The organism is Psychroserpens algicola, from assembly GCF_014526325.1.
In the GTDB taxonomy this organism is placed as follows: domain Bacteria; phylum Bacteroidota; class Bacteroidia; order Flavobacteriales; family Flavobacteriaceae; genus Psychroserpens; species Psychroserpens algicola.
Genome location: NZ_JACNMJ010000003.1, coordinates 57,672 through 173,014 on the forward strand (window position 1 = coordinate 57,672; position 115,343 = coordinate 173,014).

Sequence of the window (115,343 nt, forward strand, 5' to 3'; positions counted from 1 at the left end):
AACCTTCTGAGTTTGTTTTATATATTTCCCTTGCAGCTAAGATTTTATTTGAATACTCACTACCGTCTTTAACTAAGCTAATAAACTGTTCGGGTGTAATGCTTCCTTGAACAAGGCTTGAAGATTTTATGTTAGTAAAACAATTAAACATTTTTGCCTCCTTTCATGGAATTGAAAATATCTTCCTTACGATAATATACTCTTGTACCAATACTGTATGGAATTAAGACTTTGTTTTTAGCCCAATTATTGAGTGTTACCTTGCTTACTTGTAGCATTTCAGCAACCTGATTTCTTGTTAATATATCAGGGATGTTAGATTCAAATTCTGGTTTTTGGAAATTGGTATTTTTAATTATTATTTCTTCAAACTTTTCAATAAGTTCCCTAATCGAGACTTGCTCAATTTCTACTTTTCTCATATCTAAATGAATTTTTAAGTTTTAGTAAAAAGACCCTTAGGTCATTTCCTGTAAAGAGGGATAGCTATCTGTTTCTTTCATTACAAAGATATAAGTAACACAAACTACACGCAAACGTAATTAGCTGATTTAAAGTTGTTTAAATTGAATTAACTAATCTAAAAAGCTAAAAATTTGATTATGAGATATGTAAGTTTTGAATTAGTTTATTTAACTTTAGATTAGCTGATTTACGACTTTTTTTAACTCAACTTTAACGATTAGAGATGTTAAATTCTCTTAAAATGAAATGTATTTAGCCTCAATTTTACTGTAAAAGACTTTCATTTTAATTAAAAAAAGGATGAGTTGCCGTTTTAATTGCTCTTTGTAGGCTACTCGCTTTAACATAAAGTAAAAATGTTCGCTCATTTTTGTGTCCTGTTGTAAGCATTATGTCTTGAATGGGTACACCTGCTAAATATGCATTAGAACTGTAGCTTCTTCTAGCTGAATGATTTCCTATTAGTTCGTATTTCTTTTTCGATATTTGTTTTTTTATCCCTCCTTCTGTTCTCTCTAAGATTTCATCAGAATCGACTTTTGCTAAACGGGCTACTTCTTTAATAGCATAATTTATGTGCTGCTCAGGCATTTTTTTTGGTGGGTGACCATTTCTTTTATTCAGAATGTTAATTACCATAGTTTTTAGAGGTACAGTTACTGGTTTTTGAGTCTTTTTTATAACAATTTGAATAAACTTTTTTCCTTCTGCTTCAATAATGTTGTTTTTCGCTAAACGATTAAAGTCACTAACTCTCAATCCAGTATTAGCAGATATTAAAAATAAATCTCTAGCAGTATCAAGTTGCTCTGGTGTAAGGTATAGAGATTTGCTTATTTTGATTGGTTTAATATTTTTAAGTTCCACATTGTATATGTTTTCCAATTCATCAGGAGTTAAATAAACGTGGTTGACTTCTTCATAAGGTTTTTTAAAGTACTTTTTTAGATGCTCTCTATTGTCGTGATGTTCAAGTTCTAGACTAGCATTTAAAATAGTTTTTAGATTTTTAATTTGAGTGCCTATATAGTTTGTTGAATAATCCTTTTCATGTAACCATTTTAAAAAATCTCTGTAAAACTTCTGTCCAATTTTCTCAAATGATATTCTATAGTTTTGTTCTTCGTTAAATCTTTTCAATATTTTGCGAGAATTCTTATATGTAGATGCAGTTCCTTTAGCAAGCACCTTTCCAGAAGACATTAAGGGGTTCTTTTGGTAAAAATCGATATACCATTTATAAAATTCTAGTAATTCCAATTTCTCAACTTCATCTTCAACTTGCTTTCTTCCAAGAACTTTGTCACATACATCCTTTAATAAATCATCAGTTAATTCTTTACCTTCCTTGATTACTCTATTTCCATAGAAACTGTTAATAGCTAATTGTAGTTGGTCAAGCTTACCATTTATCTCAACTCTATCGAGCTCTTCTATAACATTTTTGACACGTTCTGTATTGGCATTCCAATTCTTTTTATTTTGAACACGATACTTAGTAGCGTATCTCAATCTCTTTTCCTTGCCATAGTTGTAAACAATAATAATTGAAGCTGCATTTCCTTTAGCGTGACGAAGTTTGAAAGATAATTTTGGCATTACTATTAAATTTATGATACATAGATACAAAAATAAAGTGACACATTTATGGTTTTTTGTGTCATAATTTGTGTCACTTTTAGCTTTATGCTTTATATATGTGAATACCCATTCTATCTACAATTTCAACGCATTGTTAACAATATTCAATGATTTTATAAAGGTTAAGGAATAAAGTTGGATAAAATAAAGATAAATAGAATAAATGTATTTGACATCCTGTCGAGGTCACGAATAAATAGTTTCAAAAGAAAAAACGCCAAGCTTGCTTGAGCGTTTTTTTGTTGAAACTATTTTCAAATCGGAGTTTTAAGGATGCGTAGCAATCCTGAAAGGAGCGATTTGTAGTAAATTCCATCAGTTTTTATTTTTTAATTATTTTCAAAGTTGAGCTTTATCTGAATGAGAAAAGCTAACTTAGCTATAGAGAAATAAAAAACGAACATTAAATAAAGCTTATTTGAATTTAATATTCTGATTTTTTGTTTTATATGCACGATATTTAGAACCTTTCAATTCTTATGTTATAATCTAGTATTTCAAAAGCTGTTATAGAACCTATGCATGGAGATACAATGTTATATTTTTCTTTTTCAACCTTTCTAAAAACCTTTTCAGTCTCTGTTTTTGAATAATTTTTAGATTCTTGTACTATTTTTAGTTTACGTGTATTATAATTTTTTTTAAAATTTGATTCTATCAAATAATAATTAGTAGTTTCTTCATTTAAGAAGTTAACATAATTCACTTTTACTAATTCATATCTTTTGTAGTTTAATTTTAGCCGGTTTCGTTCAAACCTTTTTATCATCAAATTATAACAGGTTTTTGCTTGATTTTCAAAGCTATCGTCAGAATGAGAAATTACTATTCTATCATTATGCTTATCGTATTGACTAAACTCATTATATCTATGAAATATTTTATTTTCATATTTGGAGTTTTCATATTCAGTTTTATTAATTTTTGTTCCATTTATAAAAACATCAATAATTGTATCCACTGATGTTTCGAGAATGCTGACAATCTCAGCGTTCATGTTTTTAGCAATACCATCTATTTTTTCAATTATTATATCTGTGTTAAGTATGTCTCCAGTAGTAGAATCAATTCTAGTTTCACTGTAAACATTAAAATTTGGTAGCTTATCTGCTAAGTCGATAGTTACTTGTCTTTTGGTTTGATAATATGAATTTATAGATAAAATTATTGCCATCATCGAAAGAAAAACTGTTGCCAGAGTCGTAAAATAGATTTCATTCTCTTTTAAAAATGTTTTTGAAAATATTTTTTTTATCATAGTGAATAGAAAATTAAACTTATCCCAAAGCACGCTTTGTAACATAAACTCGCCAGCCAATTATGGCTAATTGAAGTTTTGTGGCTTTGCTAAGGTCTAACTGCTGTTTGGAAAAGCTAGGTAAGAGAAGTTTGTTTAGTTTGGCTAATGCCTTAAAGAAATTCTGTTTCATACACCAAAGGATTGTAGACTATTACCTTAGTGTAAAATTAAGCATTTTTAACGTAAATAACTTTTGTTTAAAAATGAAGTAAAACTTATTCTAGACTAAGTTTTACAATCATGGTTTGGTTTAGCTAATCGAGAAAATGATATCGATTAAAAGTTTTGCAAGTGTCATCATAATGTTTTGGTTTTAGGTTAATATTTAACTCATTTTTTTGATTGAGTTTTCAATATATAATTTTAGAAATCTAGTTTCCAAATACTTGTAGCTAAATCTGTGAAATTGAATATAATATTATAACTAAAAAGATGAAATATGTTTCGATAAATATGTGACCTGCTTCATTGAAGTTTTAATATGTAATAATAAATACTAATTATTATTTCATTTTATAACTATTCAAGGAGGTTTTTGTGGTATTTTTTTTCAAGCAAGGGGCTTTTCATTAAAAAACAACCAAATTTTGGTGATTTCATCTTTTTGAGATTTTGGTTTTTAAAAAAATAGGCTTGTCAGGTAATTCAAAAAAACAAAAGAATTTCTGTTAAAGTTCATGATTTAATAAGCTTATAATTCCGAATAGGACAATGTTATGTTTACATTTGTAAAAAACATAAAATGAAAAGACCGCTACTTTATTTCATGTCCATATGTTTTATGCAACTTAGTTTTGCACAGGTTGTGATCAACGAATTAGATTGTGACACACCTGGAGTTGATAATATGGAATTCCTAGAACTTTTAAGTGATACACCAAATTTTCCACTAGATGGTTATGTCGTCGTTTTTTTTAACGGCTCAGAATCTGGAATGAACTCCAGTTACTTTACAGTAGATTTAGATGGTTATCAAACCGATGTCAATGGCCTATTACTTATTGGTAGTAACTCGGTGAGTCCTGTACCACAATTTCTCATTTCTGAAAATGTAATTCAAAATGGCGCAGATGCCGTTGCTATTTATCAGGCCGATGATACCGACTTCCCTGAAGGAACTGTCGCAACCATAGATAATTTAATCGATGTGTTGCTTTACGATACTACAGATGCCGATGATACCGATATGATTGCTATTTTTAGTCAGGATCCGCGTTTTGCCACAATTCAGCAAATAAACGAAGGCTCGGGTAATAATACCAATTCAATTCAGCGTTTTGTAGATATGGATGATAATGTTACTTATACATCTACTACGCCTACACCTCGACAATTAAATGATGGTAGCGGAATTGTGCTTAACGGAATCAGCATAGGTATTGCTCAATCTCAGTACGATGAAGATGAGAGTTTTGAAATTACCTTTACTTCAGAAACTCCTGTAACTGAAAATTTGAACTTCAATATCTTATTAGATAATTTCGGATTTAATACCTCAGATTTTACTGGAAATACGTCACTAACAATTCCTATAAATCAAACAACAACATCTACTACAATTACTTTGGTAGATGACAGTGATGATGAAGGAGATGAAGTCACCAGAATACGTTTTGAAAGCCTGCCTGCTGCATACCTAGCGCTAAATAACAATTTGCAAATTCGTATAGTGGATAACGATTTTACTATGGCAAATTTTGGAACGCCATTAAATCCTACCTTCGGAAATGTAACCAGTACACAGCCATCAGGCTATTATAATTCATTAGATGGATTGGCAGACGATGATTTGCGTCAGGCTTTACAGGATATTATTGCCAACCCAAATGTAGTAAGAGCTCAAACCTATGCCGATGTTTTAGATATTCTGGTTGAAGCCGATCAAAACCCTTTAAATAGTAATCAGGTCTGGTTGCTTTATACCGAACAAGGTCGTGCAAAATTAGATTTACAAACAGGTTCTAATAACAACGGAAAATGGAATAGAGAACATACTTATCCAAGATCACGTGGCGGATTTTTTGATATTGAAGACGATGAAGTAGCCGATGGGAGAGACGTGTTCTGGACAACAAAAGCCGATTCATTACGTCATGGAAACTCTGATGCGCACGCACTTAGAGCTGCTGACGGACCAGAAAATAGTACACGAAACAATAAACATTACGGAGATCCGGCTTTAGGCGGCTATGATGGTTCTATGGCGTCAATGGAAGACCCGTTGCGACTGGGAGAAAGTTTCCGAGGTGATGTGGCGCGAAGTGTCCTGTATATGGAAATAAGATACAATGGCTTAGCAGTTGTTAATGGGTATCCTGAAAATGGTCCAGGAGAATTAGGAGATTTGGCAACCTTACTGGATTGGCATAGAAATGATCCGCCAGACGATTATGAAATGAATCGTAATAATGTGGTGTACACATGGCAGTTTAATAGAAATCCGTTTATTGATCAACCCGATTTGGTAGAATATATTTGGGGAACCGATGTAGGTAATGCCTGGGATCAAGAATTAAGTATTGCAGAGTTTGATGCAAATGCTATTCAGGTGCATCCTAATCCTACCAATGGAAGTGTGTCTATCAAGGGATTACAAAATGAAGCTGTAGTAGACGTTTTTTCTGTTGAAGGCAAATTGATACAATCGTTTGAGGTGAATTCAGCAAGTTCTGATGTACAACTTCATCTAGCGAAAGGGTTGTATTTGTTTCAAATTACGTCTGAACAACAATCAACAGTTAAAAAAATAATCGTTAATTAAACAATGTGTTCTAAATTAAAAGAGCGTCCTGAAATGTATCAGGACGCTTTTTTTTGGAGTTTGTTGATTATTAATGACCAATTGCTCTAATAAATAATTTATCATTATTAGATTTTCCCATGACGATATTTGGAATCGCTTTTTCTTTCTCTTTCCAGCTTGAACTAGATTTTCTACCTTGATTATCGTCTAATGTAATTTTAATGCTAGTGATTTCACCAGCTTTATTGCGTCTAATTTTGCTGAATTTTGCGTCGATGCCGTGTGTTTTAAGTGCATTTTTTTGACGATCTAAAAACGCATCTGATGCGTCTTTGGTCAATACAAATTCTATTACTTTAATATCTTCATCATCATCGATATACTCAATCTCACTAACTTCTACAGTCCAAGGACTGTTGTCTTCTCTTTCAACCAGAATAGGCTTGTTTTTGCTTGTAAATATTTTAGATTTATCACCAGCTTTAGAGTTTATAACAATTACGCCATTCTGCCCTTTTTCACCATAAGCTTTTACCGCATTATCGTCTTTTAAAACCTCAACGCTCATAATGTAGTTAGAATCAAGTGTTCTTAATTGTTTTTCGGATGCTTCTTTGCCGTTTATGATAATAAGTGGTTGCTTTGCGTCTTTGTTTCTGTACCTGAACTCAACTTCTGAATCACCATCATTATTCATAAAAAGGCTATTAGAGCCTTTTTTAGTCATAACGATGACGCCATTTTTTCCTTTGTCTCCAAAATATTCTAAGGCTGTTTTACCTTTTAATACATCAATAGACTGAATTTCATCAGAATCAATGTCCTCAAACAATGATTTTTTAACCACTTTTCCGTCTACAACGAATAGAGGTTCTTCTGATGCTGTAATAAAGATATTTGAATCACTACTGCTCTTAGTTATCACCTTAGTTTTTGGTGCATTTTTATAAATAACAATCTTGTCTTCCTTTTTATTATTATCAGATTTGATATCTTCTTCCTCGTCGTCCTCTTCAAACACATATACATTAGCTCCTGTGCCTTGAACTTTTGTGCTACCATCTTTGGTTTCGTAGGTAAAAGTGTTTTTGTGTTTTTTTATTGAGCCTACACTAAAAGTTTCACCATCACGTTTAAAGTGAAATGCTTCAATGCCTTTGTCTCCATTAATATTATAATTAGCAGATTGACCATCACCTTTAAAATCAGTTTTAATGCTGGTGATTTGACCATCGCTATTGCGTTTTACATTTTTATATGTAAATGTGATGCCTTCATCAGCAAGTTGTTCCTGAATGGCTTTCAACTCGTCATCAGTAGTATCTTTAGTAATTGTGACTTCTGTAATTCCTTTTTCCGAAGTAGAAGTCTCAGTAGTTTTTGATGTTTCGGAAGGGGATTCGATATAAATTTCCTTGATGCTAAAACTCATCATAAACAAAGCAATAACAGGTAATACTATGATGAACTTTAATTGATGTAGTTTGTTAGATTTTGATTTGTGTAACATAACGATTCGTTTTTTGATTAATGATGTATAAAATTGATTTGTGAAGGCTAATTGATGGTTTTTAACGCTAGCCTTTAATAAAACTGTTTGATAGCTTTTGCCACATTTAGATATGTGTTGCGCTTTTTGATCAGCTATAAATTCTAAATTTTGTTGTAATGCTTTTTTGTAAAGCCAGATAAATGGATTAAACCAAAATAAAACACACGAAAGTTGCACTATTAAAATGTCAATAGAATGCCATTCTCTTATATGTACTTTTTCATGATTAATAATATGAGTTAGTTCTTGTTTTTGAAACTGAGCCGGATTGTAAACAATACGATTAAAGAATGAAAAAGGCGAAACAGGTTCGGTGGTTTCCATAAGTTTATAAGGCGATTCTAAAGTTGTTTTGCTCTTCTTTAATACCTTTCTAAGTGATAGGAATTCCAAAATCAATTTGCCAGAGAAAAATAAAATGCCAGCAAAATAAAGCCATACAGCTAGTTTTAGGTAATTAAAAGGTTCTGCTTCGTCAATTGTAGGTGTGAGAAGTAGATTTTCAGTGTTGTAACTGTATTCGAAATTTGATGTAATAGGTGTGTATTCAATATAATTTGGGATAACTATTGCCGGAATAATAAAGGCAAATAGCAATCCTGAAATAAAGAACCAGCGATTGGCTTGAAAAAAAGTGTCACGCTGTAAAAACAACTGATAGCACAGATAAAAAATAACGATTACAGCTGATGATTTTAACAAATAGTCCATAATTAATTCTTTTTTTCAATTAAAGCAATTATCTCCTTGAGTTCATCAACACTAATTTTTTCTTCTTTAGCAAAAAAAGAAACCACATTTTTATAAGAGTTATTAAAGTAGTTTTCAATAGCTGTATTCATAAACCGCGTTTTATAGGCTTCTTTACTTATAATAGGGTAGTATTGATGTGTTTTTCCATAAGCATTATAACTCACATATCCTTTTTCTTCTAAATGTCTAATTATAGTTGACAATGTATTGTAGTGAGGTTTGTCATCTTTAATTTCGGCAAGTACATCTTTAACAAAAGCTTTTTCAAGCTTCCATAAGATATGCATGACTTCTTCTTCTTTATTGGTGAGTTTTAGCATTGTTTTTTGTGCTTTGAGATTGTCTAAACAAATCTATAACTATTTTTGTAGTTATACAACTATATAATTAGTTATTTAACTAAAAATTAAGTTTTCAGAATTAGAAAGAAGGAGTGCTTTAAATTATTTTACAGTATTCAAATTATAGTATCTTCGCAAAAATTTAATGTTTATGAGTCTAGTCTGGATAATCTTGGGATTAATACTGTTGGTAATAGGAGGTGAGTTTTTGGTTCGATCTTCTGTAGCTTTATCGTTTAAATTAAACATATCTAAAATGGTTATTGGTATGACGGTTGTAAGTTTTGCAACATCTGCTCCAGAATTATTGGTTAGTTTAAATGCTGCCTTAACAGGGTCTCCAGCGATTGCGATAAACAATGTGATTGGTTCTAATATTGCTAATATTGGATTAGTCTTAGGAATTACAGCATTGGTAAGTTCTATTGCTGTAGATAAGTCATTTTATAAGCTCAACTGGCCCGTTATGATGCTGTTTTCAATAGCGTTGTATTATTTTCTATATAATGACAACCAATTAATACCTCTAGAAGGAGCGGTTCTGTTTGGTGCATTAATTATCTTTTTAATTGTGCTTATTAAATCAGCAAAAAAGGATAAAGTAATCGAAGATGTTGATGATAGTCTTGCTGTAGTATCCAATTTCAAAATTGTTTTATGGTTGCTTATTGGAGCTCTTGCATTGTATTTTGGTTCAGAATGGTTAGTGGATGGCGCAAAAGATTTAGCTGCCGCATTAGGTGTCAGTGATGCTGTAATTGCCGCTACAGTTATTGCCATAGGTACAAGTGTTCCTGAGTTGGCAGCTTCGGTAATTGCAGCTGTAAAAAAGGAAAAAGCATTATCTCTCGGAAATTTAATTGGCTCCAATATATTTAATATTGGTTCGGTTTTGGGGCTTACCTCTATAATAAAAACGATTCCTGTAACGGATAGTGCAATTTTAAATCGTGATATCTTTTGGATGTTGGCTTTTGCTGCAGTTTTAATTCCCTTAATAATAATCCCAAAGAAATTTCAGATATCCAGATATAAAGGTTTGCTGTTGGTAGTTGCTTATGGAGCGTTTATTTTTATGGCGTTTAAATCTCAGGCATAAAAAAAACGCCTTCTAAAAATTTAGAAGACGCTTTTATGAACAAAAGTTTTTAATAATCTAGCTAATATCTGCAGATTTCACAGTCTTGATGATGCGACCTGCAATTTTGTATGGGTCACCATTTGAAGCTGGACGACGATCTTCTAACCATCCTTTCCATCCTTTCTCAACCGTAATAATTGGAATACGAATTGATGCGCCTCTATCAGAAACACCATAACTAAAATCGTTAATTGAAGCTGTTTCATGTAAGCCAGTTAAACGTTGGTCGTTAAACTCACCATATACTTCGATGTGTTCTTTTACAACAGGTCTGAAAGCTTCACATATTTTTTCATAAGTTTCTTTGCTGCCACAAGTTCTCAATGTTGTATTAGAGAAATTGGCATGCATTCCAGAACCATTCCAATCCATATCTTTTCCTAATGGTTTTGGGTGGTATTCAATATAATAACCGTATTGTTCTGTTAAACGGTCTAACAAATAACGTGCTACCCAAATTTCATCTCCAGCTTTCTTTGCGCCTTTTGCAAATAATTGGAACTCCCATTGTCCTGAAGCCACTTCCTGATTGATACCTTCAAAATTCAATCCGGCAGCAATACATAAATCAGCATGCTCTTCAACTAAATCTCTTCCGTGTGTATTTTTTCCACCAACAGAGCAGTAATACATACCTTGAGGAGCAGGATATCCACCTATTGGGAAACCTAAAGGTAATTGTGTTTTTGTGTCCATGATAAAATACTCTTGCTCAAAACCGAACCAGAAGTCATTATCTTCATCTTCAATAGTTGCTCTCCCGTTAGATTCGTGAGGTGTGCCATCTGCATTAAGAACTTCAGTCATTACTAAATAGCCATTCTTTCTAGCAGGATCTGGATAAATAGCCACAGGTTTTAATAAGCAGTCTGAAGAACCTCCTTCTGCTTGTCTTGTTGAACTTCCATCAAAAGACCAAATAGGACAATCTTCTAATTTACCACTAAAGTCTTCTTCAACTTTAGTTTTACTTCTCATGTTTTGCGTTGGTTTGTAACCATCTAACCAAATGTATTCTAACTTTGATTTGCTCATGTTGTGTTTAATTTAAAAATTTAAAGAGCAAATATTGCAATTTTTATGGTTTAGTCAAAAAAAAGAGGGGTGTTTTAAGTTAAATGTTATTAACAATTATTTATACCCTAATTTTTTAGGGGTTAAATCGATGAATATTTAATTATTGTTTAAATTTGCATCATAAAAATATTAAATTAACAATATGTCAACTTTAAGATTTCATGCTTTAAAAGAAGTGTTCAACCATAAACCGGTTCGTGTCGAAGAAAATATAAGACGTTCAGAATTGTTTGGGTCAAATGTGTTTAACGAATCTACAATGCGTCAATACCTAACAAAAGAAGCTTATGAAAGTGTTATGGATGCCGTTGGTAAAGGTTCTAAAATTGATAGAATTGTTGCGGATCATATCTCTACAGGAATGAAAGAATGGGCTATCTCTAAAGGTGCAACTCATTATACACATTGGTTTCAGCCTTTAACAGGAGCAACTGCTGAAAAGCATGATGCTTTTTTTGAAACGATAGGAAATGGTTTGGCAATTGAAAAGTTTGGCGGCGGACAACTCGTTCAGCAAGAACCAGACGCGTCAAGTTTTCCTAACGGAGGAATTAGAAATACATTTGAAGCTCGTGGTTATACAGCTTGGGATCCAACATCTCCAGCTTTTATTTTTGGAACCACTTTATGTATTCCAACTGTTTTTGTGGCTTATACTGGAGAAGCTCTCGATTATAAAACACCATTATTACGTGCACTTCAAGCTGTTGATTCAGCGGCAGTAGCCGTTTGTAAATATTTTGATAAAAATGTAAAAAAAGTAAATGCTTCACTTGGTTGGGAGCAGGAATACTTTTTAATAGATAACGGTCTGGCTATGTCACGACCAGATATTGTATTGACAGGACGTACACTTTTAGGCCATTCGCCTGCTAAAGGTCAACAATTAGATGATCATTATTTTGGTACAATACCTAACAGGGCAATGGCTTACATGCGCGATTTAGAAACGGAGTGCATGTTGTTAGGTATTCCAGTAAAAACAAGGCATAATGAAGTAGCGCCTAATCAGTTTGAATTGGCTCCAATTTTTGAAGAAGCTAACCTGGCTGTGGATCATAATTCATTGTTAATGGATGTCATGGATAAAATAGCAGAACGCCATAATTTTAAAGTGCTATTTCATGAAAAACCATTTGCAGGAGTTAATGGGTCTGGAAAACACAATAACTGGAGTTTAAGTACAAATACAGGTGTGAATCTACTGAGTCCGGGAAAAACACCGATGAGCAACCTTCAGTTTTTAACCTTTTTTATTAATACGATTAAAGCGGTTTATGATAATGAAGAATTGTTAAGAGCTGCTATTGCTTCTGCTAGTAATGATCATCGTTTGGGAGCAAATGAAGCACCACCTGCTATAATTTCAGTATTTATTGGTGAACAGTTAACTAAAGTATTAGATGAACTTGAAAACGTCACTAACGGAAAATTATCACCTCAGGAAAAAACAGATTTAAAGTTAAATGTTGTTGGTAAAATTCCTGATGTTCTTCTTGATAATACCGACAGAAATAGAACGTCTCCATTCGCATTTACAGGAAACAAGTTTGAGTTTAGAGCTGTAGGTTCTACTGCAAATTGTGCCAACCCGATGACCATTTTAAATGCTATAGTGGCAAAGCAACTCATCGATTTTAGAAATGAAGTAGAGGCTTTAATTTCTAAAAAGGATATGAAAAAAGACGATGCTATATTTAATGTACTAAGAGAATATATTAAGACATCTAAACCTATCCTTTTTGAAGGAAATGGATATGGTGAAGCTTGGGAAAAAGAGGCTAAAAAACGCGGATTAAGTAATAACAAGACAACGCCAGAAGCTTTGAAAGCCAAAGTATCTAAACAAGCTATCAAAATGTTTGACGATCTAGGAGTCATGAATAAAGTTGAATCTGAAGCGCGTTATGAAATTGAAATGGAAGAATACGTATTAAGAATTCAAATTGAAGGTCGTGTTCTTGGTGATATTGCAAGAAATCATGTTGTGCCTACAGCTGTTCGTTATCAAAATATATTAATTGATAATGTCAAAGGACTTAAAGAAATTTATGGAACATCGTTCAAAAACCTGGCTAAAGAGCAGCTTAATCTCATAGAAGAAATATCAAATCATATAGAAGGTATCAACTCTAATGTGACTAAAATGACAGCAGAACGTAAAAATGCCAATGCTATTGAGAGTCTTGAGAAAAAAGCTAGTGTTTATTGTAATAAAGTTAAGCCGCTTTTTGATGATATCAGATACCACTGTGATAAATTAGAATTACTTGTAGATGACGAACTTTGGCCTCTTACAAAATATAGAGAATTACTATTTACTAAGTAAAACGAGATCTAGAGATTAAAAAGTAAACACTTTAACTAGTATTCTAAGCGCGTAGTCGAGTTTATAATAACAAACATTAAATAATTATAGTTATTTGAGCAACAATTGTTTTTGGCTTATTAAACCCTCAACCTTTGCCAAAGCTAATGACGACAATTGTTTCTTGATTAATAGTCCATTGTATTTATAACCCTAAATTAATGATTGAATGCTTATAACATTCAAGCAAAACAATGTGATTATGACTAAAGCTACTACAATTAAATGTTTGTTAATGATTGTTTTTCTTTTTCTTTCTGTAAACTCTTTTGCTCAGGGTTTATTGGAAATTGGAGAAAAACCACCTGAAGATTCTTTATCGGTGACAACGTTACGTTCTAAAAATGCAATTTCTATTAGTATCGGAAGCGCCTTACTAAATGGTGATTTTAACGATTCAGATTTTGAGAATTTTTTAGAGTTGCAACTCAAGCGCTTTATAGCACCTAAATTTGCCATAAGTGGAAATATCAAAAAGTTTGATATTAAAAACTATGATTTTGAAGAACAGGGATTTTTATCAGGAGATTTAAATGTCGAATGGTTGATACTTTCTAATGATAAATTTTCACCATTTATTTTTGTCGGACCTGGAATACTCCTTTCAAATGACTTTAATGATAAAAATTATAAAGTTCAAGGCGGATTTGGACTAGAGCATTTGATAACAAATAATTTTGCTGTGTATGGAGCTTTAGAGGCTAATTATATTTATGACGAACAAAAGGGATCGATGTTGCTTCAGGAAGCCGATCAATTATATTTTAATGGGAGTATAGGCATTTTGTTTTACTTCGGAAATAGAAACTATTCAAAAGCAGTAAAATCTAAGAAAAAATTGTCTAAAAATGAGCCTTCAATTATTAAATCTAATACCATAGGCTATTATTAACAATTTTTGTTTATATCCATATAGAAGCCTCAGTTTTTGAGGCTTTTTTTGTTGCTTAAGAGTCTGTGTAAATGTTAATAAGTACGTAGTCTTACGTACTTATAATGAGCTAATAATGTATTTCAACGCATAATTATATCAACTAATCGAAAATATAGTTAAAGCTACAAAAACACTAACATAATTGGTTAAGTTTGTAGTGCTATTAATCAATTTTTTGTAAAAATGAAAAAGTTACTACTAAGTGTAGCAGCGCTTATGTTTGCTACCTTGTTGTTTTCTCAGGACGATTCTAACGACGTACAAGATGACCTAACTCAGGACAACGTTGTAAAGACTGAAGCGAGATTTCAAGCAGAATCGTAAAAGGTTTTGATGCTTACAAAAATGAGTTGGCATTGTTGACCTTTGCCACAAGAAAGACAAGTGAATTTTAAATAAAATCATTTGTCTTTTTTTTTTTTGGTTTATCGTTTATTTTAATGAAAACGTAAGCCATTGATAATTAATTTTTTATATTGCCCAGCCTTTAATACCAATTTAAGTTGGTATAATCCAAGTCTTTTTGAATCTAAATCTTATATGTTATTGGTAAAGTTTAACCAAAACAAGATTTGATGATAGCGCAACAAATTCGTTTTATTTTACTGGTATGTACCTTAAGTTTGATTGGTTTCCAATCTTATGCTCAAGACCTAGTAAATATTCCAGAGCCCAAGACCAAATTTTATGACCTTAGAGGAACTAATGCTTTTGATGTTGCATTAGGAACTTCTGTTATTAATGGAGATTTTCCAGATCCAATGTTTGAAATATACTCTCACTTTGGTTACAAAAGGCATCTGACTCCACATTTAGCTTTAGATATTGGATATCATAAGTTCAATTTGGCTTTTATTGATACATACAATGAAGGTTTTATGTCTTTCGATTTTAATGTAGAACTACTCATGATTCCTCATGAACGATTCTCTCCTTATATGTTTGCAGGAGTAGGATATAATGCTTCTAATCATTTCAAACAGTCGGCTTCTAAAGTTCAGGGCGGAATCGGATTAGAATATGTGGCTTCAAACAAGTTAGGGCTAAAATTATATACAGATTATAATTATGTGTCTAGTGATACACTTGATGGTTTAGAAGCAGGAGCGTCAGATGATACCTATTTTAGAATAGCTTTTGGTTTAAATTTTTATTTTGGTGGAGCTGAAAAGAAAGCGAAAATATTGAAAGACCATTCTACAGAAATTGAATCAAATTCAATAACTGATGATAGAAATAGGCTTAAATTGTAATTAACAATTCTTATTTTTGTGGCTCAAACCAAACACATGAGTCAAGATATAAGTAAACGTTATGCGCAACGAGGTGTTTCTGCTTCAAAAGAAGATGTGCATAATGCTATTAAACATATAGATAAAGGTTTATTTCCTAAGGCATTTTGTAAAATTGTTCCAGATTATTTAACAAATGACGACGATTATTGTCTGATTATGCATGCCGATGGTGCCGGAACAAAAAGTTCTCTGGCCTACATGTACTGGAAGGAAACTGGAGATGTTTCTGTATGGAAAGGTATTGCTCAAGATGCACTTATCATGAATATTGACGATTTGCTTTGTGTTGGAGCAACAGATAATATTATGCTATCATCTACTATAGGGCGTAATAAAAATCTGATTCCGGGAGAGGTCATTTCAGCAATAATAAACGGTACCGAAGCCCTAATCAAAGACTTGAAAGCTTTTGGTGTCACTATTCATTCTACAGGAGGAGAGACTGCCGACGTTGGTGATTTGGTTCGAACTATAATTGTCGATTCTACCGTGACGGCTCGTATGAAACGCAGTGATGTGATTGATAATGCTAATATTAAACCAGGTGATGTTATTGTCGGCCTCGAAAGTTTTGGACAGGCAACTTATGAAACCGAATATAACGGAGGCATGGGAAGTAACGGATTAACCTCTGCGCGACATGATGTTTTTCATAAGTATTTAGCTGAAAAATACCCTGAAAGTTTTGATGCTTCTGTTCCTGAAGATCTGGTCTATTCCGGACAAACTAAATTAACTGATGCTGTTGAAAATGCGCCTATAGATGCTGGTAAACTTGTATTGTCACCAACACGAACTTACGCGCCAATTATAAAAGCGATACTGTCTAAATTTTCTTCGGAAAAATTGCACGGAATGGTGCATTGTTCTGGAGGAGCACAGACCAAAATACTTCACTTTATAGAGAACTTACATATTATAAAAGATAATATGTTTGCTATTCCACCGTTGTTTAAACTTATTCAGGAACAATCTAAAACAGATTGGAAAGAAATGTATCAAGTGTTTAACTGCGGACATAGGATGGAACTCTATGTGTCGCCCGAAATTGCCGATGAAATTGTAGAGATTTCAAAATCTTTTAACGTGAATGCTCAAATTATAGGTCGTGTTGAAGCTTCCGAAGAGAAAAAACTTACCATCTCTAGTGAATACGGCGTTTTCGAATATTAGATATTTATTAAAATGAAACAAATTTTTATTGCAGTTGCCCTACTGTGCTATCAATTGTCTAGTGCCCAAATTGATTCCCTTCTAATAGAACAAGCAGAATATACCTGGTTGCAAACAAATAAAGTAGGAGTAGATATAAGTGAAGTTACCTTTGTAAATTGGAATGCAGGAGGTAGTAATTCCATTTCAGCTTTACTCAATGTTGCTACAGCATTAAAGTATGAAGACAGCTATTTTAAATGGAAAAATTCTGCACTTTTGAGGTATGGTATCAATAAACAAGAAGCCCAAAAAATTAGAAAAACTGAAGACCAATTAGAATTGATTTCTACACTTGGGTTTAGAAAAGACACATTGACTAACTGGTATTTTTCTGGACGATTTAATTTTAAAACTCAACTCACCAATGGCTTTAGTTATCCAGACCGAACCAATGAGATTTCAAAATTTATGGCGCCAGGTTATTTGTTTTTTGGAGGTGGAGCCGAATATGGTAAGAATCTTGAAAAATTTTCCTTCTATTTTTCACCACTAACGGTTAAAGCCACTTTTGTACTAGATGAAGACTTATCTAATGCAGGCTCTTTTGGCGTTGAACCAGCTGTTTACGATGAAAATGGTGTGCTGATAGAACAAGGCGAACGGGTGAGAACAGAAATGGGAATATTATTAACCAATGCACTCGAAGTCGATATTTATGATAATATAAGTCTGATTAATCAATTAAGCCTCTATACCGATTATTTAAATAATTTGGGAAACACAGATATAGACTGGGAAATCGTGTTTAATTTCACAGTTAATGAGTATGTCAAAGCGACATTAGGATCGCATGTGAGATATGATGATGATATTAAAATTCTAGAACCGACAGAAGTGGAAGGTGAATTCGAAGAATCTGGCGCACGAGTGCAATGGAAACAGTTATTAGGTGTTGGAGTGGTTATCGATTTCTAAATAAACCCTTTTATTAATAATAAAAAAGCGCTGGTTAAAAGGCTGTCAAATAAAAAGATAACAGCAAAGAATTTGATGTTTGAAACACCACTAATTCTATAAAAGCGCAAACGCTGCCTTACCTTTCGGTCGCTTATCATAAACCATAAAACAAATATTAAAAATAGTTTAGTAGAGAGCGCTAAAATCAATTCTGGGTTGATAATCGTTATTCCCAGAGTGACAATAAATGACCAGAGTGCCATTGATTTGTAGTAGTTTAGTATAGATTTTACTTGCTTTCGCATAAGCGTATAACGTCAAAACCTGCTAGAATATTTTTCAGCGATTGAAACAAGTTTTCAACCGTAATAAATCCATAAATTATCGTATTTTTGAATCACAATTTTGAAGATAGATGTTAGAAAAGTTACAAATAGTAAAACAACGTTTTGATGAAGTGAGTGATTTGATCATTCAACCAGATATTATTACAGATCAAAAGCGTTACGTTCAACTTAATAAAGAATACAAAGATTTACGCTTGTTAATGGATAAGCGTGAAGCCTATATAGAACTTACCGAAAATTTAAAGGAAGCCGAAGAAATTATTGCTGATGGAAGCGACCCTGAAATGGTTGAAATGGCCAAGCTGCAATATGATGAAGCAAAAGAAGGGATTCCTAAACTGGAAGATGATATTCGGTTTTTATTAATACCAAAAGATCCGGAAGATTCTAAAAATGCAGTAGTTGAACTGCGTGCTGGAACTGGAGGTGACGAAGCCAGTATTTTTGCTGGTGATTTGTATCGCATGTATACAAAGTATTGTGAGAGTAAAGGTTGGAGAGTTGATACTGTAGATTATAGTGAAGGAACTAATGGTGGATTTAAAGAAATTCAGTTTGAAGTTTCAGGAGAGGATGTTTACGGGACTTTAAAATTTGAAGCCGGAGTGCATCGCGTTCAACGTGTACCACAAACTGAAACTCAAGGTCGTGTTCATACGAGTGCAGCAACGTGTATGGTATTTCCTGAAGCCGAAGAATTTGATATTGAAATCGATCCAAAAGATGTACGTATTGATTTTTTCTGCTCTTCTGGACCAGGAGGACAATCGGTAAACACAACTTACTCTGCTGTGCGATTAACACATGAGCCAACAGGATTAGTAGCTCAATGTCAGGATCAAAAATCGCAACATAAAAACAAAGAGAAAGCGTTCAAAGTATTACGATCTCGATTGTATGAAATGGAATTAGCAAAAAAGAATGAAGCCGATGCCGAAAAGCGTGGTTCTATGGTGAGTTCTGGAGACCGAAGCGCTAAGATCAGAACGTATAACTATCCGCAAGGGCGTGTTACAGATCATAGAATCGGATTAACACTTTACGATTTGCAAAATATCATTAATGGTGATATTCAAAAAATAATAGACGAACTCATGCTGGCAGAAAATACTGAAAAATTAAAAGCTAGTGACGAACATATATAATATTTAAGCCTCTTTTATGAGGCTTTTTTGATATGACTACACAACAACTTACTGAACAAATAAAGAAAAAGAAATCCTTTCTATGTATCGGATTGGATGTCGATTTAAATAAAATCCCTAAACATTTATTGAAAGAAGAAGACCCAATCTTTGCTTTCAATAAAGCGATTATCGACGCAACTCATCATTTGTGTGTTGCTTATAAACCTAATACAGCGTTTTACGAAGCCTATGGTTTAAAAGGGTGGAAGGCACTTGAAAAAACCATCATGTATCTTAACGTGAAGCATCCAGAACAATTTACAATTGCAGATGCCAAACGTGGTGATATTGGTAATACAAGCACAATGTATGCTAAAGCTTTTTTTGAGGATTTAAATTTTGATAGTGTTACTGTAGCGCCTTATATGGGAAAAGATTCTATAGAACCTTTTCTGGCTTTTGAAGACAAACATACAATTATGCTAGCGCTAACCTCCAATCAAGGTGCTTTCGATTTTCAAACTAAAAAAGTTGAAGATAAAGAATTGTATAAACAAGTCTTAGAAACGTCAAAATCCTGGACCAACTCTGAAAATTTAATGTATGTTGTTGGTGCTACAAAAGCAGAATATTTAGCAGATATCAGAACTATAGTTCCAGATAGTTTCTTGCTGGTTCCTGGTGTTGGTGCTCAAGGCGGAAATTTGCAAGACGTTTGTAAGTATGGAATGAATGATTCTATTGGTTTATTAATTAACTCTTCACGAGGAATTATTTACGCTTCTGAAAATGAGTATTTTGCTGAAGCTGCTGCAGAAAAAGCAAGAGACTTACAGGCGCAAATGGAAGCGATTTTATCCAAATAAATTGTCATGCTGAATATGTTTCAGCATCTCATCATGAAATATAAAGATCAGCTCAATAGAACTTTAGAATTTAAAGAGACGCCTAAGCGAATTGTTTCATTAGTGCCTTCACAAACCGAATTACTGGTCGATTTGGGTTTAGAATCTTCTATTGTTGGTGTCACTAAGTTTTGTGTGCATCCAAAACATCTTATAAAGGAAAAGACGATTGTTGGCGGAACAAAACAAGTAGACTTAGATAAGATTAAAGCTTTGAATCCAGATATTATTCTTTGTAATAAAGAAGAAAATACCAAGGCAATGATTTTAGATTTAGAAGAAATTGCACCTGTACATATCAGTGATATTTATAATGTGCCAGATGCTTTAGAACTCATTAGAATGTATGGTGTATTGTTTTCAGTAGAAAAAAAGGCAAACATAATTATTCAGAATATATCTAAAGCTCATATAGATTTTACTAGATGTATTGAAGGGAAATTAAAACTTAAGGTGGCGTATTTCATTTGGAAAAACCCTTGGATGGTAGCAGCAAATAATACCTTTATAGATGCTATCCTTAGTTTAAATAATTTTGAAAATTACTTTAAGGAACTTGAGCGTTATCCTGAGGTAAATTTAAAGAAAATGGATACAGCACTTGATGCGATATTATTATCAAGTGAGCCATATCCGTTTAAAGACAAGCACATTGAAGATTTAAAGCATCAGTTTCCTGATACTAAGGTTGTTTTAGTAAATGGTGAGTATTTCTCCTGGTATGGATCACGATTGCAGTATGCGTTTGACTATTTTAAAACGCTGCATCAAGATCTTTAGAATTTGTTCGTTTGAGACTTAAAATAATTTGTTTTAGTTTTTTAGCCTCATAACGCAAAATGTCACTTAAACTCATATCGGTTTGTTCAACATTATACGCTTCTTCAACAAAACGAATATATTTATCTTCTAAATCTTTAAGACTGAAAATTTTATTATTGTTTGGACTTGTTTTACCAACTTTACAAAAGTGTGAATTCATAATACTTGTTTTTATTCCATATATACGGTTAAAAAACAGGTGTTAGACGCTCTAAGTACGTTAAATAATTGTAAAATTAGTTTTGTTGGATTCTTCCTAAATCTCGATTAAGATACTTTAGTTTATTTAATTTGTGAAGTAACTTTATGGCCTGAAATTCGGAAATGTCACTAAGAGCAGAATCAGTTTGCCGAAAGTTATAGGCTTGTTCAATCAAGCGTTTGTAACGTAAGAGTAGTTTGTTTTGATGGTCCAGAATTTTACGTGGTGGTTTCATTACAAAAGAAATTTGAACACTTAAATGTATTTAAAATAATGTAAATCAGCAACTAAACTCTAAAAATAATAGCAAAAAAAAATCGGCCTAAGACTAAGACCGACTTTAATAACTAACTTTTCTAATTCAAAAAAATAATAATGTAGTTTATTGAATGCTAACTGATACAAAGATGTATCTTATTTATGCTTTTGGTGTTACCTTAATATTAGCTTTGTATTAAAAGTAATTTAATTACTTTTTTTTAATCCTGTAATGCAAATACTTTTTGCAATAGACTTGTGGTTCTAGAAGACACCTTAGATCTAATCTCTTTTTCTTCTACGGCAATCATAGTGTACACACCTTTTAAAGCTTCACCTGTCACATAATCAGTCAAATCAGGATTTACATTACTTGTAAAAGGTATCGCATTATACTTATTTATTAAGTTTTCCCAGATTTGATCGGCTCCAACTTTTGAGAACGAACTGTTAATTACAGGTTTAAATTTATCGTATAATGCAGTCTGAGTTTTACTGGTTAAATATTGCGTTGCAGCATCATCATTTCCAAGTAAAATCGTTTTAGCATCATTAAATGTAATGTCCTTTATGGCGTCAATAAATATAGGAGTCGCTTCGCTAACAGCATCTTCGGCAGCTCGGTTTAAAACTTTTAATCCTTCATCAGCTAAGTTGCCTAAGCCTATGTCACGTAAACCCTTGTCTACTTTTTGTAGTTCTTGAGGTAATGCTATTTTAACTAATTCATTCTTGAAAAAGCCATCTTTTTGAGTGAGCTTACTCACTTGCTTGTCTATGCCTAAGTCTAAAGCTTGGCGCAGGCCAGAGGCAATGTCTGCATTGCTGAGAACATCTCCGCCTTGAGGGAGATTATTAACCACGTCTTGCAATTCAGCACAAGCTGTGAAGTTTAAAATAAGAATAAAAGCTAAAATTTTACGAATCATAATTTCGGGTTATTAATTAAGATGCAAATATAAAGTATAAAACTTTTTAGAGTTTAAAATTTTGTAAATAAGGTCTTAAAGAAAATTTAAATTTTTAGTATAAAATACTATTTTAGCATAATAGTTGTTAATATTAAGGGAGTAATAAAAACAAATTGATGAATTTATACAAACGCTTATTAATCCTAATATGTTTTGTTATATCGAGTTTTAGCTATGGCCAAATTCGATTTTCTGAAACGATTCAAACTTCCAAAACAGCAACAAATACTGAAGCTTCCTTATTTTTTATTGATTTTTGGGCAACCTGGTGTAAACCTTGTGTCTATGCTTCAGAATATCTGGGTGTATTACAAAAACAATATCCTGACCGGTTTTATGTAGTCTCTTTGTCAGAAGAAAATCCTGATGTGGTTAAACGATTTTTAAAGAAGCATCCAACAGATTTAGCAGTATCTATAGATTATAAAGGTGAAACGTTCAAAGCTAATAATACACGAACATTGCCTTACGGACTACTTATTAATGCAAATGGAACTGTGTTGTGGAAAGGAAGTCCGACAGATTTTAAGAAAACAGATTTAGAGCACTATTTAAGACAAAACACAAAAATCAAAGAAGTTAATAAGGTCTTGAAAGTCCAAAAGATAAAAGAAGAGGTCTTTAAAGCAGATTATATGCCTTCTGATGATTTTGAAATCAAGCAGCTTAAAAATGAAACCTTTGAAACTTTAGTGAGTAGTTCACGAGGTGACTATACAGTTTACAAAGGAGATCTAAAAAGTATAATAGCTAAGGAAAAAAAAATATTGAAGAGTCAGGTGCAAATTGCTCCGACTCTAAATAAAACCTACGAAGTTTATATCAAAAAGGGAGGTAATGGGTTATTTCCAATTTTGGAGGAGTTAAAATTAGATATATTTCATTCTGAAATTCAAGGAGAAGTGTTAATGCTAGACATATCTAATATGATCTGTTGGGATACACATCAAATAGATTGGGGAGAAAATACAGCCAATTATCTAATAGACGATACTCAAATTCAAGCAGATAATGTCACTTTTGAAGATGTGATGTTTCAATTAGCTTCTGTTTTAAATTTGCCTTTAGCTACTAAAGGGGCAGAAGCTGATTTGGATAAACACGATTGGCAAATTCATCATCGTTTTTACAATTTAATGCAAACCAATTTGGAAGATGCTTATGGTATTAAAGCAACAAAAGAAAAGGGACGCTTTAAAACGTATATGATAAGAAAAAAGACACCTTAAAAAGGTGTCTTTTTTTTTTGATATGTTTAGAAAAGGCGTTCTAGTTATTTAATATTCTAAACTCAGTACGTCTGTTTCTTCTGTGTTGTTCTTCTGAACAATCTACACCATTAGAACAACGGTTAGTTAATCTTGTCTCACCATAACCCTTAGCAGATAAACGGCTTCTAGATATTCCTTTAGATACTAAGTAGTTAACTACAGAGTTTGCACGTTGTTGTGATAACGACATGTTGTAATCATCATTACCTCTAGAATCTGTATGCGCCATGATTTCAATATTCACAGGTTTATCATTTAAGATAGGTAATAAAGTTTCGTCAATAGTACGCTTAGATGCTGGTGTTAAACGAGCACTAGCAGTTTCGTAAAAAATTGGAATAACAGTTGGGTTTAATAATTCACATTCAACTTCTTCCCAAGTTGTGATACCTCCTTTTTGATCAAGAATAGTTCTTGTAACAGTTTCTGTTCTGGCAGGAATTGTATTACTTCGTGTAGATGCAGGAACATCAATAACCTGACGTGTAATCGTCTTGTATTCAGCTGGTATTTCTACTTTATCCATACGAGCAGGAGTTTTTATAACTCTTTTCTTATAGGTAGCAGTACGCTCAGGTACAGGAACACTTGATGTGCTAGCGTCTGTAGCTAAAGTTGTGAAAGGAACATCTCTGTTAGTTGCAGGATACTCAACAAAACAAGCAGCAACACAGTCGTCTTTGTTTACAGAAGGACAGTCTTCAAGAATTTTGTATTCCCAACCCGAAGTTGCAGGATACGTTTGAAATGTTCTTGAATCTCTACCAAAAGTAGCAGGAATTACATTTAAATCTGTACGTGCTTCTTTACTTACATAGGATACATCAACAGTTTCGTATGTAGCTGGTGTATAAACAAATTTTTCTGTAGCTTCTTTAACTAACACAGTTTCCTCTACTGTTTTATAAGTAGCAGGAACAACTTCTAAAGTTGTATAAGCAGGATAAACTTGTAAGGTTTCTGTAACCTCTTTAAATGTATCTTTTGTGATACACTTCACATAACACTTTCCAGGTTCTGGATTTGTTGGAAGCCCTTGGGCTTGAACGTAACCTACACTAGCAAGCAAGCATAGGAATAAAAATAATTTTTGTTTCATAATTAAAAATTAGTTAATGGTTATAGATATTTGTATAAGCCAACACATTTTGTGCGGCAATTAGTTAGACACCTAAATATTTGATAGGTCACTTTAGACTCTAAGAAGTAAAGTGTGGTTTTTATTAAAATTTTATCAAATCATCAAAATTAAAGGGTTTAATGCGTGAAATTAATAAAAAATTAACATAAAATAAAGTTAACATTTAAAAATTTAATATAAAAAACCTTACAAAAACAACTTGGTGTAATGATGAAAACTCTTAAAAAGTAAATTTTTGCTAATAAAAAATAACAGTCTTATTATTATAGACCATAACCTTGCGGTTGATGTGGTGTTTAATTGCAGTCGCAAGCACAATTTTTTCTAGATCTCGTCCTTTTGTAATTAAATCCTTTATAGAATAGGTGTGAGATACCCTCGCAACGTCTTGTTCTATAATGGGACCTGCATCTAGTTCTTCGGTAATATAATGACTAGTTGCTCCTATAATTTTCACACCTCTTTTTAATGCAGAATGGTAGGGTTTTGCACCTACAAATGCTGGTAAAAATGAATGGTGAATATTGATAATCTTATTATGGTAGCGCTCTATTAATTTGGTCGAAACAATCTGCATATATCTGGCTAGAACGATAAAGTCTACGTTATGATGTTCTAAGAGTTTTAGTTGCTTTGCTTCAGCTTGTGCTTTAGTCGTTTTCGATACTGGAATATGATAAAACGGAATATTAAAATTATCTGCAATAGGTTGCAAATCCTTGTGATTGCTGATAATGAAGGGTATTTCACAATGTAATTCTCCTGAGCTATAACGACCAAGAATGTCATAAAGACAATGGTCATATTTTGACACAAAAATTGCCATTTTTGGTTGTTCTTCGGCATCATAAATACGCCATTTCATTTGAAATTTATCTACCAATACATGTTTGAAATTTGAAGTGAACTTATCCATAGATAGCGAATCAAATTCACTTTCAATACGCATAAAAAAGATATTTTGTTCACGGTCCACATGCTGGTCAATATAGACAATGTTTCCACTGTGATCTGCTATAAATTTGGTGACCGATGCAATGATTCCAGATTGATCTTTACAATGAATTTGTAGGGTGATTTTTTTCATATCAATACTCCAATTTAAGTCAACTAAGTTACTGTAAAATCATTCCGACCGTTTTGAAAATTTAACTTTTAGATAATTGATTATAAACTCTTGTATTTTTTGAATATTCCGTAAATTTGTGTCTTTAAATCCTCATAATATTACGAATGAAGCAAGTCGCACCTTATAAGCCAAAACATAAAGTTAGAATCGTAACTGCAGCATCACTATTTGATGGGCATGATGCATCTATTAATATCATGCGTCGAATTATTCAGGCCACAGGTGTTGAGGTGATTCATTTAGGCCACGATAGAAGTGTTGAAGAAGTCGTTAATACAGCTATTCAAGAGGATGTCAATGCTATTTGTATGACGTCCTATCAAGGTGGTCATAATGAGTATTTTAAATACATGCACGATCTTTTAAAGGAGAAAGGCGCTGGTCATATCAAAATCTTCGGTGGTGGAGGTGGTGTGATTTTACCTTCGGAAATTAAAGAGCTCATGGACTACGGTATTGACCGAATCTACTCTCCGGATGACGGACGAGAAATGGGACTGCAAGGCATGATTAATGATTTGGTTCAACAATCAGATTTTGCCATTGGAGATACTTTAAATGGCGAACTTGATACGCTTCCGAAGAAAAACCCTAAAGCTATAGCACGTGTGATTTCTTCTGCTGAAAACTTTCCAGAAGTCGCCAAAGCAACTTTAGATGAAATTCATGTTAAAAATAAAAATTCTAAAACACCGGTTCTCGGAATTACAGGAACTGGTGGCGCAGGAAAATCGAGTTTGGTTGACGAACTGGTGAGACGCTTTTTAATCGATTTCCCCGAAAAAACTATAGGTATCGTTTCTGTAGATCCTTCAAAACGAAAAACAGGTGGTGCGCTTTTAGGCGACAGAATTAGAATGAATGCCATCAATTCACCTCGGGTTTATATGCGTAGTTTGGCGACACGTCAATCTAATTTAGCTTTGTCTAAATACGTCAACGAAGCGGTAGAAGTGCTTAAAGCTGCCGAATATGATTTAATTATTTTAGAAACTTCGGGTATTGGTCAAAGTGATACCGAAATTATAGAACATAGCGATGTGTCTTTGTATGTGATGACTCCAGAATTTGGTGCTGCCACACAACTCGAAAAAATCGATATGCTTGATTTTGCCGATTTAGTCGCTATCAATAAATTTGATAAACGTGGTTCGTTAGATGCTTTACGTGATGTGAAGAAACAATACATGCGCAACAATAATCTTTGGGATATTCCTCAAGATCAATTGCCTGTTTTTGGAACGATTGCCTCTCAATTTAATGACCCAGGAATGAATACGCTCTACAAAGCGATCATGGATAAGCTTGTAGAGAAAACAGATACCGATTTACAATCGACCTTTCAAATTTCTGATGAAATGAGCGAAAAGGTGTTTGTGATTCCTCCAGCGAGAACCCGTTATTTATCTGAAATAGCTGAAAACAATCGCGCTTACGATAAAACGGTCAATGATCAAGTAGAAGTAGCGCAAAGACTCTACGGCATTTATAAAACCATAGAATCTGTGGCTGAAACTACACCAGAACTTGATAAAGCTGGAATTAATAATGAGATCCTGAAACAAGTTCAGGATGATAACACAGACTTTGCAAGACTTCTTATTGCCGAATTTGATCGCGTAAAACTCAACCTCGATCCTTATAACTGGGAAGTGATTACGGGTTGGGACGACAAAGTTAATAAATACAAAAATCCGATTTATTCCTTTAAAGTTAGAGACAAGGAAATAAAAATAGAAACGCATACCGAATCTTTATCGCACACGCAAATTCCGAAGGTCGCATTACCAAAGTATCAGGCTTGGGGAGATATTTTACGATGGACTTTACAAGAAAATGTGCCTGGCGAATTTCCGTATACTTCAGGATTGTATCCGTTTAAACGCACAGGTGAAGATCCCGCGCGTATGTTTGCTGGTGAAGGTGGGCCAGAACGTACCAACCGTCGTTTTCACTATGTGAGTATGGGACTGCCTGCAAAGCGTTTATCGACGGCTTTTGACAGTGTGACGCTCTACGGAAATGATCCAGATCACAGACCAGATATCTACGGAAAAATTGGTAATGCAGGTGTTTCAATCTGTTGTTTAGACGATGCTAAAAAATTGTATTCTGGTTTTAATTTAGCCGATGTAATGACCTCAGTGAGTATGACGATTAATGGTCCGGCTCCAATGTTATTAGGCTTTTTTATGAATGCAGCCATCGATCAGCAATGCGAAATTTATATCAAAGAAAACGGATTAGAAAAAGAGGTTGAAGCAAAAATAGCTAAACTCTATAAAGGAAAAGAACGTCCAACATACAATGGTGAATTACCTGAAGGCAATGATGGTTTAGGCTTGATGTTGCTTGGTGTTACTGGAGATCAAGTATTACCAGCAGATGTTTATAATGATATCAAAACCAAAACCATTGCTCAGGTGAGAGGAACCGTTCAAGCCGATATTTTAAAAGAAGATCAGGCGCAAAATACCTGTATTTTTTCTACGGAATTTGCGCTGCGTTTAATGGGTGATGTTCAGGAATATTTTATCGAAAATAACGTACGTAATTTCTATTCGGTGTCTATTTCAGGATACCATATTGCCGAAGCTGGCGCGAATCCAATTTCGCAATTGGCGTTTACTTTGGCTAACGGATTTACCTATGTTGAATATTATTTATCACGAGGTATGGACATCAATAAATTTGGTCCAAACCTATCGTTCTTTTTCTCCAATGGTATCGATCCAGAATATGCTGTGATTGGTCGTGTTGCACGAAAAATTTGGTCTAAAGCCATGAAGCATAAGTATGGGGCTAATGCCAGAGCGCAAATGTTGAAATATCACATTCAAACATCTGGACGTAGCTTACATGCTCAGGAAATCGACTTTAATGATATTCGTACAACGCTTCAAGCCTTGTATGCTATTTATGACAATTGTAATTCCTTACATACCAATGCATATGATGAAGCGATTACGACGCCTACGGAAGAATCGGTACGTCGTGCCATGGCCATTCAGTTGATTATTAATAAGGAATTAGGATTAGCGAAAAATGAAAACCCAATTCAAGGCTCGTTTATTATTGAGGAATTAACCGACTTAGTAGAAGAAGCGGTGTTGCTGGAATTTGATCGAATTACAGAGCGTGGAGGTGTTTTAGGCGCAATGGAAACCATGTATCAGCGCAGTAAAATTCAGGAGGAAAGCTTGTATTACGAAACCTTAAAACACAACGGGCAATTTCCTATTATTGGTGTGAATACATTCTTGAGTTCTAAAGGGTCTCCAACGGTTATTCCTGCGGAAGTCATTCGAGCGACTGAAGAAGAAAAGCAATTTCAGATTAACACTTTAGAAAACCTTCATAAAGCTAACGATACTACAACCTTGTTGAAAGACCTTCAGCATAAAGCCATTTCTAATGAAAATATTTTTGAAGCTTTAATGGATGTCTGTAAAGTGTGTTCTTTAGGTGAAATTACGTCAGCCTTGTTTGAAGTCGGAGGTCAGTATAGACGAAACATGTAAGCAGGAATCCAATTTTGCAAAGCGAAGCGCATGCAAAATTGAGATTATCGCTTATCCCGAACTAGATTCGGGATCTCATAGCAGTATTAAAAGCAAAGCGAAGCGCATGCAAAATTGTGATTATCGCTTATTCCGAACTGGATTCGGGATCTCATAGCAGTATTAAAGGCAAAGCGAAGCGCATGCAAAATTGAGATTATCGCTTATCCCGAACTAGATTCGGGATCTCATAGCAGTATTAAAAGCAAAGCGAAGCGCATGCAAAATTGAGATTATCGCTTATCCCGAACTGGATTCGGGATCTCATAGCAGTATTAAAAGCAAAGCGAAGCGCATGCAAAATTGAGATTATCGCTTATTCCGAACTGGATTCGGGATCTCATAGAAGTACTAAAAGTAAAGCGAAGCGCATGCAAAATCGAGATTATTTCTTTTTTGATTATTTTAAAGAATATGATCTAAATCTTGTTTTCCTATTATTGTCATTATTTCAATAATTTCTCCATTTATTTTGAAAAAAATACTGTCAGATCCACAAACACATCTTCGATATCCCTTTTTTATATAATCGACCGATTCAAAAGAAAATGGTCTTTGAGCAATAATTTTAAAATAATCAAAAAAGGAGTTATAATATTTGTCAGCTTGAGTAATCCCAAACGTATTAACGCCATAATGATGAATTCTTATTAAATCTTCTTTAGCTGTATTACTTATTCTAAATTCAGCCATTGAGTAAGTCCTTCGATTGTTTTAGAATTTGCGATTTACTGTCAGAAGTAAATCCGCTATTTTCAGCTCTTTCCAGCTTCGTTCTAATCCAATCAATTTGAACCTGTTGATTTCTTGCTTGTCTAATTAAATCATTGACTAATTCACTCTTACTTGAATATTCTTTATTGTCAACTTGATTTTTCAACCATTCATCATTGGGTTCTGTAAATGATATACTTTGTCTAGCCATAATAATTCGTTTGATGTAAATTTACACCAAATATGAATCTTGTACAAGTTTTTATAATTATTGCAGCAAAGAGGTCAAGCAAACGTACATTCTTTAGTGAAATCATTACTTAAATTCAATGGTCTTAAAAAAGTTTCTCAAAAATGCATCTTTTTTAAAACTCTCACGTCTATAGTATGAACCTTAAAAATGAAAACTTATGAATTCTATAAATTGTACTTGTAACTGTGAAGGTTGCAAAGATGGAAATTGTAACAACTGTACATGTGATAATTGTACATGTAGTAATTGTAACTGTTAAGTTATATGTAAATATTTAATTCGTAATGTCTGTTTTGGTAACTTTATACTAGAATAGGCATTGCTTATTTTTAGGAGTATGACAACAACTAAAGACATATGGAAACAGTACGCAGAGGTCATTAAATACTTTATTTTGAGTAAAGTTAAAGACGTTTCTGTAGCCGATGATTTACTTCAGGAAACCTTTATTAAAGTACATACGAAGCTAGAAACACTTAAAGACGATGATAAGGTGAAGTCCTGGTTGTTTTCAATCGCTAGATATACAGTTTTGGACTATTTCAGGCAGCGCGATCTTGTTTATGAAACTTCAGATGAAGACTTTATTTTTGAAGACCAGAAGTTAGAACATACTAAAGTCGACTGTTTGCGCGGCATTATTAAAAGTTTACCCAAAAAGTATCGCGATCCTTTGTTTTTAAGCGATATAAAAGGTCTTAAACAAGCGCAGGTTTCTAAGCAATTACATTTACCATTACCTACTGTAAAATCTCAAATACAACGCGGAAGAAAACTCATTGCTCAAGGTTTCGTCGACTGTTGTGATTTTAAAGTCAATGACGACGGATACTTAGTTGGTGAGTTAAAAGAAAAAGCCGATTGTAAAGTGTGTAACCATTAAAGTGTCATCATCCAGCGATGTTGTAATCGCTTAAACTTTCTCAATTCACTTTGTAAAATTGGTAAGTAATCTTTACCATTGCTATTACAATGCTGTAAACGATTACAGTTAAGATGTAATCGATGCGTTAAGCGCTCAATAGAAGCTAAATGTTTGTGTTTTTTTTCTGAAAAACGCTCAGCTTGAGCTTTTTCTATTTCGGGAGCTAGTGATTCTGATTGTTGAACAATATCTCCAGAAAAATAGATGTCTGTATCTTCACTACCATCAGGACGCAAATACGATAAATCCTGATTGATATAGGTAGAGATGCTTCTTGATAAGACAAGAATATCCATAGCCTTTTGATATATAGGCAGTTCAGATAAGTGAGATGGGATATTATAATTCATTTTTCTTTAGCAAAGTGTAACAAATTTAGTGACAACTAACGACATTATGCTTTAACATTTAAAGTAAAAGCGTATATTTGATTTAATTATTAATTTATTTTATTAAAATACTTTAAATGCATATTGATTCTCTTAACTGGAAAATTTTGAAGTGTTTACAGTTAAATGCAAGACAGTCTAGTGCCGAAATTGGTCGGCAGGTTGGAATTAGTTCTCCAGCAGTTTCTGAGCGCATCAAAAAGATGGAAGATGCCGGAATTATTCAAAATTATAATGCCTTAGTGTCGCCTTTTGAAGTGGGCTATCAACTTAAAGCGTTAATTACCTTACGTGCTTTTATGGGCATGTTGAAACCTTTTTTAGAAAAGGTGACAACTTATGATGAAGTTGTTAATTGTTATCGAATTACAGGTAATGAAAATTTTGTGATGGAAGTGATTTTAAAAAACCAAAAACATCTTGAATCCTTTATTGATCAGTTGATTGTTTATGGTGAGACCAAAACACAAATTGTGTTATCTCATGTCGTCAAACACAATGAGGTGAAACCTTTGAAAAAGTAAGGTGTTTTGTTGCTGCTTCAGAGTATTTCTTATGTATGTAAAATGCTATCAGTTAATGATAAGATGCGGTACTTCCTCCAATTTCCAATCAATTACTAATCCGCCAGCCAAGCTTTCAGCAATCGATTTTCCGTAGAGATGTTCACAAAGATACAGTGCCGCTTCAAAGGATTTTGCGCCTCCCGCTGACGTAATGTATTTTCCATCGTGGACAAATAAGACCTCTTTTCTAATATCTAAATCAGGAAAGCGCTCACGCATGGTATCAATATCACTGGGAAAAGTTGTTGATACCGAATTATCTAATAAACCTGCTTGTGCCAACACAAAGGCACCATCACAGTGTGAGGTTATAAATTGCGCCTCTTTATCGACGCGCTTTACAAAATCAAGCATCACGGTGTCGTCTAAATCGGTGTCCAAATGATGCTCAGCACTTGGAACAACCAGAATATCAATTTTCGGCAAATCATCTTTGGTGTAATTGAAATCGGGTAGGATACGCATGCCTTCAAATGTGACAATTGGTGCGTCTGTATTTGCAACTGTAAATACATTCATAGGTTTAATACCATCTCTAAAAATCGTATGTTGAAAAATATCAAAAGGTGCAGTTAATTCGGTATTATAAACACCATCCATAATTAAAAAAGCCACATTATAACGGTTCGCTTCTAATTTTGGAAACTGCTTTTCGTCATGCTGAACTTGTTTCAGTATCTCATTATTCTGACGTTCTTTTTTGTCTTCAGACATATTACAGCTAACAAAGCATAGCATACTACATAGTAAAAGGATGTATTTCATTTGTATTAATCTTGAATCCGCCATGGTGGATTTGTTCTGGTGTTTCCTGCTTTATATAAAATAATGGGATTGCCATCTAAATCTTTTAAATGTGCTTCTCGCCATAACCAGTCTTTATCTTCGGGTTCTGAAGTAAATATAATTCCTTTTTGCTGAAGTTGTTCTACTAAATCATCAAGATGCTCGTCTTCAAAGTAAACCGTTATTCTGTGACCGTCTTCAGGTAATGAATCTACCTTGTGAATGGAAAATGTTGAGGTTCCGTCTGGACATTCAAATCTGACATATCTTGGTAAAGCATCAACAATAAGTTGTAGCCCTAAGGTTTTATAAAATATCGTTGCTTTTTCAACATCCAACGATGGTATTGTTATTTGATTTAAATTCATAATTATATTATCTTATTAATGAGTTTTGGTAAGTACATGATAATTATTGCAGCAAAACCCAATAATATAAACATGCCATACCAGGTCATTTCAAAACCAAAAGAATGGATTGCATTCATGCCTGCGTTATGGCCGATAATATGCGAGATTGAGAAACTCATACTATACAATCCCATGTAACTTCCTTTTCGTCCTTTTGGAGCCATGTCTAACGCTAGTGCATTGGAAAATGGAGAACCTATCATTTCACCAATAGTCATCAATACCATACCGATGATTAAAGTACCAAACAAATCAGAAAAATTTAGAATAATAAAGCTTATAGCAAGGAAAACGATGCCTAAAATAGTAGCTGTAATTTTTGTCATTCCTAACCTTTCAACCCAAGCAATTAAAGGCATTTCTAGGAATACAATCATAATCCCGTTTAAAAATAAAATCGAGCCTATTGTGTCTTCAGATAATCCGTGAATTTGCTTGTAGTATATAGGAACTGTAGAAAAATACTGAACAAAGGCAATCGCATTTATTACCATAACTACGAAAAATAGTAAGAAAGCTGGGTTTGCATAAGGTGAAATACCTTCTTTAACATGTACAATACTGACTTCTTTTTTTTCACTCTTTTTTGGTTTTAACAAGAGCACTAAAAGTAATGATGCAATCATACATGTAATGCCGTCTACCCAAAATATAGACTCGTAACTGGCTCTAGCAATTAAAATTCCACCAATCACAGGGCCAATAGAAAAGCCTAGATTTATAGCTAAACGTATAAGGCCTATATTTCTTGTGACATTATTATTAATACTATAGGCATCTGCAGCAACAAAAACAGCAGGACGATAGGTGTCTACTGCCAGCATAAGAAAGAACATACCTATACAAAGACTAGAAAAACTATCTAAAAACTGAATGGCAATAAACCCAATGCCTCCAATAAACAAACTTAAAACAATGGTCTTGTAATAACCAATAATATCAGTTAGTTTTCCTCCTATAAAGTTACCAAATAAAGAACCAAAACCATAAAAGGTCATAATCCATCCAACCTGTGGTAATGTAAAGTCTTTTTGATCGGTTAAATACAATGATAAAAACGGAATTACCATTGCTCCAGCACGATTTATAAACGTTACGAATGATAGAAACCAAATTTCTTTGGCAATGCCTCTGTACGTATTGAGGTAGTTGTTGATTAACATTTTCATTTTGGTTGATGTATAAATGTAAAAAGTCCGACGATATCGTCGGACTTTTTATGATTGATTGGTTAAATAATTATATTATCATAGCATATAGGAAGTCCGACTCTTTAAAAAAGAGGTCTGTCTTTTGGTATATGTTACGACGCAGTTTTGCATTATTCTTAATTTATATAGTCCAAAGCTATGAAAAATTTCTTTAAGTTGTATTTTTGAATTGAAAAATTGAATTATGCGATATATTTTACTATTTGTTTTATTTGTATCTGCACTAAGTTGTGCTCAAGATAAAAGACCTATTGCTGGAACTACTGAATTTCAAAAAAAAATAAATTCAGAATATAAGGATGCCACAACATCTCCTCTTAAAGACAAAGACAGAAAAACCTTTAAAGGATTAGATTTTTTTAAATTCGATTCTACATATATTGTCAAGGCTACATTTAAAAGAACTCCTAATGAGAGCGTATTTCAAATGAAAACAACTACAGACCGATTACCTGAATATGTTAAATATGGCGAAATTAGTTTTGAGCTTCAAGGAGAGACACATCAGCTTAATATTTATCAAAATCAAGGTTTAATAAAAGAAGAAGGGTATGAAGATTATTTATTTCTTCCTTTTTTAGATCTTACTAATGGCGAGGAAAGTTATGGTGGTGGACGCTATATTGATATGAGAATACCTGAAAGTAATGAACTCATCATTGATTTTAATACAGCTTATAATCCGTATTGTGCCTATAACGAGAAATATTCTTGCCCGATAGTTCCTCGAGAAAATTATATCGACTTAAAGGTAAAAGCAGGAGTAAAAGCGTTTAAAAAGCATTAAGATTTCACGACATACATTCCGAAGAAAACAGCAAGAAAGCCAATAATAAAACTTGCTATAGTATAGATTGCAAAACTTGAGAAATCTCCAGACTTAAGTAATAGGTGGTTCTCGTAAGCAAAGGTTGAAAAGGTAGTAAAACCACCGCAAAAACCTGTCGCTAAAAGCAAGGTTTGGTTTGAGTTTAAAGTGTCGTTTTTAGCTGCTAAGCCTAAAATAATTCCTATAAGAAGGCTACCGAGAATATTAGCAGCAAAAGTGCCGTAGGGAATACCATTTTCGGGATTGTTCAGAAACTTGCCGATTACATATCTTAGGACGCTTCCAAAGCCTCCTCCTAAAAAAACAAGTAGGAGTTGTTTCATTTACTCAACCGCTAAATAGATTTCTGTAATCCATTCGGCAGGATTAGGCGTAGAAGCAGGATCAGTAAGATAAGATTCAATCACTGGCCCAGTTTCTGGTTGTATCAAATTGTTTTCAGCAATGTAAGCCATAGCCTTATTCCAGGTTTCTTCTAAGTTTACATAATCACCTTTTAATACCGTTTTAACCGCTTTAAAAGGTTCTAATTGTCCTGTGAGAACTTCTGGGTCATTGGTGATGATTTTTGAAGTTGTTGGAATGCAGCATGAAAACATAACTGTATTGTTTTCGGTATCCCATTTATGATAAATGACAAATGGTTTTCCCGCCATAACAATATTATTCGCCATAGCATAAGCTCCAATTTTTGGCATCATTTCCTGCATTTTTTGTTTGAAATCCTCCATTTTACAAGATGTTGTATTGTAGAGATAAAATCCGCCACTATGTTGTGTGATGCCTTCAACAGTAATACTGTATTTTTTCATGTCTGAAACCAAAATACTATCGAGTTTCTCCAGGCTTCGCTCATAATTCGGACCAATTTGTTTTTCCATGCCACCCATAAATGCAGCAAAAGCTTTAAAAGTAAAAGGAAGGTCTTTTCCAGAAATATTCCAGGTTACATCAGTTTTATTTGTACCATTAGGTTCTAAATGCCAAGTGACTTCAGATTTTGGAAATTCGGCAAACTGCATTTCTTGAACAATAGTCTCATTGGCTTTTGTGTCTATTGTTTTCATTACACCAACACCATCTTTGTCTTCCCAGGTATATGAGCCGTTGATACCTCGAGTTTTTTCTGGAAGCGTAATTACCATTTCAGGGTCAGCTTCAGCCCATGATGACCATGCTTCCCAGTTTTTAAAATCGATAACATTATCATAAACCATATTAATTGGAGCATTGATTGTTCTTTTTCGTTCGACTTCAAATGAATTGGGCTGAACGGCTATATAAATAGCTAAACCAATAAATAAAATTAATAGTAAAAACAGAATGTATTTTAGTGCTTTCATGTGTTTTATTAAGATTTTTTAATCATCGTATACAGCCTGATATGTTAAATAAATCTCCGATAATAAACTGTTTCAAACCGTATAGGTTCAAATTCAAGATGGTATACAAATTAATTAGGTAATCAAAGATAATCAATTTTAAGAGATGTGTATAAATGTTTACATTTGCGCATCAATAATTAAATAATTAACAATGAAATTAAAATTTATACTGGTTCTGTGTATCGTAACTAGTTTTATGTTCTCATGTGGAGAAGATAAAAAAAGTGATAACTCAGAAAACACTTCAGAAGTAACAAAAACTAATGATTTTAATTATAATGTAGAGCAGTTTGCTGACATTAAAATCTTGCGCTATCAAATTCCAGGTTGGGAAAATTTGACCTTAAAAGAGCAAAAATTAGTGTACTATTTAACTCAAGCAGGTTTATCTGGTCGTGATATTATATGGAATCAAAACTACAGACATAATTTAAAGATTAGAAAAGCTTTAGAGCATGTTTATGCCAACTACAATGGAGATAAGTCTTCAACAGATTGGAAAGCATTTGAAACCTATATGAAACGTGTTTGGTTTTCTAACGGAATTCACCATCACTATTCAAATGATAAGATTAAGCCTGAATTTTCTTCAGACTATTTAAAAGGATTATTAACTGATACAGATACAGCTTTAGAAGGCGAAGCTTTTGATGTGATCTTTAATGATAAAGATGCTAAAAAAGTTAACCTTACTAAGGATGTAGATAATGTATTATTATCTGCTGTAAACTTCTACGGACCTGATGTAACTACTGCTGATGTAGAATCGTTTTATAAAAACAAGGTGTCTCCAAACCCTGAAAAACCTTTGTCATATGGTTTAAACTCTCAGTTGGTTAAAGAAAATGGCGTGCTTAAGGAGCGTGTTTATAAATCTGGAGGATTATATGGTGAAGCTATCGATGAAATCATTAAATGGTTAGAATTAGCTAAAGGTGTTGCCGAAAATAAAGCTCAAGGTGATGCTTTAGGTTTATTGATCGATTACTATAAAACAGGAGATTTACAAACATGGGATGATTATAATGTTGCCTGGACAGCAGCAACCGAAGGAAATATTGACTACATCAACAGTTTTATTGAAGTATATAATGATCCTGTGGGTTACAGAGGTTCTTATGAAACTATTGTACAAATCAAAGATTTTGATATGTCTCAAAAAATGGCTGTATTATCTGAAAACGCTCAATGGTTTGAAGATAATTCTCCGCTAATGGACGCTCATAAAAAGAAAAATGTGGTTGGAGTAACATATAAAGTTGTAAATGTAGCAGGAGAAGCTGGAGATGCTTCGCCAAGTACTCCAATTGGTGTTAATTTGCCTAATGCTAACTGGATTAGAGCTGCAGTCGGAAGTAAGTCGGTATCTTTAGGTAATATCATAAATTCTTACAATAATTCTGGAAGTACAGGTCGTTTAAAAGAATTTGTACACGATGATGAAGAATATGAGCTTGAAAAGAAATACGGGCAGTTAGGTGATAAATTACATACAGCACTTCATGAAGTAATTGGTCATGCATCTGGACAATTAAATCCAGGCGTTGGTGAAACTAAAGAAACTCTTAAAAAATATGCGTCAACACTTGAAGAAGGTAGAGCAGATTTAGTTGGATTATATTATTTATACAATCCGAAATTACAAGAATTAGGTTTAGTGGATGATTGGAAATCTGTAGGAAAAGCTGCCTACGATGGGTATATCAGAAACGGACTTATGACTCAGTTAATTAGATTGAAATTAGGCGACGATGTTGAAGAAGCTCATATGGTTAACAGACAGTGGGTTTCTGCATGGGCTTTTGAAAAAGGCGCTGCTGATAACGTGATAGAAAAAGTAACAAGAGATGGTAAAACGTATTTCAATATTACTGATTATGATAAACTTCATGAGTTATTCGGACAATTGCTAAGAGAAACACAACGTATCAAATCTGAAGGCGATTATAAAGCGGTTGAAGCATTGGTTGAAGGTTATGGTGTAAAAGTAGATCAGGATATTCATGCAGAAGTTTTAGAGCGTAACAAGCAATTTACATCTGCACCATACAGCGGATTTGTAAACCCAGTACTCGTTGCTGAAAAAGACGATAATGGAGAAATTACTGCCATTAAAGTAACGCAACCTGAAACATTTGATGGTCAGATGTTGATGTACAGCAAAAATTACGGTTTCCTTCCTGAGGAAAACTAGGATTTAAATATAAATGTTAAAAAAGGGTGTAGTGAAAATTACATCCTTTTTTTATTGATACTAAATTTTAATAGAATTAAATTAAGTACAATCAAACAAATAACAGAATAAACAATAATCATAGTTGGTGTTTATAAAGCATCGAATACTTTCTGATTTGTCATCATTTAAATTAGATACAACTATACCAAAGGATTAAACAAATACACCAATACAAAAACTGCAATAGCACCAGATGCACTTACTGTGGGCTCCTTATCTAATAATGACATATTAGAAACCGCTTGAAAGGTTTGCACATTTCCGTTTTCATCTTTTTGAGGTACATGATTAATGCTAATCATACCAGGAATTGAAATACTAATAGAAGCTGCTGCTAAAGCTGTCAGTACACGATAAAACCAAAAATTGGGTGAATCGAACGATAGTTCCATTTTACGCGTGATGATCATAATTGCAGCGAAAGCAATAACACCAAATAAAAACATGGTGACAGGAGAAACCAATTTTTTCATAATAATTTGATTACATAATTTATAGTTTAGTGAGATGATGGCTAAGAGCCATATCATTATATATCCATTATTGGATATGACTAAAAATTAAATAGGGAGAGATGTAATTATGAATCAAATTACTAAAATATGTGCAGATAGCCAAAGAATTTAATATAAAGTCAGTTTGCTGTTAAACAAATACAAACTTAATCGTTGCAATCATCAATATAAACGCAATGAAAGCAATCAAGACCCAAACACTTCCTCTGTAGTATTTTTTGTGAATTTTAAGGTCTTTTCGGTAGGCAAGATAAATTATGATAGCAAAAGCTATAGCAAATAAAATTCCGAAAATCAATTGACCGTTACTAAACATATGGCTATTTTTATGCAAAAATAATTAAACCTTAACTACTAACTTTGATATAAACTGTGAAAATTTTTATAATAATTGCAAGTAGCTCAACCTAAAAGATATACGAAAATTATAGCAGTTTGGTTCTAATTAGAATACATATATTATGAAAAACAAGATTGAAGCTGTAAAGGCATTTCATACAGCATTTAAAATTGGTCACAGAGAAACACCTAAGGCCGATTTGGGTATAGAAAAAAACATGTTACGCTATAAATTAATGCGTGAAGAAAATGAAGAATACCTTGAAGCAGCCAATGATAACGATTTGGTTGAAGTAGCCGATGCATTAGGTGATATGCTTTACATCCTTTGTGGTACAATTATAGAACACGGACTCCAATACAAAATTGAAGAAGTTTTTGATGAAATCCAGCGTAGTAATATGAGTAAACTTGGGGAAGACGGAGAACCAATTTATAGAGAAGATGGCAAAGTACTAAAAGGACCAAATTATTTCAAACCTCATATAAAGGAAATTTTAGAGTCATAAAAAAAGAGCCATTTGGCTCTTTTTTTATTTTATTTCGTATCTCCAATGATGCTTGTCTTCAGCAAGATTATGCTGAATATTAAGCATGCGTTGCTTTAACATTGAAGAATAAGAATGTGCGCCAATTTCTGGGAGCTCATAATACGTATCTTGGTATTCAAAACCTTCAATAGGACTAATCACAGCAGCTGTACCAGCACCAAAAATTTCTTTCAAACTTCCATTTTTAGACGCTTCAACAATTTCATTAACCTTAATTGGTCTTACTTCACATTTGATGTTATTATCTTCAGCTAATTGAATTAAACTTTTACGAGTAACACCATCTAATATTCTATCACTAGTTGGTGCAGTAATAAGCGTATCATTAATTCTGAAAAAGACATTCATAGTACCAGCTTCCTCTAAAAAAGTATGCGTATCAGCATCAGTCCAAATCACTTGTTGATACCCTTTTTGTTGTGCTAAATTGGTTGGGTAAAACTGAGCAGCATAATTTCCTGCTGCTTTAGCATACCCAACACCTCCATTTGCAGAACGACTAAACTGTTCGGCAATAAGCACTTTTACAGTGCCTTTATAATAAGCTTTAGCTGGAGCACAAATAATCATGAAACGATAGCTTTCTCCTGGAGCAGCAGCGATAGCAGGATCTATAGCTATTGCAAAAGGGCGTATGTACAGAGAATTTCCAACACCAGGTTTAATCCAATCTTTATCGAGGTTTAATAGTGTTGTTAATCCCTCGAAAAAATAATCTTTAGGAAATTCTGGCATAGCTAAACGCGCAGAAGATTTGTTAATTCGTTTAAAGTTTTCTTCTGGTCTAAACAAAAATACCTTACCATCATCATCTTTATAGGCTTTCATTCCTTCAAATACAGCTTGACCATAATGAAAAACTCGAGCAGATGGTTGCATAGTCATTGGTTGATATGGCATGATTTGCGGTTGCTGCCATTCGCCATTTACAAAATCACACATAAACATGTGGTCTGTAAATGTTTTTCCAAATGCAATATTTTCAAAATTAACATCTTTCAACTTTGAAGTCGCTGCTTTTTCAATACGTAAATTACTAGTATATGTGCTTGACATTTTTTTGGTGTTTAGTTCTGCAAAATTAGTCATTTCTGATGGGTTAAAAAACATAATAATGTCTAAAAAAATGCATAACTTTGATATCTTAAAGTTAATTTTATTATAACAAAAGGTTTATTAACACTTACAAAAGCACAAACCAATGAAACATTTATTATCAATAGTCTTAATTGCTCTTCTATTAGTATCCTGCAAAGAAGAAAAGAAACAAAATGACGCTATTGCGACTATAGACAATGAGGCAAAAGAACAAGTTCAGGATATTACTTACGATTCTTTTGGTAAAAAAATCACAGATAAAGATGCATTAACAGCAAAACGAATGGCTGTACATTATGAAAATATGGCAGTTGGAGATTCTATTGATGCTAAGATGATTGCCAAGGTAGATGAAGTATGTCAGGCTAAAGGATGCTGGATGAAATTAGATTTACCAAATGGCGAGCAAGTTATGGTGAAATTTAAAGATTACGGATTTTTTATGCCTAAAGATATTTCGGGAAAGGAAGTCGTGATAAACGGAAAAGCTTACGTTAATGAAGTCCCTGTTGATGAGCAACGACACTATGCTGAAGATGGTGGAGCAACACCTGAAGACATTGCAAAGATTACAGAACCTAAAAAAACATATTCGTTTTTAGCAGATGGCGTATTATTGAAAACAGAATAATGTGCAGCGTAAAATAATTACCACAGCAGACGGTTCTAAAACCATTCAAATCGAAGATTGGAACGAGCAATACCATTCTGTTCATGGTGCAATACAAGAAGCAAATCATGTATATATCCAACATGGTTTGCTTTTTTTTATATCTGAAAATCAACCAGCTTTAAAGGAAAAGATTTCAATTTTAGAAATCGGATTTGGAACGGGCTTAAATGCATTACTCACAATCTTGAAGGCCAAAGAATTAGAACGTCAGATTGATTATGTTGGTGTTGAAGCTTTTCCGGTAGCTTCAGAAGAAGTTTCGCAATTGAACTATCCTTCCGAATTAAAAATTAATGAAGACATATTTAAAAAGTTGCATGACGTTTCATGGGAAGATAAACACCAGATTTCTAAAGCATTTGCACTTACAAAGCAACAAAAGTTTTTTAAGGATATTTCCGAAGTAAATACGTTCGATATCATATATTTTGACGCCTTTGGTGCACGAGTTCAACCAGAATTATGGACAGAAACAATCTTTAAACTTATGCACAGGGCTTTAAAACCAAAAGGAGTGCTTACTACATATGCTGCAATTGGTAGTGTGCGACGTACGCTTGATTCTTTAGGTTTTGATGTTGAAAAACTACAAGGTCCTCCTGGTAAGCGCCATATGATTAGAGCGGTCAAACGTTAAACCCTTACTAAAACCTGCAGGCTTGATTTAGGATTTCTGTAACTTTGTAAAGCTATGAAGAAGATATTAATTACAGGAGCTACAGGTTTGATTGGACAAGAAATTGTAAAGGTTTGTCATGACCAAGACATAGGTGTTCATTACCTAACAACTTCAAAAAATAAACTGAGTTCCAAGGCCAATTATAAAGGGTTTTATTGGAATCCAACTACCAGTGAAATTGATATTCGGTGTTTTGAAGGCGTAGATAAAATAATCAATTTGGTTGGAGCCACGATTTCTAAACGTTGGACAGATAGTTATAAAGAAGAAATTATACTTAGCAGAACACGAACTGCAAAATTACTCTACGATACTATAAAGTCGAATAATCTATCTGTTAAACAACTAATTTCGGCAAGTGCCATTGGAGTTTATCCAGATTCATTAACTAATTATTACGACGAAGATGAACCACTAAAGTCAGATTCATTTTTAGGTCAGGTTGTTCAAAAATGGGAAGCGGCAATTGACGAATTTTCATCACTAAACATGCAAGTAGCCAAAATACGAATAGGTCTGGTACTCTCTGAAAAAGGAGGTGCTTTACCAGAAATGACTAAACCGATACGTTTTGGAGCTGGTGCTCCTTTTGGAAGTGGCGATCAGTGGCAATCCTGGATTCATATTAAAGATTTAGCACAGCTTTTTGTATTTGCAGCCACCAATAATTTAGAAGGTGTTTACAATGGCGTAGCGCCAAACCCTGTCACAAATACAGAACTTACCAAATCAATAGCTAAAGTACTACATAAACCGCTGATATTACCAAACATTCCTAAAGTAGCAATGAAAATTGTACTAGGAGAAATGCATATACTCCTATTTGAAAGTCAGCGTGTTAGTGCGTCTAAAATTGAAGAAGAAGGTTTTTTGTTTACCTATCATCATATAGAACCTGCGCTTTTAGATTTATTTAGTTGAAACTAAATGTGTAGGATGAAAAATGGGTTTGCCTAATAATTTCATTATCTGCCTATACAGAAATAAAAAAGCATTCATAAAATTATGAATGCTTTTTTTATACTTTAAAAAAATGTAATTCAGTTTAAGCTTTTTTAGCCTTTACAATAATTTTTAGCTCCATATCATCATTGATAAATTTCTCTCCAATATTATCAAAGACAGATTTTGATTTGAAGTTTATTCCCCAGGTAGTTCTATCAATAGTAAATGAATCACTTTCAATAGTCATCATGTCATTCTCATTTGTGATCGTAACCGGAAACGAAATGTTATGTTTTTGACCTACCATTGATAAATTTCCTGAAAGTCTCGTTTTTCCAGCAGCTATAGACTCGGTTCCTGTAATTTCGAATACAGCTGTTGGAAACTTTGTAACATTAAAAAAGTCACCTTCTTTACCTTCAACAGTTCCCATAAGGTGTGCTTCCAAACTTTCTTTACCATTACCAGATTCTAAATCGGTAACAGTGATTGATTTCATATCAATTAGAAAGGTGCCACTTTGTAATTTGCCATCATCTGTTTTAAATATCCCATTGTCTAAGTTGATTGTTCCTGTATGTGTTCCAGTGGGTTTGAAACCTTTCCAGTGAATTGCAGATTCAGAAACATTGACAGTGTATTTTTGTGATGTGCTTTCACTTACTGCAGCAGCTTCAGCATCACTTGTGTTTGCTTCAGCAGCTTTATCTTTGCAACTGGCAAAGGTAATTGCAAAAACCAACAGGATAGAAAATTTTAAAAATTTAGTGCTCATAGTTTTAATATTTGAGTTAATGTCCTTCAAAAATACGCATTGATTAATAATATGTCAATTCAATAGAAAATAATTTGGTGACATTTTGACATTTTAGTAATAATGGCAGTACTTTTGCCATCTTAAATCGAAGATTTATTTAATAAACCATAAGATGAGTAAAAAAGATAAAGATCAAACTATAGAAAAGCCACAAGTTCAGGAGGATGTTAATAATACTGAAACAGCATCTCAGGAGGAAGAACTTTCGGTTGAAGAACAACTTAAAGAAGATTTAGCAAAAGAAAAAGATAAATTCATGCGTTTATTCGCTGAGTTTGAAAACTATAAAAAGCGTACTGCCAGAGAACGTATCGATTTATTTAAAACGGCTAGTGAAGATTTGATGTTGGCAATGTTGCCAGTATTAGACGATTTTGAACGTGCGTTATTACATATTGAAGACGATAAAGAAGCCGAAGAATTAAGAAAAGGAGTACTGTTAATCTATAATAAACTCTTATCAACTCTAGAGAAAAAAGGCTTAACTAAAATTGAAATACAACAAGGAGATCCGTTCAATGCAGATGACCATGAAGCAATAACGCAAATTCCTGCACCTAGCGACGATTTAAAAGGAAAAATCATCGATGTTGTTGAAAAAGGATATAAACTAGGGGATAAAGTGATTCGTTTTCCTAAAGTTGTAATCGGACAATAATACAGATATGGCAAAGAGAGATTATTATGAAATACTAGGCGTTGATAAAAGTGCGTCTGCAGCTGAAATCAAAAAAGCCTATCGAAAGATGGCTTTAAAATATCATCCTGATAAAAATCCTGATGATAAGGATGCAGAAGCAAAGTTTAAAGAAGCGGCTGAAGCATATGAAGTTTTAAGTAACGCAGATAAGAAAGCACGTTACGACCAATTTGGACATCAGGCTTTTGATGGAGCAGGCGGATTTGGCGGAGGTGGTATGAATATGGATGACATATTTAGCCAGTTTGGTGATATCTTTGGAGGTGCTTTTGGTGGTGGAGGTTTCTCTGGATTTGGCGGCGGATTTGGTGGAGGCCAAAGACGTGTTAAAGGAAGTAATCTTAGAATTAGAGTGAGTTTGACATTAGAAGAAGTGGCTAATGGTGTAGAAAAGAAGATTAAAGTTAAACGAAAAGTACAAGCGCCAGGAACGACTTATAAAACCTGCGGAACATGTAATGGTTCAGGTCAGGTTACACGTGTTACTAATACCATTTTAGGACGAATGCAAACAGCGTCAGCTTGTCCAACCTGTGGAGGTGCAGGACAGAGCATAGACAAAAAGCCATCTAATGCAGATGCGCAAGGGATGCTTGCAGAAGAAGAAACGGTTTCGGTTAAAATACCTGCAGGTGTTGTTGATGGTATGCAACTTAAAGTTACAGGTAAAGGAAATGAAGCACCAGGTAATGGTATTTCTGGAGACTTACTAGTTGTTGTTGAAGAGAAGGAACATGATACACTTAAACGTGAAGGCGATAACTTACATTATGATTTGTATGTGAGTTTACCAGATGCTGTTCTTGGAACTTCAAAGGAAATAGATACCGTTACAGGTAAGGTGAGAATTAAAGTTGAAGCAGGTGTGCAGTCAGGTAAAATTCTTCGTTTACGCGGAAAAGGTATACCTAGTATAAATGGTTATGGTAGTGGTGATTTATTAGTTCATGTGAACGTTTGGACACCTAAAACATTGAGTAAAGAGCAGAAAGAATTCTTCGAGAATATGAGGAGTGACGAGCACTTCGAGCCAAAACCAGAGAGCTCTGATAAGTCATTTTTTGAAAAAGTTAAAGATATGTTTTCATAACATTCTCTTTTTTAAGAAAAAACACTATATTTGAATTATCACTAATTTCAATTAGTGGTAATTTTTCTTTTTCATAGCAATTTTTTCCCATCCTTAATTAGTTTTAAGGGTGGGTTTTGTTTTTTTAAGAATTTTTATATCATAGGTCATGCAATTTTAACTTATAAATAAATCTACTATTAGCGTTAACATTTTAGTGAGATAAGCACTGATTACGTGACTAACATTTTTATCTTTACAAGATAATACCAACTTATCATAATTAATATATGAACAACCTATTAGTAGCAGATTCTGTTTCAAAAAACTTTGGAAATTTTACGGCACTCAATAATGTGTCTATTTCAGTTCCCAAAGGAAGTATTTTTGGTTTGCTAGGACCTAATGGAGCAGGAAAAACAACGCTCATCAGAATTATCAATCAAATTACCATGCCAGATACAGGTCAGGTCATGCTTGACGGAGAACCTTTAATGCCTGAGCATATACAAAATATTGGCTATTTACCCGAAGAACGCGGTCTCTATAAATCTATGAAAGTTGGAGAACAAGCCTTGTATTTGGCCCAACTTAAAGGCTTAACTAAGCAAGAAGCCAAAAAGCGCTTAAAGTACTGGTTCGAAAAATTAGACATAGGGGATTGGTGGAATAAAAAAATTCAAGAGCTTAGTAAAGGACAAGCGCAAAAAATTCAGTTTATTGTAACAGTCTTGCATCAACCTAAATTATTGATTTTTGACGAACCTTTTTCAGGGTTTGATCCTATAAATGCCAATTTGATTAAAGATGAAATTCTTCAGTTAAGAGACGAAGGAGCGACAGTAATATTTTCAACACATCGAATGGAATCCGTAGAGGAGTTATGTGATCATATTGCTCTAATCCATAAATCTAATAAAGTTTTAGATGGAAAGTTAACAGATATTAAACGTCAATATAAAACCAATACCTTCGAGGTTGGACTGCAAACAGATACTGTAGAGAGTGTGACTAATGCTATCAAAGAAAAATTTGAAGTCATGCCAGCAACATTCAAAAATTTAAATGATGATGTAAAGCTAAATGTGAAGTTGAAAGCTCAAGAGAATTCAAATGATCTGCTGAAATTTTTAACTTCAAAAGCTGAGGTGCACCATTTTGTTGAAGTCATTCCTAGTGCTAATGATATTTTTATTCAAACTGTAAAAAATAATTAACATGAACCATTTGCCGCTTATTATTAAACGTGAATATCTTACTAAAGTTAAGAATAAATCGTTTATCGTTATGACATTTGTAAGTCCGCTAATTATGGTCGCTCTTATAGCTGTTGTAGCTTATTTGTCGCAATTAAATAATGATAAAGACCGACATATTTCCATATTAGATGAAACAGGAGTATTAAGTGAAGTATTTGTTGATAAAGAACATACGAAGTATACTATTTTAACTGATACTAATCTTGAAACGGCTAAAGAATTAATAAAGTCTAATGAAGATTTTGGTTTACTATATATCGAAAAAAGTGAAAATCCCGAAGAGGTCATATCAAGTGTTCGATTTTATTCAGACGAGTCTCCATCGTTATCTATTATATCGAGTTTAGAACGTAAAATTGAAAAAAAACTTGAAGATGCCAAACTTCAAAAAAACGGTGTTGATATTGAGAAAATTGAAGCTTCAAAAACAAATGTAACCATCGCACAAGAAACATTTACAGGAGAGAAAACATCTAAAATAGATAGTGTTTTAAAATTAGCGTTTGGAGGAGCAGCCGGTTATTTGTTATTTATGTTTATCATTATTTATGGAAACATGATTATGCGTAGTGTAATCGAAGAAAAAACAAGTAGAATTATTGAGATAATTATCTCTTCGGTAAAGCCAGTACAATTAATGCTCGGTAAAATCATTGGAACATCTTTAGCAGGAATCACACAATTTGCAATATGGGTAGTTTTAGGAGGTGTTCTGATGCTGGTATTGTCTATGATTTTTGGTGTCGATATGGCACAAATGCAAACACCGCAACAGGAAATGATGAATCAGGCAATGCAAAATCCTGACGTAGCAAACGAAATGCAGTTGGCTTGGCAATCGTTTCTTAATTTACCATTAGTGAATTTGGTGATAGCCTTTATGTTTTTCTTTATTGGTGGTTATTTATTATACAGTTCGTTGTATGCAGCTGTTGGAGCCGCAGTAGATAATGAGACCGATACACAACAATTTATGCTGCCAATTATAATGCCGTTGGTACTGGCAGTTTATGTTGGGATTTTTACAGTAATTGAGGATCCTCATGGAACCGTCTCAACTGTATTTTCATTTATACCATTCACATCACCTGTAGTCATGCTTATGCGAATACCGTTTGGTGTTCCTATATGGCAACAAATACTATCGTTTGCTATTTTAGCGTTTACTTTTATTTTTACTGTATGGTTTGCGGCTAAAATATATCGAGTTGGTATATTAATGTATGGAAAAAAACCAAGTTATAAAGAACTGTATAAATGGATTAAATATTAATAATGGTTCAAGATTTATCTAAAATAGAGGAAAAAATTACTGAAAGTTCCGCTTGGGAAAATGTGAGAAATTTTCTGAATCTGCATATCGATGTTAATGATAAAATAAGCATTTCGATATTAGATCTTATCGTCATTATTACCGTAATTTTTATTACAACTGTTGTACTTAGGTTGGTTTTGAGAATATTAACAAGAAACTTACCCGAAGATGATAAAGGTAAATTCAATGTTGTTTATGGGTATTTTAGATGGTTAGTATATGTCGTAATACTCCTTATTACGCTCCATACAGTAGGTGTAAATGTAACCGCTGTTTTTGCAGCTTCTGCAGCATTATTAATTGGTGTTGGTTTAGCGTTGCAAACTTTATTTCAAGATATTATATCTGGAGTGTTTATCTTAATTGATCAATCTGTTCACGTTGGAGATATTATTGAAATTGAAGGGAAAGTAGGTCGTGTAGAAGAAATTAAATTAAGAACGACAAGGGCTGTGACTATTGATAATAAAGTACTGGTTATTCCTAATCATTTATATTTAACCAATAGCCTTTATAATTGGACACAAAACGGAACGCTAACCAGAGAAAGTGTTGAAGTTGGTGTTGCTTATGGTAGCGATGTACAATTAGTCAAGAAATTGCTTTTGCAAGCAGCAAGCACACATCCTGATGTTATAAGCTCACCAGAGCCGACCGTTGTTTTTACAAATTTTGGAGACAGTTCATTAAACTTTAAATTGGTGTTTACACTAGCAGATAGTTTTAAAGCACAATTTCCAAAGAGTGATATACGTTTTGAGATAGATAAGTTGTTTAGAGAACATAATGTTACTATCCCATTTCCGCAAAGAGATATTCATATTATTCAGAAGCCTGAATAACGAAATGTCTAGTATTTAATCGTTAAATTTTATATTTATGAAGTTGTATAAATCTGTTATTGTCATATGTTTTTGTTTTTTTACACAAATGCTAATGGCTCAACTTACAGATTTAGCACGATTAGAATACTCGTTCATTCCTAAAAGTAATTCTGAAGATCAATACACCAGGTTAAGAGCTTTGCTTAATTACCCGATAGAAACCAGTGAAGATTGTTATCTCATCGTTGGAGCCGAATATAATCGTGTCATTCTTAATCTAGAAGATGATTATGCATTTGACACATCACTCTTAGAAACTATTAATATCATAGATCTAAACATAGCCTACACTTTTAAAACTAGTGAAAAATGGCGTTTAGGGTTAAAGTTCAATCCGCGTATTGCATCAACCTTAACCGAAAAATTAACCTCAGACGACTTTTTTTTAAATGGAGGTGTTTTTGCAATTAACGATAGGACCAAAGACGAAAGTGCAAACAAGCCTTACCGATTGATATTAGGGCTAACCTATAATTCTACTACAGGTGTTCCTTTTCCATTGCCGTTTGTGAGTTATTACAGGCGCGTAAATGATAAATGGTCGTTTTCTGCAGGTGTACCTAAATCAAATGTTAAATATTTCTTTTCTGAAAAGAGCATTGTTCAAACTTTTGTAGCTTTAGATGGTTACTTTGCACACTTACAACGACCGCAAACCCTTAACGGAAAACAAGTGGATCATATATCATTATCTGTAGCAGTTGGCGGACTTGGGTATGAATATTGCTTTACTAAACATCTAGTCGCCTATATGTATACAGGTTATACATTTAGATTAAATAATGTATTGCGAAATGAAAATAGAGATGAAGTTTTTAAATTAGACGATGTGAATGCATTCTATTTAAGAACCGGATTAAAATTTAAAATATAAAAATGGCAAAAATTTTAGTAATTGAAGACGAAGCAGCTATCCGAAGAGTGTTGGTTAAAATACTTTCAGAAGAAAATGATACTTATGAAGTTGATGAAGCTGAAGATGGTCTGGCTGGTGTAGAAAAAATTAAAAAAGAAGATTTTGACTTGGTACTTTGTGATATCAAAATGCCAAAAATGGATGGCGTCGAAGTACTAGAAGCTGTTAAAAAAATTAAGCCAGAAACGCCAATGGTAATGATTTCTGGGCATGGTGATTTGGATACAGCTGTAAATACAATGCGATTAGGTGCTTTTGATTATATTTCTAAGCCGCCAGATTTAAACAGACTGCTTAACACTGTTCGGATTGCTTTAGACCGAAAAGAACTGGTTGTTGAAAATAAAATGCTTAAAAAGAAAGTGAGCAAAAAGTATGAGATGATTGGCGAGAGTGAAGCTATTGCTCATATTAAAGATATGATTGAAAAGGTATCTGCAACAGACGCCAGAGTCTTAATTACTGGTCCAAACGGAACAGGTAAAGAATTGGTCGCTCATTGGTTACACCAAAAAAGCGAACGTTCAAAAGGGCCTTTAATCGAGGTGAATTGTGCAGCCATTCCTGCTGAATTGATTGAAAGTGAGCTGTTCGGACACGTTAAAGGTGCTTTTACCAGCGCAGTTAAAGATAGAGCAGGGAAGTTTGAAGCTGCTAATGGTGGTACGATTTTCTTAGATGAAATTGGAGATATGAGTCTTTCTGCGCAAGCCAAAGTTTTACGTGCCTTACAGGAAAATAAGATTCAGCGTGTTGGAAACGATAAAGACATCAAAGTAGATGTTCGTGTGGTTGCTGCCACTAATAAAAATTTGAAAACAGAAATTGCTGAAGGTCGATTTAGAGAAGATTTGTATCACAGATTAGCGGTAATTCTTATTAAAGTTCCAGCTTTAAATGATAGACGTGAAGACATTCCGTTGCTGGTAAGTCACTTTTCAACTAAAATTTCCGAAGAACAAGGAACCGCAAAAAAAGAATTTTCAGATAAAGCCATTAAACTACTTCAAGAATATGATTGGACAGGTAACATTCGTGAATTAAGAAATGTTGTAGAACGTTTAATTATCTTAGGAGGAAAAGAAGTCAGTGAAACTGATGTCAAACTCTTTGCTACTAAATAAATATTTAAAATGATAAAATTAACCCAATACAATAAGAGAGCTTTATCTGGAGGAATAATTGCCTCTTTTGTTATTGGTTTGGGAGCATACTTTTTAGGGAATATAAGTGGTTATGAAGCCAAGGAACTTATAAAAACATCTTTGCCTGGTACTAATACTTTGTGTAATACAATCGTACTGGCATCAGCAACAATTTTAGCTTTATTGTTAACTTTACTAAGTGTTAGCTCTAGTACGAAGTCTAAATTAACAGCCGAACACTACAAGCATGTGCTTTTAATTGCTAAGATTGATACTGTTGTTTTCGTTGCAGCTATGATTGTCTTTCAATTGTTGAATATACCGATTACTGAAGCAGATAATGTTCCTACAAGCTGGTATTCGACTTTCTACTATTTAAGTTTAGCACTTTCAGCTATATTAAGTGGCGGACTGATTAGTGTCGTATTAATGCTATACAATGCTGTTAGTAGTATTATCAAAATAGTTGGTTTAGGAATGGATGATCATCCGCTTTTATTTAAAGAAGAACATCAAGAAAATAAAGAGAACCAAGAGCAAAAATAAGATTAACACCACTAAAATGAAGAATATAAATATTGACGATTTTAAAGTTATTGCGCCTATCAACTTAGATAAGATATCGACAACTTTTGACTTAGATGCTAAGAAAAAAGAAATTGAAAATGAACTCGAAGATGTAAGAGAGCAATTGGGTGATTTTCAAAATACAATTTATGCTCATGGCAAATATGCTGTCTTAATTTGTATACAAGGAATGGATACTGCCGGAAAAGACAGTATGATAAGAGAGGTGTTTAAAGATTTTAATACCAGAGGAATTGTCGTACATAGCTTTAAAGTACCTACTGAATTAGAACGTGACCATGATTACTTATGGCGACATTATATTGCGCTTCCTGCTCGTGGAAAATTTGGTGTGTTTAATAGAACTCATTATGAAAATGTATTAGTAACACGAGTGCATCCTGGCTATATTTTAGGAGAAAATTTGCCTGATGTAACAACTGTTAAAGATGTTAATGATGCATTTTGGGATAAACGTTTTAATCAAATCAATGATTTTGAAAGGCATATTGCCGAAAACGGAACGATTATTTTTAAGTTTTTCTTACACCTTTCTAAAGAGGAGCAAAAAAACAGATTACTAAGACGTTTGCACAGGGCTGATAAAAACTGGAAATTCTCACCAGGAGACCTCGAGGAACGTAAACTTTGGGATCGCTATCAAGACTGCTACGAAGATGCAATAAACAGAACATCTAAAACACATGCGCCTTGGTATACAATACCTGCAGATGATAAACCTACAGCACGTTATATTGTTGCTAGAATTATATACGACACGCTCATACAATATAAAGACATAGTAGAACCTGAGTTAGATGAAGATGTTAAGGCTAATCTCGATATGTATATAAAACAGTTAGAAAGTGAATAAGCTGATTATTTTAAGATTTATTTTTAAATCTTAACTGTTTAAAATACTATCTTTAGGCTTCATTGAAAAATACCATCATATGAAGCGAATGCTTATTCTTTTATTTTGTTTTTTTACACTTCAAATTTCAGCTCAAACAGATGCTGAAAATCTCAAACAAATTTTTTCAAATTCTTTAACTAATGGTATGAGTTACCAATGGTTAGACCACTTGTCTAATCAAATTGGTGGTCGATTATCAGGTTCATTGAACGCTGAAAAGGCGGTACAATACACCAAAGAAGAACTTGAGAAATTAGGCTTAGATAAAGTTTGGTTACAACCAGTAATGGTGCCAAGATGGGTAAGAGGTGCTCCAGAATTTGCTTATATCGAAACATCACCTGGACAAACAACGAGTGTTAATATTTGTGCGCTTGGAGGATCGGTTGCAACTCCTAATGGAGGTGTGAAAGCAAAAGTTATTGAAGTGAATAGTTATACAGACTTAGAAGCTTTAGGTACCGATAAAATCAAAGGAAAAATAGTTTTTATAAACCGACCAATGCAAGCCGATTTAATCAATACATTTGAAGCCTATGGCGGTTGTTCATCAGAGCGTTATAGAGGTGCGGCTGAGGCTGCTAAATATGGTGCTGTTGGGACTATAGTGCGTTCATTAAATTTAAGACTTGATGATTATCCACACACGGGAAGTATGAGCTACGGAGATTTGCCAGTTAACCAGCGTATTCCTTCTGCAGCCATTAGTACAAATGATGCAGAATTATTAAGCGGGATGTTAGCTTTGGACAAAGACATTAATTTCTTTTTTAGTCAAAGCTGTAAACAATTGGCCGATGTGCAATCGTATAATGTTATTGGTGAAATTACTGGTAGCGAATTTCCAAATGAAATTATTGTTGTTGGAGGTCACTTAGATTCTTGGGATTTAGGAGATGGCTCTCATGATGATGGCGCAGGCGTTGTACAGTCTATGGATGTGCTGAGATTGCTAAAGGAAAGTGGTATTCGACCAAAACGTACTATTCGTGCTGTATTATTTATGAATGAAGAAAATGGTTTACGTGGCGGACGTAAGTATGCAGAAGTTGCCAAATCTAAAAAAGAAAACCATGTGTTTGCTTTAGAGAGTGACTCAGGAGGATTTACACCAAGAGGGTTTAGCTTTGATTGTAGTGAAGCTATGCTGGCTAAAGTTCAAAGTTGGAGACCTTTATTTAAACCGTATTTAATTCATTTCTTTGAAAAAGGATACAGCGGAGCAGACATAGGACCATTAAAAGAAGAAGGATTGGTATTAGCTGGCTTGCGTCCGGATTCACAGCGCTATTTTGATCACCATCATGCCGCGAATGATACATTCGAACATGTGAATAAACGAGAGTTAGAATTAGGTGCAGCTTCAATGACTGCCTTGGTGTACTTAATTGACACCTATGGGACACAAACCATTTCAAATACTGAAGAGCTAAGAGATTAATGGTATGAATGGTTTTTTTGCTGAATTACTGGCCGAAATACTTCTCATATACCTTGATATAAAATTTTGGTTTAAGAAAAGAAAACAGCGACGGTATGAGAAAGCAAACCGTCTTCCTCAAAAATCAATGTTATATCCTTCAGATAAAATAGGTATTGCCCTGTTCGTTATCAGCTTAAGCATTGCTATTCTGTTTGGAGTCTTCATCTATCCTAGTATTAAAATAAGTAGAACTGAAGATAAGTTGCTTGAGATTGCTAATCTTCTCGAAAAAGAAAAGAGGGATATTGGTGTCTATCCATTAGTGTTAGAAACCATTATTAGAAATAACCCTTTAAGAAAGGATATCACTAAAGATGCTTGGGGACAAGAGTTTAGGTATCAGCTTTCAGAGGATAGTACAGCTTATTTGTTATTTTCCGTTGGAAAAGATAGAACGCCAAAAACTAAAGACGATATCGTATTAACCGACAAAACAACTTCAAAATGAAACACCTAATAATTAGCTTGTCATTGATTTTAACAGCTATGAGTTTTGCTCAAGACAATTCAAAAGAACAACTTCCGTATTATGAAGTGCCAGAATATTCAAAAGAATTTACAGCAGGCACTGTAGCAGCCAGAATGGTAGATGCTCTTGGATTTCGTTTTTACTGGTCCAGTGAAGGATTGTCGGAAAACGATTTAGCTTTTAAGCCTAATGCCGATGTGCGTTCTACTGGAGAAACTATAGACCATATTTTAAGTTTGTCGTACATTATAGTTAATTCAACTTTACAAAAGGGTAATGATAAAGTTGACACTTCTAAACTTACTTACGAAGACAAACGTAAACAGACTTTACTAAACTTAAAAACAGCTGCTGATATATTGAGAACAAGTGATGATATTTCGGAATACAAAATTATTTTTGGAGAACGTGAAATTCCGTTCTGGAATCAGATTAATGGTCCGATAGCCGACGCTATATGGCATTGTGGACAGCTGGCATCTTTTAGACGGTCTTCAGGAAATCCAATTAACTCTAATGTAAATCACTTTCGTGGTACTGTAAAAAAAGACTAATGCATAAGGCTGTTTTACATCAAATTCATCCAGTTTTACCTGTTCGTGATGTCACAAAGGCTCTCAATTATTATGTAGAAAAACTGGGATTTAAACATGCTTTTTCTGATCATACCGATAAGCCTACTTATGGAGGCGTTGTGAGAGATAATATCGAGATTCACTTACAATGGCATGATGAGAAGGACTGGATTGAAGGCATGGATAGTGTGCTTTTAAGAATATATGTTGATGAGGTTGATTTGTTATTTGAAGAATATAAAACGCAAAATGTGTTTCACGACAATACAGCTTTAAGAAACACAGCTTGGGAAACTAGAGAGTTTGGGTTTTATGATAATGATAAAAACGGACTAATTTTTTATAAGAATTTTCCTGCTTCGGTATGATTTTTGATACTTAAAAAATAGCTTTTTAACACAATTCGTGAGAATAATCAACTCATGTATAAAAGTGCTTAAGAATTTACTAACCAATCTTTATATCTATGAAAGTAAAATCATACTTACTATCACTAACATTTGGTTTACTGCTTTTTAGTAATTCTGCGTTTTCTCAGGGCACAGACCTAATGTCATCTTATGAAGACTATGCAGAATTAGAGCGCGAAGTGGTCTATTTACACCTGAATAAATCGACATATATCAAAGGTGAATCTATTGGGATTAAAGCTTACGTTTTGGATAAGGCAAGTAAGTTGTTATCTACTGAAACTTCAAATTTGTATTGTACGATAAGTGATTCAAATAATTCTATTATTAAGAAAAAACTACTCATGGTCAACAATGGCATAGCCATTAATGATTTTACCATAGATAGTCTATTTACTTCTGGGGAGTATAAAATTACAGCTTACACCAATTGGATGAAAAATTTTGATGAAAAAAACTACTTTTCTCAAAACATCCGTATCATCGATCCAGAAGTTGAAAAAGAAGCCAAACAACTCAAGGCGACATCTGAAATAGATGCACAGTTTTTACCAGAAGGTGGTCATCTAGTTGCTAATGTTGAAACTATTATTGGGGCTGTAATCAAAGATAATTTTGGTTTCGGAATTCCTAATTTAGAATGTGAGGTTTTAGATTCTGAAAACAATCAGGTCACTACATTTAAACTCAATCAGTTTGGTTTAGGGCAATTTAGTTTAACACCACTAACAGGTAAGGCCTATAAAGTAAGCTTAAAATTAGATGAAAAAGAGTATACATTTAATATTACTGCAGCTGAAACCCGAGGTATTGGGTTGCGAGTAAATCAACAAAAGGATAACACCTTTGTGACACTAAAAACGAACACTACAACTTTAAGTAGCCTTCAAAATCAAGTGTATACAATAGCATTGCATAATGGTAATGTACTCAAAGAATTCAACTTTAGATTTAATGATGAATTAGAGATTGTAAAAGCGATTTCAAATTCAGATTTATTTCCTGGTATTAATATTATCACAGTATTAGATGCAAATAATACACCACTTTTAGAGCGAATGCTATTTAATTATGAGGGAGTTAACTTAATAACGTCTGGTCAACCTTCTGTAAAAAAGAAAGGCGATTCGCTTCTTGTATCATTACCTTATAAAAGTTTGAATGTCGAGGAGTTTAATAATTTTAGTATTTCAGTAATGCCATCCAATACACGTGCTTATAATCATCATGAAAATATATCCTCATCAATTTTATTACAGCCTTATGTTAGAGGATATATTGAAAACTCGCATTATTATTTTCAATCGGTTACACCAAAAAAGCAATATGAGTTAGATGTTTTACTACGCACGCAAGGCTGGAGTAGTTATGATTGGGAGACAATTTTTAATGATCCTCCAGATTATGATTATGATTTTGAAAACGGAATTAGCTATGTAGCTAATTTTACTAATAATAATCAGCAGCAACTAATTATTTACCCAACACTTAATAGTCCGCTGGAAATCATAGAATTACAGCCTGGAGAAATGGCGTTTGAGAAACAGGAGTTTTTTCCAATTTCTGATGAAAAAATTGAAATAGGTGCTATTGATAATAAAGGAAAACCAACAACACCTAATATAGCTTTAAACTTTAGTCCTAAGCGTATTCCTGATTTTGAATTAGCCTCATCTTATACTGCATTAAGACCACGAGAATCCGGATTCTCAGGAATGAATAATTACAATGATTTTGAAAATGGCTGGAGAAAAATTGAGAAGTTGGATGAAGTCATATTAACGGGTAAACGTAAATACACTGAAGTTGAAAAGATTAAAAATTCGACTATAGGAAAAGTTCAGTTCTTTGATAATAAGAATAAGCAAAAATGGCAATCTGTTGGGCGTTATTTAAGTGCTAGAGGCTTTGTCGTTTTAGAAAACAAAGCAGGTGGTAATGGTTTTGAAATTTACAGGCGAAACCCAGCAACATTTAAAGGAACAAAATCAGCAGATAATATTCCTGTAGTCTATATAGATGATATTATTTTACATCAGGATTTAGGGCTTTTAAGGGACATGCGATTGGATGAAATTGATTATATCGAAATTAATCATTCAGGTGTAGGAGCAGGCATGCGAGGTGGTGGAGGTGTTATAAAAATTAAAACTAATCCTATGAGTTCTTATGAACAGCCAACAAAAAAAGTAGAACATAAAAGCTTTGATGTGCCATTAAAATTTGATGTTACCAAGCGTTTCTATATTCCAAAGTATACATCATATGAAAGTAATTTCTTTAATGAATATGGAATCATAGACTGGTTCTCAAATGTCAGTACAGACATTGATGGTGTGCTAAATTTAAAACTATATAATAATCAAGTTACTAATCTTAAACTTTTTATCGAGGGAGTTTCTAATGATGGAACTTTTATTTCCGAAGTAAAAGAATTAAAAATCAACGAATAATGAGAAAGTTTACAATCATTCAATGTTTAGTTGCAATATTTTTATTAGGTCATGTTGTTAATGCTCAAGATCAAAATGAAGGTATAGATCTTATATCTGCCTATAAGGATTATACCGAAATGGATAGGGAATTAGTTTATGCACATCTTAATAAATCTATCTATGTCAAAGGTGAAACTATAGGTATTAAAGCTTATGTTTTAGATAAATATTCTAAAACCTTGGCTAGCCAAGCAGCCAATTTGTACTGTACAATTTCAGACGAAAAAGGTGTTGTGATAGAACAAAAATTATTAATGGTTGAAAATGGCATAGCAACTGGTGATTTTGAGATTAATGATTCGTATACTTCTGGTTATTATTCGGTTAAGTTATATACCAATTGGATGCGGAATTTTGAAGAAGAGAATCTTTTTATTGAAACGGTTAGAGTCATAGATCCTGAAGTAGAAAAAAAATTAGATTCTGAAATTGATACCAAAACAATTGATGCTCAGTTTCTACCTGAAGGCGGTCATTTATTATCTGAAGTTGAAAATACTATAGGCGTTATCATTAAAAATAGCCAAGGACTGGGAATACCTAATATTCAAGGTGAAATTGTAAATCAAAATGGTGTTGTGGTTACCAATTTTAAAGTCAATCATTTAGGAATAGGGAAGTGTTTGCTAACACCAAAAACGGGTGAAACATATAAAGCTGTATTTAAGTCTGAAAGCCAAGAGTATTCTACAGATATAGATGCTATAAAAACTCAGGGGATAGCTTTAAGTGTAACTCCTTTAAGAGGGAAAGTTGCTTTAAAAATAAAGACAAATGCCACAACATTGGAGCGTATTAGTCAAAACCTATTTAAACTTGCCATTCACAATGGAAAAAACCTGAAAGAAATTAGTTTTAAATTTGATGAAACTTCAGAGGTTATCAAGGTTATTGATAACCCAGATTTGTATAAGGGCGTCAATATTTTTACCATTTTTGATGATAAAAATAATCCATTAGTTGAGCGACTTTATTTCAATCATGATGGTCTTGAAATGATAACTTCAGGTGTGCCAAGTACTACAGTTAATCACGACTCTATTAAAATTACGTTAGCCTATACTATTGACGAAATTAAATCGACTAATGCAGTCAGTATTTCTGTGTTACCAAGTAAAACAAATGCATTTCATCACCATAACATGGCGTCCTATGTACTTTTGCAACCTTATTTAAAGGGATATATTGAACAAGCTCAGTATTATTTTACAGATATCACACCAAAAAAGCAATTTGAATTAGATAATTTATTAATCACTCAAGGATGGAGCAGTTACGATTGGGATACAATTTTTAATAATCCTCCTGAATATGATTTCGATTATGAAAATGGTATAGGTTTTACGGTTAATTCGTCAGAAAGGGAAGATCAACAATTGATGATTTACCCTACTTTAAACCATTCAACAAAATTTATAAGTTTAACCAAAGACAATCCGTCGTATACAGCTTCAGGATTGTTTCCGTTACAAGATGAAGTTATTAGAATTCGTAGTATAGATGGCATTAGTAAAAAAGCAAAGCCGAAATTATACATGCAGTTTGATCCTATAAAAGTTCCTGAGCTTAATACTTCATTACAACCGCTCATAATTGCCAAGTTAAATTCTGAAGCACCATATGTCGATTTATCTACATCTAATATTTTGCAAAAGGTTGAAAAACTAGATGAGGTTATTATCAATAAGAAAAAGGGCTATACCGAAATTGAAAAACTAAAAAATAGAAGTCTTGGTAATGTTGAAGCTATCGATGAGACGATTGTGAAGCGCTATAGAACTCTAGTACGTTACCTTAGAGATAAAGGCTGGACAATTTCAGACGCACCTGGTAAATTTGAAATATACAACAATCAAACATCTGGATTCCAGGAACGTGCTGTACAAGTAGATGGTATAACATTTCAGAATGTAGAAAACCCAAGTAATACCAATGTGCCAGATGCTCCAAGCCTTGATGATCATACGCTTTTTGTGCAAAATGCAACTACGATTCCTATAGTATATTTGGATGGAATTATTTTACATGAGGATTTAACAATTTTAAAAAGCTTAACCTTAGACCAGATTGAATGGGTTGAAGTCAATAAGTCTGGAGTAGGAGGCGGAATGCGTTCTGGAGGCGCAGGTTTAATTCGTATAAAAACAAGACCTGGCAGTAAGGTGAAAGCTACTGTTGATGATAATTATGGAACCTATCAAGTTCCATTAAAATTTTCAGCAGCTAAAAAGTTTTATATTCCAGATTATGTGTCTTATGATAATGCATTTTTTAATAAGTTTGGAGTTATCGATTGGTTTCCAAATTTAACAGTGAATAGTGATGGTACTATCGAATTTAAAATAGAAAATAAACAATTCAGTGAAATTAAACTGGTTGTTGAAGGTATTGTAAATGATGCGTTTGTTTCCGAAGTAAAAACAATAAAATTAAATTAAAATGATGCAAAGAATAATACAATCAGTCTGCTGTATTCTTATCTATATTGGTTTAAATCACGTTAATGCTCAAACGACTCCTGTAGCACCTGAAGACCGAGAAATTTTTTGTCAGGTTTTAGATCAGTCAGACAAGCTGCCAATTGTTTTTGCAACGGTGAGCATCAAAAATAAAAATAACGGCGTTATCGCAGATGAGGATGGTTATTTCAGACTTCCGTATAAGTATAAAATCCAAGATGATGTCTTAATCATTTCTTCCATTGGTTATGAGTCGAAAACAATAGATGCTAAGAGTTTAAAAGATGGTATTCAAAATACGATTTACCTAAAACCTAAAATCGAAGCTCTAAACGCTGTCACGATTACTACTACGAAAGGAACAACAAAAAAGGAATACGAAAATGTAAGGGAAATTGTGGGTAAAGCTATCAGTAAAATGAGAGTTAATTTTCCAACACGACCACATTCGTATATTGGATATTATAGAGATTACCAACTGTTACAGAATAAGTATTTTAATTTAAACGAAGGTATTATTGAAGTTTTTGATGAAGGCTTTCAAACCAATAAATTACTGTACAAAAATAACCAAGCAGCATTTTATCAATTTAAACAAAACTCAAAATTCCCTAAGGATACATTGCTGACTCAAGAATATGATAACCAAAAATATAAGTATATTAAAGATGCAACTATTTCGTCTATTGGTGGTAATGAATTAAGTATTCTCAACGTTCATAATGCCATAAGAAATTATGAATATCATAGCTTTTCTTTTGTACATACGTTTAAAGAGGACTTTTTAAATAATCATGAATTTAGAATCGCCCAGAAATTATACTTGGATGATACATTAATCTACGAAATCAAGTTCTTTGCTATTGAGGAGGTCACTGGAGTAAAAAATACAGCTGATGGAACTATTTACATAGCAGCCGATAATTATGCGATTCATAAATTGGAGTGTTTTGGATATAATGTAGGTGATCCCGAGCCGTTCTTTTCGGTAAAAATAGAATACAAGCCTAAAGGCGATCGCATGTTTCTAAACTATATTTCTTTTAACAATAAATTTAAAGTGAAGAGTCGTGATGATTTTCAAATTGATGATGTGTCTTTTGATCAAGGTGAAAATGCTTTTTATGTAAGATTTAATAATACAGTAGATAAGCGAACTATTGAAAATAGTAGAAATTTCAGGTTTATTTACAAGCGAAAAAAACTTAAGATTAATAGTGTAACCTTAGATGATAGTAAGACTGTAAAGATAAGTTTGATAAATGGAGCCATTCCTTCTAGTAGTCCGATTACTGAAGAAACAATGCAGGACCTTACTTATAAAATCAAAAATGTCACAGACATTACTGGACGAGATTTAAATAAGAAAACATTTATACGTGTCAATCAGTTTAGAGAGCTTTTTGTACAAGAAGTATTTACAGATAAAACATTGCCAGATGATTTGTACTTTGTTAACAAATCTGAAAGACTGAGTGAATCCTTGATAAATACAGATAAGCTTAAAAATATTTCTGATTATTGGATTAATTCTCCTCTAAAAGCAACTAAGAATTAATGTTCAACGGTTTCTGAGTCCATATAATACTGATGAAGCTGACGACCCAATTCTGCTAAAAACGGTATTCCAATAGATTCGTACTCATATAGGTCATCGTTAAATATCCTGTTCTTATTTACGTGTATGGTTGCAGTGACAATAAATGAAATGCCATTATCATGGTCTTGAATAAAAGCACAATCTGTTAAATATCCATAAGCATAGCCGACCTTATTTGATATGTTAATATGATCAGGAATACGCTTTTTGGAGTCGCCATACATGAAGAATTTTACATAACCATCGTGATACTCTTTTTCATTAAATCCAGCTTTTCGCGGAACGATTTGCATCACATCTAATAGAAATTCTTTATCGCTATCATTAAGCATAAAACGTTGATTTTCGTTATAAGATTCAGGAAACTGAACCCGTTTCATCAGTTCATGTAAAGTAGACACTGGCAGATAGTTTTTTTTCGAAAAATCCATTGGAGTATGTATCAAACTATCACTTTTATAATAACCGATTCCTTTTTGCAATGCCTTTAACGCTATATGCTGAACCTCAGAATTGACCTGATACGGAAGCTGATACACTGAATCATTTTCCTTTTGAAATACGATCGGTTTTGTCTTAGGATTCAATGGATTTTTGGTCTCCAATCGGTGTGAGATTCTAGCAGGCTGAAGTCCTTTTTGTTTCAATTTTGCATTGATATAATCACGACCCAAAAACTCGTACAAACGGTTGTAGGATGCATTGTCACTAACAGAAAAAATGGCTTTGATATCATCTCTTATTGTTGATGATATCGAATCTCCTAAAACGGTATAAGGGGTTTGACTCGTAACCAGTTTTAAAGAGTTCACCTTTTCTAAGGCTAAAACAGCAATAGGAAATTTGACCGTACTGGCAGGATAAAAATAAGCCTTATCGTCAACTTGAAAGCGATGCGTAACCGCATTGATGCCTTGGTCATTATGATCTAAAATTCGAGTTACGATAATCTGAACTTCATGACTGTCTAAGTTATCCATTACCGATTGAATAGCTGGATGCTCAGAACCTAATATACCTTGTAAAGGGTCTTGGTCTTCATTCTTTTGACAACTCCACACCGTAAATAGAACTAAAGTAAAACACAGATATTTCATAAGTGTAAAGATAAAAAAAACGCAAGCTCTAAGTCTTGCGTTTTTTTTATAAATCAATTTCTACCTGATTGTTTAAAATATCATCAAAGGTTTCTCGTTTTCTGATAAGATGCGCTTTCTTATTATACCACAATACTTCTGCCGGACGGTAACGAGAATTGTAGTTTGACGCCATCGAATAGCAGTAAGCACCAGCATTTTTAAACGCGAGAATATCATCCTCGTTAATTTCTGAAATACGCCTGTTATTAGCAAATGTGTCTGTTTCGCAGATATAACCAACAACCGAGTAAAACCGTTCACGACCATCAGGATTAGAAATATTTACAATCTCATGTTGCGATCCATAAAGCATGGGTCTGATTAAATGATTAAATCCAGAATCAACTTGAGCAAAAACAGTAGATGTTGTTTGTTTTACGACATTCACACTGGTTAAGAAATAACCTGCTTCACTTACCAAAAACTTTCCAGGTTCAAAGGCTAGAGTAAGTTGCTTGCCATAGGTTTTGCAAAATTGATTAAAACGCTTAGAAAGTTTTTCACCTAACTCTTCAACATTAGTTTCAATATCTCCACTTTTATAAGGTACTTTAAATCCGGAACCGAAGTCTATAAAATCTAAATTTTTAAAATTTTTAGCCGTATCAAACAAAATTTCGCTGGCATATAAAAAGACGTCGATGTCTAATATATCACTACCTGTATGCATGTGAATACCATTGATATTCATTTGGGTGTTTTCTACAATGCGTAATAAATGCGGAATCTGATGAATCGAAATCCCAAATTTACTATCAATATGTCCTACGGAAATGTTCGTATTTCCACCAGCCATCACATGTGGATTAATTCTAATACAAACAGGTGTTTTAGGATGTTTGGTGCCAAATTGTTCTAATACTGAAAGGTTATCGATATTAATCTGAACACCTAGCTTTGCAGCCTTTTCAATTTCAGCAAGCGACACACCATTAGGTGTATAAATAATTTGCTCAGGTTTAAAGCCTGCTTTTAAGCCTAGCTGCACTTCTTGTATCGAAACCGTATCTAATCCAGAACCAAGTTGATTAAATAATTTTAATACTGAAATATTAGATAATGCCTTTACAGCGTAGTTTAGCTTTAACTGTTTTACCTTACCAAATGCCGATGTTAAGCGTTTGTACTGAAATGTAATCTTTTCAGCATCATATACATAAACCGGACTTCCAAAGTCTTTTGCAATCTGTAATAAGGTATTGTGTTCCATTCGTGTTAAATCTTAGTTTTAAATATAAATTTTGGGCGAAAATAAGTGTAATCCAAAATTAAAACATGAAAATGATAAAATATTGCTATTTTTACACAAAATGTTAAATAGTTAACAAATTGAAGACCATTGCTTCTTGTGTACAAGAGATTATAGCTTCAAGCCCTTTTTTAGAAGAAGGTTTGTCGCGAGATATTATTAATTTTTCTGCTTTAGCGAAAGATTTAAATCAGCCCATTTCAGAAATGTTGCGTAAGCCAGTGAAAGATGGCGCAATTATGATGGCTTTAAGGCGTCATCAACAACCTTTACATCTTGAAAATTCGAGTCGGTTAAAAGCCGTTTTTAATCAATTGGGAGATATAACTGTACGTTCAAATCTAAGCGATTTTACATTTCAAAATTCTAAAACATTGATTCATAGTCATTCTCAAATTTTGGAGAAAATAAGTGCAAATCATCAAATTTTTTATGCCTTTACACGAGGTATGTTTGAAAGTAATATGATTATTTCAACTTCAGAAAAGGAAAGCATTTTTGAGGCGTTTAAAAACGAGACACAAATTGGTCTGCAAGACAAATTATCAGCAATTAGTATTTATCTGCCAAGAGGTAATTCAAAAATTGCAGGTTTGTATTATCAGATTTTTAAGCGTTTAGCTTGGGAAAACATTACGATATATGAAGTGGTTTCTACAACTAATGAATTTACAATTGTAGTAGAAGATCATTTGGTTGACAAAGCTTTTTCTGTAATTAAGCGACTCAAAGACTAAAATACCTATGCAAAAAATCAATACTAAAAACTATTGGTAAAAACTTTTAGTATGTTTATTTTTGTGCTCGTAAAATGCTTCGGAAAATGAACCGAAGACAAACCATAAATTTCAAAACCAAATGAATTTACACGAATATCAAGGAAAAGAATTATTAAGCAGTTTTGGCGTACGTATTCAACGAGGTATTGTTGCACAAAATGCTGATGAAGCAGTTGCAGCAGCTAAGAAATTAACTGAAGATACTGGTACAGGATGGCACGTTATTAAAGCACAAGTTCACGCAGGTGGTCGTGGAAAAGGTGGTGGTGTTAAACTAGCTAAGAACTTAGACGAGGTAAAAACAATTGCAGGGCAAATTATTGGAATGGATTTAGTTACTCCACAAACCTCTGCAGAAGGAAAACGTGTACACCAGGTTTTGGTTGCTGAAGATGTATATTATCCTGGAGATTCTGAACCAGAAGAATATTACATGTCTGTTCTTTTAAACAGAGGAACTGGTCGCAATATGATTATGTATTCTACAGAAGGAGGAATGGATATTGAAACAGTTGCTGAAGAAACACCGCATTTAATTTTTACTGAAGAAATTGATCCTGCAACAGGGATTTTACCATTTCAAGCACGAAAAGTAGCCTTTAACTTAGGACTTTCAGGTGCTGCATTTAAAGACATGACTAAGTTTGTAACAGCATTATATAGAGCGTATGTAGAATCTGATTCTTCATTATTTGAAATTAACCCAGTGTTAAAAACTAGTGATGATAAAATTATGGCAGTAGATGCAAAAGTCTCTTTAGATGATAATGCATTATTCAGACATAAAGATTTAGCTGCTCTACGTGATTTACGTGAAGAAAACCCTATTGAAGTTGAAGCAGGAGAATTAGGATTAAACTATGTTGATCTTGATGGTAATGTAGGATGTATGGTAAATGGAGCTGGACTTGCAATGGCAACAATGGATTTAATTAAACAAGCAGGAGGAGAGCCAGCTAACTTTTTAGATGTTGGTGGAACTGCAGATGCTGCTCGTGTTGAAGCTGCATTTCAGATTATTTTAAAAGACCCAGCTGTAAAAGCAATTTTAATCAATATTTTTGGTGGTATTGTTCGTTGTGATCGTGTCGCTCAAGGTGTTATTGATGCTTATAAAAATATGGGTAATATTGAAGTGCCAATTATTGTGCGTTTACAAGGAACAAATGCTGATATCGCTAAAGAATTAATTGATAATTCTGGATTAGATGTAATGAGTGCTACTGAGTTTCAAGAAGCTGCAGATAAAGTACAAAAAGTATTAGCTTAAATAATAATAGTTATAACATAAAAAAAGCTCCTGTATTCAGGGGCTTTTTTTATGCTGTGATACGACCTTCTATTATGGAGATTGTATTACGATTTTTTTTATATACGTCAAGTCATATATAAGTGTATGACCTTTTGGTAAATAAATTTATTTAGGATTTCTTTTTTTGTGGTTTTGGCATTGGTCCACGTAAGTGAATGATTAATCCGTTGAGGAAGTTTCTTAGAATTTGATCACCACACTCCATATAGTTGGGATGGTCTTCTCGTCTAAACATTGCATTTAATTCACTTTTAGTGACTCTAAAATCTACAAGTTCTAAAATTTTTACAATATCATCATCGCGTAATTTGTGCGCAACTCTCAGTTTTTTAAATATATCGTTATTGGTCATGAATGTCGTATTAAAAGTTTAGTTGTTTTTAGAATTAGATGTCATAAGCCATTGAAAAGCTTTTGGGAAATTAGAACTCCAAAATGCTTCGTTGTGTGTTCCGCCTTCAATGACTTTACTTTGAATATGATTTGGGTCAACCCCTTTTTTTAATAGTAAGGCAACCATTTTTTCTTGATCAGGAACCATCGTTTCACTTTCTTTACTACCAGCTAAAAAATAAAATTTAGAGGTGTTCGGAATGTCAGTAGTGCTTGCCAACTCATATATGCTTTCATTGATCCAAAAGGCAGGAGAAAACACACCTGCTTTACTAAATGTTCCAGGATATTTTAGAGTCGCATAAAATGCCATTAAACCTCCAAGAGACGATCCGAAAATACTCGTGTGTTCAACTTCTGGCTTTGTTCTGTAGGTAATATCAATATGAGGTTTTACCGTATTAATAATGAACTGCATAAAGGTATCTCCTTTGCCTCCGCCATATTTTTCGTGCGGATAGGGTGTAAGTTCTTCTATACGTTTCTCATTTCCATGTTCAATTCCGATGATAATAACGTCGTTATCCTTAAGCGTATCTAAATATTCGTCGACTTTCCACTCACCAACATAAGACGTTTCGGCATCAAATAAATTTTGAGCATCAAACATATACATTACAGGATAACTTTGTTTTGATGTATGGTAAGATTTAGGTGTGTAAACCCAAATGGTTTTATGAGTCCCAAGTTGAGGTGCTTCAATTTTAAATGTTTCAACGTGCTTAGAAGCTGTGCTTTGAGCATTAAAACTTGTGACAATACATAGGAATATAATTCTAAGTAAAAGTGTTTTTTTCATGTCTATTTCAGTTAAAACGAAAGTACACAAAATATAATTATTATCTAAGATGCAGTTCATCGATATTGTTTTTTGAAAGCCAAAAAATCGTTGAACTACACACTGTTTTTAATATATTGAAAATCAGATGATTATGATTAATTTTAGTGTAATAGTAGGAAAAGTACGATGAATGGTAATTTTTTTTTCGATGATTTACAGATTATCAAGGATTATAACCTAACCAAACCCATTAAATTTATAAAACTAAAAATCATGAATCCCTCACCTATGATAAACCGTGTTGAAAAGCTAAGTTTACTATCAGAAATGATAGCCTTCGCACAAAAAGACGAAAATATAAAATCCATTGAATATAAATTTCTAGCTAGTATTGCCAGACAACTTGAAATTTCACAAGAAGATTTTGATTATTTATTTGAGCATCCTGTGACTTATGTGCATTTAAAATCGCATAGCGAGCGTATAGTTCAATTTCACCGATTGGTATTATTGATGAATCTCGATCATCAAATTTCCAGTAAAGAATTGGTTAAACTTCACAATTTCGGATTACGTATGGGCTTAAGTCACGAATCTATAAACCGTGTTTTAGATTTAATGGATAGTTTTCCAAATAAAATTGTGCCACCAGATTTTTTAATAGATATCTTTAAAGTTCAATACAACTAACTATTGAGATATTTTGCAAGGCGCTCTTTTATGAAATAATTCCAGCCACCAATACAACTTTCTCGTTTAAACTCGGGAATATCATCAGGAAAGTCTTCAGTAACGGTTGTTGTTAAAGTTAACATGGTTTGGTTATCCTTTTCTGAAAGTTCAAATGTCACGAACGAATTCCCTTTATACGTCTCATACGTCCAGTTATATACAATTTTTTCTAAAGGTTTAACTTCAGTTATTTCCCATACATGAGGAAAGACTCTATCTTCTGAACTTACATCAAACTGAGTTTTAAAACCTAGTTTAGGTTTAAATGCTGGAATGTTTTCAAAAAACCATTGTTGCATATCTTCCAAGTTGGTAATAGCTTTCCAAAGTGTTGCCTTAGAGACATTAAAAAGATGTGAAACGACTATTGGTCCTTCTGAAACTGTCATATACTATGCTTTAGTTTTTCTAATTTTTCCTGATAGCCTTTGATGTCATCACGTAATTGAGCTGCGATAATAAAGTCTAGAGCTTTTGCAGCTTGTTCCATTAATTTACGTTTTTCCCTGATTTTCTTTTCTAATTGCCCTTTAGTGAGGTATTCACTTTCAGGCTCAGCAGCTTTTGCAGCTTCCAGTTCATAGCTGTAAGTACTCACCGAATTTTTAGATAATGCATTGTCTAAACTTTTATTGAGTGCTTTAGGAGTGACGTTGTGTTTGGTATTATAGGCAATTTGCTTTTCGCGTCGGTATGTTGTTTCGTCAATGGTCTTTTGCATGCTTTTTGTGATTTTGTCAGCATACATAATGGCCTTTCCATTCAGGTTTCTAGCTGCTCTTCCAACAGTTTGTGTTAATGAGCGGTTTGATCTCAAGAAGCCTTCTTTATCCGCATCTAAAATAGCAACCAATGAAACTTCGGGTAAGTCTAAACCTTCACGAAGTAAGTTAACACCAACAAGTACATCAAATAGACCTTTTCTTAAATCCTGCATAATTTCCACACGCTCTAAAGTATCTACATCACTGTGTATATAACGGCATCTAATTTGAATGCGATCTAGGTATTTTGTAAGTTCTTCAGCCATACGCTTTGTAAGTGTCGTAACGAGAGTCCGTTCATCTTTTTCAATACGTTGCTGAATTTCTTCAATTAAATCATCGATCTGATTTAAGCTAGGTCGTACTTCAATGATGGGATCAAGTAAACCTGTTGGCCTGATGACTTGTTCAACATATACACCATCAGTTTTTTGAAGTTCATAATCTGCAGGTGTCGCGCTTACATAAATAACCTGATTTTGTAAGGCTTCAAACTCTTCAAATTTTAGAGGTCTGTTATCCATGGCTGCAGGTAAACGAAAACCGTATTCTACTAAATTTTCTTTTCGACTGCGATCACCACCATACATGGCGTGGACTTGTGATATGGTCACATGACTTTCATCTACAACCATTAAATAATCTTCAGGAAAATAGTCTAACAAGCAGAACGGTCGTGTTCCAGGCTGTCTTCCGTCGAGATATCTGGAATAGTTTTCAATTCCGGAGCAATAGCCTAACTCACGAATCATTTCCAAATCAAATTCGGTACGTTCTTTTAAGCGTTTGGCTTCCAGATGCTTTCCAATGTCCTTGAAATAATCATACTGTTTAACCAAATCATCTTGTATCTCACGAATAGCACCTTGAAGTATGTCTGGTGACGTTACAAACATGTTGGCAGGATAAATATTTAATCTGTCGTAATGTTCAATCACTTCATTAGTTTGAATATTAAACTGCTCAATATCTTCGATTTCATCTCCAAAAAAGTGAATGCGAAACGCATCATCAGCATAACTCGGAAATACATCAACGGTATCACCTTTAATTCGGAAATTTCCATGGTTAAAGTCTGCTTCTGTTCTAGAATACAAACTCTGAACAAGCCGATGAAGTAAGTCGGTTCTTGAAATTTCCTGATCGATTTCCAACGAAATGACATTCTTTTGAAATTCAACAGGGTTACCTATACCATACAAACATGACACTGAAGCCACAACGATGACGTCACGACGACCAGAGAGAAGCGAAGAGGTTGTACTCAATCGCATTTTCTCAATTTCTTCGTTGATGGATAAATCCTTTTCAATATACACACCAGAAACAGGAATGTAAGCTTCAGGCTGGTAATAGTCGTAGTAGGACACAAAATACTCAACTGCGTTATTAGGGAAAAATTGCTTAAACTCTGAGTATAATTGAGCCGCTAAGGTTTTGTTATGAGCAAGGACTAATGTTGGCCGTTGCACTTCTTCAATGACATTAGCTACAGTAAAGGTTTTACCAGAACCTGTAACACCCAGAAGGGTTTGGTATTTCTCATTAGAGTCGATACCCTCTACCAATTGTTTGATGGCCTGAGGTTGATCTCCAGTAGGTTTGAATTCGGATTGTACTTTGAAACGCATCTCACAAAGTTACAATAAAGAGATTATATTTTGATTGTGAGTTTCGTTCAATTCTGTTCAACAATTAAATAATTAATATTTAATGCTCCATAACACAGATACATTTCTGGGTCTTGATTCACTTCCTCCACTTGAAGTCGAATTAAAACTTGGAATATTCAAATTGTGTGTATGATTTCCACTGCTATTTATAGTTAAATTATTTATAGTTACTGAATGATTATGTGATCCAGAACTATTGGTGTAGCGTGAAGGAAAATATACGCTATGATTATGACTGCCACTTGATCCAGTACCACTATTAGTGGCTCCAATGAGCTGCCTTATATATGTGCCACCAGACACAGAGGTTGTAACATATGTGCTTTCGTAAGTAATGGGATGGTAATGATAGCCTGATGTAGAGCTATTCATATTAAAGGCTTGTATTAAATGAGCATGAGCTCCTGAATTGTTCGTAGTAAAATTTCTTGGTTGTATGGAATGAGAGTGATAACCATTATTTGAGACATTTGTTGGAGGCGGATCTACACCGTGTAAGTGAGACAAGGTTTGATTATTTTGTTTGGTTCCTATGTTGTCTCCTGTAGTTCCATCGCCTCTATCTAAACGTGACAACGCATTTGGATCATTTCCAGAACCATTACTAAACCCTCTTAAAAATTCACCACGGTAATCAGGAAGATTAAAGGTTGTAGTTCCATCTCCTGAACCATAAGATGTGCCAATTAACGCGAATAAATTAGCATAGGTTGTTCTACTTACAGCACTGCCATTACATTCTAAATAACCGTCAGGAGGAGTCGCCGTAGGAAATGCGAAAATCGCTCCTGTAGGTATAGTATCTCTTGGGTTATCGGCTAATCTAACCCATTGTGTACCGTTGAAATAGTAAAAACCGCTGACATCATCCGTTTGATAGACTAATAATGCTTCTGCAGGACTTGTAATATTGATACGTTCTGTTACCGTTAGTCTTGGGATTAGAATTCCAGAATCTGTTGACACTACGTCTAACATAGATGAAGTATCAGGATTGGTTGTGCCAATGCCTACTTGTGCATGAATTGGAACAATACTCATCAAAATAAATAAGCTAACTAAAGATAAAATTCTCATTGTATTTATTTTTATTGTTTGACTGATTCGTAATGCCTTTCTATTTCCAAATCTGAAAGATTTAAAAACCGTGCAGCGTTATCATAATAGATGGCTCTTTTTTGATCATCGCTAAGCCAATCTATGTTGTATATAATTTCAATATTTTTTCTAATTGTACCCACATAATCAGAAGCAAACATTAGGCGATCACCTAACCCTTCTTCAAAAAGTTTTTTAACTCTAGGTTCCCACAAATCTTTGGGAGCGAACATACTCACAGCAGATATTTCGCAATAAATTTGATTGTATTTTTTCATTACTTCAAGACACTCATTAAAATAGCTTCCAGGGTAATGCATTAAATAGATTTTTAAATTTGGATACTTTTTTAATATTGGAAGCAGTAAAAGAGGGTTGCCGTAGGCCTCATTCCAATTAGGTGTCTCTTTCATGTTTCGTTTAAAAGGTCCTTTATCGGCGTGAAATCCAATAGGAATTTGGTAACGTTCTGCGAGTGCCCAATACAAATCAAAACGTTTGTCAGCAGGATGTACACCCATACTGTGAAATGAGGTTTCACCGAGATATTTTAATGTTCCGTTTTTGTAAAGTGTTTCTAATACTTTAATGTCTGGTAGTTCATCAACACAAGGCTCGTCTTGTTCTCTCAATGGGTTACAAGGTAGTCGCGGACCACTCCAGTACCTATTGTCTTGTTCCTGCCATAACTTGGCATATTTTAGAGGTCCTCCACCAAGGGCTAGAACAATGTTGTTTTCATCAAGTCGTTGTCCCATCCATTTAATTTTGGCCATGTCAATATCTGAATCAATTGTATTATAATCTTCATTATCTTGATATCCCTTGGTAATATGAATATGTGTGTCAATTATGGGTTGATTTTTTAGAAAATTATCAATCTCATTTTGTGGAGCTACATAAGTAATTGGTACTTTTTTTACTGTAGAGTGGAGGTGAATGATGTTCCATTTATCTTCAGTTTTTTTCCAAACTTTAGTAACGAATTCTTGCATTTTTGAGTCTTCGTCAAATGGATATTCTAATGTTTTTATGGAGTATCCTGTTTCATGTGTTAATGGATAAATATCGAGCTTATCTATAGTTGGAGTTTTAAATGGCCTAGGGATTGTATTACAAAATTTTTCAATTACTGATTTAGAAGGTACTTTTCTGCCATTCGCTAAAAAAGTAATACTATCATGCATCATAGACATTACTTTGGAACATTTTCCATTTTTAAATGCTTCTTGTTCTATCAAAGCTGCAGATTTTATTTCAGATTTAATGGCTTTCATATTTTGGGAAAACCCCATCATACCTATTCCAAAGGCTAATACCAAAAAACTAAGTATACTTTTAAAATTTATCATGTTTATAGTTGTTGTTTTGAAATCCACAATGGTGCACCATCTTCCCATTTGTTGTGTGTTAATCTCACTTTTTTTCTATCGGAAATACGAATAGCAACAATCTCACCATACATTTGAGGCGCGAAAATGAAGGATTGTACTATTGGTTGTTCGTCATTAATTCCAAACTCTTCAGTTGAGTAAATAATCCATTTTCCGTCAGGTGAAAAGTGAGGATGACCTTCTTGACCAGAATAGGATGTCATCTGTTGAGGCGCAGACCATGAATCATCATCTTGACGTTCAATTAAAAAGATATCCATAGTTTTAACAATATCCTTTACATTCTTTCCGTGACTATCTGAGCAATACACAATTTTGTTTCCATCTGGTGATATCACGGGAAAATTCTCTTTAGCTTCACTATTGGTTAGGTTCGTTATTGTTCCGTTTTCCTTTATATAAATGTCCATGTTACCAGAAGCACCACTTCTGTAGACCATTGTATTATTGTCTGCTGAAAAATCTGCAAATCCGTAGTTGGCGTTTAATGGTGTGATTTTTTCTAAGGTTTCATTTTTCAAATGATAGGTATACACAGCGCCTTGGGCTTTAGGATTTCCTCTAAAACTTCCTGCTGAAAACTGTAGTGCAGATCCATCAGGTGTGAATTTGGTGTCGATAATTCGAGAAGATTGAGGGTTAAAGTCTTTATCGGCTTTGAAATCGAATAATTTTTCTACTTCATTGGTATTATAATCTACCATGTAAAACGTAGTCGTGCTACTTAAAAAAGAACTGACGAATAAGGTTATGTAAAGCAAACCAATAGCATATCCCAAAAACATCATAGTGTATAATTTATACAACGAAGCCATAGGTTTGTTTGCTGATTTCTGCTTTTTATAAATTTTATACATTAATATCAAGGCAATGAGAACGACTAATAAAATCAATCCTATGTAAAGCTTAACAGTACTCATTGGGAGAACAAACATACCAACCCAATTGTATAATAGGATAAGAATAATAGTGATAAGCAAAACGGATAAAACAGAAAATATAAGATGCTTCCAAAATTTGATTTCACGACTTTTTTTTATGCTCCTAACAATTCCCACTATAAACCATATGAGTGCCAAAACAGGAAGTAATATGATTGGGTATAAAAAAGGTGTAACAAAATCACCAAAGCCTCTGGCAGGATTATAACTGTATACAATTTTGGTGTCATTTGGAACAGGTGGAGAGGCAAAAGAACGACGAATACCAAAAAGAGCAATGTCCTTATTTTCTATGCGATCTGAGGCTGGATGATTTTTTACTAGCACATCGCCAAAAAAATCACCTTTATTACCTTCAGTTTCTTTCAATTCTTTTCCGCCATGATAAACGATGATGCCTGATTTATGATAATAAACATTCATCATATCCATTGTAATAGATTTTGATAATGATGAATCTATAGTCTTAGTTATCGGGTTGATTTCAAGAATTCTAAATCTATTTTTTTTAATATCCCGATTAGTTAATAAAATGCGTTCATTATTAATGACCAAAGGTGACATGGCACCATTTAAACCTTCAGGCGTAATGATATTTTCATTTTCACCATCAACATCTATTTGATACAAATCAGGCTTGCCATTACTCTCAGACTTATTACTGTAAAAAATAATTTTTGAATCGTCTTCACTCCAGTTTGGACTTCCGTCCCAGCCTTCAGAATTGGTTAGTCGTTTTACGTTTTCACCATTAGATGACATTGTGTAAATTTCACCTGTACGTTGCATAGCAAATACCAGAAATTTATGTGGTTTTATATCGTGAGATCTATCACTAGAGAAAGCGATGGACTGACCATCATGAGAAAATCTGGGTCTAAAATCTCCCGCACTATTATGTGTTAGATTTATTGCGTTATCAACAGATAAGGTGTCAAAAGGCTTAAACGGTAATTTATAAATTTCTGCATTGCCTTCATGAGAGGATACAAAAGCAATCCAGTTGCCATCAGGCGAGAAATCTATCTGGTCTTGCATAGAATTACTCTTTACTAAAAGTCTTGGTAAGGTGTCGCCTTCAATATGTTTGATGAATAAGTGAGGTTTCCCTAATCGCTCCGAAGTAAAGACTACCCATTTACCGTCAGGACTAATTTTAGCGTCGTAATCTAAACTTGAATTTTTTGTAAATGGATTAAAACTTTGTCCATTATCTTTCGAAATATGAATGTTCCATCCTTGGGGACGAAACGAAGAGTAAAATACTTGATCATTTGTTTGTCCGTTAGCCCAACAACAAAATAGTAATAGAATTATCAACTGTAAGTGCTTCATAATATGACTGCTAGTGATTTAAAAAGCCGCTCCCCACAAACGGCTTTTTTTGATGATAAATAGGTTTGATATTTATTATAGGTTTGGGTATTGTATATTAACCTTCTATTTTATCAAAGACGACAGTCTCATCATTATCACTGTTAATAGTGAGTAAGTTTTCAGTAATGGATATGATCTCAGCGTTAATGGTGTCACCTTCAAAAGATATGGTGATATCAGTATTGTTTGTAAGTGTAAATGAGGCTGTATTGATACCTGATGATTCACAATTATCTGCAATTATTTCAAAATTTTCAATGGTAAAAGTTCCATTATTTGAAAACTGTATATAACTCATTTTTTCGCAATCTGTGTAAGATCCAGGTGTAACGGACTCATTGTACCATTTTCCTGATATTAATAATTCTCTTACTGTAAGTTCGCCATCAGAATTATTATCATCGTCGCCACTGCAGTTAATTGTTAAGAGTGCCAAAATTAAAAGTCCAAGGTGTTTAATTGTTTTCATGATTTAATTGTTTTCAGAGTTTAATGTTTTAAAGAAAAAGGAAACAACGGTAACTCCACGTTTTAAATTGTTGCTTCCTTTTCTCAACTGATTAATAGCATCTTTACTATCGTTTGATAAATTTTATCTTTTTTATAATTTCATTTTTTAAAAGGATATTTAGCTGATATGTTCCTTTTTTTAAATGATCAATGCTTAAATATATCTTTTCATCTTTATCGATTGGATGATTATCCATGTTAAATGAGCTATTAAATTCTTAACTGGTAGTAAAATTATAGAGAAACCAAAGGCTTAGGTAGACAATATGTTTCAGAGTATAAAACAAATGTTTCGGATATCTGAAATTCAATTTAATTGTCTGAAAAACAAATAATTATGATTTGTTTTTTTTAGATGAAAATTCATTAGGTGTGGAGTGGTACATCTCTTTAAAGCACTTGATAAAGTAGGATGGTGTATTAAATCCAACCTGATATGCTATTTCAGAAATAGTAGCGTCTGAGTTTTCTAGTAAACCTTTAGCTAGCTTTAGGCGTTGTGCTCTAATAAACTCAGAAGTACTCATGCCAACAATTGCTTTTAGTTTTCTGTGAAGTTGAGTTCTACTCATTTGCATGGCTATAACGAATGCTTCACTGGTGAAATCAGGATCGGTAATTTTATCGTCTAAAATTTGTTTTAAACGTTTGAGAAAATCAGCTTCAGTTGAAGTAATAGGTAGCTCAGGGTTTATAGTAAAGTTTTTGCTAAAATGTTTCTGAAGTTGATGACGGTTCTCGATTAGTTTTTGAACCCTTAATTGTAGTTTTTCACTATTAAAAGGTTTTGTGATATAAGCATCAGCACCAGTTTTCAAACCTTCAATTTCATTTTGATTGCCAACCTTAGCAGTTAAGAGTATGATTGGAATATGACTTGTAAGTTCGTTATATTTTAAAATATTACACAAATGGATGCCATCTTTAACAGGCATCATTATGTCACTAATTATTATGTCCGGAATATGTTTTAAGGCCTTTTCTATACCGATTTCTCCGTTTTCAGCTTCTATAATTTGATAACGATCTTTAAAAATTGATATGACAAATGCTCGTATATCATTGTCATCTTCAACTATTAACAAAAGTGGATGTTCTTTAGTGTTATGAATTTTGTTATTTAAGTCATCTAAAGCTTCTTGTTGCTTGATTAATGGTTTTATTTCTGAAGTTTCAAAAGCATTTTTATCTAAAGGTAATGTAACCGTGAACTGAACTTTATCTTGATCGACTGTGTTAGCTGTAATACTACCTTTTGATAAATTTACAAGTTCTTTTACCAATGCCAAGCCGACACCAACACCATCAGAAGCTTCATTGTTTTGGTAAAAACGCTGAAATAGTTTTTCAAAGTCTTTTTTAGAAATACTGGTGTTAACATTGATAATGGATAATACAAGTGTTTGGTTTACACTGTTAGCATCCATTATAATTTCAGAGTGTTCAGGTGCATATTTTATAGCGTTTGATAGCAAATTTGAAACAATTTTTTCTACTAAATCGGTATCATACCATGCTTGAGATAAGTTGTCTATACTACTGGTAATTTGAATCTGTTTTTCATCAGCTTTATATTGAAAAGCAGCTACAATTTGTTGTAACAAAATATTAAGATTGCCTTGTTCTACCTGTAATCGGAGTTGACCAGAGTCTATGATAGATAAATCCAGCATCTGATTTACTAAATTAAGTAAGCGGTTGGCATTCTGTTTCACTAGATTAAGCTCTTTTCGATCTTCAGGATGAAGCGTGTCTTTTGATAACTGATGATCTATAGGTCCTGAAATGAGCGTTAATGGAGTTCTAAATTCATGAGAAATATTCGTGTATAATTTGGTTTTAAAATCATCTAGTTTTTTGAGACGCTCAGTTTCTGCATGCTCTAATTGCAATTGCGTTTTTACACTCCATCGAAACTCTAAATATTTGTAAATTCCGTAGAGCAGAAGTAAAAAGAGAAGGACATACACCACTTTTAATGTGGTCGTAAAATACCAAGGTTTTAAAATTTCAAAGGTATACCTTGTTGGCGTTTTATTCCAAACACCATCATAATTGCTTGATGTCACCATAAAGGTGTAATCATCTGAAGGTAAATTGGTATAATGTGCCACATTATTGGTACTTGGAATAGACCAATCGGTATCATGATTTAATAACTTGTAGCGATAGAGGTTTTTTAGAGGAGCAGAAAAATGTAAACTGGCAAAGGTGAATGTTACTGTATTTTGTTTGTGATTAAATTGCGCATTTGCAGTCATTGGATACGTATCATTAAACACTTCAAATTTAGAAATCACCGTTTTGGGTTTTACGCTATTTATGGTCAATTCATCTGGAGAAAACCAGTTAACACCTTCTAAACCTCCAAAATAAAGTGTGCCATCATTGGCTTCGTAATAGGCTCCAGTATTAAATTCGAAAGCCTGCAATCCACTATTGTCACTGAAGTTTTCTACGCATTTTTTGAATTCATCATTTGGATTAAATTTTGTGATTCCTTTATTAGAACTCAGCCATAAATTACCTAATTTATCAGGCAGAATAGCATAAATAACATTATTTGATAAACCATTAGCAATTGTAAATGCTTTAGCAGATTTATCTAAAGTATGATAGGCTTTTAAACCATTACCATTAGTTCCTATCCATAGAACTTCATTTTTGTAATACAGAGACTTGATTTTATCTTTAATACCTTCAATAGCATTAATTGTTTTGGTATTACCATCTAAAAAAAACAGGCCGTCGTTTTCACTACCAATCCATAAATTATGGTCTTTTCCTTTAATAACCGTTCTGATATTATTAGTTGTTAATATAGAATTATCACTTCGGAAATGTTCAATTATCCCTTTTTCAGTATCATAAAGGATAATACCGCTATCTCTGGTGCAAAGCCAAAACTGATTTGGAGCATGTTTGTAAATTTTCCATATGGTCTGATGTTTTAGAGCCTCGATGCTCTGAAATGATCCGTTGTCATTCATGTATTGTAGACCTTCACCTTGATGACCTATCCATAATTTTTCATCACTAAATAATAAACTCATTATTCTGTTGCTGGCAATATTAGAAGTATTGGTCGTATAGGTATGATATAAGTTTGTTTTAGGATTGATAACCGATAGACCTTTTCCTGAGGTGCCAAGCCATAAAGAATTCTGTTTGTCTAAAGTTATTGCACGAATCACATCTACATTGACATCTTTTGGAGTTTGATCATTAGTAAGAACATTAAACTTTATGAGATGCTCGTCATAGTAACTTAATCCTGCGCCATCGGTTCCAAGCCAAACGGTACCTGTATAATCTTGATACAAACACAAGACATCATTGTATTGTAAGGCATAAGGATTGTCTTTGTTTTCGGTGAAATGAGATACGTTTTGTCGTGATGAATCTAAAATATATAAACCATTTCCGTAGGTCGCTATCCAGAGATTATTGTTGAGGTCTACAAGTATATCTTGAATGTTTAGCGTTGAAGGAAGTTGCGGATGCTTAAATTTTTTAATGGTATTAGATTTCTCTGATTTATAATATAAGCCATTTTCAAAACTTCCTAGCCACAACGTTTTGTTACTTGAAACAGTTATTGTACTAAAGTTTTGCTCTTCATTTTCAACCTGTAGGGTGTTAAAAGTCGTGTCGTTAAATACAAAGACATGATCAGAAGTTGCCAAATAGTGCTCGTTTCCTGAAAGAAGAATGTCATAAATATTGAGGTCTTTAAGCTGACTTTTGTAAACCTTAAGTGTGTCTTTTGTACTGTGATCTATTTTATATAGTCCATTGCCATATGTACCAATATAGTAGTCTTTTTTATCGTTCTGAATAATGACACTGGCATTTTGTATTGCAGATACAGATTTAAATTCCTGGCTGTAAGTATTAAATTTTTCCAAGACTCCCGAATTACTTATAATCCAGAATTCAGCATTTCTATCGACATACAATTTTCCTAATTTACTATAGGAAGGTCGCGTGACATCTTCAAATTGCTTATTAAAAAATGTAAAATCTCTACCATCATATTTATTAAGTCCATCCTGCGTCGCAAACCACATATAGCCAATAGAATCCTGAGCAATACTCACAACACTATTTTGCGATAAACCCTGAGCAACTGTTAATTCACGAAAAGACATTTGTGTATGGTCTTGAGCAAAACTACTTAGACTTAAAAAAAGAAAAATTACAGAAACAATACGATACATTTCGTGCTTCAAGGTTTGAACCTAAAGTTAAGTAATAAATACGAAATACTTGTAAATAAGTTAGTTATCGTCGTAGAGCAAAATGGCCAGTAAACGTTCTGCCATCAACAAGTGTTACAGTAAACCAATAGTCATCACTTGGTAAAGCCTTGCCATGTAGTGTGCCATCCCAACCTGCGCTTTCATTGGTGAATTGTGTAATCAGTTTTCCGTAGCGATTAAAAATTCTGATAATTGTTCCTTGATTAGATGTTGAATTTGCACCATAAATTTGCCAGCGTTCATGATAAGGGTCTCCATTAGGCGTGAAATACTTTGGAAATCCTAATACGGAAAACGTTTTTTCAGTAATACCGCATCCGTTTAAATCTCTCACAAAAACCGTATGAAATCCAGGAGATACATTTGTAAAGGTATTGTCATTTTGATAGGTACCTTCAATGTCATCTAAAGCGTATTCATAGTCACCTTCGCCAGAAACTTCTACAATAACCGTATTGTTTGTCGTACCTTCAGTTATAATAATATCTTCAATCGTGGCCACATTAGATGCTAAAACGGTTATCGTTCTACTTGCTGAGCAACCATTAGGATCGGTAACAATAACGGTATAAGTTCCAGCTTCATTAATGTCGTTAAATGTTGTATTGACAGTAGTAGTTGTGCCATTAAATTGCCATTCGTAATAGTAATTATTTGGAGAATCATTTAAAACACCACCAACGAGTGTGATGGTTTCAGGAAATGTATTTAAACAATAAATAAAGGTTTCGTCGTCTAGTAACAGTGGTGTATAGAGTACAACCAAATCTGCTGTTGCAATAGAGTAACATTGGTTGTTTTGTTCCACTTTAACAAAAATAGTTTGTGTGTTTTGTGTTGTATTCTGAAATGTGCCTGGTAAGGGGTTGTTTTCTAAAAATGCATCTTCTTCTGTGGCATAAAATCTAACAATAGCATCTGCTGGAATTTGATCTTCGATTGATGCGGTGATATCATTAAGATTAAAATCTGCAAAACCGTCTATGATTGCATCGTCGCAGACTTCTAGAGGCGGAATTGAAATGATGTTATTTGAAATTTGTAATTCTATTTCTGCAATAGCAAAACAGTTCGCTTGATTAATCACTCGTGCATAAACCGTTTGAAACGGATTAGTATTTTGAAAATTTGAAGCCTCTGAAATAGGATTAATATCTAATTCAGCATCAGTTTCAGAAAGGAAAAAATTGGTTACAGCCAGAGATGAATCGGAGTTAGTAACCAGGTTTTCAGCATTAAACAAATTGTAAAAGGTTAATCCGTCTTGATTTTGATCACACTCTATTAAAACCGCATCAACAACTTCAGGGTTTTCAGCATATTCAATTCGAATTTCACCAAAAAGCAAACAGTTGTCTTTGGTGATTTCAACTTCATAAAACCCAGCATCGTCAATGTCTAATGCAGTGCCAGTTTCTCCTAAAAGTTCTACACCGTCTTTAAACCATTTGTAGGTGTTGTTAGCACCAGGTTCATTAGTCTGAATAACGAAAGTATCATCACCACAAATCCCATTTCCATTTGATACCAAACGATCTGGACCTAAATCTGTAGACAGCCTGAAGCTTCCTGCTTCTAGAAATACAGCCGAATCATATCTGAAATTTTGCTCATCAGCTATCACTAATTTTACATGATAAGTTTCGTTTGGCATTATTTGCGCTGTCGCAGTTAGTATCGCCGTTTGTCCGTTAAAATTAGTAGGAGAGACTGTTGGATTAAATCCTCCAAAATAGGCTTCGTTCTCAGCGTCACATCCTGGAAGATCAGGATGAACAGTAGTCACTTTTACAGGCGTTTGCGTTCCAGGTACTAGAGCAATGTTAGTATATTGCTGACCATTTGCCGGACGAATTAAAAAGCCAAACAAATCTGAAAAATTACAAGTATTAGAGTTTCCTTCCTGATATTCTTCAGAAGCAAAAATATACCTAAAGCTAATTTCAGAAGCAATAGAGGTGAAGTCAAACTCTAGAATGGTAGCGTTAAAGGTATTGGTTTCGTTTAAAATAACTTCTAGGTCGTTATCACCAGCCCAACCTGGAGCATCATCATCACTAAGGTTGTCATTAGGACCAGGAACATTAGAGAGTTTACCAGTACTTAACACAATTCCAGATTCAAACGGAAATGTGGTTCCTGTAGCATCAAAAAAACCATAGCTTTCATCTGAAGTATCAAAATTTCCACCAACAACATTAGTGACAACAACATTATCGATGCAATCACTATCAATAAGAATATCTTCAACCAGTTGTTGAGGCGAATATGTTTGCCAGTCTACAGCGATGTTTTGTCCAAAACCAACTACAGAAAGTAACCCAATAAAGAATTTGAAAATAAATTTCATTAGCAATTTTTCCGACTGCAAAGATAAGCATAGATGTGGTCACTTATGTTAAATTGTTTGTTAAAGCCTGTTTTTGACTAAAAGGACACAAATATAAGTTTGAGACGCAACCAATTAACAATTTTTACATCTAAAGGATATAACTCTAAATACAAATCAATTATGAAAACACAGTATGTTTTATTTCTAGTATTACCTTTTATGTTTTTTAGCTGTAATTCGGATGATCCGTCTACAAAACAATTGCCAACAGCAGATGACTATAAGAGTATCTTTTTAAATGTAATCAATAACAAAACTCAAGAATTTACTTTTGATGTATCAACTAATCCTGCAGTCTTTACAACAGCTAAAGGTGTAGAAATTAGTTTGAATACAGCTTGTTTACAAATAGACGGAGCACAAGTAACAGGAGAGTGTACCCTTGAAGTTGTAGAACTTTTTGATAAAGGTGAAATGCTAGTAACTAATAAACCAACCTATGGATTAGATGAAAATGGCGATAAAGCCTTATTAATTTCTGGAGGTGAATTTTCTATTAAGGCTTACCAAAATGGTTTGTCTATAGATAATGTATGCGGCTACAGTGTGAATGTGCCTGCTAACCTTACAGGAGGAGTCAATCCTGATATGACATTATGGACTGGAGTGGTGAATGACAGTATTGATATCGTCTGGGATGAAATTGATGGAGATAATCAGGAAGGGTTTATTGAAGGAGAAGGTGATACTTACTATTGTTACTTCGGTGATTTTGGATGGACCAACCTTGACATATTTTATTCTGATGAAAATCCTCAAACAACATTAAAAGTTGAACCTCCTAGTGGCTATGATAACACAAATTCTGATGTGTTTTTATCGTATGTTGGAGAACCAAACGCCTTAGCCACATTAGATGTATTTACGATCGATGGCTATTTCTCTGAGCACTATGGAAAACTGCCAATAGGTATTCAGGTGAATCTTATTTTCGTTAGTGAAGATGATGGCGAGTTTACCTATGCTCTAAAAACAGTTACTATTGAAGCAGATCAGGTTTACCAATTCTCTGAAAGTGAATTGCAAACCACGTCAGCTTCGGCACTTGAAACTCTGGTAAGGAATTTACCTTAAGTAGATTTAACTTTAGGATATAAAAAAAGCAATGTGTTTTACATTGCTTTTTTTATGTTTTAAATTATTACAAGCGCAAGGAGAAATGTCCTTTAACTTGAAATGAAATATTATTTTTCCTAACATCGGCAACAAACCAGTAATCATTTGCAGGCATAAGATGTCCATTATAAAAACCATCCCATCCCTTATCATTTGAATCAAGAGTTTTTAGCAGTTTTCCATAACGATCATAAATATATACTATAGTTCCTGTTAAGGTCTCTACACCAGTAATATGCCAGGTGTCAAAATACGAATCGTTATTAGGTGTAAAGAATTTAGGAGCATCTATGACTACGATTTCCTTGGATACTTCTGAACAACCGTTTAAATCTATAATAGTAATGGTATGGTATCCTAAACTTACATTTTCAAAAGTACTCGACTCCTGAGGTTCATTATCATCAAGCTGGTAGAGATAATTACCAATTCCGCTAACGGTTACTGTAATATTATTAGGGTCAGAGAAATCAACCGTTTCAGTAATTTCAATTATAGCGGCTTCAGATTCTGAAACTGTAAATACACGTGTTGTTTCACAACCATTAACAGAAGTTACTGTTACCGAATAAGTACCAATGTCTGTTATCTCAATTTCAGGAGTAATTTCATTTGTTGACCAAAGGTAAGTATCTCCTGCATTATTTGTATTAGCACTCACAATGAGTGGTAAATTATCTAAACAAATTACCTGATCTTCAATATCAACAACAGGCTTTTCAAAAACGACAGTTAAAAATTCAGTAATGCTATAACAACCAGTAGTATTGTTTTCTACACGTGCATAAATGGTTTCATTCGTCATTGCCTCATAGGTTGCTTCTAGTGGATCAAGACCTTCTTCGGCTAGAATATCATCGAGATAATAGCTAACTGTAAATGCGTTTGGATTTTGACCTCCTAAAATTTGAGCGTTTTGCTCACTTAAGTCAAATACATAGAAACCATCAAAATCATCATCACAAGCTTCTATATTGTTGGGTTGATTGGCAATCGGTAAAGGATTGACCTGTAAGTTGAATTCATAAATAGTAAAACAATGTGTTGTAGAAAATTCTACACGTGCAAACAAGGTGTCATTAGTTGTTTGATAGGTATAGATAGTATCTAGCGCATTTTCTTGATTTCTGGCATCAGTTTCCGATGCGTAGTAATTTACTAATACATTAGCTGTTTGATCAAGTAAGGTAGAATTAATCTCAGTTAAATCGGTCGTTTGTGTTGCTGTATCACAAATATCATAAGTTTCAAAGTCGTGTATAGCAGGAGGTAGGTTCACATCTAGTTCTAGTGGAACACTCACAAAACAATCTGAAATCGTATTGGTAACTCTTATAAATACAGTTTGCGGATTTGTAAGATTTGTGTACTGACTTGGATCAGGAATCGCGTTGGTGTTGGATTCTAAGTCGTCCATAGTTTCAAAGTAGGTTACAGTAATATCGTCTTGTCTTACATCTAGAATATCGAATTCTGCTTGTGTTAAGTCAAAAACAACAATACCATCATAATCTTCATCACACATGGAAATTGGAGATGCAGGATTTGCATCAGGAGACTGAATGACATTCAATTCAAAACTTGTAATGGCATTACAGATAGTTCCATTATCAACCACAGCAAAAATACGCTGTGGATTAAGCGTGTTTGCATATTGAAGTGGCAAGGCATTTGTAAGATTTTCGGCATCAGATAAAGACGTGTAAAATGTAATATCTAAGTTGTCATTTATACCTTCGGAAATTTCCTGAACCTTTAGGTTTAGATCAAAAGATTCACTTCCGTCATTTGATATGTCATCACAAACAAACCAGTCTACAGGCACATTGTACTCTGGATTTGTTCCTACTTCAATAACAAATGAAGCCGTCCCATAACAAGATGTATCAGTAATGTTTTGTACTCTGGCTATAATAGTTTGTGGGTTCGAACTATTTTGATACACAGAAGTTTTATCAATTGCATTAGTGTTAGCATCAGCATCAGACTGGTCTAAAAAGTATAATACTTCTTTACCTGTTTGACCATTCAAAATTTCTATGTCTTTAGTTTCAAATATAAAGTCGCCAATACCATCACTTAAATCTTCACAAATTTTATAGTTTGAAATGGCTGTGAAATTTGGTAAAGTATTTACAATGACTTCAAAACTTTCGGTAGTATAACATCCTGTTATTGTGTTTTCTATACGAACAAAAAGAGAGTTTGTACTCGCAGGATATGCTGCTGTGTTTCCAATAGCATTACTTGATGTGTCAGCATCATTTAATGTGGTATGAAAGGTGATTACTCTATTAGTAGTATCACTTACAATTTCTGAAATTTTAGCATCTAAGTCTATTATTGAAACAGCATCTTGGTCGTCATCACAAATGATAATATCTGTAGGTTGATTTGAAAGTGGTGCTGGTAAAACTTCTATGTCAAACGAATTAATATCGGCGCAAGCCGTTAAATTTTCTGCAATTCTGGTATATACCGTTAGCGGATTAGATGTATTAGAATACAATGTTGGAAGGACGTTACTACCTGAGTTGGCATCTTCTTCAGTGGCATAATAGCTAACCGTAAAATCGGTTGTAAGATTATTTGTAACAAGAATATCGAACTGGCTTAAATCAATAGTTGTAAGTCCGTCCTGATCTGTATCACAAACCGTTTGATTGTCAATAGGTGGAAATTCAATTATCGGATTGATTATTAAGTCAAACTGAGATATTTCTTGACAATTCGGACTCGTTAAGGTGATATAAATTGTTTGCGGATTTGAAGAAGGGGTAAAAGGAACATTTTGATCAATAGGGTTAATCTGATTGTTCCTGTCGTCTTCAGTTTCATAAAATTCTATGGCGATATCGTATGCCATGACGTCTTCAACATCATCAATAATTATCTCGGCAATATTACTCAGGTTAAATTCTTCAACACCGTCATTATCTTCATCACAGAAAGCAAAATCTCTAATATTTGTCGCAGTGAGTAATAGATTGGTATGCACTTCAATTGGAGTCGTAGAAGCACAGCCTGTATTGTTGTCTTCAACCCTTATAAATACAACTTGCTCATTACTGACTGTATTGGCATAGTTAGTTTCGTCCGCAATTGGGTTAATGCCTAAGTCTGCATCTTCCTGAGTTTCATGAAATGTAACACTTACGCCTGTTAAACCTTCTAAAACATCATCAATAATTGAAGTTAAATCAAAAGTTGCAAATCCGTCGTGATCACTGTCACAGGCATCGATGTAATGATTTTCGGTATTGATAACCGGATTGTTTAGTATTTCAATATCCAGAGTTGTTGTAATAGAACAGCCCGTATTTACATTAGAGACATTTACAAACAAAGTCTCTGTTGTATTTGTATTTACATAAGGAAGCGGAATAGCGTTTATACCATTATCAGCATCATTTTGAGTGTAGTGATAAGTTACTTCAAGATCGAAATTTCCGTTGGTGATTTCATCATCTTTTTGTGATAAATCTATAGTTGTAAATCCGTCTGCTGTAGCGTCATCACATACTAATAATAGTGTTGGAGTTGTAATAACTGGCAATGGATTTACTATCAAATCAAAATTTTGGAAGGCTAAACAGCCATTAGTTGTATCCTCAATTCTCACAAAAATAGTTTGCGGATTTGAGGTGTTCTGAAATGTGCCAGACACTGCATTTGTTCCAGTTTGAGCATCATTAGCAGTTGTGTGATATGATATGCTGTAGTTTGAAGCAGGTACTGATGCAATTACATCAGAATCTTTAGTTGACAAGTCAAAGACTTCTATCTCATTACCACTTAAATCGTCACATAGCTCATAATCTGAAATTGGTTCAGCCGATTGTGTAGAACTTAATGTCACTACTATGGCGTCTTCAATAAGACAAGTGGATCCTGCTAAAGGAATTTCAACCTCTACACGATAATCTCCAGACTGTGATACATTGAGTGTCGGTTGAGTTTCTCCACCGATAAGCACATTATTTAAAAACCATGAATATGTCGCTTGCGGATTTTCAATATTTCCATCTAAAGTCACTTCATCGGCACAGGTCTGAATATCTGAACCTAAATCTACCGACGCATTAAAACTATTACCTTCAATAAATACTGCTGAGTCATAGTTTCTATCGGTTTGATCGGCAATAACTAATTTGATGTGATACTGTACATTTGGTTGTATTATAGCACTTGCAGTCATTACAGTTGTACGACCATTGTAGTTTGTGTCTCCTAAATTAAAACCCTCAAAATATTGAGCATTTGAGGCGTCACAAAAACCAACAATCTCATCATGAATTGTGTTGGTATTCACTGGAGTTGTTGTTCCCGGAATGATGGCAATATTGGTATAAGGATCACTAGTTCCAGCTTCTTTAATCAAGAAGGCAAATCCATCAGAATATTCACAAGGGAAATTTCCGAAGTATTCTTCAGAAGCTAAGATATAATTAAATTGTATTTGATTTGCAGCCGAAATAAAGTCAAACTCAATAGACGTTGCGTTTAAGGTTCCTGTAATGCCTAACGCTGTTTCCAGATCAGGATCGGTTGTCCAATTGGGTTGCCCTTCATTTAAAATAGCTGTGTTTTCTGTGTTTCCTCCAGAAATAGCATTACCTGTTGATAACATAATACCGTTTTCAAAAGGAAAGTTTGAACCAGCACGCTCAAAATAGGCAAAGCTATTAAAACCATTAACTTGTCCGTTAATTTGAGACTCTATATTTGAAGTTTCAACACAACCTTGTACGAGGTTGTTTTCTATAAGCTCTTGTTCTGTAAATGAGTTGTCTATACTAATTTGCTGCGCACCTAATGTGCAGCATAAAAAACATGCAAAAAGACTGAGGGATTTTTTTAAAAACGTCATTTGTAAGCGGTTAAATACGACATCAATGGTGTTTAGCTTTGGGGACTATTTCTTCTATTGATATGTTGTTGTGCGGAAAAGTAGCAGTAATTAAGATGAAATACAAAAAAACACGATGAAATGCATTAAATTTTAACATTTAAATACCAAGTTGCACCAATTGCCTTAATAATTCACATAAACCCAGCCCACAAGAGGCTTATAGTTCATGTCATTAGGATTAAGAATATAAAAATAGGTGCCAACAGGAACAAGTTTACCATGATTATTTAAGCCTCTGTTAATACGTCCGTACCATTTTTTATCATTATTGCCTTCAAAAATCAAAGTACCATATCGGTTAAAAATTTTGAGTTCATGATCTTCAAAAATATCATATAAACCCTGAATATTAAACCAGTCATTTTTTCCATCGTTATTAGGCGAAAAGCCTTCGGGAACATATGGAGGGCAATTTTCAACAAGCAGGTCAAAGGCATACACATCATAACAAGGCGGATGATCTACTTTTGCATATACTGTCATAGGATGACTACTGTTAGAATACGCTTCCGGATTTATAATTTCACTTTGATTGGCTTCTAAATCGGAAAGTGTTTCATAAAATTCAGCTTCAATAGTTGTGTCTAAAGCCGATTGTAAAATCTGTACTAAATTAAAAGTACCTGAATTAAAACCTTCATTACAAGTTAATTGACTTGGTAGTGTTTGAATAGGAGGAACCACCAGCAACTCAATAAGTTCGTTGTCTAAATTATTAATTTCACTGGTTTCAATAATAATGCCGTTTCCTGTTCCATCGTCATCTACAGCTAAGGTAAGTAGAAATGTATCTGCAACTGATGAAGGTATAGAAATTGTAATATTGCCTGTTTCCGAAGCACCAATCGGAATTTCATTTTGAGTCATAGCCTGACCAATAAGAACACCATCGGCATAAAATGCTATTGGTGTATGTGCTGGTAAAGGATCTGTACTATTGATATTATAAACAGTATAATCAATATTGACTGTTCGGTCACCACAATTAATTGTATAGGAATCTAAGGCAATTGTAGCATCAGGCAACTGACTGTTTAAAACAGTAACAATGTTATTAATAATAATTAAATCGGCTCTAAAGACGCCAAATTCATCCACACCTCCAGTCGTCATTTTAATTGTTGCGCTCGTGTCACCAATGTTTATGTTATCTTGAATATCATATACATCAAGATCACAATTGTAAAACATATTAGAATTAGTGAAACTATTAGTACCATTAAACGCATTATCACTCAAATTAAGCGGCGGATTAGAAAGTACATTATTATTTATGGATAGGCTTTCACCATAATTGAGGCTATTATCACCTTCCCAGGCAAGAAACCCAATTTTTGCACCTTGGTTATCAATCACATTTAAGTTATCAATTAGAATGATTTTTTCCTGATTGTTTCTATTAATGATTTCTAAACCTTGATATAAGTTGAGTTGATTTAAAGGTAATGAAGCATCTTCGTAAATGACATAAATACTCCAACCAGCAAAGTTGGTACGATTGCTACAAAATCCTGGAGAATTTGTTAGTGCATCTGTGATGTCAAGATCAGAGAATTCGTAGGTCGTATTGCCTTCGGAAACGATAATGTCTGTAATATCGGCATAACATGAAAAATAAGTCAGCGTGTCGCTAAGCGGTTCAGTATAATCGACAGTATAGGTGTCAATAGCTTCAACAGGGATATCATTTAATGTAACCGAAGTGTCGCCAGTACCAGAACCTGCCCAGTACAGATATGCAGCCACAACTGTAGTACTGCCTGATAAGATTAAATTTGCGCTTGAGGATTCTAACGGAAAACAAAAACTACTATCCAGATTGTTTTCAAACGGATTGAGTGTATTGCCAATAGCTGTATAATCGTAACGGCCATTAAATTGCTGAAATAACTCTATGTCTTGAGCATAGGAAGATGTAGCGTGAACACCTATCAAAATACCTATGATAAACTTAAGAAACTTCATGATCAAACTGTTATAAAACCAAGTTACATATTTTTTAGCGTTTCAAAGTGAAATGACTTCTAAAGGTTCGACCGTCTTGTAAAGTAACTACAAACCAGTAATCACTAGAAGGTAGCTCGAAACCATTAAAAGTACCATCCCATCCAGGACCTAGAGGATTAAGTTCTACAAGCAATTTTCCGTAGCGATCAAAAATTAAGATTTGTGTATTAGGTTGAAAGTCGCTAGAAATTCCTTTGACCTGCCAATACGGATTGTGCTCATCACCATTAGGCGTAAAGAATTTTGGAAAACCAATTACAGAAACGATTTCCTCAACGGTTCCGCAGTCATTTTCAACATCTTTGACATAAACCGTATGAAATCCAAAACTTACATTTTCAAATACGTTACTATCCTGATATGGTCCTAATGGATCATCTAGTGCAAATTGGTAGACACCTTCTCCTGTAACAAAAACAGTAATGGTATTATTCGATGTGGCATCGGTAACTTCAATATCGGTAAACGTTGCAATGTCAGATGCTAGGACACTAATAGTTCGATCTTTAAAACAACCATCAGTTGAGGTTACTCTCACAGCGTAAGTGCCAGGTTCATTAATTTGAATTTCAAATTCGTCTTCGCCAGTAGACCAGTCGTAATAATAGTTGTTTGGTGTATCATCAATCAATCCACCAGTTAAAGTTATGGTTTGCGGAAAGTCGTTTAAACAATAGAATAAGGTTTCTTCAGTGACAATATTAGGCAATTCGAATACGGTAAGTTGAATTTCACTAATCCCAAAACAGGCATTCATATTTTCAACACGCGCATAAATGACTTGGTCATAGGGATTGGTGTTGGTATAATTAGTCCCTAAAGGATTATCTTCAATAAGGGCTTCCTGATAGGTCTCGTAAAAGCTAACCTCCAAATCGGCAGGTAATCCGAAGAGAATCGCATCCAGCATATCATTAAGGTTGAAATTATAGATGCCATCTTCAGTACCATCGTCATCACAGACTTCTAAAATCGTGTCATTAGAAGCTGTGGTACTGGCTTCGAGAGTAATTTCAGCAATATTTGTACAGCCATTTACAGTGTCAGTGACCAGTGCATAAATGATATGCGGATTGAAATAATTGTCAAAAGCATCAGCATTAATCTCGTCTTCATCGTTTTCTAAGTCGGAAAGTGAGACATAAAAATTAATGGTTCTATTAGCAGCACCTCCAGTAATATCATCAAAAACCTGATTGAGGTCAAAAGTGGTAAAGCCTTCAGGAATACCATCCTCATCACACTGAATAATAGTGGTGTCATTAGCTTCAGGAATAGGAATCACTTCTAAATTAATGGGAACGATACCAAAGCAGTCGGTTGAAATTTCTTCAACTCTTACAAATACTTGTTGACTGTTTGGCGATGTATTTTGATAATCTGAAGCAATAGGATTTGTATTAGCGGTAGCATCATTTTCGTTAAGATGAAATGAATATGTCACACTATCTGGGTCTAATCCATTTAATATTTCAGGTATTTTATCTTCCAAATTAAACATCCCAATACCGTTATCGATATCACCATCATCTGCGCTGTCACATACAGTAAAAGCAGAAGGTTCTATAATATCTAATCCTGTAACATTAAGATTAAAAGGTACTGTTATAAAACATTGAGAAACAGTGTTTAGTAGTCGTCCGTAAATGACTTCCGGATTGGAGATATTTGAATACGGACTCATTAAGGGATTGCTTCCAATAGCTGCATCTTCAGGAGTATTGTGATATGTAATAATGACATTGGTTTGGTTTCCGATAAGTATAACGCTATTGGCTTCTAAATCAAAAGTTGCAACACCATCATTGAAAGGTGCTAGATTATCACACTGACTAAAATTTAATGAATCACCAATAGAAGCCTGACTTTCTGGAGCATCAGGAAATTGTGCAGAGCCAGTCCATTCCAAACTAAACGGACTATTTCCTATGGGTCTGTCAATGAGGATATAATAAGTTTCACCAGCCATAACATTAATCTGACTTACAAAACTGTTACCATCAGCTCCAGGACCTTCAGAGACATCAGTTTCGGTCGAATTCATTCCTGTAAGATTATTACCTTGATTGGCGTTTGCAGGATTGGTTGTTGAACAGCGGATAGCCTGACCTAAGGTTGCACATGAATCGGTTGGGCCAAATACTGAAAAATCATAATCTTCACTTATCGCTGTACTTTCAGGAGTCAGTGTAAACCCAAGAGTTCCACTGGTGGCCATTGTTAGCCTAAACCATATGGTGTTATTTTCAACCATACCACAAGCATTATTAAACGATTCAGGATTACCGACACCATTAACGTCTAAATCAATATCCGAATTTCCACATATTTGAATAGCATTGGCGCAATCATTCGGACTTTGCGCAGAAATACGGTGTAGGTTAAAAAAACATGAGAGGAGTAGAAATAGGTATAATTTGTTCATAGGGGTTTAGCGTTTCAGGGCAAAATGACTTCTAAAGGTGCGACCATCTTGTAAAGTAACAACAAACCAATAATCACTTGAAGGCATATTAAAACCATTAAAAGTGCCATCCCATCCAGGACCTAGTGGATCAAGTTCTACAAGCAATTTTCCGTAGCGATCAAAAATTAAGATTTGTGTATTAGGCTGAAAGTCGCTAGAAATTCCTTTGACCTGCCAATACGGATTGTGCTCATCACCATTAGGCGTAAAGAACTTCGGAAAACCAATTACAGAAACGATTTCCTCAACGGTTCCGCAGTCATTTTCAACATCTTTGACATAAACCGTATGAAATCCAAAACTTACATTTTCAAATACGTTACTATCCTGATATGGTCCTAATGGATCATCCAGTGCAAATTGGTAGACACCTTCTCCTGTAACAAAAACAGTAATGGTATTATTCGATGTGGCATCGGTAACTTCAATATCGGTAAAGGTTGCAATGTCAGATGCTAAGACAGTAATGGTTCGATCTTTAAAGCAGCCATCAGTTGAGGTTACTCTCACAGCGTAAGTGCCAGGCTCATTGATTTGAATTTCAAATTCATCTTCGCCAGTAGACCAGTCGTAATAATAGTTGTTCGGTGTATCATCAATCAATCCACCAGTTAAAGTTATGGTTTGCGGAAAGTCGTTTAAACAATAGTATAAGGTTTCTTCAGTGACAATATTAGGCAATTCGAATACGGTAAGTTGAATTTCACTAATCCCAAAACAGGCATTCATATTTTCAACACGCGCATAAATGACTTGGTCATAGGGATTGGTGTTGGTATAATTAGTCCCTAAAGGATTATCTTCAATAAGGGCTTCCTGATAAGTCTCGTAAAAGCTAACCTCCAAATCGGAAGGTAATCCGAAGAGAATCGCATCCAGCGTATCATTAAGGTTGAAATTATAGATGCCATCTTCAGTACCATCGTCATCACATACTTCTAAATTCGTGTCATTAGAAACTGTAGTACTGGCTTCTAGAGTAATTTCAGCAATATTTGTACACCCAGTAGTCGTATCGGTCACTAAAGCATAAATAATATGCGGATTGAAATAATTGTCAAAAGCATCAGCATTAATCTCGTCTTCATCGTTTTCTAAGTCGGAAAGTGAGACATAAAAGTTAATGGTTCTATTGGCAGCACCACCAGTGATATCATCAAAAACTTGGTTGAGGTCAAAAGTGGTAAAGCCTTCAGGAATACCATCTTCATCACACTGAATAATAGTGGTGTCATTGGCTTCAGGTGCATTATTGACATTTAAAAAGAAAGAGCCTGTCGAGTAACAATCGGTATTGTTATTATTTTCAATTCGTACAAATATTTCTTCTGTATTTGCAGTTGTATTCGTGTAAATATTAGGATGCGCACTCGTATTATTATCAGCATCGTCTTGTGTTGGATGATAGCTAATTGTATATAAGGTTTCGTCTTGACTACCTAATATCTCGGGGTTGAGTTTGTCTAACTCGTAGGAAGTTATACCATCCATACTATTTCCTAGAAAATCAGTATCACAAACTGTAATATCATTTAAAGTGTCAATCACAGGTGTAATAAAAACGGTAAGTGTAAATGAGGTTAAATCGAAGCAAAAGGCATTGTCATTATTTTCAACACGAGCATAAATGGTTTGCGGTGTTTCGGTATTTGTAAAGTCTGTTGTAATTTCATTGATATTGGCTTCAGCATCTTCTTGAGACGAAAAATAATGCACCGAATATTGAGTGTCATCCTGTCCGTTTAAAATATCAGAATCCTGTACTGTTAAATCAAACACTGAAGAACCAGAAGGGTCACAAGCAATTAAGTTTTGCGGTTGTGTTGCTGTTGGGATTTCAGAGATACTTACAACAGCTTCACCTTCAATTGGACATTCACCATTATTAGGTTCTATAAAAACTTCATAAAAGCCAGGTTCATCTACAAGGAGTTCAAATGTAGTTTCAGATAAAACCACATCATCTTTAGTCCATGTATATGTGGCGCCAGGAATATCAACAGAAACAAGTGTATAACTATCATCAGTACATAAGTCGAGTTCTGTTGTACTTATCCCATTTTGGATGATGTCAATTTCAGAATTAAAAAGTGATTGTATAAAAGGCGGTAAGCCAATTCGACTTAAATTTTGAAAACCACCATTAATGTCTACTAAGACACCCGTTTCATCATAATTAACAGCAGGTCCAGTTGCTTCTGGGTTACTAATTACACCAAGGAAATCTCCAGTACTATTAAAATTGGAAAAGCTAACTTGTGCTCTGTAAATTCGTTTATCAAGACCTAATTGTAAAGCACCAGCACTCAGGGAGGTCGAGGAGTGGATTTGAAAAATAGAACCAGGAATATCAGGACTTTCTAAATCCCATTGAAAAATTCTGCTCGATCCATTTCCGCCTATACCATCACCAACTGAGGCATATAATTTTCTATTTTCTGACGAAAACTCAACACCGTAAGGACTATCTCCATTTTCGGGACCGTAAAGTTCAACACTATTAGAAACAATTCCTGTATCATTATCAAAATCATATAAGTATACGCCACCAGCTGCATTTCCAGCAGCTTGCAATGCAAAACCAAAATGTGCTACAGCTAATTTGGTACCATCTGGAGACGCTTTAATATACCCTAAAGCATTTCGACGATACCCTTCAATAGGTACAGGAGGTCCTGAGGTTGAAATTACTGGCGTGGTTTGTACACCATTAAGATCTACTTTAAAGGCGTAAAATTTATCTATAAAATGGGTGATGACCCAAAACGAAGAACAATCATCTGCTTTAACCGCTGTAATTTTTTCTGAACATTTAAAAGCCTCTTCAACAGGATTGTTTACATCATAAGTGACCAGAGGTACATTTTTTTCGGTATCGACAACATCACCTAAGCCAGCATTGAGAGTCATATCTACTAATGAATAAGCGAGACCATTATTAAAGCCATCATCCTCGCCTGGTACTGTACCACCACTATCATAGTTGCCTGTGAATTGATTGGGAAAGACAGCCGCATTTTGGTGATGCGGTTCGTCAACAGTAAATATATAATATTGAGTAGGATCTTGCGGTTTAGGAACAATTAATCCAGAGGATGTACTCGAAGGATCTCCAAGAAGTCCGGTTCCTGCAAGATAGTCACCATTTAGCATGGTTTGATGATTTTGATTCCAAACCGTTCTTCCGTCGGTGTAAAACAATAAATTTCCAGATGTATCAGAAATTGAAGTACAACCTTCTAAGGTATTAATTTGCCCGTCAGTAACAGCTGTGACAGTACCACTAGCAGCATCAAATTGAAGTCCGGCATTTTGACCAAAATACCAAAAAGAAGCTTCTTGTTGAGCAAAATTGAGGGTAACAGAAAGTAGCGTAATAAAAATTAAAACGGATCTCTTTTTCATGTAATATTTGCAATTAACTTAGATACGACATTATTATAACAGTAGGACAACTGAAAGACCTACCTGTTATTTCATTAAATCAATAATTTTAACATTATTGTATCATGTCAACTAAGTCAATAAAGATATTACAAATCTCGGTTTTTTAATAATCTGTACGATAAAAAGATGAATATTGCTGTCCAACCCATAACGATTGCAATTTCATACCAGTGCACTGCGAAGTCATACATGAAGTCTTGACCGTTTGGTGCTTTTGAAATGGCAATTCTTTGAAAGGGTTGATCAATAAGTTTATACATCGATTTTAGAGGAAAGAAATTCTGAATTTTATCGGCAGTACTTTCGTCTATTTTCCAAGCTAAAATACCATAGATTATCCATTCTAAAATAAATAAAACAAATAAAAAGGCTAAAGCAAAGGCCGAGCGTTTGACTAACATTCCTAAGAATAAACAGAGGCTAAAAAAGCCAACTAACTTGAGGAAATAGGCAAATAAAAATTCAAGTTCTCTAAATATTAAATGTGGTTCACTAATGCTAGAGTAGTATAAACCAATGCATAGACATATAATGAAAATTAAAATTGTAGCTACAGCAGAAAAGAAGATGATGGTATAAAATTTAGAGAGTATAAACTCTTTTTTACTCAAACCATCGATGAGATTTTGTTTGATAGTTTTATTGCTGTATTCGTTGCCAATCATACTGACGACTACTATTGCGAAAAAGAACTTAAACTGCGACGCAAAAAATGTGGTAATGTGCCAAACGATTGGAAAATTAAAAAGTCCGTAATGTCCTAATTCTAATACGAAAAACCCGAAAAAGTTGATGCGTAAAGATGATAATATGATGACAAAAAACGGTAATATAAATGAGATGAAAATAAGAACCTTACTCGCTCTGTTGAGAAGTAATTTTTGTAGCTCTAATTGTAATAATCTTAACATGGTGGTTGGTTTTTTATTCTGAAGACTGACCTCAGATGTGCTATGATTGATGATTAGTTTTTGTCGGTTAATTGTAAGAATTGCTCCTCTAAGCTTTCCTTACGCTTCACGAGATGTGATAAAATAATACCCTTATCGAACATGAGCTGGTTAAATGTTTTTGCATCCATAGGTTCGTTTAAAAACGCAGTGATGAGCTGGTCTTCAATTTTTATATTTCCGAAGGATGTACTGGTTTCTAAAACATTAATGAGTGCATCATGTTGCTCTGCTTTTAGTTCAAAAAAGCCATGACTTGAAATCATTTCGTCTACACGACCTGAGTACAATTTTTCACCTTTCCTAAGTACAACAACATGTGTACAAACTTTTTCTACTTCGTCGAGCAGGTGAGATGCTAAAAGTATGGTTGTACCATTATTGGCTATGTCTTTTATGATTTGACGAATTTGATGAATTCCTTGAGGGTCTAAACCATTTGTTGGTTCATCGAGTATTAAAATTTCAGGGTCATTTAACAATGCTGAGGCAATGGCCAAACGTTGTTTCATACCTAAAGAATAGGTTTTAAACTTATGGTCTTTACGATCGAGAAGTCCTACAATGTCTAACTTTTCGGCAATTTTACTTTGGTCGACGTCTTTTATTCTACATACCAATCTCAAGTTCTGTTCGGCCGTCATATACGGATAGAAATTAGGACGTTCAATAATAGCGCCTACTCTTTTGAGAGCATCATGTGTGGTTGTGTTACCATCAAACCAATGGAAATTTCCTTCAGTTTTATTGACAACATTTAATACGATGCCAAGTGTAGTAGATTTTCCACTTCCGTTAGGCCCTAAAATGCCGTAAACATTGCCTTTGTTTATGGTAAATGACAAATCTTTGACAGCTGTGAGGTAGCCAAATTTTTTGGTAAGATTGTTAATGGTTAATATAGATTCCAAATTTGATTGATTTTTTTACTGAAAAGATTCAGTAGTGGTTGATTATAAATACGACGAACAAAACCGTTTTATGTTACACAGTAATTTTTAAAATGGTATTTTAGACTTGAATTTAAAGTTATGGATGATTTAAAAATTTCAAAGAAAAAACCTTCATACCCTATTAATAGTCAGTTGCATAAATATTTGCAGGAGTACAATAGAAATATCAGACTCCCTATTTTTTATGAGGATTTGTTGAGGTTTCAAGGAGCCGTTGTGGTGTATGATAAGAATGATGAAGATACGTTGTGGGTTCGTGTGTATTATAATGAGTTTGAACGAGCAGAAATAGATTTAAGTTTAAAACGGGTCTATTCTAATTTGATTTCAGATGGAAATGAAACCATATTTAAGTATTTAAATATTGATGCAATCGACTTTTGTACGTTTGGTAATTCTAAACCTTTTCGTGTGAAAGTCCGAAATATCTTAAACGATAACTATACCTATTTCTATGTTAAAAAAGCAGATGCATCTCGTGTGTATGGTTTAGAATTGGAGCATATGTTGTCGCCCTATAATTTAAATTTTTTAGTGTATAAAGACACGTTAATCGAAGAGCATATAGCCGGAATTCCAGGAGATGAATTTATCAAAACGATGCTGCCAGAATGCAATGCTTCAGAAAAATCTCAAATAGCAAAGGAGTTTGTGAAGTTTAATGAACGTTGTATGATAAGGCTTTTAGGAGATATGCGTTCATATAATTATGTGATTGTACCTACACATGATTTTGATCATGTTGTTTTTAAAATTAGAGCGATAGATTTTGACCAGCAGAGTTACGAAGGAAAACTAAAAATTTACAGACCTCAATTTTTCAAAGAAAACTTTAAAATGGTGGAGTTGGTTCGTGAAAAAATACAAAAAGAATCAGTTGATCAATACAAAATTGAAGAGCGCTCTATAGTGGCACGACGAATGATTAGTTATCAGGATCGTATAGGAGAACTGCTCGATTGTATGCAATCTGATACACTTTCAAGCCCAAGATATATTGACATGTTAAAAGAAGAAATCTATCAATATACTTTAGATAAAGCCTTTAGAGAGAGTACTAATATGGGTGAGGTTTTAAAAAATGCCTTAGATTTTGTAAAACGTAATTATCAAGGCATTTCGATGAATAACTTTTCTTGAGGTATTAGATAAGGGATTAATTCCAGTTTTCATCAAAGTCTAGATCTTCATAATCATCGACGTCGATATCATCATCAAATTCATTGAAGTCATCGTCAAAGTTTTCGGCTTCAAATGCTTTTTCTGGAGCTGTATCTGGTATTTGTCCGTGAACAAATATAAGGTTAGGATAATCGGTACCTTCGGCTTCATCTACAATTTCAGCAAGCTCAACAAAAAAGGTCCACATACTTAAAAAGTCATACACATAAATAAGTTTAGTCTGGGCTTCATGAACTACACTGTTGAGTGAAGTTTCATTCATTAAGCGAACCGAATTTGCACCTTCACTGACATCAAACATTGAAATTTCTTCGCCTTGTTCCCAGTCGTCATTACTGATGTAAAATGACGCCATTTCTAGTCCGTCAAATCCAAAAGATTGTGTTACAGCATTGTGTAAATCTTCAAGAGAATCGGTTTCACGAATTTCAATATCTCTAAAAATATCGTCTTCGGTATCATTATCAAGTATGACTCTAAATCTGTAAATCATAATAATTAATTATACTGCAAAGGTATGCTTTTTTTAAATTATTTACTGAAGCGATGTAGGGTAAAAATCATAGCGCTTAACAAAATAAATGCACCTATTTGATGCGCGACACCTAACCATACAGGAACCGCATTTACAATGGTAAGAATACCAAGAATAAATTGTACTGCCAAAGCTAAAATTAGTGTATTAACACCTATAAGTTGATACTTTGTTAGGATAAGTTTTCTTGCTTTTATCCATATAGCAATACAAAAGATGACAACGACATAAGCTAACATTCTGTGAACAAATTGAACGCCACTTTTTCCTTCTATAAAATTCTTGTACAGTGGATCTTGTTCGATATAAACAGTCTCATGCATAAATTGCCCTTCACTCATCATTGGCCAATGGTTATGAATAAAACCAGCATCAAGTCCGGCAACAAAAGCACCATAAATAATTTGTAAAATAAGAATGACTAAGCTTATTCGTATTAAGTTTCTGAACGGTTTATGGATGTCTTTTTTCTTCGGAAATATTAAATCTAATACCACCCAGAACGTAAATGCAAATGTGAGGAATGCTGTCGTTAAATGCATCGAAAGACGATAATGGCTCACATCTGGATTATCTACGAGACCACTTTTGACCATATACCAGCCAAGAAAACCTTGGAACGCTCCCATACAGAGTAATATGATACTCTTCTTGATTGTAGGTTTGCTTAATTGTTTACGTATTAAAAAGTAGATAAACGGTATGATAAAAACTAAACCAATAAAACGCCCTATAACGCGATGAAGCCATTCCCAGAAATAAATATCTTTAAAGTCTTGTAAATCGAAATGCTTATTTAATTTTTGATACTCTGGGTATTGTTTGTACAGGTCGAATGCTTCTTGCCACTCGACTTCATTCATAGGAGGAATTGTTCCAGAAATTAGCTTATAGTTGGATATGGATAATCCAGAATGGGTTAATCGTGTAATACCACCAACGACGACCATGATAAAAATTAAAACACATCCGGTAAGCAACCAATAAATGACTTTTTTATTATCTTTTTTCATTGATTATAATTCTTTTTTAAAACATACACTATTGTCCATATTGACGTATTGTCCGTACTTTTCAATAGATTTATAGTTATTCTTTTTGTAAAATTGAACCGCTTCTTTTTGTCTGATTCCTGTTTCCAATACACAGGAGGCATAACCTAATTCAGAAGCCCAGAGTTCTAAAGATTTTAAAATTTCCGAAGCAACACCCATACCACGAGTTTGAGGAGTAGTGTACATGCGTTTAATTTCCACACTACTATTGTCAAAGGGTTTAAAAGCGCCACAACCTACAGCAGTGCCATCAATATAGGCAACAACCACATGATTTAAAACGGAAATACTATTAAACTGGTTATAAAACGCGTGTTCATCACCATCGGTCATTTTTAAATAGGCATCGAGTGCTTCAACAAGTTGGATGAAGTCTTTATTTTCAGAGTTCGTTCTAATAATATTCATCATGCTTTAGGATTGGCTTTAAGTCCCAGGCGTTCCCCTTCTTTTAGCATCAGTTCATAAGCTGCTTCATATTCATTAGGAATATCTCCTTCTAAAATGGCTTCTTTTATAACCTCTTTAATTTTACCGATTTCTCTAGATGGTTTTAAATTAAAAGTGGTCATAATTTCTTCTCCAGAAATTGGCGGTTGAAAGTTTCTTACATGATCACGAGCTTCAACCTCTATTATTTTTTCACGAACAATTTTAAAATTGTTATGATATTTATTGAATTTTTTAGGGTTTTTTGTAGTGATATCTGCTTCACAAAGGGTCATCAGATCCTCAACATAGTCACCAGCGTCAAAAACTAAGCGCCTAACCGCAGAATCGGTAACAATATCCTGGGCTAAAACGATTGGGCGCGAACTCATAAATACCATTTTTTGAACAAATTTCATTTTGTCATTTAAGGGCATTTTAAGACGCTTAAATAAATGGTAGACCATTTTAGCACCTTCAAATTCATGAGCATGGAATGTCCAACCTACTTTTTTACTAAATTTTTTAGTGGGCGCTTTTCCGATGTCATGAAGTAATGCTGCCCAGCGTAACCATAAATTATCTGTATGTTTAGCAATATTATCAACGACTTCGAGAGTATGGTAAAAATTATCTTTATGAGTTTGTCCTTCAACTTCATCTATACCTTTGAGCGCGGTCAGTTCTGGAAGTATATAGTGTAAAAGTCCAGTACGTTCGAGATGTAAAAAGCCAATTGAAGGTTTGTCGCTCTCTAGAATTTTATGTAATTCGACTACGATACGTTCATTGGTGATAATTTTGATACGCTCTTTATTTCTGTAAATGGCTTCAAGAGATGCCTTTTCTATGGTGAATCCGAGTTGTGTAGCAAATCTGATTGCACGCATCATACGTAAAGGGTCGTCACTGTAAGTCACATCTGGATCGAGAGGCGTTCGTATGATTTTAGCATTTAAATCTTGAATGCCATTAAATGGATCTAGCAAATTTCCGAAGTTGGTTTCCGAAAGATCTAGAGCCATAGCATTAATTGTAAAATCTCTACGGTTTTGATCGTCTTGAAGCGTGCCATTTTCAACTACAGGATTTCTACTGTTTTCGTTATAGGATTCTTTTCGGGCACCAACAAACTCGATATCCATATCATCATAGACCAGCATCGCTGTTCCGTAGGTTTTAAACACCTGAACTTTTGGCTGATTTGGTAAAGCTTTAGCAACTCGTTTTGCAAGGGCAATCCCACTGCCTATAGCTACAATGTCGATGTCTTTATGTTCGCCACGATTTAAAATAAAATCACGAACAAATCCACCAATCACATAACTATCGACTCCTAATTCTTTTGATGATTTAGAAATGATATTGAATATAGGATTCTGTAAGGCTTCTTTGTAGTTCATCGTTTTAAACAGCAGACGCAAGTATCTAATATCAATCGGATAATGGTCCTGATTTTAGGTGACATTATAGTTGTGCAAATTTACGACATACACCACATCTTTTAAAATCTCTTTGCTTATTTATTTCTTAAGTTTTTGAGATTGTTTTGTCTTGAAAAAGATAAAGAAGTTTAAAGGTTGAGATAATCAAAAACTTTGACCGAAAATTTAGTGTTAATTGTTCTGCATTCTTCTAACAATCCTGGATAAGTTTCAGTTTTTGAAAACTGATTTAAGGCGTTGTCAAAATCGGATACCACAGGACGGTGTTGAAAGTCGAAAAATTTTGACGAATTGGGAACAACAACAACTTTCTTTCCTAAAAGCATACTCCAGTACATGACGTGATAGCTGTCGGATACAATCTTATTGGAAGCTTTAATAAAAGCAATAAGTTCTTCAAAATCTGAGGTGTTCGATGACGTCGGATAGTCTTTAAATTTAGCTAATATCTCAGGCTTTTTTAAAGTGTCCTTATGAAAAACAATACCGATATCTTGTGTTTCATCAAAAGGATCATCAAAAATAGGATGTAAGCAACTCACACAGGGCACATACTCTCCAGGCATTTTATAATCTCTTGTACCTGCAATGCCAAATTTTGTGACATCTACATTATAATGTTTAACCTTATCGTAGGTGTGTGGATGTTTTTCATTGTGCCCAACACCCCAAAGCACTGTTTTTTTTCCTTTCTCAGATAATTTTTCAAAAAGTCTCATCTGACGGTGAAATCCTGAACGGTTTAATAAACCGCCTCCACCAATGATAAGGGCTTTAGAATTGATCGTATCAATAAAATTTTGACGTTTTACATCATCTTCAAGTTTATAACCAAAAATGTCTAGGTGCTTTCCTTTTAAAACATCAAAGTAGTGATGTGGCGCACAATAATAATCTCCAGCATTACGTGTGTCAATGCGATGGATATTTACAACAGAGTCATTATGCTGTTCTGATTTTAATATTTTTGCAATGGTCTGCTTCTTACGAATAGAGCGCTTTGCAGAACTGATTATTTTTTTCATTCTCGTTATTTTAGTAAAGATCTGTAGACCTCAATATACGCTTTTGCGGCATCATTCCAATTAAAGCTATTGGCTCTTTCCTTTAGTTGTTTAATGTATTGGGTTTTAGAGTTCTCAAATGTACTCATCCCTTTTTGAAAAACTTCCGCCATGTATTCGGGATCGTAATGGTCCCAGTAAAAGGACAAATCGCCACCAATCTCTGGTAGTGAGGTGTTATTGGAAATGAAGGTAGGTTTTCCAAATTTCATGGCCTCGATAACGGGAAGCCCAAAACCTTCACGTAGGGAAGGAAATACGAATGCAGCACAATTTTTGTAATAAAACTGTTTGTCTGACTCCGAAATTTTACCAACAAGTTTGATACGGTCATTTAACTGGTTTTCGTCAATTAAGGCTTGAATATTTTCGGCTTCGCTAGTGCTGTTTTTTCCTGCAATGATTAAATGGTAATCGTCTAGGTTTTTAATTAGACCAATTAGAGATTTAAAGTTTTTACGCTCTTTAACTTCTCCAATGGTAAATAAAAATGGACGATTTGGGATATATGCAGCTTTATAATCGTCGGTAATGGTCATCTCTAATATTGGATTTCCATTATGGATTACATATTCAGGAACTTTTGGTACATCGAAAAACTGGTGAGTTGAGCTTTTGGCATATTCTGAAATATAAGTTATCGCAGTACTTCTATTAATCTTATCCTGAAACAAAACATGCTCTTTTTTATCCTTATAATCTGTTTTGTCTTTGATGTATGATGTATTATGTATCGTCAGTAAATACGGAATATCATGATAAGGTTCAATCTTTGTATTCTGATTCATAGAATGCCAAAGGTCATATTTTTTTCTAATTCTTAACGCATCATAGCGTCGTAGCGAGTAGTACTTTTTATATTTAAAATCATTACCAAATTCATGTTTTAACTTTTGAAGGTCCTTAGCATGTAACGTGATATCAAAATCTGATGGATTAATATGATGAAGGCCTTTTATCAAATGGTAGTTGAACTGACCAAATCCAAAATTTAAATTTTTTATGTGGTGAGACTCTAAAAATACGTTGGGCATTTCTTTTCTTTTTACAAAGAAACAAAACTAAAATTAACTTTATTATAGATTCAAAAGTAATCGTAATTTTGTAGTATGAATTATGAGATAAGTAAGGATTACAAAACGTTACAAAAGGAATTAGATGCGATAGTGATAAACTTTGCATCGAAAGGTCGACCTTTTGGGAATCAAGACAGAAATACTTTAAAATTATTTGAGCTTAATGGTGAGACTGTTAATGTGAAATCATTTAGAGTGCCTAATATTGTCAATCAAATTGCTTATCGTTTTTTTAGAAAGAGTAAAGCTCAGCGTTCTTTTGAATATGCACATCGCATTATAAATCTGGGTATTGGTACTCCAAAACCGATTGCCTATTATGAGTTTAAAACACCTCTTGCCTTCAAAAAAAGCTATTACATTAGCGAACAGTTAGATTGTGATTGTACTTACAGAGAACTAAAAAATCCAGAATATCCCGATAGAGAGGCTATTTTGCGAGCGTTTACAAGGTTCACATATAAGTTGCATGAACGTCAGGTGTATTTTTTAGATCATTCACCTGGAAATACTTTAATTAAAAAAACAGGAGATACTTATGCGTTTTTTCTGGTCGATTTAAATCGAATGGAGTTTAAAGCATTAGACTTCAAAACCCGAATTAAAAATTTCGCTAAACTCGCTACCGAAAATGATATGATTAAAATTATGAGTGATGAATATGCTAAATGCATATCTCGTGATTTTGAAGAAGTATATGCATTAATGAGTGGTTATACTAAAGAGTTTCAAGAGCGCTACCAGCGTCGTCGTCGCTTAAAGAAAAAAATAAAATTCTGGAAAAAGTAATTACTCTCGTCCTCGACGTAAAAGCCATAGTTTTACATACCTCATAAACACAGCATAAGCCTGCATTGTACTTATGGTAAAACCAACAACGCCGTCTCTAAACCCGCTTTGTATGATATAATGTTTAAAAAACCCCCAAAATGGTTTTATGACAAAATGATAAGGTGTTAACCGTCCCGTTTTTTTATCATAATCTTTGGCTTGCCACCATGCATATCGATTCATTTTTTCGATAAACTTATCAAATGTGACAAAAGTATTATGTGTAAGCTTGTGTTTTAATTTTCCAATTGTACCATCTACAATGATTTCGGCATGAACTTGTTTGTCTTCATAGACACAAAAGTCACGTTTAAATAAACGAATAACAACATCATTACGCCAGCCACTATAATTCACACGTTCGCCCATAAAATAATTGATACGACCAATCCAATAAGCGGTATGACTTGGTTCAGGCTGACTTAAAATACTAATAATTTCTTCTCTAAGTTCTGGAGTAACGCGTTCATCAGCATCAATAAGAAATACCCATTCGTGTTTTGCCTGTGGAATAGCCCAATTCTTTTGGGATGCCGAATAGCCATATTCACGTTGAATAACTCTAGTAGCCAGTTCTTGCGCTTTTTCAAACGTTCCATCTGTACTACAACTATCTACTACTAAAATTTCATCTGCAAAATCTACTGAAGCTATAACCTCTTCAATATTATGTATTTCATTTCCGGCTGGAATTATTGCAGTAAGTTTCTGCATAAATCAATTTGTAATTTGTTGTAAAAATAACAATAAAATGTTTGCTAAAAACGGTATTTTTGAAACTATGAACAAATTAGATGTTTCAGTAATTATAAGTACGTATAATCAGCCAATTTGGTTGCGTAATGTGCTGTGGAGTTACGAACAACAAGTTTTTAAAAATTTTGAAATCATAATAGCTGATGATGGGTCTTCTGATGAAACCAAAGCTGTTATTGATGATTTTATCTTGAACTCTAATTTAAAAATCACTCATGTTTGGCAGGAGGATAATGGGTTTCAGAAAACTAAAATACTAAACAAAGCCACTTTAAAAAGCAATGCAGAGTATCTCATTTTTACTGATGGCGATTGTATTGTTAGGCAAGATTTTGTGGATACTCATATAAAAATGAGGCGCCCAAACACCTGCTTGTCTGGAGGATATTTTAAACTGACTAAAGCTATTTCTGAAGCTATTACTAAACCTGATATAGTACAGCAGAACTGTTTTAATAAAGAATGGTTACTTCAAAGAGGTTGCCCAAAAACCTTTAAGTTGAATAAGTTGACGTCTTTCGGATTAAAAGCCTGGTTTCTAAATACTTTTACGCCAACCAAGGCAACTTTTGATGGAATGAATACTTCCGTTTGGAAAAAAGATATATTAGCAGTAAATGGTTTTGATGAACGCATGCAATATGGAGGTGAAGACCGAGAACTTGGCGAACGACTTCTTAACAATGGTGTACGATTTGTTCAAGCGAGATACAGTGTCATATGTGTACATTTATACCATGAGCGACCATATAAAAATGAAGATGCAATAGCACGTAATAAGTCGATTAGAAAACTTACAAAGCGCAATAAGTCTACCTTTACAGATTTTGGTATAGAACGGTAAGCCTAAATTTTAATTGTAAAAGGCTTCGAATAACTTTTAAGCGTAAAATGGCCTAAACGCTTTCGTATTTTATACTTCCTTATAAGGTTTAATGGTTTGTTTTTGAGGTGACTTTTGTCTTTGTGTAAAAATGCGATACACCCTTCAACGACGCGTTTACTGGACTTGCCATCAAAGTATGGATGTAGCTGATTGATAAATGTATCGATATGTGTTAAGAGTTGTTCTGGACGAGAAATTCCTTTCTTAAAAGCATTTTCAATAGCATTTGCTTCGGTAATATTGATTAAATATTCGTGATTAAATGTATGATTATAAGTCACTACAGGTTTCTTTTGCAATAAGAATTCCTGAATAGCCGAAGTTGTATCAGCAAACATAATGTCTGCTTTTTTGAATAAAGGAATTAAATCTGTAGTATCATGATAGGTAAAGTGTTTACCATTTAAGGACTTCCATTTATCTTTAAGCTCTTGAGGTAATTTCGGGTGTAACACCATGATAAAATTATACTCACCTGTTTGTGATAGTCGCTTAATTTCGTTGTACACATCGTCATGATATGCCAGACTTAAACGTTTGGTAAATGTTGACGCAATCATTATTGTAGGCACCTCTTGAATTGCTTTTTCAGTGATGGGAAATAAAGGGTCAACTTTACTCCAGCCTGTCTCAATGACTTCAAAATGAGGCTGCTTTTTCTGTTGCTCATTAAAACCTGATGTTGCAGTCGGACCTTGAGTGCAATACAAGTCAAAAAAACCACGAATTCTGAAATGTGCAAATTTGTCATTTCCTTCAGGTCGCTTTTGAGCAAAAAAACCATGAAAAATTTGAACCTTAAGGCCTGAAATAAAATCAGGAACGTCATCAGTAGCTGTGAGAACGATGTGAGGTTGGTATGCAATTACTGCTTCAATAGTATCTAAAACATTGGCTTTGTTTTGAAGTGCTTTTTTCCCATCTTCATAATCACTAAACCATTGAACTTGGTCTCCACGATTAGATATCTCAATCTCTAAGGGATTCCCAATAGGAATAGCATAACTATAAGAAATGTAAATTAAAAATTTGTATTGCATTAACTCAAATTTGTTACAAACGTTTTTAAAATAGGGCTTATAAATTCTGGCTTGAACTTTTTATAATACATTTCGGGTTGCGCTTTTGCTTCCTCGATAGTATAATTTAAAGTGTCTAATAAGTGTACTGCAACATGTTGATTGGTCTCATTTTCTCCAAACCAGTTTTGCTTATTCAAATATGGTGAAAAAATAGTAAACGTAGGTATATCTAAAGCTTTGGCCATATTGTTGGCGCCACCTTCATTTCCAATCAGCGCAGTACAGTGTTTTGTTATTGCTAAAAACTCTCTTAAACTTTTACCAAACACATTAAAGAAGATTTGTTGCTGCGTTTGTGAGTTGCAGTAGTCGTAAATGGCTTTTGCGTCTTCTTTTTGCTTGGGAATATAATTAAATAGTAGTTGCGCCTCAGGGTTGGTTTCAACAATAGTATCCAGAAGCTTAGCCATATACTCAAATGGGTAGGTTTTAATAGAATTACTTCCTAAGACACTTATCATAAAAAGGGTTTTGCTTAGATCAATTCCCGATTGAGATAGATACAGCTTTGCATCCAGAACTTCCTGATCTGTTAAATATATTTTCGGGCTATAAGACTTAAAAGGCACATCTAAGCACTCAACTAAACGCATTCGGTTTTCTATGGCTAAACTAGAATTATGCTTTGGAGATGTTAACCGATTTATAGTTTTGTTATAGATAAAAGCGGTATATGATTTATGGTAAGCACTTTTTATCTTAGCTTTTGAACTATAACTAATTAAAGCACTGCTTAATTTTCCATAGACATCAACAACAGCATCATAGTGTTCATGCCGTATTGATTTTAAGAACTTATAAAATTTGATTTTGCTTTGTTCAATTTCAGGTGTAACAAACAAAAACTTATCGATATACGGATTGTTTTCAACCACAGGAAATGTGTGCGTATTAATCACATAATGCAATTCGGCATTTGGATGTGCTGCTTTTAAGGCTTCAAACAAAATGCTTGTGGTGAGTACATCACCAATCATTTTCTGCTGGATGATTAATAGTTTCAAGTGATACGTCTGTTTGTTATAATATAGAAATAAACAAATTAAACGGCTACGTCATAGTCTCTTAACGCATCGTTTAAGGATGTCTTTTTATTGGTGCTTTCTTTTCGTTTTCCTATGATTAATGCACACGGAACATTAAAATCTCCAGCTGGGAATGACTTGGTGTAACTTCCAGGGATTACAACAGATCGCTCAGGAACTCTGCCTTTCATTTCAACAGGTTTGTCGCCAGTAACATCAATAATTTTTGTACTCATGGTTAATACTACATTAGCGCCCAGAACAGCTTCCTTTTCTACACGAACACCTTCAACCACAATGCAACGTGAGCCAATAAAAGCACCATCTTCAATAATGACAGGAGCAGCCTGTAAAGGTTCTAAAACACCTCCAATACCAACACCTCCCGAAAGGTGAACGTTTTTTCCTATTTGGGCACAACTTCCAACTGTAGCCCATGTGTCAACCATTGTACCTTCATCTACATAAGCACCTATATTTACATAACTGGGCATTAATATGGTTCCAGATGAAATATAGGCACCATGACGTGCAACTGCATTAGGAACCACTCGAATACCTCGCTTTTCAAAATCACGCTTTAGAGGTATTTTATCATGATATTCAAAAATGCCAGCTTCAAGAGTTTCCATTTTTTGAATAGGAAAATATAATACCACTGCTTTTTTTACCCATTCATTTACTTGCCAGCCATTTTCGGTGGGTTCGGCAACTCTAAGTGCGCCTTCATCTAATAAATCAATAACTTTTCGGATAGATTCTATCGTATCTTGATTTGATAATAAAGAACGATCGTTCCATGCATTTTCTATGTGTTCTTGTAGTTGTTTCATCTTTAATTTTTATGCTATTGCCACAAAGATAAAGGTATAATTGGTATGTGTATATGCTTAATTCGTAAAAAAAATAAAATTAATGTGACTTATCGAAAACTTGTGTGTCTTAAATATGTGAATTATTATTATTCAGACATTTTCCTAATAAATTGTGTTTGAAACTTTAATAATTAATAGCTAATTTTTGTGAAAACCCTCCTTCTCCCTTAGGAGGGTTTTCTTTCAAAACAATGGAGTAAATAAAGTTAGCTTACTATCGTAAGAGCCCTATATACCCTTATAAATAATAGCGATACTAAACCTTTCTTCATTTTGAGAAAGGTTTTTTTATTTTTTTTAATTGAATGTGACTTTTTTAATATAGTAGTGTCCTAATGGTATAACATAAACTGTTTAAGGTAGAGGGTATTCAGTTTATGATGTAATTAATAGTTGATTATTTTGGAACTCTTCTTTGACCTAACAAAGAAGAGTTTTTTTATGGCATTAAGATTGATAACCAAGATTATAAGATTAACTTTGTAAAATGGCAAGAATTTTAGCTTTAGATTACGGAACCAAGCGCACAGGGATAGCAGTTACAGATGAGTTGCAAATTATAGCTTCGGGTTTAACTACTGTTAATACCAAAGAATTAATGTCGTTTTTAAAGACGTATACGTCTGAGGAAAATGTAGAACTGTTCATTATAGGTGAGCCTAAACAAATGAATTATGAAGTTTCGGAGAGTGAAGTCTCAATAACTAAGTTTATAACAACTCTTGAAAAAGCCATTCCTCATATTCCTATTAAACGTATTGATGAACGATTTACTTCTAAAATGGCATTTCAAACTATGATAGATAGCGGACTCAGTAAAAAGCAACGTCAGGATAAAGCTTTGGTTGATGAAATTAGTGCCACGATTATTCTTCAAAGTTATTTGTACAATCCGTCTTAAATCCATCTTAAAAGTTCTCAAATAATAATAAGAATCGTATTTTTGCACCCGAAAATTACAATATAATGATATTACCAATTGTTGCTTATGGTGACCCAGTTTTAAGAAAAAAAGCTGAGAAAATAACAAAAGACTATCCTAATCTCGATGCACTTATCGAGAATATGAAAGAGACAATGTATGCTGCTTATGGTGTTGGATTGGCTGCACCGCAAATCGGGTTGCCTATTCGACTTTTTTTGGTAGATACCGAACCTTTTGCAGAAGATGATATTTATACTGAAGAAGAGCAGGAAAAACTAAAACACTTTAATCGTGTATTTATCAACGCTGAAATTTTAGATGAGGAAGGAGATGAATGGGCTTTTAATGAAGGCTGTTTAAGTATTCCAGATGTAAGAGAAGATGTATTTAGACAACCTAAAATAACGATTAAATATCAAGATGAAAACTTTGATACTCATACCGAAGTTTTTGACGGTTTGATAGCCAGAGTTGTTCAGCACGAGTATGATCATATCGAAGGCGTTTTATTTACAGATAAACTATCGTCGTTAAAAAAACGTTTAATAAAAGGGAAATTGACTAATATTTCCAAAGGAAAAATAAAAGTAGATTACAGAATGCGTTTTCCATTAATGAAAAAGAAACGCTAATACTGAAAAAAAATAATATGAGTTTAGATAAAATACTTTCCATTTCAGGAAAACCAGGATTATTCGAAATCGTAGCACAAACACGTAGTGGTTTTATTGCTCAATCTCTTATAGATCAAAAAAAAATATCGGTTAATATTCACAACAATATTAGTGTTTTAAGTGAAATTGCCGTGTACACTCTTACTGAAGAACTTCCGTTAAGAGAAGTTTTCAAAAAGATTAGAGACAAAGAAAATGCACAACAAACATCAATAAGTCACAAAGATTCTAAAGATACTTTAGAAGAGTACTTTTTCGAAATTTTACCAGACTATGATGAAGATCGTGTGTATGCAAGTGATATCAAAAAAATTATACAATGGTATAATTTACTTCAAAAACATGATATGCTTGGAGCCTTAGAAGAAGGTGAAGAAGTGGTTACAGCAGACGAGGAGGAGTAGACTCGTTAATAGATTGTTCATATTAAGTAAGGCTTAGAAGTGCTATTGGAGTAGAAGCATTGTATTTTTGATTTTTAAAATTTCATTATGGCAGATAAAACTCAGCAATTAAAAGCTTTTGAACGCTTACTTATTATAATGGATGAATTGCGAGAGCAATGTCCGTGGGATAAAAAACAAAACTTGCAAACCTTACGTCACTTAACTATTGAGGAGGTTTACGAGCTTGGTGATGCAATTCTAGATAATGATTTAGAAGAAGTAAAGAAAGAGCTCGGCGATGTCCTACTTCATATTGTGTTCTATTCTAAAATCGGAAGCGAAACCAATGCGTTCGATATAGCCGATGTATGTAATAGCATTTGTGATAAACTCATTGAACGTCATCCTCATATCTACGGAAATGTAACAGTGAATGATGAAGCAGACGTTAAGCGTAATTGGGAACAACTAAAACTCAAAGAAGGAAAGACAAGTGTTTTAGAAGGTGTGCCTAAAAGTTTACCTGCAATGGTGAAAGCTAACCGCATTCAAGATAAAGTCGCTGGAGTAGGTTTCGACTGGGAAGAACCCAATCAAGTTTTTGAAAAAGTAGAAGAGGAGCTCAGGGAATTACAGGAAGAAGTTAACGAAGGTCAGCAAGATAATATTGAAAGTGAATTTGGAGATGTATTATTTTCTATGATTAATTATGCTCGCTTTTTAAACATTGATCCAGAAAGTGCACTTGAACGTACTAACAAAAAATTCATAAAACGTTTTCAGTATCTAGAGCAAAAATCTAAAGATCTAAATAAACCTTTATCAGAGATGACACTAGGTGAAATGGACGTTTTCTGGGAAGAGGCAAAAAAAATATAAGTTTTTTTTCAATCTTGTAATCCAAACTATCAAATCGAAACGTATATAATCTAGATGGAAACTTATTAGAGTTTCTTAATCATAAGTAGGTAATCTTAATGTAGTAGTTAAGCGGACGCATTAAGATTTAAAATTTAGTTTAGTTAGGGGTAAAATCCTGTCTGTTTATTCAGACAGGATTTTATTATTTACACGAATGTCTTACCAATTGCTCATCCTTTACATTGAATAGTAAATTATTAGACGATATCACTTGTAGGATTCAAAAATGTAAAGTATATTTGTCATATAGTAAAAATAATTTTACTTAATATAAAATATATTTGTCAATAATGGAAAAACAGAATATTATAGAATGCGAAAGGAAAGGCTTAGAAAAGTTAATTAACTTCAGATTACCACAGTATTTTTATACCATAGGAATGCTCATTGCTGGGATTACAATCGCAATGATGTTTGTACGTGCTTTTGCACTCGAAGGTAACACACAATGGTTAAAACTTATATTGCAGAAAACACTACTTATCGGAATGTTGCTTATGTCGGTTGCAA

General features: G+C 33.8%; 103 protein-coding genes (2 of these 103 cut by a window edge). 49 read left to right on the forward strand and 54 right to left on the reverse strand.

All coding sequences use genetic code 11. From position 1 onward, the window contains the following. From H7350_RS08860 to H7350_RS08880, 5 genes are all read right to left on the reverse strand, one after another. Positions 1 to 151: the 5' end (the start) of a hypothetical protein gene (locus tag H7350_RS08860; RefSeq protein WP_204345550.1), read on the reverse strand. It extends 1,037 nt beyond the left edge of the window; only the first 151 of its 1,188 coding nucleotides appear in the window; the start codon lies at positions 149 to 151; its stop codon lies off the left edge, out of view. After that, positions 144 to 422, reverse strand: coding sequence for a helix-turn-helix domain-containing protein (locus H7350_RS08865; protein ID WP_204345551.1), 279 nt, complete (start codon positions 420 to 422; stop codon positions 144 to 146). The genes H7350_RS08860 and H7350_RS08865 overlap by 8 nt, the downstream gene beginning before the upstream one ends. Before the next feature lie 328 nt (positions 423 to 750). Next, positions 751 to 2,064 (reverse strand): tyrosine-type recombinase/integrase, encoded by a 1,314-nt coding sequence (locus H7350_RS08870; protein WP_204345552.1) that lies wholly within the window; start codon positions 2,062 to 2,064, stop codon positions 751 to 753. Between the two features lie 502 nt (positions 2,065 to 2,566). Further along, positions 2,567 to 3,364 (reverse strand): hypothetical protein, encoded by a 798-nt coding sequence (locus H7350_RS08875; RefSeq protein ID WP_204345553.1) that lies wholly within the window; start codon positions 3,362 to 3,364, stop codon positions 2,567 to 2,569. 19 nt (positions 3,365 to 3,383) lie between these two features. Beyond that, positions 3,384 to 3,536 carry an SsrA-binding protein gene (locus H7350_RS08880; protein WP_204345554.1) on the reverse strand — a complete coding sequence of 51 codons (153 nt, stop codon included), beginning with the start codon at positions 3,534 to 3,536 and terminating at the stop codon, positions 3,384 to 3,386. A 612-nt stretch (positions 3,537 to 4,148) separates the two neighbouring features. Between H7350_RS08880 and H7350_RS08885 the strand changes: the two genes are divergently transcribed. Continuing rightward, positions 4,149 to 6,167 (forward strand): endonuclease, encoded by a 2,019-nt coding sequence (locus H7350_RS08885; protein ID WP_204345555.1) that lies wholly within the window; start codon positions 4,149 to 4,151, stop codon positions 6,165 to 6,167. Positions 6,168 to 6,237: 70 nt separating this feature from the next. On the opposite strand, the gene H7350_RS08890 is transcribed toward H7350_RS08885, so the two are convergent. Beyond that, on the reverse strand, positions 6,238 to 8,412 hold the full coding sequence (locus tag H7350_RS08890; protein ID WP_204345556.1) for a M56 family metallopeptidase: 2,175 nt from the start codon (positions 8,410 to 8,412) through the stop codon (positions 6,238 to 6,240). Between the two features lie 2 nt (positions 8,413 to 8,414). Then, the gene (locus H7350_RS08895) at positions 8,415 to 8,774 is read right to left on the reverse strand and encodes a BlaI/MecI/CopY family transcriptional regulator (protein ID WP_204345557.1); all 360 of its coding nucleotides are present in this window, start codon (positions 8,772 to 8,774) and stop codon (positions 8,415 to 8,417) included. 172 nt (positions 8,775 to 8,946) lie between these two features. On the opposite strand from H7350_RS08895, the gene H7350_RS08900 reads away from it, so the two are divergent. Further along, positions 8,947 to 9,894, forward strand: coding sequence for a calcium/sodium antiporter (locus H7350_RS08900; protein ID WP_204345558.1), 948 nt, complete (start codon positions 8,947 to 8,949; stop codon positions 9,892 to 9,894). A gap of 57 nt (positions 9,895 to 9,951) precedes the next feature. Here H7350_RS08900 and H7350_RS08905 read toward each other — a convergent pair whose 3' ends face one another. Beyond that, complete coding sequence (locus H7350_RS08905; RefSeq protein ID WP_204345559.1) at positions 9,952 to 10,971, reverse strand: glutamine synthetase beta-grasp domain-containing protein; 1,020 nt, start codon at positions 10,969 to 10,971, stop codon at positions 9,952 to 9,954. 184 nt (positions 10,972 to 11,155) lie between these two features. Between H7350_RS08905 and H7350_RS08910 the strand changes: the two genes are divergently transcribed. The 6 genes from H7350_RS08910 (at position 11,156) to H7350_RS08935 (ending at position 17,740) form a co-directional block, all read left to right on the forward strand. Beyond that, the gene (locus H7350_RS08910) at positions 11,156 to 13,342 is read left to right on the forward strand and encodes a glutamine synthetase III family protein (protein ID WP_204345560.1); all 2,187 of its coding nucleotides are present in this window, start codon (positions 11,156 to 11,158) and stop codon (positions 13,340 to 13,342) included. Positions 13,343 to 13,583: 241 nt separating this feature from the next. Continuing rightward, positions 13,584 to 14,273 carry a hypothetical protein gene (locus H7350_RS08915; protein ID WP_204345561.1) on the forward strand — a complete coding sequence of 230 codons (690 nt, stop codon included), beginning with the start codon at positions 13,584 to 13,586 and terminating at the stop codon, positions 14,271 to 14,273. A gap of 225 nt (positions 14,274 to 14,498) precedes the next feature. Further along, positions 14,499 to 14,639, forward strand: coding sequence for a hypothetical protein (locus tag H7350_RS08920; protein WP_204345562.1), 141 nt, complete (start codon positions 14,499 to 14,501; stop codon positions 14,637 to 14,639). A 251-nt stretch (positions 14,640 to 14,890) separates the two neighbouring features. Then, positions 14,891 to 15,568 carry a porin family protein gene (locus tag H7350_RS08925; RefSeq protein ID WP_235989309.1) on the forward strand — a complete coding sequence of 226 codons (678 nt, stop codon included), beginning with the start codon at positions 14,891 to 14,893 and terminating at the stop codon, positions 15,566 to 15,568. Between the two features lie 36 nt (positions 15,569 to 15,604). Further along, entirely contained in the window at positions 15,605 to 16,783 is a 1,179-nt protein-coding gene (locus H7350_RS08930) for an AIR synthase related protein (protein ID WP_204345563.1), read from the forward strand. Positions 16,784 to 16,795: 12 nt separating this feature from the next. Beyond that, positions 16,796 to 17,740, forward strand: a complete 945-nt coding sequence (locus tag H7350_RS08935) for a DUF3078 domain-containing protein (protein WP_204345564.1) — start codon at positions 16,796 to 16,798, stop codon at positions 17,738 to 17,740. Here H7350_RS08935 and H7350_RS08940 read toward each other — a convergent pair. Further along, complete coding sequence (locus H7350_RS08940; protein WP_204345565.1) at positions 17,737 to 18,027, reverse strand: hypothetical protein; 291 nt, start codon at positions 18,025 to 18,027, stop codon at positions 17,737 to 17,739. The genes H7350_RS08935 and H7350_RS08940 overlap by 4 nt on opposite strands. Before the next feature lie 110 nt (positions 18,028 to 18,137). Here H7350_RS08940 and prfA point away from each other — a divergent pair, with 110 nt between their 5' ends. From prfA to H7350_RS08955, 3 genes are read left to right on the forward strand one after another with little or no spacing between them, the layout of a single operon-like run. Beyond that, positions 18,138 to 19,214, forward strand: coding sequence for a peptide chain release factor 1 (prfA, locus tag H7350_RS08945; protein ID WP_204345566.1), 1,077 nt, complete (start codon positions 18,138 to 18,140; stop codon positions 19,212 to 19,214). Positions 19,215 to 19,246: 32 nt separating this feature from the next. Next, entirely contained in the window at positions 19,247 to 20,062 is an 816-nt protein-coding gene (gene pyrF / locus H7350_RS08950; RefSeq protein WP_204345567.1) for an orotidine-5'-phosphate decarboxylase, read from the forward strand. Between the two features lie 6 nt (positions 20,063 to 20,068). Next, on the forward strand, positions 20,069 to 20,881 hold the full coding sequence (locus tag H7350_RS08955) for an ABC transporter substrate-binding protein (RefSeq protein WP_338105770.1): 813 nt from the start codon (positions 20,069 to 20,071) through the stop codon (positions 20,879 to 20,881). On the opposite strand, the gene H7350_RS08960 is transcribed toward H7350_RS08955, so the two are convergent. The 3 genes from H7350_RS08960 to H7350_RS08970 all read right to left on the reverse strand — a co-directional run bounded on the left by H7350_RS08960 (position 20,856) and on the right by H7350_RS08970 (position 22,312). Continuing rightward, entirely contained in the window at positions 20,856 to 21,083 is a 228-nt protein-coding gene (locus tag H7350_RS08960; protein ID WP_204345568.1) for a Lacal_2735 family protein, read from the reverse strand. The two genes, H7350_RS08955 and H7350_RS08960, sit on opposite strands and share 26 nt — an antisense overlap. A 76-nt stretch (positions 21,084 to 21,159) precedes the next feature. Then, positions 21,160 to 21,360 (reverse strand): Lacal_2735 family protein, encoded by a 201-nt coding sequence (locus tag H7350_RS08965; RefSeq protein ID WP_204345569.1) that lies wholly within the window; start codon positions 21,358 to 21,360, stop codon positions 21,160 to 21,162. Between the two features lie 244 nt (positions 21,361 to 21,604). After that, positions 21,605 to 22,312, reverse strand: coding sequence for a DUF4197 domain-containing protein (locus tag H7350_RS08970; protein WP_204345570.1), 708 nt, complete (start codon positions 22,310 to 22,312; stop codon positions 21,605 to 21,607). Positions 22,313 to 22,470: 158 nt separating this feature from the next. Between H7350_RS08970 and H7350_RS08975 the strand changes: the two genes are divergently transcribed. Continuing rightward, positions 22,471 to 23,583 carry a TlpA family protein disulfide reductase gene (locus H7350_RS08975; RefSeq protein WP_204345571.1) on the forward strand — a complete coding sequence of 371 codons (1,113 nt, stop codon included), beginning with the start codon at positions 22,471 to 22,473 and terminating at the stop codon, positions 23,581 to 23,583. 40 nt (positions 23,584 to 23,623) lie between these two features. Here the strand turns inward: H7350_RS08975 and H7350_RS08980 are convergent, their stop codons facing one another. Together H7350_RS08980 and purU are read right to left on the reverse strand one after the other, a co-directional pair. Then, positions 23,624 to 24,724: an OmpA family protein gene (locus H7350_RS08980; RefSeq protein WP_204345572.1), complete on the reverse strand. Its 1,101-nt coding sequence runs from the start codon at positions 24,722 to 24,724 to the stop codon at positions 23,624 to 23,626. A 280-nt stretch (positions 24,725 to 25,004) separates the two neighbouring features. After that, a complete protein-coding gene (gene purU / locus H7350_RS08985; RefSeq protein ID WP_204345573.1) occupies positions 25,005 to 25,853 on the reverse strand; it encodes a formyltetrahydrofolate deformylase in 849 nt (282 codons plus the stop codon). Positions 25,854 to 25,999: 146 nt separating this feature from the next. On the opposite strand from purU, the gene H7350_RS08990 reads away from it, so the two are divergent. Continuing rightward, positions 26,000 to 29,416 carry a methylmalonyl-CoA mutase family protein gene (locus H7350_RS08990; RefSeq protein ID WP_204345574.1) on the forward strand — a complete coding sequence of 1,139 codons (3,417 nt, stop codon included), beginning with the start codon at positions 26,000 to 26,002 and terminating at the stop codon, positions 29,414 to 29,416. Positions 29,417 to 29,860: 444 nt separating this feature from the next. Here H7350_RS08990 and H7350_RS08995 read toward each other — a convergent pair whose 3' ends face one another. Together H7350_RS08995 and H7350_RS09000 are read right to left on the reverse strand one after the other, a co-directional pair. After that, positions 29,861 to 30,148, reverse strand: coding sequence for a type II toxin-antitoxin system RelE/ParE family toxin (locus H7350_RS08995; RefSeq protein ID WP_204345575.1), 288 nt, complete (start codon positions 30,146 to 30,148; stop codon positions 29,861 to 29,863). Then, positions 30,141 to 30,380, reverse strand: coding sequence for a ribbon-helix-helix domain-containing protein (locus tag H7350_RS09000; RefSeq protein WP_204345576.1), 240 nt, complete (start codon positions 30,378 to 30,380; stop codon positions 30,141 to 30,143). Before H7350_RS09000 ends, H7350_RS08995 begins: the two co-directional genes overlap by 8 nt. A 379-nt stretch (positions 30,381 to 30,759) precedes the next feature. Between H7350_RS09000 and H7350_RS09005 the strand changes: the two genes are divergently transcribed. Then, a complete protein-coding gene (locus tag H7350_RS09005; RefSeq protein WP_204345577.1) occupies positions 30,760 to 31,305 on the forward strand; it encodes a sigma-70 family RNA polymerase sigma factor in 546 nt (181 codons plus the stop codon). Here the strand turns inward: H7350_RS09005 and H7350_RS09010 are convergent. Further along, entirely contained in the window at positions 31,302 to 31,697 is a 396-nt protein-coding gene (locus H7350_RS09010) for a hypothetical protein (RefSeq protein ID WP_204345578.1), read from the reverse strand. The two genes, H7350_RS09005 and H7350_RS09010, sit on opposite strands and share 4 nt — an antisense overlap. A gap of 116 nt (positions 31,698 to 31,813) precedes the next feature. Between H7350_RS09010 and H7350_RS09015 the strand changes: the two genes are divergently transcribed. Further along, positions 31,814 to 32,260: an Lrp/AsnC family transcriptional regulator gene (locus tag H7350_RS09015; RefSeq protein WP_204345579.1), complete on the forward strand. Its 447-nt coding sequence runs from the start codon at positions 31,814 to 31,816 to the stop codon at positions 32,258 to 32,260. Between the two features lie 48 nt (positions 32,261 to 32,308). Here the strand turns inward: H7350_RS09015 and H7350_RS09020 are convergent, their stop codons facing one another. From H7350_RS09020 to H7350_RS09030, 3 genes are read right to left on the reverse strand one after another with little or no spacing between them, the layout of a single operon-like run. Next, positions 32,309 to 33,067, reverse strand: a complete 759-nt coding sequence (locus H7350_RS09020) for a DJ-1/PfpI family protein (protein WP_204345580.1) — start codon at positions 33,065 to 33,067, stop codon at positions 32,309 to 32,311. A gap of 5 nt (positions 33,068 to 33,072) precedes the next feature. Then, entirely contained in the window at positions 33,073 to 33,456 is a 384-nt protein-coding gene (locus tag H7350_RS09025; RefSeq protein ID WP_204345581.1) for a VOC family protein, read from the reverse strand. Between the two features lie 2 nt (positions 33,457 to 33,458). Next, positions 33,459 to 34,667 (reverse strand): MFS transporter, encoded by a 1,209-nt coding sequence (locus tag H7350_RS09030; protein ID WP_204345582.1) that lies wholly within the window; start codon positions 34,665 to 34,667, stop codon positions 33,459 to 33,461. A gap of 226 nt (positions 34,668 to 34,893) precedes the next feature. Here H7350_RS09030 and H7350_RS09035 point away from each other — a divergent pair, with 226 nt between their 5' ends. Next, complete coding sequence (locus H7350_RS09035; RefSeq protein WP_204345583.1) at positions 34,894 to 35,496, forward strand: DUF1684 domain-containing protein; 603 nt, start codon at positions 34,894 to 34,896, stop codon at positions 35,494 to 35,496. Here H7350_RS09035 and crcB read toward each other — a convergent pair. Then, positions 35,493 to 35,861: a fluoride efflux transporter CrcB gene (gene crcB / locus H7350_RS09040; protein ID WP_204345584.1), complete on the reverse strand. Its 369-nt coding sequence runs from the start codon at positions 35,859 to 35,861 to the stop codon at positions 35,493 to 35,495. The genes H7350_RS09035 and crcB overlap by 4 nt on opposite strands. Then, positions 35,862 to 36,881: an SRPBCC family protein gene (locus tag H7350_RS09045; protein WP_204345585.1), complete on the reverse strand. Its 1,020-nt coding sequence runs from the start codon at positions 36,879 to 36,881 to the stop codon at positions 35,862 to 35,864. Positions 36,882 to 37,074: 193 nt separating this feature from the next. Here H7350_RS09045 and H7350_RS09050 point away from each other — a divergent pair, with 193 nt between their 5' ends. Beyond that, on the forward strand, positions 37,075 to 39,117 hold the full coding sequence (locus H7350_RS09050) for a dipeptidyl-peptidase 3 family protein (protein ID WP_204345586.1): 2,043 nt from the start codon (positions 37,075 to 37,077) through the stop codon (positions 39,115 to 39,117). A gap of 182 nt (positions 39,118 to 39,299) precedes the next feature. Here H7350_RS09050 and H7350_RS09055 read toward each other — a convergent pair whose 3' ends face one another. Further along, positions 39,300 to 39,632: a hypothetical protein gene (locus tag H7350_RS09055; RefSeq protein WP_204345587.1), complete on the reverse strand. Its 333-nt coding sequence runs from the start codon at positions 39,630 to 39,632 to the stop codon at positions 39,300 to 39,302. A gap of 172 nt (positions 39,633 to 39,804) precedes the next feature. Continuing rightward, positions 39,805 to 39,990: a hypothetical protein gene (locus H7350_RS09060; protein WP_204345588.1), complete on the reverse strand. Its 186-nt coding sequence runs from the start codon at positions 39,988 to 39,990 to the stop codon at positions 39,805 to 39,807. A gap of 145 nt (positions 39,991 to 40,135) precedes the next feature. On the opposite strand from H7350_RS09060, the gene H7350_RS09065 reads away from it, so the two are divergent. Continuing rightward, positions 40,136 to 40,522, forward strand: a complete 387-nt coding sequence (locus tag H7350_RS09065; RefSeq protein ID WP_204345589.1) for a pyrophosphohydrolase domain-containing protein — start codon at positions 40,136 to 40,138, stop codon at positions 40,520 to 40,522. 24 nt (positions 40,523 to 40,546) lie between these two features. Here the strand turns inward: H7350_RS09065 and H7350_RS09070 are convergent, their stop codons facing one another. Continuing rightward, the gene (locus H7350_RS09070) at positions 40,547 to 41,620 is read right to left on the reverse strand and encodes a branched-chain amino acid aminotransferase (protein ID WP_420825366.1); all 1,074 of its coding nucleotides are present in this window, start codon (positions 41,618 to 41,620) and stop codon (positions 40,547 to 40,549) included. A 145-nt stretch (positions 41,621 to 41,765) separates the two neighbouring features. On the opposite strand from H7350_RS09070, the gene H7350_RS09075 reads away from it, so the two are divergent. From H7350_RS09075 to H7350_RS09085, 3 genes are read left to right on the forward strand one after another with little or no spacing between them, the layout of a single operon-like run. Continuing rightward, positions 41,766 to 42,293: a DUF4920 domain-containing protein gene (locus H7350_RS09075; RefSeq protein ID WP_204345591.1), complete on the forward strand. Its 528-nt coding sequence runs from the start codon at positions 41,766 to 41,768 to the stop codon at positions 42,291 to 42,293. 1 nt (position 42,294) lies between these two features. After that, positions 42,295 to 42,972, forward strand: a complete 678-nt coding sequence (gene mnmC2 / locus H7350_RS09080) for a tRNA (5-methylaminomethyl-2-thiouridine)(34)-methyltransferase MnmC2 (protein WP_204345592.1) — start codon at positions 42,295 to 42,297, stop codon at positions 42,970 to 42,972. 54 nt (positions 42,973 to 43,026) lie between these two features. Continuing rightward, positions 43,027 to 43,935 carry a TIGR01777 family oxidoreductase gene (locus H7350_RS09085; RefSeq protein WP_204345593.1) on the forward strand — a complete coding sequence of 303 codons (909 nt, stop codon included), beginning with the start codon at positions 43,027 to 43,029 and terminating at the stop codon, positions 43,933 to 43,935. A gap of 124 nt (positions 43,936 to 44,059) precedes the next feature. On the opposite strand, the gene H7350_RS09090 is transcribed toward H7350_RS09085, so the two are convergent. Continuing rightward, the gene (locus H7350_RS09090) at positions 44,060 to 44,734 is read right to left on the reverse strand and encodes a YceI family protein (RefSeq protein ID WP_204345594.1); all 675 of its coding nucleotides are present in this window, start codon (positions 44,732 to 44,734) and stop codon (positions 44,060 to 44,062) included. Between the two features lie 154 nt (positions 44,735 to 44,888). Here H7350_RS09090 and H7350_RS09095 point away from each other — a divergent pair, with 154 nt between their 5' ends. The 16 genes from H7350_RS09095 (at position 44,889) to H7350_RS09170 (ending at position 62,996) form a co-directional block, all read left to right on the forward strand. Beyond that, positions 44,889 to 45,434 (forward strand): nucleotide exchange factor GrpE, encoded by a 546-nt coding sequence (locus H7350_RS09095; RefSeq protein WP_204345595.1) that lies wholly within the window; start codon positions 44,889 to 44,891, stop codon positions 45,432 to 45,434. Between the two features lie 7 nt (positions 45,435 to 45,441). Continuing rightward, a complete protein-coding gene (gene dnaJ / locus H7350_RS09100; RefSeq protein WP_204345596.1) occupies positions 45,442 to 46,566 on the forward strand; it encodes a molecular chaperone DnaJ in 1,125 nt (374 codons plus the stop codon). A gap of 269 nt (positions 46,567 to 46,835) precedes the next feature. Then, complete coding sequence (locus H7350_RS09105) at positions 46,836 to 47,762, forward strand: ABC transporter ATP-binding protein (protein WP_204345597.1); 927 nt, start codon at positions 46,836 to 46,838, stop codon at positions 47,760 to 47,762. 1 nt (position 47,763) lies between these two features. Continuing rightward, on the forward strand, positions 47,764 to 49,077 hold the full coding sequence (locus H7350_RS09110; RefSeq protein WP_204345598.1) for an ABC transporter permease: 1,314 nt from the start codon (positions 47,764 to 47,766) through the stop codon (positions 49,075 to 49,077). Between the two features lie 2 nt (positions 49,078 to 49,079). Continuing rightward, complete coding sequence (locus H7350_RS09115; protein WP_204345599.1) at positions 49,080 to 49,961, forward strand: mechanosensitive ion channel family protein; 882 nt, start codon at positions 49,080 to 49,082, stop codon at positions 49,959 to 49,961. A gap of 94 nt (positions 49,962 to 50,055) precedes the next feature. After that, positions 50,056 to 50,877, forward strand: coding sequence for a DUF6268 family outer membrane beta-barrel protein (locus tag H7350_RS09120; RefSeq protein ID WP_235989310.1), 822 nt, complete (start codon positions 50,056 to 50,058; stop codon positions 50,875 to 50,877). A gap of 2 nt (positions 50,878 to 50,879) precedes the next feature. Beyond that, positions 50,880 to 52,043 (forward strand): sigma-54-dependent transcriptional regulator, encoded by a 1,164-nt coding sequence (locus tag H7350_RS09125; protein WP_204345601.1) that lies wholly within the window; start codon positions 50,880 to 50,882, stop codon positions 52,041 to 52,043. A gap of 9 nt (positions 52,044 to 52,052) precedes the next feature. After that, positions 52,053 to 52,610 carry a hypothetical protein gene (locus tag H7350_RS09130; protein ID WP_204345602.1) on the forward strand — a complete coding sequence of 186 codons (558 nt, stop codon included), beginning with the start codon at positions 52,053 to 52,055 and terminating at the stop codon, positions 52,608 to 52,610. Between the two features lie 16 nt (positions 52,611 to 52,626). Then, positions 52,627 to 53,505, forward strand: a complete 879-nt coding sequence (locus H7350_RS09135) for a PPK2 family polyphosphate kinase (protein ID WP_204345603.1) — start codon at positions 52,627 to 52,629, stop codon at positions 53,503 to 53,505. Positions 53,506 to 53,584: 79 nt separating this feature from the next. Beyond that, positions 53,585 to 54,988, forward strand: a complete 1,404-nt coding sequence (locus H7350_RS09140) for a M20/M25/M40 family metallo-hydrolase (RefSeq protein WP_204345604.1) — start codon at positions 53,585 to 53,587, stop codon at positions 54,986 to 54,988. Positions 54,989 to 54,992: 4 nt separating this feature from the next. Continuing rightward, complete coding sequence (locus H7350_RS09145; RefSeq protein ID WP_204345605.1) at positions 54,993 to 55,478, forward strand: type II secretion system protein GspG; 486 nt, start codon at positions 54,993 to 54,995, stop codon at positions 55,476 to 55,478. Further along, on the forward strand, positions 55,475 to 56,053 hold the full coding sequence (locus H7350_RS09150) for a hypothetical protein (RefSeq protein WP_204345606.1): 579 nt from the start codon (positions 55,475 to 55,477) through the stop codon (positions 56,051 to 56,053). The genes H7350_RS09145 and H7350_RS09150 overlap by 4 nt, the downstream gene beginning before the upstream one ends. Continuing rightward, entirely contained in the window at positions 56,053 to 56,442 is a 390-nt protein-coding gene (locus tag H7350_RS09155) for a glyoxalase superfamily protein (RefSeq protein WP_204345607.1), read from the forward strand. Before H7350_RS09150 ends, H7350_RS09155 begins: the two co-directional genes overlap by 1 nt. Before the next feature lie 98 nt (positions 56,443 to 56,540). Further along, a complete protein-coding gene (locus H7350_RS09160) occupies positions 56,541 to 58,937 on the forward strand; it encodes a hypothetical protein (protein ID WP_204345608.1) in 2,397 nt (798 codons plus the stop codon). After that, positions 58,937 to 61,417, forward strand: a complete 2,481-nt coding sequence (locus tag H7350_RS09165; RefSeq protein ID WP_204345609.1) for a hypothetical protein — start codon at positions 58,937 to 58,939, stop codon at positions 61,415 to 61,417. The genes H7350_RS09160 and H7350_RS09165 overlap by 1 nt, the downstream gene beginning before the upstream one ends. Position 61,418: 1 nt before the next feature. Continuing rightward, complete coding sequence (locus H7350_RS09170; protein ID WP_204345610.1) at positions 61,419 to 62,996, forward strand: carboxypeptidase-like regulatory domain-containing protein; 1,578 nt, start codon at positions 61,419 to 61,421, stop codon at positions 62,994 to 62,996. Here H7350_RS09170 and H7350_RS09175 read toward each other — a convergent pair. Continuing rightward, positions 62,993 to 64,135 (reverse strand): serine hydrolase, encoded by a 1,143-nt coding sequence (locus H7350_RS09175; protein ID WP_204345611.1) that lies wholly within the window; start codon positions 64,133 to 64,135, stop codon positions 62,993 to 62,995. The two genes, H7350_RS09170 and H7350_RS09175, sit on opposite strands and share 4 nt — an antisense overlap. A gap of 46 nt (positions 64,136 to 64,181) precedes the next feature. Next, the gene (gene lysA, locus H7350_RS09180) at positions 64,182 to 65,387 is read right to left on the reverse strand and encodes a diaminopimelate decarboxylase (protein ID WP_204345612.1); all 1,206 of its coding nucleotides are present in this window, start codon (positions 65,385 to 65,387) and stop codon (positions 64,182 to 64,184) included. A gap of 119 nt (positions 65,388 to 65,506) precedes the next feature. Here lysA and H7350_RS09185 point away from each other — a divergent pair, with 119 nt between their 5' ends. Next, positions 65,507 to 66,163 carry a hypothetical protein gene (locus H7350_RS09185; RefSeq protein ID WP_204345613.1) on the forward strand — a complete coding sequence of 219 codons (657 nt, stop codon included), beginning with the start codon at positions 65,507 to 65,509 and terminating at the stop codon, positions 66,161 to 66,163. A gap of 121 nt (positions 66,164 to 66,284) precedes the next feature. After that, positions 66,285 to 67,475, forward strand: coding sequence for an ADP-forming succinate--CoA ligase subunit beta (gene sucC / locus H7350_RS09190; RefSeq protein WP_204345614.1), 1,191 nt, complete (start codon positions 66,285 to 66,287; stop codon positions 67,473 to 67,475). Positions 67,476 to 67,626: 151 nt separating this feature from the next. Here sucC and H7350_RS09195 read toward each other — a convergent pair whose 3' ends face one another. Both H7350_RS09195 and H7350_RS09200 read right to left on the reverse strand, forming a co-directional pair. Continuing rightward, positions 67,627 to 67,869: a DUF1456 family protein gene (locus tag H7350_RS09195; protein WP_204345615.1), complete on the reverse strand. Its 243-nt coding sequence runs from the start codon at positions 67,867 to 67,869 to the stop codon at positions 67,627 to 67,629. Positions 67,870 to 67,887: 18 nt separating this feature from the next. Further along, positions 67,888 to 68,769, reverse strand: a complete 882-nt coding sequence (locus tag H7350_RS09200; protein WP_235989311.1) for an alpha/beta hydrolase — start codon at positions 68,767 to 68,769, stop codon at positions 67,888 to 67,890. A 210-nt stretch (positions 68,770 to 68,979) separates the two neighbouring features. Between H7350_RS09200 and H7350_RS09205 the strand changes: the two genes are divergently transcribed. Next, on the forward strand, positions 68,980 to 69,381 hold the full coding sequence (locus H7350_RS09205; protein ID WP_204345731.1) for a TerB family tellurite resistance protein: 402 nt from the start codon (positions 68,980 to 68,982) through the stop codon (positions 69,379 to 69,381). On the opposite strand, the gene H7350_RS09210 is transcribed toward H7350_RS09205, so the two are convergent. The 8 genes from H7350_RS09210 to H7350_RS09245 all read right to left on the reverse strand — a co-directional run bounded on the left by H7350_RS09210 (position 69,378) and on the right by H7350_RS09245 (position 83,792). Next, positions 69,378 to 69,812, reverse strand: coding sequence for an SRPBCC family protein (locus tag H7350_RS09210; RefSeq protein ID WP_204345616.1), 435 nt, complete (start codon positions 69,810 to 69,812; stop codon positions 69,378 to 69,380). The two genes, H7350_RS09205 and H7350_RS09210, sit on opposite strands and share 4 nt — an antisense overlap. Further along, on the reverse strand, positions 69,809 to 71,818 hold the full coding sequence (gene uvrB, locus H7350_RS09215) for an excinuclease ABC subunit UvrB (protein ID WP_204345617.1): 2,010 nt from the start codon (positions 71,816 to 71,818) through the stop codon (positions 69,809 to 69,811). Before uvrB ends, H7350_RS09210 begins: the two co-directional genes overlap by 4 nt. 72 nt (positions 71,819 to 71,890) lie before the next feature. Continuing rightward, the gene (locus H7350_RS09220) at positions 71,891 to 72,937 is read right to left on the reverse strand and encodes a phage tail protein (RefSeq protein WP_204345618.1); all 1,047 of its coding nucleotides are present in this window, start codon (positions 72,935 to 72,937) and stop codon (positions 71,891 to 71,893) included. An 11-nt stretch (positions 72,938 to 72,948) separates the two neighbouring features. Continuing rightward, positions 72,949 to 74,310: an amidohydrolase family protein gene (locus H7350_RS09225; RefSeq protein WP_204345619.1), complete on the reverse strand. Its 1,362-nt coding sequence runs from the start codon at positions 74,308 to 74,310 to the stop codon at positions 72,949 to 72,951. 2 nt (positions 74,311 to 74,312) lie between these two features. Further along, a complete protein-coding gene (locus H7350_RS09230) occupies positions 74,313 to 76,628 on the reverse strand; it encodes a PD40 domain-containing protein (RefSeq protein ID WP_204345620.1) in 2,316 nt (771 codons plus the stop codon). Positions 76,629 to 76,725: 97 nt separating this feature from the next. Further along, the gene (locus tag H7350_RS09235) at positions 76,726 to 77,139 is read right to left on the reverse strand and encodes a lipocalin-like domain-containing protein (protein WP_204345621.1); all 414 of its coding nucleotides are present in this window, start codon (positions 77,137 to 77,139) and stop codon (positions 76,726 to 76,728) included. A gap of 376 nt (positions 77,140 to 77,515) precedes the next feature. Further along, positions 77,516 to 81,331, reverse strand: coding sequence for a hybrid sensor histidine kinase/response regulator transcription factor (locus H7350_RS09240; protein WP_235989312.1), 3,816 nt, complete (start codon positions 81,329 to 81,331; stop codon positions 77,516 to 77,518). A 133-nt stretch (positions 81,332 to 81,464) separates the two neighbouring features. Next, the gene (locus tag H7350_RS09245) at positions 81,465 to 83,792 is read right to left on the reverse strand and encodes a T9SS type B sorting domain-containing protein (RefSeq protein ID WP_204345622.1); all 2,328 of its coding nucleotides are present in this window, start codon (positions 83,790 to 83,792) and stop codon (positions 81,465 to 81,467) included. Between the two features lie 162 nt (positions 83,793 to 83,954). Between H7350_RS09245 and H7350_RS09250 the strand changes: the two genes are divergently transcribed. After that, positions 83,955 to 84,908: a hypothetical protein gene (locus H7350_RS09250; protein ID WP_204345623.1), complete on the forward strand. Its 954-nt coding sequence runs from the start codon at positions 83,955 to 83,957 to the stop codon at positions 84,906 to 84,908. Between the two features lie 67 nt (positions 84,909 to 84,975). Here the strand turns inward: H7350_RS09250 and H7350_RS09255 are convergent, their stop codons facing one another. From H7350_RS09255 to H7350_RS09280, 6 genes are all read right to left on the reverse strand, one after another. Continuing rightward, positions 84,976 to 89,820, reverse strand: a complete 4,845-nt coding sequence (locus tag H7350_RS09255; RefSeq protein ID WP_204345624.1) for a T9SS type B sorting domain-containing protein — start codon at positions 89,818 to 89,820, stop codon at positions 84,976 to 84,978. 165 nt (positions 89,821 to 89,985) lie between these two features. Beyond that, entirely contained in the window at positions 89,986 to 91,827 is a 1,842-nt protein-coding gene (locus H7350_RS09260; protein WP_204345625.1) for a T9SS type B sorting domain-containing protein, read from the reverse strand. A gap of 34 nt (positions 91,828 to 91,861) precedes the next feature. Next, a complete protein-coding gene (locus H7350_RS09265) occupies positions 91,862 to 94,294 on the reverse strand; it encodes a T9SS type B sorting domain-containing protein (protein ID WP_204345626.1) in 2,433 nt (810 codons plus the stop codon). 6 nt (positions 94,295 to 94,300) lie between these two features. Continuing rightward, positions 94,301 to 97,741: a T9SS type B sorting domain-containing protein gene (locus H7350_RS09270; RefSeq protein ID WP_204345627.1), complete on the reverse strand. Its 3,441-nt coding sequence runs from the start codon at positions 97,739 to 97,741 to the stop codon at positions 94,301 to 94,303. A 128-nt stretch (positions 97,742 to 97,869) separates the two neighbouring features. Further along, on the reverse strand, positions 97,870 to 98,694 hold the full coding sequence (locus H7350_RS09275; protein WP_204345628.1) for an ABC transporter permease: 825 nt from the start codon (positions 98,692 to 98,694) through the stop codon (positions 97,870 to 97,872). A 53-nt stretch (positions 98,695 to 98,747) separates the two neighbouring features. Next, positions 98,748 to 99,644, reverse strand: a complete 897-nt coding sequence (locus H7350_RS09280) for an ABC transporter ATP-binding protein (protein WP_204345629.1) — start codon at positions 99,642 to 99,644, stop codon at positions 98,748 to 98,750. A gap of 120 nt (positions 99,645 to 99,764) precedes the next feature. On the opposite strand from H7350_RS09280, the gene H7350_RS09285 reads away from it, so the two are divergent. Then, positions 99,765 to 100,826 carry a hypothetical protein gene (locus tag H7350_RS09285; RefSeq protein ID WP_204345630.1) on the forward strand — a complete coding sequence of 354 codons (1,062 nt, stop codon included), beginning with the start codon at positions 99,765 to 99,767 and terminating at the stop codon, positions 100,824 to 100,826. A 16-nt stretch (positions 100,827 to 100,842) separates the two neighbouring features. Here H7350_RS09285 and H7350_RS09290 read toward each other — a convergent pair whose 3' ends face one another. The 6 genes from H7350_RS09290 to H7350_RS09315 all read right to left on the reverse strand — a co-directional run bounded on the left by H7350_RS09290 (position 100,843) and on the right by H7350_RS09315 (position 106,430). Continuing rightward, positions 100,843 to 101,361 carry an IS1096 element passenger TnpR family protein gene (locus H7350_RS09290; protein ID WP_204345631.1) on the reverse strand — a complete coding sequence of 173 codons (519 nt, stop codon included), beginning with the start codon at positions 101,359 to 101,361 and terminating at the stop codon, positions 100,843 to 100,845. A 38-nt stretch (positions 101,362 to 101,399) separates the two neighbouring features. After that, complete coding sequence (locus tag H7350_RS09295; RefSeq protein WP_204345632.1) at positions 101,400 to 102,416, reverse strand: COX15/CtaA family protein; 1,017 nt, start codon at positions 102,414 to 102,416, stop codon at positions 101,400 to 101,402. A gap of 3 nt (positions 102,417 to 102,419) precedes the next feature. Further along, a complete protein-coding gene (locus tag H7350_RS09300) occupies positions 102,420 to 102,869 on the reverse strand; it encodes a GNAT family N-acetyltransferase (RefSeq protein ID WP_204345633.1) in 450 nt (149 codons plus the stop codon). Then, positions 102,866 to 104,290, reverse strand: coding sequence for a CCA tRNA nucleotidyltransferase (locus H7350_RS09305; RefSeq protein WP_204345634.1), 1,425 nt, complete (start codon positions 104,288 to 104,290; stop codon positions 102,866 to 102,868). The genes H7350_RS09300 and H7350_RS09305 overlap by 4 nt, the downstream gene beginning before the upstream one ends. 170 nt (positions 104,291 to 104,460) lie before the next feature. Beyond that, positions 104,461 to 105,357, reverse strand: coding sequence for a polysaccharide pyruvyl transferase family protein (locus tag H7350_RS09310; RefSeq protein WP_204345635.1), 897 nt, complete (start codon positions 105,355 to 105,357; stop codon positions 104,461 to 104,463). Between the two features lie 5 nt (positions 105,358 to 105,362). Further along, positions 105,363 to 106,430, reverse strand: coding sequence for a glycosyltransferase family 4 protein (locus H7350_RS09315; RefSeq protein WP_204345636.1), 1,068 nt, complete (start codon positions 106,428 to 106,430; stop codon positions 105,363 to 105,365). 75 nt (positions 106,431 to 106,505) lie between these two features. Here H7350_RS09315 and H7350_RS09320 point away from each other — a divergent pair, with 75 nt between their 5' ends. After that, positions 106,506 to 107,261 (forward strand): lipopolysaccharide kinase InaA family protein, encoded by a 756-nt coding sequence (locus H7350_RS09320; RefSeq protein WP_204345637.1) that lies wholly within the window; start codon positions 106,506 to 106,508, stop codon positions 107,259 to 107,261. Here the strand turns inward: H7350_RS09320 and H7350_RS09325 are convergent, their stop codons facing one another. After that, positions 107,262 to 108,017 (reverse strand): glycosyltransferase family 2 protein, encoded by a 756-nt coding sequence (locus tag H7350_RS09325; RefSeq protein ID WP_204345638.1) that lies wholly within the window; start codon positions 108,015 to 108,017, stop codon positions 107,262 to 107,264. 37 nt (positions 108,018 to 108,054) lie between these two features. Between H7350_RS09325 and H7350_RS09330 the strand changes: the two genes are divergently transcribed. Continuing rightward, entirely contained in the window at positions 108,055 to 108,903 is an 849-nt protein-coding gene (locus H7350_RS09330; protein ID WP_235989313.1) for a glycosyltransferase family 2 protein, read from the forward strand. A gap of 2 nt (positions 108,904 to 108,905) precedes the next feature. On the opposite strand, the gene H7350_RS09335 is transcribed toward H7350_RS09330, so the two are convergent. From H7350_RS09335 to H7350_RS09345, 3 genes are read right to left on the reverse strand one after another with little or no spacing between them, the layout of a single operon-like run. Further along, a complete protein-coding gene (locus H7350_RS09335) occupies positions 108,906 to 109,985 on the reverse strand; it encodes a CDP-glycerol glycerophosphotransferase family protein (protein WP_204345639.1) in 1,080 nt (359 codons plus the stop codon). After that, positions 109,985 to 111,031 (reverse strand): glycosyltransferase family 9 protein, encoded by a 1,047-nt coding sequence (locus H7350_RS09340; RefSeq protein ID WP_204345640.1) that lies wholly within the window; start codon positions 111,029 to 111,031, stop codon positions 109,985 to 109,987. Before H7350_RS09340 ends, H7350_RS09335 begins: the two co-directional genes overlap by 1 nt. A 38-nt stretch (positions 111,032 to 111,069) precedes the next feature. Next, positions 111,070 to 111,885, reverse strand: a complete 816-nt coding sequence (locus H7350_RS09345; protein WP_204345641.1) for a 2,3,4,5-tetrahydropyridine-2,6-dicarboxylate N-succinyltransferase — start codon at positions 111,883 to 111,885, stop codon at positions 111,070 to 111,072. Between the two features lie 529 nt (positions 111,886 to 112,414). Between H7350_RS09345 and ruvX the strand changes: the two genes are divergently transcribed. From ruvX to H7350_RS09370, 5 genes are all read left to right on the forward strand, one after another. Beyond that, a complete protein-coding gene (ruvX, locus tag H7350_RS09350; RefSeq protein WP_204345642.1) occupies positions 112,415 to 112,828 on the forward strand; it encodes a Holliday junction resolvase RuvX in 414 nt (137 codons plus the stop codon). 65 nt (positions 112,829 to 112,893) lie between these two features. Next, positions 112,894 to 113,484 carry a peptide deformylase gene (gene def / locus H7350_RS09355; RefSeq protein WP_204345643.1) on the forward strand — a complete coding sequence of 197 codons (591 nt, stop codon included), beginning with the start codon at positions 112,894 to 112,896 and terminating at the stop codon, positions 113,482 to 113,484. Between the two features lie 17 nt (positions 113,485 to 113,501). Continuing rightward, positions 113,502 to 113,930 (forward strand): DUF5606 family protein, encoded by a 429-nt coding sequence (locus tag H7350_RS09360; protein ID WP_204345644.1) that lies wholly within the window; start codon positions 113,502 to 113,504, stop codon positions 113,928 to 113,930. Positions 113,931 to 114,017: 87 nt separating this feature from the next. Next, entirely contained in the window at positions 114,018 to 114,791 is a 774-nt protein-coding gene (gene mazG / locus H7350_RS09365) for a nucleoside triphosphate pyrophosphohydrolase (RefSeq protein ID WP_204345645.1), read from the forward strand. A 332-nt stretch (positions 114,792 to 115,123) separates the two neighbouring features. Next, a protein-coding gene (locus H7350_RS09370; RefSeq protein WP_204345646.1) for a hypothetical protein crosses the window boundary here: on the forward strand, positions 115,124 to 115,343 show its beginning. Its footprint extends 230 nt past the window's final position; 220 of the gene's 450 nt are visible here — the first part of the coding sequence; its start codon is at positions 115,124 to 115,126; its stop codon lies off the right edge, out of view.

Coding starts and splice junctions, on each gene's coding strand:
- H7350_RS08940 (WP_204345565.1), bottom strand. CDS start 18,027: ATGCGAAAGCAAGTAAAATCTATACTAAACTACTACAAATCAATGGCA.
- H7350_RS09240 (WP_235989312.1), bottom strand. CDS start 81,331: ATGTCTTTTCGTGAATTAACAGTTGCTCAGGGTTTATCGCAAAATAGT.
- lysA (WP_204345612.1), bottom strand. CDS start 65,387: ATGGAACACAATACCTTATTACAGATTGCAAAAGACTTTGGAAGTCCG.
- H7350_RS09260 (WP_204345625.1), bottom strand. CDS start 91,827: ATGAAGTTTCTTAAGTTTATCATAGGTATTTTGATAGGTGTTCACGCT.
- H7350_RS09175 (WP_204345611.1), bottom strand. CDS start 64,135: ATGAAATATCTGTGTTTTACTTTAGTTCTATTTACGGTGTGGAGTTGT.
- H7350_RS09155 (WP_204345607.1), top strand. CDS start 56,053: ATGCATAAGGCTGTTTTACATCAAATTCATCCAGTTTTACCTGTTCGT.
- H7350_RS08890 (WP_204345556.1), bottom strand. CDS start 8,412: ATGGACTATTTGTTAAAATCATCAGCTGTAATCGTTATTTTTTATCTG.
- uvrB (WP_204345617.1), bottom strand. CDS start 71,818: ATGCGTTTCAAAGTACAATCCGAATTCAAACCTACTGGAGATCAACCT.
- H7350_RS09090 (WP_204345594.1), bottom strand. CDS start 44,734: ATGAGCACTAAATTTTTAAAATTTTCTATCCTGTTGGTTTTTGCAATT.
- H7350_RS09160 (WP_204345608.1), top strand. CDS start 56,541: ATGAAAGTAAAATCATACTTACTATCACTAACATTTGGTTTACTGCTT.
- H7350_RS09360 (WP_204345644.1), top strand. CDS start 113,502: ATGAGTTTAGATAAAATACTTTCCATTTCAGGAAAACCAGGATTATTC.
- H7350_RS09345 (WP_204345641.1), bottom strand. CDS start 111,885: ATGAAACAACTACAAGAACACATAGAAAATGCATGGAACGATCGTTCT.
- H7350_RS09230 (WP_204345620.1), bottom strand. CDS start 76,628: ATGAAGCACTTACAGTTGATAATTCTATTACTATTTTGTTGTTGGGCT.
- H7350_RS09295 (WP_204345632.1), bottom strand. CDS start 102,416: ATGAAAAAAGATAATAAAAAAGTCATTTATTGGTTGCTTACCGGATGT.
- H7350_RS09270 (WP_204345627.1), bottom strand. CDS start 97,741: ATGAAAAAGAGATCCGTTTTAATTTTTATTACGCTACTTTCTGTTACC.
- H7350_RS09275 (WP_204345628.1), bottom strand. CDS start 98,694: ATGTTAAGATTATTACAATTAGAGCTACAAAAATTACTTCTCAACAGA.
- H7350_RS09225 (WP_204345619.1), bottom strand. CDS start 74,310: ATGATAAATTTTAAAAGTATACTTAGTTTTTTGGTATTAGCCTTTGGA.
- H7350_RS09140 (WP_204345604.1), top strand. CDS start 53,585: ATGAAGCGAATGCTTATTCTTTTATTTTGTTTTTTTACACTTCAAATT.
- H7350_RS09120 (WP_235989310.1), top strand. CDS start 50,056: ATGGCTCAACTTACAGATTTAGCACGATTAGAATACTCGTTCATTCCT.
- H7350_RS09075 (WP_204345591.1), top strand. CDS start 41,766: ATGAAACATTTATTATCAATAGTCTTAATTGCTCTTCTATTAGTATCC.
- H7350_RS08905 (WP_204345559.1), bottom strand. CDS start 10,971: ATGAGCAAATCAAAGTTAGAATACATTTGGTTAGATGGTTACAAACCA.
- H7350_RS08930 (WP_204345563.1), top strand. CDS start 15,605: ATGAGTCAAGATATAAGTAAACGTTATGCGCAACGAGGTGTTTCTGCT.
- H7350_RS09290 (WP_204345631.1), bottom strand. CDS start 101,361: ATGATTTACAGATTTAGAGTCATACTTGATAATGATACCGAAGACGAT.
- H7350_RS09315 (WP_204345636.1), bottom strand. CDS start 106,430: ATGCCCAACGTATTTTTAGAGTCTCACCACATAAAAAATTTAAATTTT.
- prfA (WP_204345566.1), top strand. CDS start 18,138: ATGTTAGAAAAGTTACAAATAGTAAAACAACGTTTTGATGAAGTGAGT.
- H7350_RS09220 (WP_204345618.1), bottom strand. CDS start 72,937: ATGAGAATTTTATCTTTAGTTAGCTTATTTATTTTGATGAGTATTGTT.
- H7350_RS09070 (WP_420825366.1), bottom strand. CDS start 41,620: ATGTCAAGCACATATACTAGTAATTTACGTATTGAAAAAGCAGCGACT.
- purU (WP_204345573.1), bottom strand. CDS start 25,853: ATGAAAAAAATCACCCTACAAATTCATTGTAAAGATCAATCTGGAATC.
- H7350_RS08865 (WP_204345551.1), bottom strand. CDS start 422: ATGAGAAAAGTAGAAATTGAGCAAGTCTCGATTAGGGAACTTATTGAA.
- H7350_RS08995 (WP_204345575.1), bottom strand. CDS start 30,148: ATGGCTGAATTTAGAATAAGTAATACAGCTAAAGAAGATTTAATAAGA.
- H7350_RS08870 (WP_204345552.1), bottom strand. CDS start 2,064: ATGCCAAAATTATCTTTCAAACTTCGTCACGCTAAAGGAAATGCAGCT.
- H7350_RS09010 (WP_204345578.1), bottom strand. CDS start 31,697: ATGAATTATAATATCCCATCTCACTTATCTGAACTGCCTATATATCAA.
- H7350_RS09130 (WP_204345602.1), top strand. CDS start 52,053: ATGATAAAATTAACCCAATACAATAAGAGAGCTTTATCTGGAGGAATA.
- H7350_RS09045 (WP_204345585.1), bottom strand. CDS start 36,881: ATGAAAGCACTAAAATACATTCTGTTTTTACTATTAATTTTATTTATT.
- mazG (WP_204345645.1), top strand. CDS start 114,018: ATGGCAGATAAAACTCAGCAATTAAAAGCTTTTGAACGCTTACTTATT.
- H7350_RS08885 (WP_204345555.1), top strand. CDS start 4,149: ATGAAAAGACCGCTACTTTATTTCATGTCCATATGTTTTATGCAACTT.
- H7350_RS09255 (WP_204345624.1), bottom strand. CDS start 89,820: ATGACGTTTTTAAAAAAATCCCTCAGTCTTTTTGCATGTTTTTTATGC.
- H7350_RS08990 (WP_204345574.1), top strand. CDS start 26,000: ATGAAGCAAGTCGCACCTTATAAGCCAAAACATAAAGTTAGAATCGTA.
- H7350_RS09110 (WP_204345598.1), top strand. CDS start 47,764: ATGAACCATTTGCCGCTTATTATTAAACGTGAATATCTTACTAAAGTT.
- H7350_RS09060 (WP_204345588.1), bottom strand. CDS start 39,990: ATGTTTAGTAACGGTCAATTGATTTTCGGAATTTTATTTGCTATAGCT.
- H7350_RS08965 (WP_204345569.1), bottom strand. CDS start 21,360: ATGAAACCACCACGTAAAATTCTGGACCATCAAAACAAACTACTCTTA.
- H7350_RS09325 (WP_204345638.1), bottom strand. CDS start 108,017: ATGCAGAAACTTACTGCAATAATTCCAGCCGGAAATGAAATACATAAT.
- H7350_RS09005 (WP_204345577.1), top strand. CDS start 30,760: ATGACAACAACTAAAGACATATGGAAACAGTACGCAGAGGTCATTAAA.
- H7350_RS08925 (WP_235989309.1), top strand. CDS start 14,891: ATGATAGCGCAACAAATTCGTTTTATTTTACTGGTATGTACCTTAAGT.
- H7350_RS09205 (WP_204345731.1), top strand. CDS start 68,980: ATGATAAACCGTGTTGAAAAGCTAAGTTTACTATCAGAAATGATAGCC.
- H7350_RS09150 (WP_204345606.1), top strand. CDS start 55,475: ATGAAACACCTAATAATTAGCTTGTCATTGATTTTAACAGCTATGAGT.
- H7350_RS08880 (WP_204345554.1), bottom strand. CDS start 3,536: ATGAAACAGAATTTCTTTAAGGCATTAGCCAAACTAAACAAACTTCTC.
- H7350_RS09105 (WP_204345597.1), top strand. CDS start 46,836: ATGAACAACCTATTAGTAGCAGATTCTGTTTCAAAAAACTTTGGAAAT.
- H7350_RS09015 (WP_204345579.1), top strand. CDS start 31,814: ATGCATATTGATTCTCTTAACTGGAAAATTTTGAAGTGTTTACAGTTA.
- H7350_RS09310 (WP_204345635.1), bottom strand. CDS start 105,357: ATGAAAAAAATAATCAGTTCTGCAAAGCGCTCTATTCGTAAGAAGCAG.
- H7350_RS09095 (WP_204345595.1), top strand. CDS start 44,889: ATGAGTAAAAAAGATAAAGATCAAACTATAGAAAAGCCACAAGTTCAG.
- H7350_RS09245 (WP_204345622.1), bottom strand. CDS start 83,792: ATGAAATTTATTTTCAAATTCTTTATTGGGTTACTTTCTGTAGTTGGT.
- ruvX (WP_204345642.1), top strand. CDS start 112,415: ATGGCAAGAATTTTAGCTTTAGATTACGGAACCAAGCGCACAGGGATA.
- H7350_RS09165 (WP_204345609.1), top strand. CDS start 58,937: ATGAGAAAGTTTACAATCATTCAATGTTTAGTTGCAATATTTTTATTA.
- H7350_RS08915 (WP_204345561.1), top strand. CDS start 13,584: ATGACTAAAGCTACTACAATTAAATGTTTGTTAATGATTGTTTTTCTT.
- pyrF (WP_204345567.1), top strand. CDS start 19,247: ATGACTACACAACAACTTACTGAACAAATAAAGAAAAAGAAATCCTTT.
- H7350_RS09235 (WP_204345621.1), bottom strand. CDS start 77,139: ATGAAAACAATTAAACACCTTGGACTTTTAATTTTGGCACTCTTAACA.
- H7350_RS09035 (WP_204345583.1), top strand. CDS start 34,894: ATGCGATATATTTTACTATTTGTTTTATTTGTATCTGCACTAAGTTGT.
- H7350_RS09320 (WP_204345637.1), top strand. CDS start 106,506: ATGAATTATGAGATAAGTAAGGATTACAAAACGTTACAAAAGGAATTA.
- H7350_RS09250 (WP_204345623.1), top strand. CDS start 83,955: ATGAAAACACAGTATGTTTTATTTCTAGTATTACCTTTTATGTTTTTT.
- H7350_RS09000 (WP_204345576.1), bottom strand. CDS start 30,380: ATGGCTAGACAAAGTATATCATTTACAGAACCCAATGATGAATGGTTG.
- def (WP_204345643.1), top strand. CDS start 112,894: ATGATATTACCAATTGTTGCTTATGGTGACCCAGTTTTAAGAAAAAAA.
- H7350_RS08975 (WP_204345571.1), top strand. CDS start 22,471: ATGAATTTATACAAACGCTTATTAATCCTAATATGTTTTGTTATATCG.
- sucC (WP_204345614.1), top strand. CDS start 66,285: ATGAATTTACACGAATATCAAGGAAAAGAATTATTAAGCAGTTTTGGC.
- H7350_RS09285 (WP_204345630.1), top strand. CDS start 99,765: ATGGATGATTTAAAAATTTCAAAGAAAAAACCTTCATACCCTATTAAT.
- H7350_RS08895 (WP_204345557.1), bottom strand. CDS start 8,774: ATGCTAAAACTCACCAATAAAGAAGAAGAAGTCATGCATATCTTATGG.
- H7350_RS08970 (WP_204345570.1), bottom strand. CDS start 22,312: ATGATTCGTAAAATTTTAGCTTTTATTCTTATTTTAAACTTCACAGCT.
- H7350_RS09020 (WP_204345580.1), bottom strand. CDS start 33,067: ATGAAATACATCCTTTTACTATGTAGTATGCTATGCTTTGTTAGCTGT.
- H7350_RS09065 (WP_204345589.1), top strand. CDS start 40,136: ATGAAAAACAAGATTGAAGCTGTAAAGGCATTTCATACAGCATTTAAA.
- H7350_RS09300 (WP_204345633.1), bottom strand. CDS start 102,869: ATGATGAATATTATTAGAACGAACTCTGAAAATAAAGACTTCATCCAA.
- H7350_RS09195 (WP_204345615.1), bottom strand. CDS start 67,869: ATGACCAATAACGATATATTTAAAAAACTGAGAGTTGCGCACAAATTA.
- H7350_RS09115 (WP_204345599.1), top strand. CDS start 49,080: ATGGTTCAAGATTTATCTAAAATAGAGGAAAAAATTACTGAAAGTTCC.
- H7350_RS09210 (WP_204345616.1), bottom strand. CDS start 69,812: ATGACAGTTTCAGAAGGACCAATAGTCGTTTCACATCTTTTTAATGTC.
- H7350_RS08920 (WP_204345562.1), top strand. CDS start 14,499: ATGAAAAAGTTACTACTAAGTGTAGCAGCGCTTATGTTTGCTACCTTG.
- crcB (WP_204345584.1), bottom strand. CDS start 35,861: ATGAAACAACTCCTACTTGTTTTTTTAGGAGGAGGCTTTGGAAGCGTC.
- H7350_RS09030 (WP_204345582.1), bottom strand. CDS start 34,667: ATGAAAATGTTAATCAACAACTACCTCAATACGTACAGAGGCATTGCC.
- H7350_RS08900 (WP_204345558.1), top strand. CDS start 8,947: ATGAGTCTAGTCTGGATAATCTTGGGATTAATACTGTTGGTAATAGGA.
- H7350_RS09135 (WP_204345603.1), top strand. CDS start 52,627: ATGAAGAATATAAATATTGACGATTTTAAAGTTATTGCGCCTATCAAC.
- H7350_RS08980 (WP_204345572.1), bottom strand. CDS start 24,724: ATGAAACAAAAATTATTTTTATTCCTATGCTTGCTTGCTAGTGTAGGT.
- H7350_RS09170 (WP_204345610.1), top strand. CDS start 61,419: ATGATGCAAAGAATAATACAATCAGTCTGCTGTATTCTTATCTATATT.
- H7350_RS08935 (WP_204345564.1), top strand. CDS start 16,796: ATGAAACAAATTTTTATTGCAGTTGCCCTACTGTGCTATCAATTGTCT.
- H7350_RS09330 (WP_235989313.1), top strand. CDS start 108,055: ATGTTTGCTAAAAACGGTATTTTTGAAACTATGAACAAATTAGATGTT.
- H7350_RS09200 (WP_235989311.1), bottom strand. CDS start 68,769: ATGAACTGCATCTTAGATAATAATTATATTTTGTGTACTTTCGTTTTA.
- H7350_RS09050 (WP_204345586.1), top strand. CDS start 37,075: ATGAAATTAAAATTTATACTGGTTCTGTGTATCGTAACTAGTTTTATG.
- H7350_RS08910 (WP_204345560.1), top strand. CDS start 11,156: ATGTCAACTTTAAGATTTCATGCTTTAAAAGAAGTGTTCAACCATAAA.
- H7350_RS09305 (WP_204345634.1), bottom strand. CDS start 104,290: ATGAACTACAAAGAAGCCTTACAGAATCCTATATTCAATATCATTTCT.
- H7350_RS09025 (WP_204345581.1), bottom strand. CDS start 33,456: ATGAATTTAAATCAAATAACAATACCATCGTTGGATGTTGAAAAAGCA.
- H7350_RS08960 (WP_204345568.1), bottom strand. CDS start 21,083: ATGAATTCACACTTTTGTAAAGTTGGTAAAACAAGTCCAAACAATAAT.
- H7350_RS09125 (WP_204345601.1), top strand. CDS start 50,880: ATGGCAAAAATTTTAGTAATTGAAGACGAAGCAGCTATCCGAAGAGTG.
- H7350_RS09145 (WP_204345605.1), top strand. CDS start 54,993: ATGAATGGTTTTTTTGCTGAATTACTGGCCGAAATACTTCTCATATAC.
- H7350_RS09055 (WP_204345587.1), bottom strand. CDS start 39,632: ATGAAAAAATTGGTTTCTCCTGTCACCATGTTTTTATTTGGTGTTATT.
- dnaJ (WP_204345596.1), top strand. CDS start 45,442: ATGGCAAAGAGAGATTATTATGAAATACTAGGCGTTGATAAAAGTGCG.
- H7350_RS08875 (WP_204345553.1), bottom strand. CDS start 3,364: ATGATAAAAAAAATATTTTCAAAAACATTTTTAAAAGAGAATGAAATC.
- H7350_RS08955 (WP_338105770.1), top strand. CDS start 20,069: ATGCTGAATATGTTTCAGCATCTCATCATGAAATATAAAGATCAGCTC.
- H7350_RS09085 (WP_204345593.1), top strand. CDS start 43,027: ATGAAGAAGATATTAATTACAGGAGCTACAGGTTTGATTGGACAAGAA.
- H7350_RS09265 (WP_204345626.1), bottom strand. CDS start 94,294: ATGAACAAATTATACCTATTTCTACTCCTCTCATGTTTTTTTAACCTA.
- H7350_RS09335 (WP_204345639.1), bottom strand. CDS start 109,985: ATGCAATACAAATTTTTAATTTACATTTCTTATAGTTATGCTATTCCT.